Source organism: Nesterenkonia sp. HG001, assembly GCF_034438835.1.
GTDB classification, from domain to species: domain Bacteria; phylum Actinomycetota; class Actinomycetes; order Actinomycetales; family Micrococcaceae; genus Nesterenkonia; species Nesterenkonia xinjiangensis.
On record NZ_JAOSZD010000010.1, the window covers coordinates 1 to 112,316 of the forward strand.

Below are 112,316 nucleotides of genomic sequence, written 5' to 3' on the forward strand. Positions count from 1 at the left end.
GGACGTGGATGCCGGTCTCCCACATGTGCCCGTACGCGGTCGCGACGGTCTGCCCGTTGAGGGTGTGTTCGATGACGATGAGCCCGCCGTAGCCGCCGGAGAACTCGGCGACGGTGACGGTGCCGTCGGCAACAGCGAGGATCGGGGTGCCGTCCGGGGCGGCGAAGTCGGTGCCGGTATGAAACGAGTTCTCCCCGGAGATCGGATGCACCCTCGGCCCGTATTCGCTGGTCAGCACCCAGGTGTCCGCGGGCACCGGGAACACCACCCGCGAGGACTCCGCAGCAACAGTCTGCGCGGCCGGGACTGTGGTGCCGCCGGCCGACGCGCCCGCGCTGGCTGTCGTGGTGGTGCCGGTGAGGGTGGTCAGGATGGTCTCGGTGACGGGCTCGTAGTTGCGGTACCGCTCGGGGTAGGCGGACACCTCGACGGCTTGGGCGGCCTCGCCCTTGTCCATCTGCTCCCAGCCGGGAATGTCCAGCAGGCCCCGGGGTGAGGGGTGGTTGGGGCCGGTGGGTCCGCCGAAGAACGCCTGCGCCTGATACGTCGGGTCCATCAGCTCAGCGACGGTGCCCCACCCGGACTGCGGGCGCATCTGGAACAACCCGAGGGAGTCGTGGTCGGAGCCGTCGCCGTCGTTGGGATAGTCCGCCGACTCCGGATAGACGCTCGTGTTGGACAGCATCCGCAGGGTGGATTCGGTCAGCGCCGCCATCAGCGCAATCACCAGCCCGTCCCGGGTCACCCCGTCGATGCTCGTGCCGGTCTCGATGATCGTCGCCGCATGCGTGAGCTGCTGCCGGTTCAGGGTCAAGGTCTCGCCGTTGGCGGTGGTGACTTCCAGCTCGTCGGGGACGTCGGGGACCGTGACGCTTGTGCCGGCCACGGTGCAGGAGGCTGAGGCGGCAGGGTTCATCACCACCCCGACCCCGACCAACACCAGCGACGGCGCCAGGAACACCAGCGCGAGGGCGGCGAGGGCGAGTTTCTTCACCATGAGCGCACCTCCGGCCTATCGGAGGGGGTTGTCGAGCTGGGACAGCCGCAGCAGGTGGCAGGTGTCGTAGGTCGGGCCGCAGACGAGGAACACGGTGAACGCCACCGGATGCTCGGAGGTGACGTCTTCGTCGTTCCAGAGGCCGGTGCGGTGGCGGGTGCCCTCGATCGTGTAGGCGATGGTGCCCTCGGCGAGCTGCCCGGGTTGTGCCTGTTCGAGGGCCGCATCCCACGCGTCGGGGACGAACACCTCGTCGATGGTCAGGTGCTGGGCGGTGGCGTAGTGGCGCAGCTCGATCCAGGCGTCCCGGTTCGGCAGGTAGGTGGAGATGTCGGAGGCGAGCCCGGCCTGCTCGGCACCCGAGGGGTCGCCGACGGCGAGGACGACCGAGGTGTAGTCCAGGGGCATGAACCCGCTGGCCGTGTCCCAGGCGAACAGCGCCGTCGCGACGTTGCGGGCGAAGGTCTCCGGATCGGCCGAGGCCGGCACGCTCGGCAGACGCGGTGTCGCGGTCGGGGCCGGATCGCCGGGGGCGGTCACAGCCGGTCCAGGCCCGGAGCCGCGGTTGGCGTCCTCGTTGGCAGTGGGTGGTCCGGTGAGGAGGCCGTAGACGCCGACCCCGGCCAGCACCAGGACCGCTACGAGTGCGGCGAGTGCGGCGATCAGCCGCTGACGCGAACGCGGGGCAGACAGGTCGGGAGTCTTCATGCCCGGTAGGTGCACCACGAGCACCCGCAGTCGTCCGAGTGCTCAGAGGGCGCGCAGGTGTCCCCGTGCGGGCGGGTTCTCGTGGCCTGCCCGGCGGTCGACGGCGGTGCGCAGTTGCTCGGCGAATCTGCTGGTGCCCTCGACGGTGGTCAGGAAGGACTCGATCTGCTCGTCGGTGAGTTCGGCGGCGAGCAGGTCGATGTCGTAGTGCGTCCACCAGTCGGTCAGTTCGGTCCAGGTCAGCACGAACGCCCGCACCGGGTACCGCGCCGGCTCGCCATCGTCAGCGGCTGCTGGGACGGGCCGGGGTGTGCGCTTCTTTGCTTTCGCGTTCTTGGCGCGAGCGAGTGCGTCGGTGGCGAGCTGGTGCAGGTCGGCTTCGCGATGCTCTTGAGCGGTCTCGACGGCGGTGCGGACAGCATCGTAGATCGGATGCACCGGGTTGCCGCCGTCGATGCGCTCCAGCTCAGCGCTCACCTGTTCGCGTAAGTCGGCGGGCTGGGCGGGGTCGGCGGCGAGCTTCTGGAGGTAGCCGATCTTCTCCAGCGTGGTGTGGGACGCACCGCCGGGAATCATCGCCGCCGCCTGCTCACGGCTCTTCCCGGGTGCGCCGCTTGACGGTGGTGCAAAATGTGCACCACCGTCACTTCCCGGTTGGTTCTCCGTGCTGAACCGGGCCGAAGCCTGCCGGTGGGTAACGTCCTCGGCCATCAGCACCTTCAGCTCCCGGTACAGGGCGGCGGCCTCCGTCTGGGTCAGGGGCTTGTGCAGGACGTTGTCGTCCTGCTCAGCCAAGAGGTGCCCGAGCCGGTCGGAGATGCCCGAGCGGACCCACACGTTGACGGTCTTCCAGCCGAGCTGTCTGATCGCGGTCAGCCTCCTGGCCCCGCACACGAGCACGCCGGCGGGGGTGATGGTGATGGGTTGGAGGAGGCCGTCGCGGTCGATGGAGGCAGCCAGTTCGTCGATGTCGCCCAGCTCGGTGCGGTGTCTGCGCCCGACCTGGATCGAGGCAGCGGTGCGTTCCAGCTCGATGAACCCCGCCGGCGCGCTCATCGCGACCCGCCCCCACGGGGATGCCGGTTACGGTGAGCGGGTGCGGCCAGGGAGACGGTGAGCACGAGATCGTCGTCGCGCAGCAGCACCGGCAGGCTCTCGCCGATCAGCAGCCGCAACAGGACGCCCCGCCCGGCGGTCGTGGCAGCGTAGGCGGGGTGGGGGTTACCCAGCAGCGCCTTCAACAGCGCCGTCCAGGAATGGCCGGGGATGTCGAGCAGGGCGCGGGCGTGCTTGTCGCGGCGCAGCGCCTCGTAGGTGGCCTGGCGGGTGCCGGCCTTGGTCAGCACCCCGCATACGTGCTCGATCCCGGCGCGCGCCGTGGCTGGCGGCCAGTCCAGCAGCGTGAACAACGCGATCGCGTCCTCAACCGTGGAGCCCGCCGACGTGCGCGCCCGTGACGACGCTGGCGTGCCGTCGTTCTCCTCATCCGTGACCGGGGTGTGGTCGGTGATCTGGAATGCGGGGTGGTAGTCGGCCAGCGGGTTCTCCCGGTCGGAGAAGCGTTCGGGGTCGTGGAACGCTGAGATGTGTGGGCGGCGTGCCTGGTGGACCGAGCACAGGAGTCCTTGGGCGCGTTCTTCGAAGATGCAGGTGATCCGCACCGCGTGGGTGACCACTGCCCATGGATCATTCGCCTCCCGGGCCGCTGTGGTGCGCATCACGTCGAATGCCGCGCTGGCGGCCTCCCAGGGGTCCAGGCCGTGCTTATGAGCTAGGGGCGCGTACTTCTCCGCCGCGTGGGTCATCAGTGCCGCGGCGGTGGGGTCGTGCTCCCACGCACCCGGCCCGGCGTCGTGGAGGCGAGTTAGCAGCGCGCATAGACCTTCGCTGCTCCTGAAATCCTCGCCGTTCTCGGGTCTCTGGCGATTGGTGGTGTGGGTGTTCTCGGTCATGGTGGGGGCACCTCCTGACAGGCAGGTGCGCACGCCGTCCCCAACGACGACGTCCATGCTGCCTGCCCGGGTGGTGCTCATGACCTCTCACCTGCTCAGCTCATCCGACCGGTGACCGCGACGGAACGGACTTGGTTGTCCTGCTGCGACCGAAGGCCGAGAGCGGCGGCAACCGGCGCGCCCGATTCCCGACCCCTCGCACACCGGTGTTCGTGGCGGCGCGGGTGCGGCGAGCCAACTCGACCTCGAAGTCGATGCCCCGCCCCGCCAGCGCCGCACCGTGGCGGGCAAGCAGGTCCGTAGGCCGCACCCACTCCACCCCCCGCGCACGCAGGCCCGCATCCTGCGCGAGCCGCTCACGACTGGTGCCCCGGAGACCAGCGGTCCTCGCCGCTTGCACTGCCTCTGGTGTCTCCGTCTTCTCGACCGGCGGTGTCTCGACTTTCTCGGCCGGCGTCGACGGCGGGTGGCCGGTCTCCGGCACGGGCGGTCGCCGGCGAGGTTCCTGCTGCTGGTGGTCGTGATCGGGGTTCATACGTCCTTCGCCTCCTCGGCATCGACGTGTTCGGTGGTGTCGGGAAGGTGCGCGCTGGTGAACCACCGGCCTACCGTGGACGGGTGCACGCCCAGTTCCCGGGCAATCTTCTTGTTCGACCATCCCTGCCCGCGCAGCGTCGCCGCCCGCGCACGCCGATCGACGGAATCCGCCGCGGCTTCGACCTGCGGGTCAGCGCGCCGGTCCGCTGATGCCTGCCTCATGCCGGAAGCTGTGACGGGGTCGTTCTCCTGCCGGGTCGCCGCCGATACCGGGTCCCACGCTGCGTCCGGGCCGGACTCCTCGATCGCAGCGGCCTCGATCGCGGACTCGTCGGTGGATGCGGGGACTTCGGCGGTGCGTTGCGGTCGGGTGAGGATGACGGTCAGGTGGGTGATGGCCAGCAGCACCACTGGCGGCACCGCCGCCACCGCAGCCGCCAGCACCCCGGGCACGTCCGCATCGGCAGCCACCACGGCGTGGATCGCGTTGGCGGTCACCGACACGGCTGCGCCGCCGAGCAGCAGCGCCCACGGATACCACGCCGACCGCTGGCCGGCCAGGGCGACGACGGCGACGGTGGCCACGACGATGATGCCGTCGACGATCAGCGGCCACGCCCACGCCTGCGAGCCACCGACCCCAGAGCGGGCGGCCAGGTCCGCCAACGCCGTGAACGACAGCCAGAACGCGCCGCCAGCGATGAACACCGTCCCGGCCACCGCCGTGACCACCGCCCACCGTCGACTCGCCGGGCCTGTCGGGACGGTCATGACAGCCGTCGTCCCGGAGCGGATGGACGCACGGTCGCCTCGCGGGCAAACCACCCGTCCGCGGCTCGCGCCGAGCCCTGCACCGGCGATGAAGGGCGGGCTTGAGGTTGGGTGGTGCGATAGGCCGAGCGGACGGTCGTCGTGATCTCCCGCTCGCCCAACCCCGCTTCCGAGGCCGCGGCCGCGAGCACATCGAGTGCATCGGGGGCGGGGACACCGTTCTCGGCCAGTCGGCAGGCGGCCCAGAACAGGCCCCGGTTCCGTTCCCCTTCGACGCGGGCAGCGACCCAGGCCGCCAACCGCGACACATCCACCGACCGCTCCACATCGTCGCCCGTACTGGGCGGGGCCGTCGGGCGCGGGTCGAGGAAGTCCCGCAACCGGTCCGAATCCAGCCTCGCCGAGGAGCCGGTATTGACCTGCCGCACCTGGTAGCCGACAGCGGCACCGTTGGTGGACACCATCGAGGGTGGGAGGAGGATGTAGCCGCCGTCGCCACGGAAATCCACACCGGCGCGCGCGGCCTGCCAGGACCGCTGCGCCCGCTCCGGTGTCGCCGGGTAGTAGACGTGCATCCCACCCGACGGTGTGGACACGAGGAACGCCCACCTCGACACGAGGCCGGCACGGTGGGCGCGCCCGAAGGAGGCGAATCCGTTGACGGGGCCGTGGACATCGACGTCCACCACCACCATCCCGGAGGCGGCGCCGGTGGGGACAGCGAGGTTCGCATCCGGGTGCGCCCGCCACCAGGCCTCCACCTGGCCAGGGTCGGTGGTGGCGTCGTGGAAGCCGTGCTCGGTGAGCGGGCGCTTCCCGCCCGGCACGCACGGGAACACCGGCACGCCTGCGGTGGCGAGTTCTCGTGCTGCGGCGGAGACCGGCCATGGCCCGGTCCTCTGCGACAACACACCCGCGAGCGCGTCCGTAGCGGCCATCACAGATCCCGTCCCTGCATCACGGCCGCGCTGGCCGCAGGGCGGGGACCCATTTCGGGCACGGGCTCGACCTGCCTGCCCGACGCTGCACGTTCGGGTGCGGAGCGTTCATGGGATAGCTGGTTGCGGTGCGGCGTCTCACGGTCGAGACCCGGTGGAGTGCCGTCACCGACCTGGGCGGTGTCGAGCTGATCGAGGATCGTCAGCGCGATCTTGCGGACCCGCTCGCCAGTGGCCTTGACGATCTCCACCGGTTCCTTGCCGCCCACCCGCGCAGCCCAGGTCGACACGTAGGGAATCGTGTACCCCGTCGTGTCCATGTGATGGGCGGCGCCGATCATCAGCGCCACCGATTCGGCCTCCACCTCCCCGATGCCGCGATGCTGGCGGGCGTCCTCCTGGTCGGGGCCGTGCATCAGGACGTGCCCGAGTTCGTGGGCGAGCGTCTTGACCTGCGCGGCGGGGTCCATGTTCTCCCGGACCGCGACCGTCTTCGCGGTGTAATCAGTCATGCCGTTGGCGCCGTGGATCATGCCCTCGTGTGGCACTGCCAGCACGGTGAACCCGCGCTCCTCGACCAACTTGGCCAGACCATTCCACAACCCGACCGGTGCTTCGCCTTCCAGCAGCTTCGGTGCCGGCGGTTCCGGGATCGGGTCGCCGGCAGTCTGGGAGGCGTCCCACACGTAGGCAGGCTTGGCGGTAATCATTTTCGAGCGCACGACCTCACCGGGGCGGGACTTCTCGCCCTTGCCGAGCCGCCGCCACGACTCCGGATCGGACGGTGTCGCGGTGGCGAATCGGCCGGTGACCGGGGCGAGGATCATGTACCCCGCCTGGCCCTTCTGCACCTGCCGGCCCAGAGTCTGCCACTGCCGATACCCGGCCACATGCGACGGCACTGGCTCCGGCACCCGGCCCACCTCGTAAGCCGCGGCATGCTGTGCCCAGATCAGCAGGGTGTTGGAGAACGATCTCGCCCTGAACCGTGCGGCGAACGCGAGCGCCCTCTCCCAGTCGTCGCCGGAGACGAGCTGCTCGACCGCACCGGTCAGCCGCTCATGCAACTCATCGAGCCTCGCCTCCCGCGCGGCCTGGGCTTCCTCCCGTGTCGTGGCCATCGTCGCTGTCTCCTCCCGATACCCTGAGCACCGGGCCGATCAGGCTCGGTGACCATCAGGTGCGCCAGGAACACCAGTGACGAGAAACGGACAACGACCGTGTGACCGTCAGTGCGCGGGGTGAACCCGACGAGTCCTACCGGACTACCAGCCCTTCAGGTGACGAGGGCGCGGGATCGGGCAATGATGCGGATACGCGTATCGCACAAGCGAATATCGGTATCGAACCGTCAGGGCAGTGCCTTCTGCCGGACGAGCTGGCGGTATCGCGTCGGGCTCGCTCCGACACACTGGCGGAACAGCCGCGCGGCGTGACCCCGGCTGTGCCAGCCGACCTCACGCATCGCCACCTCGATCGGCAGATCGGTCTCACGCAGCAACCGGGCCAGGCGTTCGGCGCGCAGCGTCGCCAAGTACGTCATCGGCGTTTTCCCGTAAGCGTCGACGAAGACCCGGCCGAGCTGGGACGGCGAGAGATGCGCGGCCTCGGCGAGATCGGGAAGCGTCCACCGCTGAGCAGGCGCCTCGCGAAGAAGCTCCGCTGCCTCGCGTGCCTCGGCCCTCAACGGGGTGAAGTGGCGGTGGCGGGGCGTGCCAGGGTCGGTGGCCTTCCGCTGTGTCGGGGTCTGCCTCACCGGAGTGGTGGCGATGTAGGGGATGATCACGTCGAGCACCGCGAACAGGAGTGCTTGGAGGCGGTAGAAACGTTGCGGGGAGGGCCCGTCGATGCTGAGGGCGACCAACTCGTCCAGCCACGGCGTCAGCATCCCGGCGCGATCCTCACCCAGGCGAAGCACCTGTGCCGGTTCGGAGTACAGATCGTCGGCGAAGTCTCGCGCATCGAGGCGATCGGACAGCACGGCGGCGTACTGCCAGAACACCTGATCGATCACGAAGTCGCGGTCAAGATAGAGGGTGGTGACGGTGATTAGGTCCTCGGGTTCACTCCCACACAGCGTGTTCGCTCCCAGCGCGATGGCATCACCGACACGGACGTGCTTCTCGCCGAACTCGCTGAGCAGGATCGCCGACCCGTGGCGGACGAAGATGAGCTTCACGCAGTCGTAGGCGATCGGGGCGATGGGCTGTCGGACGGATCGCGTTCTCGCGATGATCGGGGTGAACCGCTCGTTGTCGCCGCGTGTATCGGAGAGCGCCATCTCGATCCACCGCGCAGCGACGAAGGGTTAGCTACGCCCTGCCGTGGGATACGGCGACGGCGAAGGCGTGTTCGCTGCTCAGACTCGTATCCGCTGCGGCAGGGCTCATGGTCGGCAGCAGGCTTTGGCGGAACGGATCGAGACCTCCACGACCCACCCGGTTCGCGTTCGTGTACAGATGGCTTCACAGCCGTTTCGAGACGCGGCGGCGACCGTGGCCGTCGGCGGCTCGTGCACCAGTGTGTTCATGGCGAGCGTGGCCAGTGCGGTCAGAACTGTATGTGTTCTCCCCATGAGACTGCCTCCTCAGGACTTCACGAGGCGAGTGATGGCCTCGGAGGCTTCCTTGATTTTCTCGTCGGCTTCGGGGCCGCCGGCCTTGGCGGCCCGGACGACGCAGTGCTTAAGGTGGTCGTCCAAGAGGGCGAGGGCGACGTTCTCCAAAGCGGAGGTGACGGCGCTGATCTGGGTGAGGATGTCGATGCAGTAGGTGTCCTCATCGATCATGCGGTGGATGCCACGGGCTTGTCCCTCGATGCGCTTGAGTCGGGCGAGGTAGCGGTCTTTGTCACTGATGTATCCATGGCCGGCTTCGGTTGGTGGCGTGGTGATGGTGTCCATCGTGCTTTCTCCTGGTTCAAGTGGTGTCCGCTGCGGCGGCAGATGGATGCTCATTCGGACGGGGCCTGGTCAAGGATCTTGGCCGTGCTGGCCGCGGGTGTGAGGTCGAGGCGGCGGAGTAGCTGGGCGTTGAGCGCGACGACGACGGTCGAGACCGACATCAGGATCGCGCCGATACTCATCGGCAACACGAACCCGATCGGTGCGAGCACGCCGGCGGCCAGGGGTACCGAGATCAGGTTGTAGCCGGCTGCCCACCACAGGTTCTGCTTCATCTTCCGGTAGCTAGCGCGGGAGAGATCGATGACGGAGAGCACTGAGCGTGGGTCGGAGGAAGCCAGGATGACCCCGGCGGAGCCGATGGCGACGTCGGTGCCGGCACCGATGGCGATGCCGACATCGGCCTGGGCGAGAGCAGGGGCATCGTTGACGCCGTCGCCGACCATGGCGACCTTCCTGCCTTCGTCCTGGAGTTCGGCGACCTTGGCAGCCTTGTCCGCGGGACGCACTCCGGCGAAGACCCGGTCAATGCCGAGTTCCTTCGCGACCGTGTCCGCGACTGCCTGGGCGTCACCGGTGATCATGACCACCTGGGCGCCCGCAGCGTGCAGGGCATCGACGGCGTCGCGGGATTCGGGGCGGATCTCATCGGCCAGCCGTAGGGCCCCGATGACCTCACCGTCGGCGAGGACGTGGAGGATGATCGCCCCTTCGTCCCGCCACTGGTCGGCGATGGACAGCTCGTTCAGCCCGTGCTGGTCGAGCAGGTAGGGGCCACCGACCTCGACCACCGAGCTATCGACGGTTGCCTTGACCCCGACCGCCGGGGAGGAGGAGAAGTCCCGAGCCTTCGGGACCTGCAGCTCACGCGTTCCGGCGGCGCCGACGATGGCCTTGGCCAGGGGGTGCTCGCTGTCGGATTCCGCCGCCGCGGCCAGTGCCAGCACGTCCTCGGCGCCGCGGTTCCCGGCAGGTTCGATGGCGGTGACGGTGGGCTCACCCTTGGTCAGCGTGCCGGTCTTGTCGAACAGCACGGCATCGACGGTGCGCATCGATTCCAGGGCAAGCCGGTCCTTGATCAGCACGCCGCCGCGGGCTGCACGCTCGGTGGCGATGGATACCACGAGCGGGATCGCCAGACCCAGCGCGTGCGGGCAGGCGATCACCAGGACGGTGATGGTGCGCACCACCGCGGAGTCCGGTAGGCCCAGCATCGACCAGATGATCGCGGTGATCAATGCGGCTCCGAGGGCGAACCAGAACAGCCAGGCGGCGGCGGTGTCGGCGATCCTCTGTGCGCGGGAGGACGAGGCCTGCGCGTCGGTGACGAGCTTCTGGATGCCTGCCAGGGCGGTGTCGTCACCGGTGGCAGTAACCTCGACCCGCAGCCCGGAGTCGGTGGCGACAGTGCCGGCGACAACCTGCTCACCGGTCTCGCGACGTACCGTCTTCGACTCTCCGGTGACCATCGACTCGTCCATGGAGGCCGACCCGTCGACGATCTTTCCATCGGCGGGCACCGAAGAGCCAGGACGGACGATGACGACGTCACCGACCAAGAGGTCGGCAGGGGCAACCTTCACGACCTGATCGCCGTCGACCTTCTCAGCCTCGTCGGGTAGCAGAGCGGCCAAGGAGTCCAAGGCGGAGGTGGTTTGGGCCAGGGAGCGCATTTCGATCCAGTGGCCGAGCAGCATGATGACCACCAACAGGGCCAGTTCCCACCAGAAGTTCAGCTCATGGTCCAGGAACCGCAGGCTCGCACCCCAGGAAGCGACGAAAGCCACGGTGATGGCCAGGCCGATGAGCAGCATCATGCCGGGCTTGCGGGAGCGGATCTCCGAGATCGCGCCGGTAAGGAACGGCCAGCCGCCCCAGGCGTACATCACGGTTCCCAGGATCGGAGAGACCCACCAGACCCATTCGGCCTCGGGCAGCTGGTAGCCGATGAGGTCGGCGAACATGTCGTTGAAGCCGACCACCGGGACGGCCAGGACGAGCATGACCCAGAACAGGCGTCGGAACTGCCCGACATGATCTCCGTGACCGGCATGGCCGCTGTGCCCGTGATCGTGGGTGCCTTGGTTCGCGTGCGCCTCGTGATCGTGGTGTCCCGATGCCTCGCCATGCTCCTCGTGGGAGTGGTGGTCGGCGTGGTCGGGTGCCGGGTGTGAAGATGTCGAGGGGTCGTGGCTCATGGTCGTCTCTTTCGTTCGTTGTCCCGGCCGGAGGAGGGTTCAAGGGCTAAGGTCCCGCGCTCCCGTCAGAACGTGTCTGATGGGAGCGCGGGGCCGGGTGCCTGCGGTTAGACGGCGCTGGCGTAGCGGTCGGGGTCGGCGTCGAACAGTGGACCGCACGAGGCGCAGCACAGCCAGTACCGCTGACCGTTGTAGTCGCGGTAGAGACCGGCGGCCTCGGCGTCGGTCTTGACGACCGGTGTGCCGGCCATCACCGGACATTCGGGCATGTCCTCGGCGGGGGTCTGTGCGACGGTGTCGGCGCTGGGCTTGTGGCCGCAGCAGCCACCACCAGGCGAGGTATCGGTCAGGTTCAGGTTCTCGTGTTCAGTCATCGGGTTTCCTCTCGTGTTGTGTCGATGACAATGGTTTAGGCGTTCACCGGCTCGCGGGCCGGTGCCGTGCCGGCAGGAGCCGGCGCGTTGTCGTCGTCCGCGCGGGCTTTGAAAGTCCGCAGCCGCAGACTGTTGCTCACGACGAACACGGATGACAGGGCCATCGCCGCTCCGGCGAGCATCGGGTTGAGTAGTCCGAAGGCCGCCAGCGGAATTGCCGCGGTGTTGTAGGCGAAGGCCCAGAACAGGTTGGTCTTGATCGTGCGCAGCGTCGACCGAGAAAGGCGGATCGCGTCCGCTGCGGCTCGCAGGTCGCCTCGGACCAGGGTGATGTCGGCGGCCTCGATCGCGACGTCGGTGCCCGTGCCCATCGCCAGGCCGAGGTCGGACTGGGCCAATGCCGGGGCGTCGTTGACGCCGTCGCCCACCATCGCCACGACCTTGCCTTCACCTTGGAGGCGGGCGACGACGTCGACCTTCTCCTTGGGTAGGACCTCGGCGATGACTTGGTCGATGCCGACCTCGGCGGCAACCTGCTCGGCCACGGCCTGGTTGTCACCGGTCAGCAGCACCGGTGACAGACCGAGTTCCTTGAACTGAGCGATGGCCTGAGCACTGGTGGGCTTGATCTGGTCGGAGACGACAAGCACCCCACGGGCTTGACCGTCCCAGCCAACCACGATGGCGGTCCTGCCCTCGGCCTCGGCGGCCTGCTTGGCCGAGCGCAGGTGCTCGTCCAAGTGGATCGACCAGTCGGCCAGGAGCGACTCACGGCCCGCTACCACGGCGTGGCCGTCGATGACGCCCTGCACGCCCTTGCCCTCGACGTTCTCGAAGGACTCCGGTGCAGGTAGGGCGCCGACCTCGCTGGTGGCGCTGGCTGCGATGGCTTGGGCGATGGGGTGCTCGGAGTAGTCCTCCAGCCCGCCGGCCAGCCGCAACAGCTCGGCCCGGTCGACGCCGTCGGCGGTGATGACATCGGCGAGAGTCATCTTCCCGGTGGTGACGGTGCCGGTCTTGTCCAGCACGATCGTGTCGACCTTGCGGGTCGATTCGAGGGTCTCGGGGCCCTTGATGAGCACGCCCATTTGAGCGCCCCGTCCGGTACCGACCAGCAGCGCGGTCGGAGTCGCCAGGCCCAGCGCGCAGGGGCAGGCGATAATAAGCACCGCCACGGCGGCGGTGAACCCCGCACTGAGCGGGAATCCGGCGCCGATCCAGGCCCCCAAGGCTGCGATGGCGATGGCGATGGCGATGGGCACGAAGACCCCAGAGACACGGTCCGCGAGGCGCTGAATCTCGGCCTTGCCGGACTGCGCGTCCTCCACCATCTTCGCCATCTGCGCCAACTGCGTGTCCGAGCCCACGCGAGTGGCCTTCACCACTAGGCGGCCCCCGGCGTTCACAGTCGCGCCGGTGACATTGTCACCCTTTGAAACCTCGACCGGCACGGATTCGCCAGTGAGCATCGAGGCGTCGATCGCGGAGTTGCCTGAGGTGATGACCCCGTCGGTGGCGATCTTCTCGCCAGGACGGACCACGAACTCATCACCGACCGCCAACTCATCGATAGAGACGCGCTCCTCCTTGCCGTCGCGCAGGAGGGAGACTTCCTTCACGCCGAGTTCGAGTAGGGCGCGCAGGGCGGCCCCGGCGCGGCGCTTGGAGCGCTTCTCGAAGTAGCGGCCCAGCAGGATGAAGGTGATCACCCCGGCGGCGACCTCGAGGTAGATGTGACCGAGCCCGTCGGAGCGGGAGATGGTCAGCTCGAATGGGTGGACGACGCCCGGCTGTCCGGCGGTGCCAAAGAACAGCGCGATGATCGACCAGATCATCGCCGCGGTCGTGCCCACCGAGATGAGGGTGTCCATCGTCGCTGCCCCGTGACGCAGATTCATCCACGCCGCCTTGTGGAAGGGCCACCCGGCCCAGACCACGACCGGCGCGGCGAGCACGAGCGACGCGAACCCCCAGTAGTCGAACTGCAAGGCCGGGATCATCGCCATCGCGATCACCGGTACCGCGAGGACGGCAGAGCCGATGAGCCTCTGGCGCAGCGAACGCAGCTCGGCGTCCTCGGCCGACTCGTCCGTGTTCTCACCGGTGCCCTTGGCCGTGGTCGGGAGCGCGGCGGTGTACCCGGTCTTCTCGACCTCCGCGATCAGCAGCGTCGGATCGAGGTCTTCAGGGCCGGTGACGCTGGCCTTCTCGGTCGCGTAGTTCACGCTGGCGGTGACGCCGTCGAGTTTGTTGAGCTTCTTCTCGATCCGATTCGCGCACGAGGCGCAGGTCATGCCGCCGATCTGCAGCTCGATGCCGGTACTGGTGTTCTCAGTGGTCATGGCCTTCTCCTTCCTCATCCTCGCCGGTCCTCGGCTCCTGGCCGGAGTGTCCCTCCTCGGAGCGATCGCCATGGCCATCGCCTATCCCGGTGGTATCGATCACCAGCGGCGCGGTGTGGACTTCGCCGTCGACCTGGAAGTCGAGATAGAGCAGGTACCTGCCGGGCGTGGGTGCGGTGGCCTCGAACACGATCCCCGGCCCGGACGTCTCCCCGGCCTGGGGCTCCTCTCCGTGCGGGTGGACGTGCAGGTAGGCAAGGTCCCCATCGCGCAACGCGACCAGGTGACCGAACGCTCCCAGGTAGGGCTCCAGCTCGGTGACCGGTTCCCCGTCACGGGTGACAGTCATGGTCAGCTCCGACGCCGAGCCTGCTGTCAAGTCTCCCTCGACGGTGACGTCGAACCCATCGACGGTGGTCGTAGCGGCCGATTCGGTCGGTACGGGTTCGAAGTCGCCGGCCACCTGGACCGAGGTCGACAAGGTCAGGCCTTCGCCGGTGTCTGCGGGGACGAAGTCCGCGAAGACCCGGTAGGTCCCGGCGGCTTCCCATTGCCAGGGGATCGTCCAGGTGCCGTTGTCGGTCATCTCGGGGTGGACGTGCTGAAAGTGCTGGCCGTCGGCGCGGACGGCGATCAGGTGCAGCTCCTTCTCGTGCTCCGGCTCGAAGTCCGTTACCGCGCTCCCGTCCGGCCTGGTCACCGTCAAAGACAGTTCGCCCTCTGTACCGGTCTCGGTGGGAGCGCTCACGGCGGTGAGCTGGTAGCCGTCCTGCGCGATGCCGAGGCCAAGTGAGACCGCGCCTGCTGTGTGGCCCTCGTGACCGGCGGTGTCCATGTCGTCTCCTTCCTCGTGGTGGATGTTGTCGTCGGTCTCTTGTGCCCAGCTCTGCACGGTCTCCTCGGGGATGACTGCGTTCGCCGTGAATCCCGCCACGGCGAACACGGCCACGAGGATCAGCCCGTACAGGCCCAGTCGCACAGGTGCCTTCATGTCAGCTCCTGGCGGCGGCGTAGCCGGCCTCATCGACCGCCGCGATCACCGCGGCGTCCTCGACCGGTTGTTCAGCGGTCACAGTCAGGCGACCGGTGGCCGCGCTGACCTCGATGCCATTAACGCCGGGGATATGGGAGACCTCGGTGCGGATCGCGGTTTCGCAGTGTCCGCAACTCATCCCGGTCACCTGGTACTCGGTCGTGGTGTTCATGATTGAAACTCCTTCACTCCTGTATGACTTCTGTCAGCATATACCCCTATGGGGTATAGGGCAATCGGCATGCCGGTCATGCCTTCTGGGAGCGCCCAGGGATCGCGATGCTGGCGATGACGGTGGCAGCGACCGCGGCGATCGCGGCGGCAAGGAATGCCTGCTTGAACCCGGTGTCACCGCCCCCGGTAAGGCTGACCACAGCGATGCTGGAGACGGTCGCGACGCCGACCGAAGCGCCGATCTCGTGGAAGGTGCTCAGCAGGCCCGAGGCAATACCCGCCTCCTCCGGCGCGACGTTTCCAAGCGCGGTGACCGAGGCGACGACGAACAGCATCCCGATGCCTAGTGAGCCGAAGCTGATCCCGATGGTCGTGGTCAAGGTTGTGGACCAGAGTGCGGGAACAAGCAGACCGATCGCTCCGACAGTCATGCCGACTGCGCCGAGCTTGCGGGCGCCGAGCCTGCCAACGAGCTTTCCTGCCACCTGCGCACCGGCCATCGTCGCCAGTGCGACGGGCAGGAACAGTAGACCGGTTACCAGCGGGCCAAAGCCGGCGTATTGCTGGAAGTAGAAGGTGCCGAGGAAGAACACCGCGACCATTAGCGCGGTGGCGATCCCGAGCACGAACACGCCAGAGAACACCGGCCGCCTGCCGAGCAGCGATAGGTTCATCAGCGGCGAGCGCGTGGTCTTCTGCCACCAGCCGAACAGCAAGTAGAGCGCGATCGCGATCCCCGCGAAGATGAGCGTGCGCGGCGCCGTCCAACCAATCTCGCCGGCGACAGTCAGCGCGTAGATCGCCAGGCCGGTGGCGCCGGTGACGAGGATGGCCCCCGGGACGTCCAGCCGTGCGCGGGCACCGGGCTGCGGCGGCAGCGGCGGCAACACCCGCAGCAGGCCGATAAGGACAATCGCGCCGATGGGAACGTTGATGAAGAACACCCACGGCCAACCGGGTCCGGCGGTGATAAGTCCACCCAGCAGCACGCCGATGGCGGCTCCACCACCGCCGAGCGCGGACCAGATGCCCAAAGCGCGGTTGCGCTCGTCACCCTCGAACAGGCGCACGACGACGGACAGCGCCGCCGGCGAAAGCATGGCCGCGCCGACACCCTGGGCTATGCGCCCAGCGAGCAGCACGGTTCCGCTGTCAGCGAATCCGGCGGCCAGGGAACCGGCAACGAAGACCAGCAGGCCAGTGTAAACGATGGGTTTGGCGCCGAACAGGTCCGCGCTGCGGCCACCGAGCAGCATCAGGCCGCCGAAGGCGACCGTGTATGCCGCGACGACCCACGTCAGCGCCTCGCGGGAGAGCGACAGGTCCGCCTCCATCTGTGGCAGAGCGATCGCCACGACGGTCACGTCGAGGATCAGCATGAACTGGGCCGTGCCCAGCAAGGCGAGCGCCAGCCAGCGTCTCGGGTAGGCCGACGTCGTGCTGTCGGGCTGTGTGCGTGTGGTCATCTCCGACTCCTAACTCAATCATGCGGGTACGAGTTGTAACGGCTACACTATCTCATACATTCCAGTACGAGTTGTGAGGTGGAGCATGCCGACGAAGAAGGCCACGGCGACAGGCGGTCGCGGACGCGGATCTGCCACGGGTAGCCGTGCGGTCAATCAGCGGGCAGACGCGCAGCGCAACCGGACCAAGATCCTGGCGGCTACCGTTACCGCGATCCGCAAGAATCCCGACGCTTCGGTCGCCGACATCGCCGCCGAGGCCGGCGTGGGGCGAATGACGCTCTACGGGCACTTCCAGACACGTGCCGAACTCATCGAGGCGGCCCTAGTGGACAGCCTCGAACGTGGCGAAGAGGTGTTGCGTGAGGTACCCCTAGATGGAGATGCCCGCGATGCGCTCGGGCGGCTCGTCGCCTCCAGCTGGGTCCTGGTCGATCAGTCGCGTGCCCTGCTGGCCGCCGCCCAGAAAGAGCTGCCTGCGGCCCGCATCCGCGAACTCCACGAGAAGGCTGAGACCCGTATGCGCGGCCTGCTGCTGCGAGGTCAGCGTGAGGGCGCGTTCCGCGCCGACCTACCGGTGACCTGGCTGCTGACCACCACGCACGTGGTGATGAACGGCGCGGCCGAGGAAGTCCGATCCGGCCGCCTCGACCCTGACGACGCGCCATGGTTCATCGACGCAATCCTGCTGCCGGCCTTCACCGCCACCGCGACCAAGAAGGAAACGCCATGAGCAACCCGACGATCGCAATCATCGGCGCGGGCGCGGCGGGAACCTCCGCCGCGAAGACCCTGCACACCTCCGATGCCGACATCAAGGTCGAACTCTTTGCCCGTAGCGGCGAGCGACCGCACAACCGGATGCTGGTCAACAAAGGCGTAGCCATCGGGCTGCTAGAACCCGACCAGACCGCCCTGCCGGCGACCGGCGTCCAGACGTGTGCCGATACCGTCCGCGGCATCGACCCGCGAACCCGGGAAGTCCGCCTCGACTCCGGCGACACCAGAGCCTATGACGCGCTCATCTTCGCCACGGGCAGTCGGCCGCGCATCCTCGATGAGACGATCGCCGGAAGGGACCAGGCCGTCAGCGCGGGCCGACTGACAACCCTGCACTCGATCGAGGATGCCGTCCGTGTGCGTGATCTGCTCGCGACGACGGGTCCAGCACGGGTGCTGATGCTCGGCGGCGGACTCGTCGCATCAGAGACCGCCTCCCTGCTCACCGATTCGGGTCACGACGTCGCCTTGATCACCCGCTCGCTCGTGCCGGGCGCCAACGCCATCGGCGAGGGCGCCGCGCGGCGCCTGCTCGACCTCCACCAGCCACAGCACGCCGCCTACCTGGGACGCACGCCGCGCGCGATCCGCACCCACGCCAATCGCATCACCGTCGTCCTCGACGACGGCACCCGGGTAGAAGGCGACCTGGCGATCCTCGCCCACGGCACTCTGCCCGCCGCTCCCGCCCCCTGGACCGGGCCAGAGGGCATTCCCGTCGACGGCCACTTGCGCGCCTTACACGCCCCGCGGCAGCGCATCTACGCCGCTGGCGGTGTCGCCGTGCACCACTATCCCGGTCACAGCTCTTATCGGATCGACCACTGGGACGACTCCACCGCCCAAGGTGCCCACGCCGCGAGGGCGCTGCTGCACGACCTCGGCCTCGACGATGACCCCGGTCGCTACCTGCCGGCCTCGCCGTTCTCCGTACGCATCCACGGACATACCCTCACCGGGGCCGGTCACCCTGCGCTCGGCACCAGCACCCGGACCGTCTCGGCCGACCCACTGCTAACCGCCCATCACCTCGGCGATACCCCTGTTGCGCTCACCGGGATCGACGCCGCCCGCCTCGTCCACGACTGGATACCGAACCTGCATCAGCAGACATCAGTCCGCCATTGATCAATGGGTTGGATCGCGGGAACACCGCTTCCGTGCACGTCTAGACGGAGCGACGCCACAGCCTGTCGCGTCGCGCGTGGGTGTCCGCGCCGGGCCGAATTGCGGGCTCTGATCCAGTTCTGCACCGCCATCCAGTGATGCTCGTGCGCGTTATATTGGGCGTCTGGGCGTCTCGTGATCGCTCACAGGAGCGGTCGGTAGACTGCGCCTATGGTATCCGTGCCGGTGACGCGATCAGGGAGAGGCTTTCAGGGCATCTTCCGGCGCGTCCTGTTGGGCGGTCTTATCGCGTTCGGGATCATCGTCGGCCTGGTGACGATGCATACGCTGAACCTGCATGGTACTCCGGCCGCCCAGGCGCCCGCAGCCATCTCGGTTTCCGCCCCTGATACCGGGGAGGCCGATCACGGTGCAGGGGGCCAGCATGTGTCCGGTGACACAGTCAAAGAACACGAGGGTACGTGCGCGGACTGCGGCGCGGGTGACCATCTGGGGATGGCGATGGCATGTGTGCTTGCGCTGTTGCTCGTGCTGCTCGTCCTGACGCCGCCTCGCCTCCTGCTCGGATGGATGCACATCCAGCCCCGAGCATATCCCCAGGTTCGCCTCACGGACCGGGTGCTACTCAGGGCACCGTCCTTGCACGTTCTCTGCATCAGTCGCACGTGATGGGCCGGTGATCCCGGGACTTTCCAGCGCGCCCGGGGTCCCCACCATCACTCGCGCGATGCCATCAAGGTACGCGTGCCATTGAAGCGACTCTTGATATCGGAGAACACTCATGAATATTCGTACTGCGGCGACCGCCGCGCTCGCCCTGTCCGCTGCCCTGGTACTCGCCGGTTGTTCCACCGGGACCGAGGACGACTCGATGCCGGGTATGGACCACGGCTCATCCGAGCAAGCAGCAGACGTCAACGACGCGGACGTGACGTTCGCATCGATGATGATCGTCCACCACGAGCAGGCCATCGAGATGAGCGACATCGTCCTAGCCAAGGACGGCCTCGATCCGGAGGTGATGGAGCTGGCCGAGGCGATCAAGACGGCCCAGGCTCCCGAGATGGAACAGCTCCAAGGCTGGCTGGATGACTGGGGTGTCGACCCCGACGAACACGAGATGGACGGGATGGATCACGGCGACGGAATGATGAGTGAGGAGGATCTGGCCGCCCTCGAAGCGGCCGGCGGCGCGGAGGCGTCGCGGCTCTTCTTGGAGCAGATGATCGTCCATCACGAAGGCGCGGTCGCGATGGCACAGACCCAGGTCGATGAGGGAAGCAACCCGGATGCGGTTGAATTCGCACGAACGATCATCGATGCCCAGACCGCAGAAATCCAGGAGATGGAAGACCTTCTGGCATCCCTCTAACCCGCTATCAGAGTCGGTGCCGGAACGCTCGCGTTCCGGCACCGACCTGAACCGACGTCTCGAAGGATCACATCATGACCCACCCCACCAAGCCGCGACGACGGACCCTGATCACCGTCACCGCCGCGGTGCTCCTCTCCGGGCTAATGCTAACCAGTTGTGCAGATTCCGCCCCCGAGTCAGCATCGTCATCGTCCAGCAACCAGGTTTCAGACAGCGAGTTCCTAGCCGTGCACGACCTGGGTGGACTCGACGCCGCGCAGGTCATCGAGCGGCTAGACACGATGCCCGTTGCCGATCGCCCAACTGATCTGCTCGCGTCCGTCCAGCCTGACGCTCTCGTGCTCACCGATGACCAGGAACGCGAGACACAACTGCCGATGCCCGAGGACAAGGTGTACGTCTCGGTCGCGCCTTACCGAGAGCAGACGCACGACTGCTACTTCCACAGCCTGACCACCTGTATCGGTGAACTTGGAAATGCGGACGTTCAGGTCATGCTCACCGACGCCGACGGCAAGGTGCTCGTCAACGAGACGCGTGAAACCTTCGATAACGGCTTCGTCGGGTTGTGGGTGCCGCGAGGGGTCGAGGCAACCTTGACGATCGAACACGAGGGGCAAACAGGGACGGCGACAGTCACGACGCTGAACGAGGATGATCCGACTTGTATCACCACCCTGCGGCTTACCTGACCGTCAGATAGCACTTCCGTCAGGAACGTCTCGGTGCTCCGCAGCCAGATCGAGTAAGGGACCTAGCTCCCGTCCTCTTTGAAGTTGCCGAGCTGCCAAGCTGCCCCGAGCTGCCAAGCTGCCACGCCTCTTGCAGGTCGAGGTTGACGCTGTCAGCCAAGGTTGACGTCGGTTGTCGAGAGCAAGTGACTCCGAGCCTGCTCGGCTTGGTCGCCGGGCGCTCACCTGACTGTCACGAAGGAGGCAGTGGTGACGGTCTCGATGCGGGTCATGTCGGCTGGCGACGGCTACAAGTACCTGCTGCGCACGGTCGCTGCGGCCGATGGTGATCGGTCGCTTTCGACCCCTCTCACGCGTTACTACGCCGAGGCGGGCACACCACCAGGCCAGTGGCTTGGGTCGGGGGTGGCCTCCCTCGGCACGGGCCGACTTGCCGTGGGTGATCGGGTGTCGGAGGCCCAGCTCCAGCTCTTGATGGGTATGGGCCGCGACCCGCTCACCGGCGACCCGCTCGGTCTGGCGTTCCCGGCCTACAAGTCCGCGGCAGAGCGGATCGAAGCCCGCGTGGCTGGCCTCGACCCGGCGTTGAGTCCTGGCGCGAAAGGTGAGGCGGTCGCGCAGATCGAGGCCGAGGAGAGTGAGTGTGGGACGCGGCGGGCGGTTGCGGGGTTCGACTTCACTTTCTCGATTCCGAAGTCCGCTTCGGCACTGTGGGCGGTCTCTGATGCCGGGACGCAGGCGTTGATCGGTGAGGCGCATCATCGGGCGGTTGCGGAGGTGGTTGCGTTCATGGAGCGAGAGGTTGCAGCCACCCGCACCGGCGCAACCGCCGGCGACGGAGCTGTTGCACAGGTCGATGTCACCGGGCTGGTAGCCACGGCGTTCGATCACTTCGATTCCCGCGCCAGCGACCCCCACCTGCATACCCACGTCGTTATCTCCAACAAGGTACAGACTGCCTTGGATGGGAAGTGGCGGAGCGTGGATGGGCGGCCGATGCACGCCGCCGTCGTCGCGCTCTCGGAGCTGCACCAGGCGGTGTTCGCCGATCACATGACCCGCACCTTCGGCGTCGAATGGGAAGCCCGTGACATGGGCCGGGACCGGAACCCGGCGTGGGCGATCACCGGTGTGCCGGAAGAGCTGGTCCAAGAGTTCTCCACCCGCGCCCGGCACATCGACACCGAGACCGACCGCCTCATCGCCGAGTACGTCGACAAGCGCGGGCGGCGGCCGTCACCGGCGACGATCATGAAGCTGCGCGCCCAAGCCACCCTGTCCACGCGCCCCGACAAGGAGGTCCGGTCGCTGGCGAACCTCACCGAGCAGTGGCGCACCCGTGCCACCGGTGTAATCGGTCAGGACGCCACTACATGGGCACGCGCCGTCACCGACAACGAGACGCCCTTACTGCTGCGAGCCGACGACGTCCCACTCGGCGTGGTTGCCGAGCTCGGGATCGCGGTGGTCGAGGTCGTCGGTGAGAAGCGCTCGACTTGGCGCCGTTGGAACCTTATGGCCGAGGCGTCCCGCCAGACGATGGGCTGGCGGTTCGCCTCCATGCAGGACCGGGAGGCGATCGTCGGCATGGTCGCTGACGCCGCCGAGAACGCGTCGCTGCGACTCACTCCACCCGACCTCACTACCAGCCCAGCAGCGCTCCGGCGCGTGGACGGCACCAGTGTGTTCCGGCCCAAGCACTCCACCGTGTTCTCCTCCGAGCTGTTGCTCGCAGCCGAGGACCGGCTGCTCGACCGATCCCGCACTATCACCGCACCCACGGTCCCAGTCGGCACTGTGGAAACGATCACCTCCCAGGCCGATGCCGAGAGACGAATGCTCGGCGAGGACCAGGCCGACGCTTTGATGAAGATCGCCGTCTCCGGGCGGGTGCTCGACGTGCTCGTCGGCCCGGCAGGTGCGGGCAAGACCACGGCTATGTCGGCGTTGCGGAGGATGTGGGAGAAGGAACACGGTTCCGGGTCCGTGGTCGGGCTGGCCCCCTCCGCAGTGGCAGCGCAGGTCCTCGCTGATGACCTTGGCATCGCGACGGAGAACACCGCGAAATGGTGGACCAACCACCTCGTGCACGGGACGAGGTTCGAGGCGGGGCAGCTCGTCATGATCGACGAAGCATCCCTGGCAGGCACCCTGTCCCTGGACCGGATCACGCACCTCGCGGAGCAGGCGGGCGCGAAGGTGCTGCTGGTGGGTGACTTCGCCCAGCTCCAGTCCGTGGACGCCGGTGGCGCATTCAACCTCCTTGTGAGCGACCGGGACGATGCTCCCCAGTTGGTCGACGTCCACCGCTTCACGAACGCCTGGGAGAAGACCGCATCCCTTGGGCTACGGCATGGACGTACCGAGGTGATCGACGCCTACCTCGATCATGGCCGCATCCACGAGGGCGACGCCGAGGCGATGACCGATGCCGCTTACGCCGCCTGGCGCGCCGACCGCGACGCCGGGTCGGTGGCAGTGCTGATCGCCGAGACCCGCGACGACGTGAACACCCTCAACACCCGTGCCCGCGCGGACCTGATCCTCGACGGCACCCTCGCACCCGGCCGCGAGGTCGAGCTGACCGACGGCACCACCGCCGGGGTCGGGGACACGGTCATCACCCGCCGCAACAACCGGCGCCTTCGCAACGGCAAGGACTGGGTCCGCAACGGCGACACCTGGACTATCAAAGACGTGCGCGACGATGGCTCGGTCACGATCCGTCCCAGCAGACGCAGATTCGGCGGGTCGATCGTGCTGCCGACGTCGTATGTGGCCGAGCATGTCGATCTTGGGTACGCGGTCACCGCACATCGCGCTCAGGGTGTCACGGTCGATACCGCGCATGTGTTGGTGGGGCCGACGACCACGCGGGAGAACTTCTATGTCGCCATGACCCGTGGCAGGCACTCCAACCGGGCGTATGTGGTCCTGGACCGCGCGGACGATGCCCACGCCGAGCCGCATCCAGGCGACAATCCCGACGCCACCGCCCGGAGCGTGCTCTACGGCGTCCTCCAGCACGTCGGCGCGGAGCTGTCCGCCTATGAGACCATCACCGCGGAACACGAGCAGTGGGGCTCGATCGCCCAACTCGCGGCCGAGTACGAAACCATCGCTGCCGCAGCCCAACGTGACCGCTGGGCGACTTTGATCCGTGCCTGCGGTCTCACCGAAAGCCAGGCCGACGCCGCGGCGGACTCGGAGGCCTTCGGAGCACTCACCGCCGAGCTGCGGCGCGCCGAGGCCAACCACCACGATATGGACCGTTTGCTCCCGCGCCTGATCGCGGCCCGCGGGTTCGATGACGCAGACGACATCGCCTCCGTCCTGCACCACCGCGTCACTCGCGCCACAGCACGTCCCGCCGGCTCGGGCCGGACCCGGACGGCACCGCGGCTGATCGCCGGGCTCGTCCCCGCAGCGCGAGGCCCGATGACCGCTGACATGCGCCATGCCCTCGATGAATGTCACCAACTCATCGAGCAACGAGCCACCGCCGTCCTGGACACCGCCATCACCGACCAAGAGCCCTGGACTACCCGGCTCGGCGCCGTGCCCGAGGGAGAGAAGGAAGCGCAGGCGTGGCGGCGCGAAGCGAGAGTCGTGGCCGCCTACCGCGACCATTACCAGATCACCGGCAGCCACCCCCTCGGCCCCGAACCGGACACCACGGCGCAGAAGATCGGCCACGCCCGTGCCGACACCGCCCTCCAACGCGCCCAAGCCATCACCCGGCCCCGGCAGGATGGGCCGGGGCCGCAACCGGCCGGACGCGACCAGATCGGTCCCCGGCTGTGAGCACTTTCAGATGTCAGAGATCGGGCGTATCGTGGAGGCGAGGCAGGATTCTTCTCACCACTCGGCCGTACGCGGTCAGTCCGGCTTTGGACCCTTCTCAACGCACTGCCTCCTCAGGTGAAACGTGCGATTGAGAGGAGCCGATCATGTTCCGCCTCCTGCTAGCGGGAAGCCTCAGAATCCGATACTTCCTGCGCCGCTACATGCCCACCAACATCCTCGCTGACGCGATCCACACCAGACGCGGCGTGAAGTGGGGACCGGTAGCGATGCTGCTGGCCGTCCCGTACTTCGCCGCTGCCGTCTGGCTCGTCGGCGTTATCGAACAGGGCGCGCCGGGCTGGCTCCACCTGTTCGTACTGCTGACAGTGTGGTCCGGATTCAAGATGCTCTGGCTCGGACCCGCCAGCATCGCCTGGCTCCTCCGAGCCCGCCTCGGTGAAGCCGGCGCACGTCGACGACAGCGACGAACCGCCCCACAAGAGGCCAACGACACATCCGAAAGAGGCATGTCCGAGTTGGCGAGGATGGTCTGATATGCGCAGTGACCAACATGTGCCGCACGCTCCAAACGCGGTGGCAAGAACCGCAGACTGCCCCGGACCTTCACGCCCCAACGCACGAACCTGGTAGTGGAATCGTTGGCGGGACGACGGGCGTGTCCGGCATGACGCCCCGTCGCCGGGCACCTTCTCGGGCGGATCTTGCGAACACCCGAACACGCGCGACCGATGACCTGCACCGTTCCCGTCATGGGTTCCCCAACTGGCACAGCCAGGAGGGTGTTCGGCTCGGTTCGCACACGTAACTTGATTCCGGGCTGCGCCTGGGACACTTCAGTCCCTGCTGTATAGTTCAGTGCATGCTGACCATTGCTTCTCGCCTGAACGTCATGAACCGGCTGGGCCGCGCGCTGGCCGACCCGACCAGGTCCCGCATCATCCTGACGCTGCTCGACCGACCGGCCTACCCGGCAGAGCTGGCCCGCGATCTGGATCTGACACGCTCTAACGTGTCCAACCATCTGGCGTGCCTGCGCGACTGCGGGATCGTGATCGCCGAGCCCGAGGGCCGCAAGACGCGCTATGAGATCGCCGATCCGCACCTGACGCGGGCGCTGACTGCCCTGGTCGACGTCACCCTCGCGTTGGACGAGAACGCCCCGTGCATTGAACCGGCCTGCTCGGTGCCCAGATGCGACGCAGCAGAGGTGGTCGCGTGATCCTGGCTTCCGTCCTGCAGGCAATCGGCCTGTTCATCGTGACCAACATCGACGACATCATCGTGCTCTCCCTGTTTTTCGCCCGCGGCGCGTGCCAACGCGGGACGACCACGCGCATCCTGGTCGGCCAGTACCTGGGGTTCGCCGGCATCCTCGGTGCCGCTGTGCTGGTGACTATCGGAGCCGGAGCATTCCTGCCCTCAGCAGCTATCCCGTACTTCGGGCTCATCCCCCTGACCCTCGGCCTCTGGGCGGCATGGCAAGCCTTACGCGGAGACGATGACGACGATGACGCCAAGATCGCAGGCAAGAAGGTCAGCGCGTGGACCGTCGCAGGAGTCACCTTCGCCAACGGCGGAGACAACATCGGCGTCTACGTCCCCGTCTTCCTCAACGTGGAACCCATCGCAGTGGTCGCCTACTGCCTCGTCTTCCTCGCACTCGTCGCGGTCCTAGTCATACTCGCCAAGTTCGTCGCCACCCGCCCGCCGATCGCCGAAGTCCTCGAACGCTGGGAACACATCCTGTTCCCCATCGTCCTGATCGGCCTGGGCATCCTCATCCTCGTCAGCGGCGGAGCGTTTGGTCTCTGACGAAGCCAAAGCGAACAAGAGAGGTCCCCAGGCTCGACGTTCCGGTAGAGGATCCCCTGGCGGGACGTCACCACCGCACTTCTTCCAACCCAGGTACGCTTCGGCCCGGCGGGTTCCCCTTATGGAGATGCCGCAGCCCACTGTCTGAAGGAGTGCTTACAGGTCCAAGGCATCTAGGGCGGTGGGTCGTGCTTGTGTTGTGCCCGGCGCGGCACAGGAGCGCGTGCACCACCAGGCGACGTCGCGCTCTGGCCCAGCCTCGGGTTGGGGCCGCGGGTCAAGCGCAGCAGGACGTTGGCATCTGGTTGCGGAAGAGGCCGGCCGCGATGCGCAGGCTTTCGGCCATGGTCAGATATGGCGCCCAGGTATCGGCCAGATCATCGACGGTCATGCCGGCTTTGATGGCGTAGGTGGCCGCCAGCATGATCTCTCCGGCGCCGTCAGCCAGGGCGTGTACGCCCAGGATCTCGCCGCTCTCGGCGTCGGCGACGAGCTTCACCGCGCCGCGGGTGTCGTGCTGGACCAGCGCCCGGGGGACGTCGGAAAGGTCCAGGACGCGGCAGTCGCAAGCGTGCCCGCGGATGAGGGCCTCGTCCTCGGTCAGCCCCGCTGAGGCCAGCTGGGGCCGGGTGAAGACGACCGCTGGCAAGCCGGCGTAGTCGACCCGAGCTACCTGCGGGACTCCGTCATCGGTCAGGGCGTTGAGCGCGGCGGCCCGACCGCCAGCGGCGGCGACGTAGACGTACTGGGGAGCCCCAGAGACGTCACCCGCGGCGTAGATGCGGGGATTGGAGGTGCGCTGGGCCTCGTCGACCACGATAAAGCCCCGCTCGTCCACGTCCACACCGGCCGCAGCCAGGTCCAGGCCGTCGATACGGGGCAGGCGTCCGGTGGCCACCAGGACCCGCGCGCCGCGCACCTGCTCGCCCGAGTCCGTGGTCACCACCACCTCTCCTGCGGGGCCCGCCTCGCGAGCCACCGTCGTCGCGTGCTCTTCCACCACGGTGATGCCGTCGTCGGCAAAAATCTCTCGAAGACCCTGGGCCAGCTCCGGCTCGGCGTGGGGCGCCAGACGCCCCACCACCGACACCCGGGCGCCGAGGTGAGCGAACAGCTGGGCCTGCTCCATCCCGACGTACCCGCCACCGATGACGGCCAGGGACTCGGGCAGCTCAGTGAGCTGCATCGCGGTGGTGGACGTCAGCCAGTCCACGGAGCCAAGGCCGGTCACGTCCGGGACGGCGGGGGTGGAGCCGGTGGCGACCAGATAGGCCCGTGCCCGCAGCGACTGGCCGTCGACGGCCAGGGTGTCCCTGTCCAGGAAGGTAGCCTGGCCCGGGCGGACCTCGAAGCCGTAGGCGGCGGCCACGTCGGCGTACTTCGCATCGCGCAGGCGCTCGATCAGGGCGTCCTTCTGGGCCACCAGATCGCCGAGGTTCACGCGCCCGGCTGCCGTTGGGGCGCCGGTGAAGGGGTTGGTGATCGCGGCGTGCCGGGCTCCAGCGGCCGCCAGGAGCGTCTTGGACGGCACGCAGCCGATGTTCACGCATGTGCCGCCCAGGACACCCCGCTCGATCAGCACGACGCTCTTACCGGCCTGGCTGGCCGCGATGGCGGCCGACATGGCCGCGCCTCCTGAGCCGATCACGGCCAGATCGATGTCGTAGTCCTCAGTCATCTCGCACCCTCATTTGCGTTACGCGTTTTCAGTGACCACACTGGACGTTCCAGTGCAGGGGAAGGTCAAGGTGAACATGGAAGAGAGCCGAGCAAGGGGTCACTGTGCGCATCGGTGAGCTGGCCGAGGCCAGCGGCACCACGACCAAGACGCTCCGCTTCTACGAAGAGGCCGGACTCCTGCCCCCGCCTGAGCGCACCGCCAACGGATACCGCGACTACGCCCCTGATACCCTGGTGCGCCTGGATTTCGTTCGCCGCGGCCGCACCGCTGGGCTCACCCTGGCCCAGATCCGCGAGGTCCTCGACATCCGCGACGCCGGAGTCGCGCCCTGCCAGCACGTGCACGACCTGCTCGAGGACCGCCTGGGCGACCTGGACCAGCAGATCGCCGACCTGCAGGCACTGCGACACACCGTCGCGCACCTTCGCGACGGTGCCGCCACCAGCGACCCCACCAACTGCGACGCCACGACCGTCTGCCGCTACCTGTGACCGCACGGAACCGGCGCCGTCTGGCACCGGACCCACGCTCAATGCCGAACAGCGTCCGGTGAGCGATCGGCTAACGGAACGTCAGTCAGCGTAGCCCCGCCAGCATTACCCGGAAGCGAAAGTTGCCACGGAGCGTCGACAGAACCCCAAAAGCCACACCCACCGGCGCAGCACTCCAGCCAACCCCGCGCAGGCCAGCGATCATCGCGATATACCGGAGGATGGGGCACGGACACCGTACGAAACCACCGAATCCGGGCCGGTACAGCCGGAAATCTCACGAACGCCCGATGGCGGCCGATCCAGCAACGCGAAGGCCATCGTCGGCCTCTACCGCCCCTGCCGACAGCGAGGTGAGCTACACAGCGGGTCAGACCCTGGCGGGACGGCGACCGCGCGGGCGGATCGTTCCCCCACCGGCCACGACCGCAGAGCGCACCGTCTCATGGCCGACCCCCAGTTCAGCTGCGACCTCTTCGAGCGTCATGCCCTGCTCGTACAATCGCGCGGCCTCCCGGCGCCCGGGCTCATCCAGACCGCGGCGGCGCATCGCGACGCCCACCTGAGAAGCGAGCCGGTGCACCGTCGTGCGATGTATCCCGAACCGCCGCACCAGCTCATCAACTGGCACACCCTTGGCGTACTCCTCGGCCAGCGCAGCCCGATTCGAGACACTCAAACGGGTTTGAGACCGGGGTGAATTTTTCGCCACTGAGCCGCGCACATCCTCGATAGGCTGACGCTCAGGACGCGACACCGAGCGCCGTGATCCCCGTAGAACCCGGCGAATCAGCGTCATGAGCGGCTTCCGCGGGCTTGAGAACCACCCAGCCAGGTGCACCAGATCCTCGTGGTTCAAACCAGCGACGACCGTTTGAACACGGCCAGTACACCAGTGCCCGGCTCGCCGACGCTGCGAGCGAGCTGGGCGTGCTGAGATCGATGGGCCGCACCGGCGTGTGCTGGGACAACGGCGCCGCGGAATCGTTCTGGCCCGTGCTCAAGAACGAGTACTACCACCGCCATATCTTCGCCACCACCAACGCCGCCCACTCGCACTGGCAGCCTGACCAACCAACCACCCGTCCGGGCTTCAGGGCAACCAGACTCCGCAGCGGCTGGGCGTGTAAGTGCAGGAGAGGATCAGCTGGGAGCCGGGTCGAAGGGCCGTCCGCGTTCGCGCGAGTACCGGCTGAAATCGTGTAGCACCGCTGGTGCCGTCACGGTCAGTGTCTGATCGGCTGGGCGCTGCGGCCTGGTCGGCGTCACGCCCTGGGGCGGCCGATCTGTTGCGCGATGCCGTCGAGGATCAAGCTGACACCACGCCGGTAGGCACCTTCGGGGTCGTTGGCCTTGCCGGTTTGTTCTCCGAGGGTGCGTGAGACGCGCGAGGCGGTCGGGAACCTTGTCCGGTCGCCGATTTCGGCGGTCAGGGTCGGCTCGATGTTCGACCACCAGTCAATGTCCTGGTCTTCGCCTGGCTGCCGGGAGCGCTGGGCCGCGAGTGTCGCTCGAGCAGTTCCCTGCACCAGCGAGAGCACAGCAGTAAGGGTGTAGTCCATATCGATATCGGCCAGCCCGATCCCGTCCAGGGCGCGCAACTCTGTCTCGTACTTGCTCGAGGCTCCAGGGCCAGGGACCGGACGTCCGGTGGCCAGGTCCGTGATCCAGGGATGGGCTTGGCAACTTGCCCAGTTCGCCTCGGCGATCGCGGTGACGCGTTCCCGCCAGTCCGCGCCCTCGGAGATCGTGACGGCCTCGTAGGTCACGCCCGCGACGTGATCGAGCATGAGCTCGACGAGTTCGGCGCGGCCGCCGATATGAGGGTAGAGCGCCATCGCGGTGACCCCTGCTTCCTCGGCCAGACGACGGATCGTCACTGCGTCTAGACCCTCTCTGTCGGCGAGGTCGACTGCCAGTGCGGTGACGCTTTGGCGGCTGATCCCGCTGCGTGGGCTCGCCGGCGAGTCACGCCAGAGCAACCCGATCAGCTTGAACTCGTCCACGCTTCTGCGGTTGGACATCTGCACCCTCCTTGAACTATACGTTGTATAGTACACTATATAGCACCAAGAGAGGAACAGACATGGATGTCAAGACGAACCCGGCCGGTTCGATCCGGGTCGAGGCGGTGCGCAAGACCTTCCCCAAGCGAGACAAGCCTGCGCTGAACGGTGTCGATCTGCGCGTCGACTCCGGCCGGGTATGTGCGCTGCTGGGAGCCAACGGTGCCGGCAAGACGACCCTGGTGCGGATCATGACGACGCTGACGGGCAAGGACTCCGGCACTGTGAGCGTCAATGGCTGGGAAGTGGACCAAGATCCCGCGCGGGTTCGATCATCGATCGGCGTCGCGGGGCAGTACGCCGCCCTGGACGAGGTGCTCTCAGCCCGAGAGAACCTGGAGCTGTTCGCTCGGCTGATCGGGCTCTCACGTACCGCCGCCCGGTCGCAGGCAGCCGAGCTCCTGGAGCGGGCGGGCCTGAGCGAGCACGGCGGGCAGAAGGTATCCGGGCTCTCCGGTGGCATGCGACGTCGCCTGGACCTCGTGACCTCAATGATCACCCGCCCCGCTGTGCTCCTCATCGACGAGCCGACGACCGGCCTCGACCCAATCGCCCGTCGCACGATCTGGAACACGGTGCGCTCGTTAGTGGATGAGGGCACGACGGTCCTATTGACAACGCAGTACCTGGAGGAGGCTGACGAGCTGGCCGATGACGTCGTCATCCTACGCGAGGGTTCCGTGGTCGCCACCGGCACCCCGTCGGACTTGAAGGCACTCGTGGGCGAGCCGCGGATGGAATTGCGCGAGCCCACCCTCGAAGACGTCTACTTGCATCTGCATCAAGGGAGCGATGCAGCATGAGCACCACGACGATCGAGCACCACGGCCTGACCACGGGCAACATCGTGCGCGAGGCCGTCATCCTGACCGGCCGCGCGATGCGGCATTGGCGGGCGCGACCGATCACGTTCAGCATCCAACTGCTGTTCCCCGTCCTGGTCATGCTGCTCATGGGCGGTCTGCTCGGTGGGGCGATTGCCGGCACCACCGGGGACTACATCGTGTTCGTCGTGCCGGGAATCCTCGCCTTCACCGTGCTCTCGGGAATCGAGACGACGATCACCGCTGTCACCGGAGACGCCGCCAAGACCGTCACCGACCGGTTTCGCACCCTGCCCATCTCCCGCGGATCGGTGCTGCTGGGACGGGTTCTCGCCGACATGCTCACCGCCGCCGTAGAACTCGCAGTCGTCACGGCCGCAGGACTGCTGCTCGGCTGGCGCCCGGAAGGCGGCCTTGCCGACATCGCGCTCGCCTACGTCCTGCTGCTGTGGCTGCGCTTCGGGCTGCTATGGGCTGGGGTCTGGATCGGCTTGAAGGCCGGCACGCCAGAGGCGGCCACGACTGCGCAGCTCGCGATCTGGCCGGTGGCGTTCGTCTCGACCGTATTCGTCGATCCGCGCACGATGCCTTCCTGGCTCGGAGCGGCCGCCGAATGGAATCCCTTGTCCGCGACCGCATCGGCGGTGCGTGAACTGCTGTCGGGCACCGAACTCATCGGCGTGACCTTCATCGCCGACCACGCCGTGCTCTTCGCCGTCGGCTGGCCGCTCGCGCTGGCCGCGGCGTTCATCCCCCTCGCTATTCGTGCCTACCGGAGACTGTCATGACGACCACGACCCACGGCGTAATCCGCGTACGCGGCGCCCGCCAGAACTCACTCCAAGACATCGACGTCGACGTCCCCAAGCATCAGCTCGTGGTCGTCACCGGAGTATCTGGTTCTGGTAAGTCCTCGCTCGTGTTCGACACGATCGCAGCCGAATCAGCGCGTCAGCTCAATGAGACGTTTTCGGCGTTCGCTCAAGGCAGGCTGCCCAGCTACGCCCATCCCGACGTCGACCTGCTGGAGAACCTCTCGGCCGTCATCGTGGTCGATCAGCAGCGTCTCTCCGGCGGACCACGCTCCACGGTCGGAACCATCAGCGACATCGGCGCACGCCTGCGCCTGCTGTTCTCCCGCATCGGAGAACCGGTGGCCGGCTACTCCAACGCCTACAGCTTCAACGACCCCGCCGGCATGTGCCCCAACTGCCAAGGCCTCGGCGTCGCGGCCTCGGTCGTGGAATCCGAACTTGTCGACGACGACCGATCCCTCAACGAAGGAGCGATCACCTTCCCCAAGTTCAACCCGGGCACCTGGCTGTGGAAGGCCTACGCCAAGTCCGGGTTCTTCGACCCCGATATGAAGATCCGCGACTACACCCCCGAACGACGCCAACTGTTTCTCCATGCGCCGGCCGGAGAGCAGACCCCTCCGGCCGGGGTGGATGCAGTCGGTACCGCCTATGAGGGCCTTATCACCCGGTTCAATCGCATCTACCTGCAACGCGAGCCAGACTCCTTCAAAGGCGCCCAGCGCAAGGCATTCGAGCGGATCGTCTCCCGTGGACCCTGCCCCGAATGCCACGGCTCTCGACTCGCCACACCCGCCCGAGCCAGTCTGATCAATGGCAAGTCCATCGCCGACCTCAACGCCATGCAGATCAGCGACCTCGCCCAACACGTCGCGAAGATCGACGGCGCTGCCGTGGCACCGCTGGTCGCGAACCTTGGCGTCCACCTGAAACGGATGATGTCCCTCGGTCTCGGCTACCTCAGCCTCGACCGCACCACCTCTACCCTCTCCGGGGGCGAAGCCCAACGGATCAAGATGGTCCGTCATCTCGGCAGTGCCCTGGCCGACATGCTCTACGTGTTCGACGAACCCACCGTGGGCCTGCATCCCCGCGATGTCGCCGCTCTCGGCCAGATGCTCCTTGCCTTACGTGACCGCGGCAACACCGTGCTCGTCGTCGAGCACGACCCCGACATCATGGCGATCGCCGACCACATCATCGACCTAGGACCCGGTGCCGGAAACGCCGGCGGCCATATCACCTACCAAGGCGACTACGAGGGCCTCACCCACGCCGACACTCCTACCGGGCACGGACTACGCGAACATCGCCGCACCGTGCGGACACGGCGTGCCCCCGACGGCTGGATCGACATCGACGACGCCACCACCAACAACCTCCAGCACGTCGCCACCCGCATCCCACGCGGAGTGATGACCGCCGTGACCGGAGTCGCTGGATCGGGCAAATCCAGCCTGATTCTCGGCAACCTGCCCACCGTCGAGGCCGACGCGATCGTCATCGACCAACGCCCCATCCGAGGTTCGCGTCGCTCCAACCCCGCCACCTTCTCCGGCCTGCTGAACCTGATCCGTGACGTGTTCACCAAGAGCACCGGAGCACCTGCCGGGCTGTTCACCCCCAACTCCACCGGAGGGTGCGCGGCCTGTGAGGGCAATGGCGTCATCTACACCGACCTCGCCTTCATGGACGGCGTCATCACCCGCTGCGAAGTCTGCGAAGGACGACGCTTCACCCCTGAGGCCCAAGAACATCGCGTCGCCGGCAAGAACATCGCCGACGTATTCGAGATGAGCGTCACCGACGCAATCGACTACTTCACCCAGCCCGCCATCGGGCGTATTTTGTCCCGGCTCCACGACGTCGGACTCCACTACCTCACCCTCGGACAGACCCTCACCAGCCTCTCCGGCGGCGAACGCCAACGCCTCAAACTCGCTACCGAACTCGGCACCCCCGGCCGTACGATCATCCTTGACGAGCCGACCACCGGACTGCCCATCGCCGATATCTCCCGGCTCATCGGACTGCTCGACAGGCTCATCGACGCCGGATCGACGCTCGTCGTCATCGAGCACAACCTCGACATCATCGCCGCCGCCGACTGGATCATCGATATCGGCCCCGAGGCCGGACACGACGGAGGCCAGATCGTCTTCGATGGCACCCCCGACCAGATGACCGCCGACAGCAACACCCATACCGCGGAGCATCTACGCCGCCACCTCGCTGGCTGATCCTGCACTCCCGCCCCGCCGTCAACAGTTCACGTCGTCCCACGGACGTACGGCGCCCGCCAGTCCCCCAACGCCACAGCCGCAAGGAGTGGAGGGACGCCGACGCCGAGAGCGGTGAGCTGCTGGTCCATGCCGGGGAGTTCCTCCACGTGCCTGAGGACTCACCTGGTCAGGTGGAGGCGATGGTCGACACCGACCTGGTCTGCGTGTCGGTGCCGGCCCACTGAGGCGATCCGGTCGAGACCGCCGCCGTTCAGGTGAGCGCCCACTGTCGGGCGGTGGGGTGACACCAGTCGATGAAGGGAGTGGACGTGTCAGATGCCATCTTGTTCATCAACACGATGAAGGTCCCAGCTGCCGAGATGCAGGGCTTCACGAAGGCATTGCAGAGCGCCGTGGAGTTCGTGGAGGCCAACGGGCCGCACCTGATGGTCGAGGCCTACGTGGATGAATCACGAGAGCGTGCCTACAGCTTTCAGCTCTACCCGGACTCAGCATCCATCAGAGCTCACTGGGAGATGTCGGACCCCTACATCCGTGACGTGATGAAGCATGCCAGCGTCGAGCGGCTGGACATCTACGGGCACCCCGACGACTCGGTGATGCAGTACATCCGGGAGCTCTCCGCGGCAGGTGTCGAGGTGTCGGTGACGCCCAACCTCACAGGTTTTCACCGGCTGGCTCCGCCTGTGCCCGACTAAGCCCGCCTGCGGGGCTCCCGCGCCGCAGCGCTGCTGCTGTCCGTCGAGGCTGTCGGGCGTGGGGACCTGAGGAGCCGCTGTGCTCCTGGCCCTCTCGCTGGGTGCCATCCTCATCGCAGCACCGGGCCGCCTGCCCGCCCGTGGGTGACCCGTCCGGCATTCCGTGTGCCACAGGCCAACCGGCGGTAGTGTCACAGGATGTCCCTGGATCTGACGACCCTGAAGACCCTGCGTGCCGTGATGGAGCAGGGCTCCTTCGCCGCCGCCGGCCGCGACCTGGGCTACACCTCATCCGCGGTGTCGCAACAGATGGCCGGGCTTGAGAGGAGTCTCGGCCTGGAGCTCTTCCATCGGGAACCGCGGCGGATCGTTCCCACCGGGGCGGCAGAGTATCTCTACGAGCATGCAGCTGAGGTCTTCCGCCTGATCGATCAGCTCCAGGTCGATGTCGAACGCTGGTCAGCAGGTCAGGAGGGGAGACTGCGGGTCGGCACCTACGCCTCCGCCGGCGGGCCGATCGTGGCGCAGGCGATCACACGGTTCCTCGTCCGCCGTCGGAAGGTGCAGATCTCACTGGACGAAGGCGAGCCCTACGAACTGTTCCCCCGCGTGGAGAGCGGAGAACTCGACGTCGCCCTGGGCTTCCAGTACGACCTGGTGCCGAAGCAGTGGTCCTCCGCCGTGGAGCTGACGGAGATCGGCGTCGAGGAGCTTCACCTGATCGCACCTCGTCATCACCGACTGGCCAGCCGTGACGCTGTGGAACTCGCGGAGCTGCGGCTCGAACGCTGGGTGACTCACACGAAGGAGACCGCGGCCAGCGACTGCCTCACGTCCTTCTGCGGAAAAGCAGGTTTCACCCCAGACGTCACCTTCCGCAGCAACAACATGGATACGATCCGAGGCATCGTGGCCGAAGGGCTCGGAGTGGCGCTCATTCCGGCGCTCGCCCATGTCGACCGCGAGAGGACCATCGCCCTTCCCCTCACCGAACAGCTGCCCCGTCGGCAGATCATGGCCGCCACCAGACTGGGACAGCGCACGCCGCTCGCCACCTCATTCCTCGATGCCGTGGCACACGCCGTAGACACCTCGATGCCGCGATCACCACGAAGCTCGCCTCAGGGCCCCTGAACCGCCCCGACTCGGGACGAGCGTAAGGATCAGTGTCGCTGAGAGTGTCCAGGTCTTATCACAACCCCCTCCCCCTGCCGATGGGCCGCTCCTAGGCTGTGGACTCATCACCGCACGAGGGCCAGACAGTCTGGTCCTCACCGAGGCGCAGGGAGTCACAGATGTCTGGGAACACTGAAGCACCCACAGTGCTGGCCTTCACCCTCTATTTCGTGGTCGTCCTGATCATCGGCGTATGGGCGTACCGCAAGAACTCCGAGATGAGTGACTTCGCCATCGGGGGACGCAGACTGGGCACCTTCGTCACGGCCGTCAGCGCCAAGGCGAGCGACTCCAGCCAATGGGTCTTCCTCGGGCTGCCCGGAGCGTTCTATGTCAGCGGGATGAGCAACATCTGGATGATCCTGGGGCTCACGCTGGGCTTCTACCTGAGCTGGCGGCTGCTGGCCGCCCGCCTGCGTGACTACTCCGCTCGCTGCTATGACTGGCGCCGGGGCCAAGGGACCGAGTCGGTCACAGTACCCGGATTCTTCGCCAACCGATTCCACAGTGAGCTCCTACGATCCGTCTCTGCGCTGATCGTGATCATCTTCTACGTGATCTACCTCGGCTCCGCCTTCCTGGCGACCGGGATGATCTTCAACCAGGTCTTCGGCGTCTCCACCACGGTCGGTGTCATCGTCGGTGCGCTCGTCGTCATGGTCTACTCCTCGCTCGGCGGATTCCTGGCCAGCAGCTACACCGACGTGCTCCAGGGCTGCCTGATGTTCGGCAGCTTGGCCATCATCTCTGTGGCCGCTGTCGTCCATGCCGGCGGTCCCGGCGCGATCGTCGAAGCTGTCCAGGCAGAGAACCCGAGCATCGGCTCGGCCTTCGCCGAGGTCAGCCTCGTCGACGGTGCGTGGCTGACGGAATCGTCATTCACGGTGGTCGCGGCGGTGTCCGGCCTGGCGTGGGCCTTCGGCTACTTCGGCCTCCCCCACATCCTGGCTCGCTTCATGGGCATGCGGTCGAGCAAATCCGCCAAGAACGGCGCCCGGCTCGGGGTCTTCCTGTCCCTGACCCTGCTGGGCTTCGCCGCCATCATCGGGTTCTCAGCCATCGCCATCTTCGGGGGCGACCTCGACAGTCCGGAGAACGCCTACATGGAGCTGGTCTCCGGACTGCTGCCCACGTGGATCGCCGGAGTCTTCCTGGCAGGCGTGGTCGCCGCAGTGATGAGCACGGCCGACTCACAGCTGGTGGTCGCCTCCACCACGCTCACCGAAGACTTCTACCGGGCGTTCATCAACAAAGAGGCGTCCGACAGGTCCCTGGTGTGGCTGAGTCGGGCTGCCGTGGGGCTCAGCACGGTGATCGGCGTGGCCATCGCTCTCCAGGGCGGGACGATCCTGGATCTTGTCGGCTACGCCTGGGCCGGGTTCGGTGCGGCCTTCGGGCCCGTCCTGCTCGCCGCGCTGTACTCACGCCGGACCACCTGGTTCGGAGCCCTGTGCGGCATGGTCGGCGGTGGCCTGACCGTGGTCGTCTACCGCCAGATCGACACCATCGGCCTCTATGAGCTGGTGCCTGGTTTCCTCGTCGGCGTCCTGGCCCTGTGGCTGGGCAACACGCTGGGGCCCAGGCCCGGCGACGCCATGCAGCGCAGCTTCGACCAGCTCAGCCAGGACACCCCGGTCACGATCGGCTCCTCCCCCAGCGCGACGACGACGTCGAGCTGACCATTGCCGGCGCCACCTGTTCTGCGGCGCACCAGCTCCACCGGCAGAAGAATCCACCACCAGAAGAATCCACCACCACGAGACGGAGTGATGAACCCCATGGGCCAGGTAGACCTTGAGATCACCGACGGATGCGCCGTCGTGACTCTGAACAACCCGACGGCGCTCAACGCCTGGAGCCGCAGCATGCAGCAACGGGTCGAGGAGCTGATGGCCGAACTGGATGCAGACGACGACGTCAAGGGAATCGTCCTCACCGGCGCCGGTGACCGTGCCTTCTGCTCCGGCCAGGACCTGAACGAGCTGGAGACCTTCACCACCGACCACGTCGAAGGGTGGCTCGACACGTTCTACCGCGTCTACAACGCCGTACTGGGCACCTCGAAGCCGGTGGTCGCCGCGCTCAACGGCGTCACCGCGGGCTCCGGCTACCAGTTGGCTCTGCTCTGCGACCTGCGCATCGCCCACTCCGGGGCCCGCATCGGCCAGCCGGAGGTGAAGTCAGGCATCCCCAGCATCACCGGGATGTACCTGACCTGGCAGTCGCTGGGCCACAGCAAGACCACCGAGCTGATGCTGACCGGCAGGTTGATGTCAGCGGAGGAAGCACACCAGCTGGGACTGATCGCAGAGATCCTGCCCCAGGACGAGGTCCTCACCCGCAGCAAGCAACTGGTCGACGAGCTCGCGCGCCTTCCGAAGCAGGCCTTCCGGCTCACGAAGCAGCGGGTCCACGCCACATTGCTTCCGGGACTGAAGGATGCCTTCGACGCCGCGTTGGCCTCGGACAGGAAGGCCTACGACGACGGAGAACCTCAGGCGACTGCCGGCGCGTTCCTCTCCCGCGGGCAGGAGACGCGCGAGGGCAGGGGGTCCGACAGCTGATGGACGCACCGATTCACCAGACGGTGGACGCCCACCGATTCGTCCACGGCCCGGCGATCCCCGAGCAGCTGCGCCGTCGCGCCGCCACCGACCCCGACCAGGTCTACGCCGTAGAGGGCGAGAAGATCATCACCTTGGCCGAGCTGGACCTCCTCGTGGACAACATCACCGAGCTGCTGGAGACACTCGAGGTGGATCCAGGATCCCGGGTGGGGGTGGGACTGTCGACGACGGTCCAGCACGCGGCGACCATCCTGGCGCTGTTCCGACGCGGTGCCCTGTGGGTGCCGGTCAATCCGCAGCTGAAGGGCCTGCCCCTCGCCCACCAGATGGACGATGCCCAGGTCACCCACATGGTGCTGGAGGCAGACAGCGACTTCGCCCGCCGTGTGGCCGAGACGGCGTCGATCGCCAGGGATCTCGACTTGGGCGGTGGTGCCGTCCTGTGGCAACTGCCTCGTGAGGATCCTCCTGAGCCGCTGCCCGACGCGGAGCTGCTGATGTACACCTCGGGCACCACGGGCCCGCCCAAGGGGGTCAAGGTCAGCGCGACCATGCTGCGGGCGTGCGTCCTGGGAACCATGCACGTCACGGAGGTCCGCCGCGGTGATGTGCTGTACCTCTGGGAGCCCCTGTTCCATATCGGCGGGGCGCAGACCATGCTGCTTCCGCTCTACGCCGAGGTCCACCTGGTGTTCGCGCCGCGGTTCAGCGCCTCACGGTTCTGGTCAGACGTGACGCACCATGGCGTGACCCATGTGCACTACCTGGGCGGAGTGCTCCAGATTCTGCTGCAGCTCCCCGTCTCTGCGGAGGAGCAGCACCACGGCGTGCGTGTCGCCTGGGGGGCAGGTGCCACACCGGCGCTGTGGCAGGCGGCGCAGGAACGCTTCGGGTTCGCCCTGCACGAGTGCTACGGCAGCACCGAGACATCCAGCATCGTCACCGTCAACAAGAACGTGTCGGCAGGAGGGGTGGGGTCTCCCCTGCCATGGTTTGAGGTGGACCTGCTCTCCTCCTCCGTGAACGGCGGCGGGCAGGGCGAGGTCACGGTCCGGAGCCACATCCCCGGCCTCATCACCAGCGGGTACCTGAACCGCCCCGAGGCGACGTCGAGATCCTCCACCGCCGACGGTTGGTTCGTCACCGGGGACCTGGGACATCTCGATGACCGAGGGCAGCTGCATTTCGACGGACGAACCAGCGACGCCGTGCGCATCCGTGGGGAGAACGTCTCCACCTGGCAGGTGGAGAACGTCTTCTCCCAGCACCCTGCGGTGGACCGATGTGCCGTCATCGGTGTGGAGGCCGAGATCGGAGAGCAGGAAATGCTGCTGTTCCTCGAACCCGCCGACGCCGAAGCCTTCGACCCTCGTGAGGTGCTCCACTGGGGCGCCCAACATCTGGCCAGATTCCAGCTGCCCCGCTACGTGCGGGTGATCGACCAGATGCCGCTCACGCCGAGCCAGAGAGTCTCCAAGCATCAGCTGCCTCGAGGGCTCGAAGACGCCCTGGAGCCCTGAGGTGACTCGCCCGGCGGCGAGACCGGTTCCTCCGCTTCCGGTTCGCGCCAGTTCACCGGCCCCCGCCACAGGAACCCGGCGACCGTAGTCGCCGCGCAGAACGCCACGACCGCCGTGGCGATCGTGAAGATCGCTTCGTCATCGACGTGGACGGTCGCATAGCGCGAGGAAAGGAACAGCTGCATCGTCACCTGGAAAGCCAGATGGAATCCGATCGGGCCCCACACCGAACCGGACATCACCCGCAGCAGCCCCACCACGACAGCCATCGAGAAGAACAGCACAGACCGTTCGAGGAACACTCCCCACCCGACGGAGATCACCCACAGGGCGGTGCCGAAGAACGAGAACAGGAGAGCCTGGCCGATGGCAGCCACCCAGGGCGCCACCGCGTCCGCAAGATTCCTATAGATATAGCCTCGGAAGATGAGCTCCTCAGGGAGAGCCTCATAGACGAACACCAGCAGGACCAGCAGCAGCACCGCGCCGACCAGCTCCCCCGGCGTCGCTTCGACCCGGATCTCCACCCAGCCGAGGAGGACCACCGCTGCCAGTCCGACCCCGGCCGGCAGCACCCAGGTGAGGGCGCCACGCAGCATGTCCTTCAGGGCTCCGCCACCCCCGGACAGGCCGAGGGAGGAGAGCGGGCGTCTATCCACCTGCCGGCAGAGGATCAGGACCATCGGCACGGCCAGCAGCGTCACTCCCACCGCGTTGGACACATGCCGACCCAGCGACTCCTGTCCCCACCAGAGACCCGTCAGCTGAGTCACGGCGACCCAGATGACCAGACAGCCGAGGATGGCCAGCGCCAGCCTCGCCGCAAGGGGCAGACGAGGAGATTCCCGTTTCGAGACCTGCGCCGAGTCGCTCATGACGCCCACGTTAGGCGGACGGCGCGACGCACGCAGGTGCCGAAAGTCACGGCCGCGTTCAGGGCCGTGTTCGGGGCCGTGTTCGGGGCCGTGTTCGGGGCCGTGTTCGGGGCCGTGTTCGGGGCCGCATCGGCGCCGTCCGGTCAGCTCCGACCCTCGGGTAGTCTCTGGAACGTGACGAGGCATTCTGGGATCGTGGCACCTCCCATTGCGGAGCTCGGGGGACCTGGGTGAGCACCGAGGCCCTGGCGCTCGTCCTGACCGCGGCAGTCTTCCATGCGACGTGGAACCTGGCGGCCAAGACATCCCGCGGCGACACCACCGTCTTCGTCTGGCTCTATTTCTCCCTGGGCGGGCTGCTCTGCCTCCCGGTGGGCCTGGTGCAGATGCTCCGCACGAGTGCGTCCTACGGCTGGGAGCTTCCGGGCGCCGCGCTGTTCACGGCTCTCCTGCACGTCGGCTATGCGATGCTGCTTCAGACCGGGTATCGGCGGGCCGACCTGGGCGTGGTCTACCCGGTGGCCCGAGGGGTCGGACCGGTGCTGACCATGGTCATCGCCGTCGGGCTGCTGGGTGAACGCCCGGAGACCTCCGCCCTGCTCGGCGGCCTCGTGGTCATCGGAGGAATCCTGATCGTCGCGGGCCGGCGGCTGTTCGGAGGCGGGAAGAGGGTCTCCGCGGGGCTCTTCTACGGAACAACGACCGGAATCGCCATCGCCGCCTACACCGTGTGGGACAGCTTCTCCATGACCCGCCTCGATCTCGAGCCCATCCTGTACTTCGCGCTCAGCAGCGTCTTCCAATCACTGGTGATGCTGCCCTGGGTGCTGCGCAGAAGGGCCCTGATCCCCGCCACCTGGCGGATCGATCACAGACTCGTGGGCATCATCGGTGTCCTCTCACCCCTGGCCTACATCCTGGTGCTCTACGCGATGACGACGACGCCGGTCGCCCTGGTCGCGCCGGTCCGGGAGTCTTCCATCGTGATCGGTGCACTCCTGGCCTGGTGGCTGTTCAAGGAGCCCGACCCGGTGCGTCGCGTACTGGGCGCCGTCGTCGTCTGCGCCGGGGTGGCGCTGATCGCCGGATGACGCGTCTTCTGCCGGCCACAGCATGTAGGGCGGCTCCGATGGGAGAAGATGGGTGCCGTGCGTTCTTCCCCTCGTCTGTGGCTGATCCTGCTGGTGGCGACCTCCATGCTGGGTCAGTTCTCGGTCAATATGATCCGCCCGGCCACCACCTACAAGGTGGACGCCCTCGGAGGCGACGCCGGCATGGTGGGCGTGGTGGCGGCCTCCTACGCGATGATCCCTCTGGTGATCGCGATGCCGGTGGGCCGGCTCATCCAGCGCATGGGCACCCTGGCGGGTCTGATCGGCGGAGGTCTGTGCGTGATGGCCGCCGGAGCGGCGGCGATCGCACTCTCCCCGGCCGTATGGGGCGTCGTCGCCGGCAGCGTCACCCTGGGCCTGGGACAGCTGGTCTTCGCCATCGGCGGGCAGAGCGCGGTGAGCCGGGCCGCGGATCCGGCGAAGCGGGATGCGGCCTTCGGATGGTTCACTGCCGGAGTGTCCGCCGGCCAGATGCTGGGACCGCCCGTGGCCGGTTGGATCATCAGCGCACCCGAGGACGTGGAGACCGGCATCGACGCCTCCATCCTCGCCGGCGGCGCGGTGGCCCTGCCCGGCGCGCTGCTGCTGTTCCTCGCCATGGGGCGGATGCGCGGAACTTCCCGCAGGAGGCCCGGGACGCAGCCGAGGACGACGGCCCGCCGGGATGTGCAGAGGGTCTCCACTCGGGCGATCCTGCGCACCCCGAAGGTGGGCTCACACATCGCCTCCTCCGCCGGGTTGCTCGCCCTGACCGATGTGCTGGTGGCGTTCCTGCCGCTGCTGGGCCAGCGGGCGGGGCTGAGCCCTTCCGAGGTGGGCCTGTTGCTGGCCCTGCGCGGGTTGGGATCCCTGGCCTCCCGGGTGCTGCTCGGACTGCTGGTGCGCCGGGTGTCCCGGGAGGTGCTGCTCGTGCTCTCCCTGCTGCTCTCCGCCGTCTGCTTCGCGGCCATGCCGTTGACCACCACGACCGTGGTCCTGGCCGGGACACTGATGGCGGTGGGCGGATTCTTCTTGGGCCTGGGGCAGCCGTTGACGATGACCATGGTCACCGCCGCGGTCCCCGAGGGGTGGAGCGCCCCGACTCTGGCGCTGCGCCTGATCGGCAACCGGCTCGGCCAGGTGGTCATGCCGGCCGCGGCCGGCGCCCTGGCCGGGCCCGTGGGCCCGGCCGCCGCCATCTGGCTCGGCGCCGCCGCGCTGCTCCTTTGCGGAGCCGACCAGCTGCGCCACCTGCCACGGGGCAGGCCCGACGCGTCCGAGTAGACGACCTCCCGCTCAGAATCCATGGTGTGCCCGTTGGCACACGCCGGACGGCGCCCTCAGGGCCGCTCCCAGGGCTCGATCTCACCGGGCACCCCGCGGAACAGCCGGTGGATCGGCACGGCCTGCGTCGGTGAGCCAGGAGAGCCCGATGAGTCCGCCCACCCCGGGGACACCAACTCCGGCGAGCGCCGAGCCAGTTTGGCCTGCAGATGGGCCCATTCGAAGTCCAGCTGACCGAGGGTGACGTCGATCCGCGCGACCGCGCCCGGCCCCTCGCTCGCTTCGTCCCCGGCGGGCGGCACCGCGATCCGACCGGCGTCGAATCGGTACCCACGCCTGAGGGCCTCCTCGTGCATCGCGGCGAGGTAATCTCCGATCGCCGCCGTCGGGTGCGGATGCGCGCGGAATCGTTCGAGCTGGGGATGGCGCGTATACCCCCGGGTGCGCCCCAGGAGCACGGCCTGAGCCAGCAGGGCCTCACGCCAGCAGGCGATCAGACCCTGGCGGTCCAGCGTGGAGGGGTGAAGGGACCAGAGACGCATCCTCAGGGCACCACCCCGGCGGCCACAGGGCTGAATCCGCGCCGCACGTTCTCGCAGCACCCGGGCCGGCAGACGTCGTACCAGGGGCCCAGCTCGGTCAGATGCGGGCGCTCGGAGACCGGCACCGCCTCCATGCGCTCCTGGACCAGGTCCACCAGACTGGACACGAACGCCTGGTGCACGCCTGGGGTGGGGGTCCGCACGGCGCGCAGACCAGCCTCCTCGGCGGCCTCCATGGCCTCCTCGTCCAGATCCCAGAGCACCTCCATGTGGTCGCTGAGGAACCCGAGCGGGACGACGGCGACCGCCTTCACCCCCTCCCCGGGAAGTTCAGCGATGCGGTCACACACATCCGGCTCGAGCCATGGCTGTGAGGGCGGACCTGATCGGGACTGGTAGACCAGCTCCCAGCCGGTGCCGTCGCCGGCGACGTCCTCAGCTCGCAGCAGTCCCATGATCTGCTCGCCCACGGCCAGGTGCTGGGCGGCGTAGGCCCCGCCCTCCCCCAGCCCGAGTTCCTGCGGACCTGAACGTTCGGCGTCGGCGGTAGGGATGGAATGGGTGGCGAACAGCACCCGGATCTCCTCAGCAGCGAAGCCCTGCCCCGCGAATCCGCGCAGCGCCTCGGCGACGCCTTCGGCGAAGGGCTGGACGAAGCCGGGAACGTCGAAGAACTGCCGGACCTTGTCGATCCTCACGACACCGGCCAGTCCGGTGTCCAGCACTGCCCGGGCGAAGTCCTCCCGGTACTGCCGGCAGCTGGAGTAGGAGCTGTAGGCGCTGGTCGCCACCGCCAGCAGGCGGGTGTGACCGGCCGCGGCGGCCTCCTGGACCACGTCCTCGAGGTAGGGAGCCCAGTTCCGGTTGCCCCAGTAGATCGGCAGTTCCATTCCGCGGCTGCGCATCTCCGCCTCGATGGCCTCGCGCAGCTGCCGGTTGTGCTCGTTGATGGGACTGACCCCGCCGAAGTGTCGGTAGTGGGTGGCCACCTCCTCCAGCCGTTCATCAGGGATCCCTCGTCCACGGGTGACGTTGCGCAGGAAGGGCAGGACGTCCTCCTGGCCTTCCGGTCCGCCGAAGCCGGCCAGCAGGACGGCGTCGTACTCCTGCGCGGTGAGGACATAGGGGGCCCCTGAGGCGGAGGCCTCGGTGGCGTGCGGAACCTCGGCGGAGGAGGTGGTGTGCGCATGGGGCGTCAGCACGGGGTCTTCGGTCGGGTCAGGCATGGCGGCTGTCCTCTCTGCGGGCGGTCATGTGCAGGTGGTCATGTGCAGGTGCGTGTGTCCGGGCGGTCGTCTGCGGGCGGTCACGCCGCGAGGATGAGCAGGATCGTCAGCGCAGCGCCCGCCGCGTAGTTGATCCAGAGGAAGTGCCGCCAGCCCCGGTGCGCCTGGGACGCCTCCTCGTCGTTGAGGCGACGGTACGGCAGCGCGGCGGCCAGGTAGGGCAGCACGAGCAGCCCCGCCAGCGCACCGGGCCATCCGGTGCCGAGCACGAGCACCCCGGCTGCGGCCCACATCGTCAGGGCGAACCTGACCGTCCTGCGCGCACCGAGCGCGGTGGCGATGGAGCTGATCCCCGCCGCCCGGTCCGGGCCGATGTCCTGCACGGCGCCGAAGGCGTGGCTGGCCATGCCCCAGAGCAGGAACGCGCCCAGGGCACACACGACGACCAGGTCGAGCTCAGCGCCCACCAGAGCCAGGCCGTAGGCGGCCGGGGTGACGAAATGCAGGCTCGAGGTGAAGGAGTCCAGCACCGGGATCTCCTTGGTGCGCAGCGGCGGCGCGGAATAGGCCACCAGGGCGAGGAGACTGATCCCCAGCACCATCCAGGAGACCGGAGGCCCCCACATGACCAGCACGAGGACGAACGGCAGCACGACCAGCGCGCTGGCCAGCAGCATGGGCCGGTGCAGGCGCGGGGTCAGCAGTGCCCCCTCGGCTCCGCCCTTGCGCGGATTGGCGAGGTCGGAGGCGTGGTCGAAGACATCGTTGATGCCGTAGAGCGCCAGGTTGTAGGGGACCAGGAAGAAGACGACGCCGACGAGAAGGACGACGCCGACCTCTCCCCCGCCGAGCAGCCAGGCCGCGGCGAAGGGGTAGGCGGTGTTGATCCAGCTCAGCGGGCGGGAGGAGCGCAACATCTCAGCGATCATGGGTCCTCCTGCGAGGGCTGAGCGGCTCGAGCAGCAGCCACAGTGCGGGCAGCAGGATCACCGCGGCCAGCGGGTAGGCGAAGTCCTCGATCGGTGCCAGTCCCACCCGGATCCCGGAGATCCCGTCCTCGGCGTAGGTGAAGAGCCCGACTGCGATCATCACATTGTCGAAGACGGCGGTCAGGACGAGCAGCACGACCGCGGCGAACACGCATGCCCGCACCATGCCCGGCGCGTCACCACCTCGCCGAGCCCGCACGGCGCCGACGATTCCGGCGACCAGCGCGGCGATCGCCAGAAACACGGCGCACAGCAGCAGGTACCTCGTCGAGGTCACCGGCGGACACCTCCGCTCATCAGGCGCTGGGCACCCAGGATCAGCACCATGGACAGGTGGCACAGGAACAGCAGGAAGAACAGCTCCTCCAGGGGAAGTTCGGGGGCGAGCATGATCCCGGTCATGTAGGGGCCGGGGCCGTGGAGGAAGATGCCCAGGGAGATCCCGGCGAGGTCCCACGCCAGGAAGAACACCAGCCCGAGCACCAGGACGGCGCCGGCCCGCAGCGGCTCACGGAACAGGAAGACCTCGAAGCGCCAGTCCACCAGCAGCAGGGAGCCCCCGGAGATCAGCAGGGCTGCGAGGTAGAGCAGGCTCAACAGCTCCTCAGGCATGGGCCACCGCCCCGGAGGTGCCGTCGGAGCCGTCGGTGCTCCGCACTCCGCCGACGTCGGCACGCATCGCAGTGCGCACCAGCTCGGCACTGATCAGGCACATCGGCACCCCGATTCCGGGCATCGTGGTGGCTCCCGCGTAGTAGAGCCCCCCGAGCTTCGGCGAGCGGACGGGGCCCCGCAGGAAGGCACTCTGACGCAGCGTGTGCGCCGGCCCGAGAGCTCCCCCGCGCCAGGCTCCGAAGTCTCGGGCAAAGTCCGCCGGGCCGATGCTGCGACGGACCACGATCCGCGAGGCGAGATCCTCGACGCCGGTCCATGCGGCGATCTGCTCGATGGACTCGTCGACGATGCGCTCCACACCGGAGTCCCCGGAGCCGTCGACTCCCCCGGCCCCCAGGGAGACGTCCGCAGGAGTGGGGATCAGCACGAAGAGGTTCTCATGGCCCGCCGGTGCCACGTCATCGGTGGCGCTGGGCCGGCACACGTACAGGGACCGCGGTGGCCCGCCGGCAGGTCGCCGTCCGGCGATCTCGTCGAATCCACGCTGCCAGTCCTCGGTGAACAGCAGCGAATGGTGCGCCAGCTCAGGCAGCTCGCCCTCCACTCCGAGCAGTGCGAGCACCGCACCGGGGCCGGGGTCCCGGCGGCGCCACGCCCGTGCCGACCGGCTCCGGTGTTCCGGCTGGAGCAGCTGGGTCTCCGTGACGTGCATGTCCGCGCTGGAGACCACGACGTCGGCGGGCAGGAACTCCCGGCCGCCGTCGGCGCTGGTGACGTGCACACCGGTGGCGCGGCCCGCGGACGCGGTGATGTGTCGCACGCGGCAGCCGGTGCGCAGCCGCACCCCCTGGCCCTGGGCGACGCGCGCCACGGCGTCGACCACCGCGCTGAACCCACCCTTCGGGTACAGGACCGACTGGGTGATGTCGAGATGGCTCATCAGGTGATAGAGGCTCGGCGCCGCCGACGGGGAGGTGCCCAGGAAGACCGCCGGGTAGCCGAGAATCTTGCGCACCTTCTCGTCCTGGGCGTGCCGGGCGATGAACCCCTCCAGCGGTTCGCCGAGCAGCCGCAGCAGACGGGGCAGCCGGCGCAGGAGCGTCGGGTCCAGGAAGTCCCTCGGTGAGGAGAATGTGGAGTAGAGCAGACGCTCTGTGGCCAGCCGATAGGTCTCGGCGGCGGAGTCGAGGTAGGCCTCGAGCGGGCCCGGGGAGGATTCTCGGGCCTGCAGCGCCTGGAGCGCATCGTCGGCGGGAAGGTCGAAGGCGGTGTCGTCTCCCTCGAAGAAGACCCGATAGGCGGGGTCGAGTCGGAGCAGGTCCAGCTCAGCGGCTGCGGAGGTCCCGAAGCGCGCGAAGAAGCGGTCGAAGACCTCCGGCATCAGGTACCAGGAGGGACCGGTCTCGAAGCGGAACCCGCGGTGCCGCCACTCCCCGGCGCGGCCGCCGAGGGCGTCCCGGGCCTCGAGCACCGTGACCTCGAGCCCGTCCTGGGCCAGCAGCGCGGCAGTGGCCAGCCCGGAGAATCCGCCGCCGATCACCACGGCGGTGCGCGGGTGGCGCCGTCCTGGACGTGCCCGTCGGCTCATCCGGCGGACCCCGGTGAGGCCGCTGCCATCGCGGAGAGGAGGATGCGGGCCTTGACGTGACGGGGCACTGAGACCCGGCGGCCGTGCAGCTCGGCGGCGGACATGCGGCGCAGCCGGGAGGCGAGCTCCTCGAAGAGCCCTGCGGCGAGCGCGGTCGCCCGCCGAGGCCCCCGTGGCAGCATCGCGATCGCGCGCCGTGCCGCCGTCAGGTCGGCGTCGATGTCGGCGAGGATCTCGGCCTTGCGCGCCTCTCCCAGCTCCCCAGGGACCGTGCCGGGAAAGTAGGACCGGCCGAGCAGCTGGGCATCCTCACCCAGATCACGCAGGAAATTGATCTTCTGGAACGCGGCGCCCAGGCGCTCTGCACCGGACTCCAGCTGCGTGCGCCGCTCCTCCGAGACCGCGTGATCCTGCAGGAAGACCCGCAGGCACATCAGCCCGACCACCTCGGCGGAGCCATGCACATAGCTGCGGTACTGCTCCTCGCTGAGCGAGTGCACCGGCTCCAGATCCCGGCGCATGGAACGGAAGAACGCCTCCACGAGCGCATCCTCGATGCCGGCGGCACGTCCGGTCATGGCGAAGGCATGGACGATGAGGTTGGTGCTGAACCCGGTGTGCAGGGCGGCGAGGGCCTCGGTCTCCAGCGCATCCAGCGCGTCTCGCCGAGCCTGGGACCCCAGCCCGGCCTCTTCGGCCGTGCCATCGACGATCTCATCGGCGACGCGCACCAGGGCATAGATGCTGCGGATGCCGGTGCGGGTGCGCCCGGGCAGAAGCGCGGCGGCGATCCCGAATGACGTGGAGTACTCACGGATGACCCGCGAGGAGGCACACTGTGCCGTGTGCGTGTACAGGCTCAGCGGAGAGCGGTGCGCGCCGTGGGTCATGGGGCCGGCTCTTCGACGTCGCTGGCCGCAGGTGCCAGCCGGTAGAGAGCCATCTGCGGGACCTGGAGCACCAGCCAGGGCGAGAATGCCCAGGGAGTGGCCTCGACGGCAGTCCGGAGCTGCTCCGGACGCACCCAGACCAGCTCGGCGACCTCATCCGGATGCGGCCGAGGGTCGGGCTCGGCCGTCACCTTGGCGATGAAGACCGGGCAGATCTCATTCTCCACCACGCCCGAGGCATCCGTGGCGCGGTAGCGGAACTCCGGGAGGGCGCTCTCGACGGTGTCGAGCTCCATCCCCAGTTCGTGGCGGGCATGACGGCGCACCGCCTCCTCCATGGTCTCCTCCGGCTGCGGGTGGCCGCAGAAAGAGTTCGTCCAGACGCCGGGCCAGGTACGTTTGGTGAGTGCACGTCGTGTGACGAGCACCTGGCCGTGAGCAGAGATGAGGTGACAGGAGAATCCCAGATGCAGCGGAGTGTCCGCGGTGTGCACCTGGCTCTTCTGCGCACTGCCGCAAGGCTCCCCGATCTCGTCGAGCAGCACGACGTGTCCTGCGGTGACATCCATCATCCGACCTCACATAGCTAACATGGCTAGTAATCAACTTGGCTAATGATAACCGAGAGACCCTCATGACCACGAAGCGTCCGTCCCCCGAACCGGGCGAGCCATTCTCCCTGCTCGATCCCCGCGTCATGGACCCCGAGGGGGAGATCGTCTCGCACGAATCCCTCGACGAGGCCGATCTGGACCAGGTCGTCCGTGTGATGGAAGCACTTCGACGCTGGCGTGCCACCGAACGCAGGATGAGTGAGGCCTCGCGCAGGTACATGAAGCTGGGCGAGACCGACATGCGGGCGCTGCGCTACATCATCGCCGCCCAGCGCAACGCCCAGCTGGCCACGCCCAGCGACCTGGCCAGACATCTCGGGGTCTCCACCGCCTCGGTGACCAAGCTCCTGGACCGTCTGGCCGCACAGGACCACATCCGCAGACTCCCCCATCCCGCGGATCGCCGCAGCACGGCCATAGAGGTCACCGAGGAGACTCATCGCACCGCCCGGGAATCCATCGGGCGCTCTCACGCAGGCCGGTTCCATGCCGCCGCCGATCTCACCGCTGAGGAGCGCGAAGTGGTCATCAGGTTCCTGGACGCTCTCTCGGCGACCGAGCCTCCGCCTCAGCCGTGAGACGGGCCGCCATCTTCCGGAAGATCACCGCGTGGAACGGCGTCAGCGCCAACCAGTAGAGGCGCCCGCCCAGCCCTGAAGGAAAGAAGATGGCCCGCTGGGTGTAGCGCGAGCCGCCGTCGTCGTCAGGCTCGACCGTGAACTCCAGCCAGGCCTGCCCGGGCACCTTCATCTCGGCGCGCAGCCGCAGCAGGCGTCCGGGCTCCAAGGTCTCCACCCGCCACCAGTCCACGGCCTCACCGAGCTGCAGCGACTCCTGGCTCCTCCGCCCGCGCCCCAGTCCGACCCCGCCCACGATCTTGTCCAGCAGGCCGCGCAGCCGCCAGGCCTTCGACAGGGAGAAGTAGCCCTTCTCCCCGCCGATGCCCTGGATCACCGCGAAGACAGCCTCCGAACTGGCCGGCGTCCGCGCATGACGCTCATCGCGCAACACCGTGCGGCCCGACCAGTCCGGGTCCGACGGCAGCGGCTCCGAGGGGAGGTCCAGCGCATGGGAGGCCGCCCAGGTGGTCTCGACCCGGTCTGCGGACATCTTCTCCAGGGCAAGGGCCACAGCCTCCGGGTAGGCGGTGAGCCCTTCCTTCGGCGGGGCGATGAGCTCGTCGATGCGGCGATCCTTGACCACGCAGTCATGCTGCAGGGACTCGACCAGCGGGATCGCCAAGGACCGCGGGATCGGGGTCACGAGGTTGACCCACTGGGCGGCCAGCCAGGGTGTCAGCACCGGCAGCGGCAGCACCCGGGGCTCACGCAGCTCGGCGGTGCGCGCGTAGATCTTCATCAGCTGGGCGTAGGAGTGGACGTCTGGTCCGCCGATGTCACAGCGGATGCTGCCCGGCAGGTCCTCCTCGGCGGCGCCGACCAGGTAGTGCAGCGCGTCCCGCACCGCGATGGGCTGGATCTGATTGAGCACCCAGCGTGGCGAGGGCATCACCGGCAGGACATCGGTGAGATGGCGGATCATCTCGAAGCTCGCCGAGCCGGAGCCGATGACCAGCCCGGCCTGCAGGGTCAGCGTGGGGACCCCGCTGGCCTCCAGGATCTCGCCGACCTCCACCCGGGAACGCAGATGCGGGCTCAGCTCGCCCTGCGGGTGCAGTCCGGAGAGGTAGACGATGCTGCGCACCCCATGATCAGCCGCCGCCTGCCCCACGGCCTCCGCACAGCGCTTATCCGTGGCGGCGAAGTCACCGCCTCCGGTCATCGAGTGGACCAGGAAATAGACGACCTCGGCGTCCTTGCAGAGCTCACGGGCGGCCGCGATGTCGGTCAGGTCGCCTTCGAGGACCTCCACGTCCTTCCGCCAGGGGACATCGCGCAGGGAATCCGCGCGGCGGGTCAGCACGCGCACCTCATGGCCGCGGGACAGGAGCTGCGGGACGAGCCGGCCACCGATGTATCCGGTGGCGCCGGTGACGGCGATCAGTGCCATGGGCGTGCCTCCTCGAAGCGATGGAGCTGATGAGCGCTCACGCTAGCACCCGTCACCGGCCGCGAGCAGGGGCTGTCGGCCCTGGTCAGCGTTGCCTCTCTCGGAGCGAGCCTCTAGGGTCGCGCTATGGACACCACCGTCGGACCTCTGGGCCTGACCTTCCGCGAGGCCCGCCGTGAGGACCTCCCGCGGATCGTCGAGCTGATCCGCGACGACGCCGTCGCCGCGGCCCGCACCGGAGAGCTCGCCGAGGCCCATTCCCGGGGATTCGAAGCCATCGAAGCCAGCCCGAACGATGAGCTGGTGGTCGCCGAGCGGGACGGCGTCGTGGTTGCAGTGATGCAGCTGACCTACATTCCCGGCATCTCGCGCAACGGGGCGACGCGGCTGCACATCGAGGCCGTTCGGGTGGCCGCCGAGCTGCGCGGCGGCGGGATCGGACGCCGCCTGATGGAGCATGCGGAGGAACGTGGCCAGGCACGGGGCTGCGGGCTCGCACAGCTCACCTCTGACGCCGCCCGGGCCGATGCCCATCGGTTCTATGAGGGGCTGGGCTATGCGGCCTCTCATGTGGGGTTCAAGAAGCCTCTTGCGCACGGCCCCGGGTGAGGGCTCCGCGGTGCCCCGGAGTCAGGGAGCAGCTCCGTGGCGTCTGGCGACGGCGCCGAAGGCGGCCTTGGGCTGCCAGGTGCCCTCCGGCAGCGGGGCCACGATCCCGTAGCTCGCGCGGTCCAGATCCTGCCGAGGCTCGTCGGAGCGGGTCAGACGCGGCTCGCTGAACCCCCACACGAAGGTGCCGTCGACCCCGACCTGATCGAAGATGTCGAACATCTCGTCGAGATAGTCGGCCTGACCCTGCTCATCACGCACGAGGGTCTCGGGCACCTCCAGTCCGCCGTCGACCTCCCGGAGGACATCGGACGCCTGCGAGGAGTTGTCCGCGGCACCGGCGTAGGCGCAGGTGCCGAACTCGACGATATGGACCGGACGATCCTCGCGGTGATGCCTGTCAACGGCGCGGCGCAGCTCCTCCGCCCGTGTGGCGACCTCCGCGAGGTGCCATGCGATCTCACCGCACCTGGCGTCGAAGAGCCGCGGCTGGATCCAGACGGCCAGGCCTTCCTCGCAGGCGATCCGCGCGGTCTCCAGCAGCCGGTCGATGTCAGTCGCCATCACGAGCACGGCGTCGCAACCGAGGCGTCTCCGGATGGCACGCAGGTCAGCACGCACGGCGTCGGCCTCCCAGACGGGCCGTGAGTCGAAGTCGCCGTCGTAGATCACCCCAGCGTCATAGCCGATCCCCCGCAGAGTCCGGGCCGGGGCATTCGTGCTGAACGTCATGGGGGGGGGCTCCTGGGCCTCGATGGGGATCGGCGGCGGGATCGGCGTGCGCAGCCGACGATAGCCAGGAGGCGGCCAGCGTGACCAGTGCCGGAAGTCACTGTCATCCGGGGGGCCGTTCGAGGGAAACACCGCCCCTCTATACTTGCCCCACGCATCTACACAGGAGGGGCCCCTATGCAGACCACCCGAATCGCCGCCATGATCCCGATGCTGGGCGTGGCAGCCCTGGCACTGACCGCCTGCAGCTCGGAGGTCGAACCTGATGAGCTCACCGCGGAGGTGGAGCGCACTCTCACCAGCGAGTTCGGGGTGGAGCTCGACGCGGTCGACTGCCCCGATCCCCTCCCGGCCGAGGAGGGCTCTGAGGTGCGCTGCACCCTGACCTATGAGGGTGAGGACTATGGTGCCACCGTGACCTCCCAAGGCGAGGAGGACGACCAGATCAACTTCCTCATCGAGGTTGACGAAGAGCCGACGGACTGACCCCTCCTGGCTTCAGCCCCTGACCACCGGAGGTCCGCTGGTGAAAGCGTCCACGATGCCGCTGCGCGAGGTCCCCGTGGACCACCACCTGGCCCGCCGAGGTCAAGCACATGTGGGTCCACCCCGACTGGCGCGGGGCAGGCATGGGGGCACGCAGATGATTCTGGATACGAACGGGGCACTCAAAGAAGCCATCTCCCTCTATGGCCGAGCCGGATATCAGCGCATCCAGCGGTACAACGACAACTCCGATGCCGAGCTGTTCTTCGCCAAGGACCTCAGCTGAGTCCGAATAGTCGTTGAATCCCGATCGCCTGGCTCCTGGCTGCCGGACGGACCGCACGTAGCCTTCGATCGTCGGCTCCGGCAGATCCGGGCGCCAGAGCCGACAGGGTGAGGGATCAGCCCTGCCAGGCAGGGTAGTCCGTGTAGCCGCGCGCCCCGCCGGCGTAGAAGGCCTCGGGCCGGGTCTGGTTCTCCTGGAGGCCCTCCTCCCAGCGGCGGAGCAGGTCCGGGTTGGCGAGGGCGGCCCGGCCGACGGCGACGGCATCGACCGTCTCCTCGGCGAGCAGCACCGAGGCTTCTTCCCGGGTGGTGACCACGCCGAAGCCGGAGTTTCCCACCAACGGGGCCCCTGACACTCGGCGGATGGTCTGGACCAGCTCGCCGGACAGGTCCGCACTGAGCACATCGATGAAGGCCAGGTCCAGCGGGGCGAGCCCTTCGGCGAGCGCGGTGTAGGTGGCCAGAGCGTCGGCGTCGTCAGGCTCCAGCGCACCTTGGATCCCGTGCTGCGGGGAGAGCCGGATGCTGGTGCGTTCAGCACCGATGGCCTCCGCCACCGCACGAGTGACCTCCACGGAGAGCCGCGCGCGGTTCTCCGGTGCCCCTCCGTAGGAGTCCTGACGCTGGTTGGAGACCGGGGAGGTGAACTGGTGCAACAGGTAGCCGTTGGCACCATGGACCTGCACGCCGTCGAAGCCTGCGGTGATCGCGTTCTTCGCAGCCTGTGCGAAGTCCTCCACGATCTGCGGGATCTCCTCCGCCGCCAGTGAGTGCGGCACCGGGTGCTCCTGCTTGCCCTCAGGGGTGCGGATCTCTCCTGGTGCAGCGATCGCGCTGGGAGCGACGACCCTCCCGGTGCCGGTGAGGAGCCCGTGGGAAATGCGGCCGCCGTGCATGATCTGCAGCACGATGGTGCCCCCGGCGGCGTGGACGGCGTCGGTGACCTGCCGCCAGCCGTCGATGTGCGACTGGGTCTCGATGCCGGGCTGACCGGTCCAGGTGCGGCCCTCCCGCACGGGCCAGGTCCCCTCCGCGATGATCATCCCCAGCGAGGCGCGCTGGGCGTAGTATTCCACCTGCAGCGCGGTGGGGACGCCGTCGTCGTCGGCGCGAAGCCGGGTGAGCGGTGCCATGACGACTCGGTTGCGCAGCTCCAGCGCGCCGAGAGAGAGGGCGGAGAAGAGCTTCTCCTGGACGGCGAGGTGCATCAGCACGGTCCTTTCACCGAGACGGTTCGTTCCAGAAACCGACAACGACGACGGCGGCGCGTTGATTCCTGCGCGTGCCAGACCTCACAGCCTGCCCAGGACTGGGCCCTGCCGTGCTGCCCTCTCAGCCTCTTCACCACCCGTTGAGATGGTGTGTTTCGGCCTCAATGGAGCCTCAGAGGGCCCAGTTCCGGCCGAAACACACCATCTCACCTCGGGAAAGGGCTCAGGCCAGGCTGATCGCCGTCCAGGACACAGGCTTCAAGCGGATGGTCAGCGCACCGTCGGACAGCTCGGCCTGGGCGTCACGCAGCCCGACGCGGTCAGGCTGCTCGAGGGTGTTCTTCGCGGAGAGATCCTCGTCCCAGAGGGTGACGGCCTCAGCGATGGAGCTGCGCTCCAGGTCGGCGATGTCCACGGTGACCTCCACGGCCTCGTGGCTGCGGTTGAGCAGGAAGATCGCCGAGCTGTCGTCGCCGTCGGTGGCCACGCAGTCCACGGCGGAGCTCTGTCCGTAGACAGCGGACTCCACCGTCTCGGCGATGACCTCGGGGCGCAGCACGCGCCCCTGGGCCAGCCGGGACGTCACAGAGAACGGGAAGAAGGTGGTCTGCCTCCAGGCCGGGCCACCCGGCTCGGTCATGATCGGGGCGATCACGTTGACCAGCTGCGCCAGGGAGGCGGAGCGGACACGGTCATGCCGCTCCAGAAGGGTCATCAGCAGGGAGCCGAAGACGACGGCGTCGGCCACCGAGTAGACGTCCTCCAGCTGTCGCGGGGCGATCCGCCATTCATCGTTGACCTCGTCGGATGCCTGGTGCTCGTCCAGGTACCAGATGTTCCACTCGTCGAAGGAGATCATGATGGTCTTGTCAGACTTGCGGCGGTGCTTGACGTGGTCCGCGGTGGCGACCACCGTGTCGATGAAGTACCGCATGTCCTGCGCGGAGGCCAGGTAGGAGTCGAGGTCCCCGTTGCGCTCCTGGTAGTAGGCGTGGGCGGAGATGAAGTCCACGTGGTCGTAGGACTCCTCCAGCACGATGCGCTCCCACTCGCCGAAGGTCGGCATGGATGATCCCGAGGAGCCGCACACGACCAGCTGCAGGTCTCGCTGGGCGGACTTCATGGCCTGACCGGTGCGCGCGGCGATCTTGCCGTAGTCCTCGGCGGTCATGTAGCCCGTCTGCCAGGGGCCGTCCATCTCGTTGCCCAGGCACCACATGGTCACATCCCAGGGCTCCGGGTAGCCGTGCTCGGTGCGCAGGTCGCTCAACGCGGTGCCGGAGGGGTGGTTGGTGTACTCGAGAAGGTCCAGGGCCTCCTGGATGCCGCGGGTGCCGAGGTTGACCGCGAGCATCAGCTCGCTGTCGAGCTGTTTGAGCCAGGTGGCGAACTCGTTCAGGCCCACCTGGTTGGTCTCCAGGGCGTGCCAGGCGAGGTCCCGGCGGACTGGGCGCTGATCGCGCGGGCCGACGCCGTCCTCCCAGCGGTAGCCGGAGACGAAGTTGCCGCCGGGATAGCGGATGGTGCTCACACCCAGCTCCTTGACCAGGGCGGTGACGTCCTTACGGAAACCGAGCTCGTCGGCCTCCGCGTGGCCGGGCTCGAAGATGCCGTCGTAGACATGGCGGCCGAGGTGCTCCACGAATCCACCGAAGATGCGGCGGTCCAGGGGTGCGACGACGGCGTCGGGGTCGATGCGGATGCTGGCGGAGGTCATGAGGTCCTTCCTGAGGGTCTGGTCAGCGCGTTACATCGTTGGAATTGATTTCAACGTTGAAATGCGGCTGAAGATATGGTGACCTGATTCACCCCTGGACGTCAAGGGGACGACCACAGAGGACCCGCGGTCACGACCGCCGCTCGGCGCCTCCACCTTCAAGCGCTGGACTCCCTGGACACCACGCGATAGCTGGTGGTGTGCTGCCGACCCGGTGCACGCTCGGTGCCGGAGAGTCGCTCCTCGATGCGTTCGAGGAGCACCTGGACCGCCGTCTGAGCGATCTCCATGCGCCCCGGGTCCACCGAGGACAGTGTGGGAGCCGTGTACCTGGTCTCCTCGAGGTCGTCGAAGCCGATGACCCTGACATCGCCGGGGATGCCCAGGCCGGCATCTTGCAAGGCGCGCATGGCTCCCAAGGCGAGGGTGTCATTCATACCGAAGACGCCGTCCACGTCCACCCCGGAGGCGAGCAGCTCGCGCATCGCCTCCGCACCGTCGTGACGGTGCCACAGGCCCACGTAGGCGACCAGCTCCTCGTCCAGCGGCAGTCCCGCGGCCTGCAGAGCCTGCTGATATCCGCGCAGCCGCAGGGCGGCCGAGCCCTGATCCTCGTCCCGGTGGCCGCCGATGACGGCGATCCGGCGGCAGCCGGTGTCGATGAGGTGCGCAGTGGCGGCGCGCGCGGCGGCGACGTTGTCCATCACCACATGATCACAGGGGCCGTCGAAGATCCGCTCGCCCAGCAGGACCAGAGGGTAGTCGACGTCGAGGAGGCCGACATCGGCCTGGGAGAGCGCCAGCGGGCTGAAGATCAGACCATCGGACAGCTGCAGGCGCGGGCTGCGCAGCAGCTCACGCTCCGAGGAGACCTCCGCGCCGGTCTGCTCGATCAGCACGGTATGCCCCCGCTCCTTGGCCTCGGTGATCACCGAATCGGCGAGCTCCGCGAAGTAGGGCAGCCGCACCTCCGGAAGCGCGAGACCGATGACCCCGGAGCGGCCGCTTCGCAGGCTGCGGGCGGAGAGGTTGGGCCGGTACCCCAGCTCATCGATGGCCGCCTGCACCACCTCCCGTGTGGAGTCCTTCACGTACTGCCGCTCATGCACCACGTTGGAGACCGTCTTGATCGATACTCCGGCGCGTTGGGCAACGTCGCGCAGTGTGACGGCCATGTGCTCCCTCCTGGGCCCGCCTCAGCACTCCTGAGACCGGCGTGAGACCACCGTACAACGCCGCGGGTCCGACGCTCGGATCACCGGGTGCTAGGCTGCCCGCCGTCCGGGGCGCGGAGGTGCGTCACTCGACCTGGAACTCGATCCGATGGTGCCCCGTGGCGGCGTTGGGGATGGGATCTCTGCGCTCGCCGATCTGCAGGTCCCCGGAGACGGAGGTCGCCCGCACGGTCACGGCGTGCCTGCCGGGCTCCACGCCATCGAGGGGCAGACGCCATTGCCGCCACGTGTCCACCGTGACCTCGGCGGCCAGTTCGACCTCCTGCCAGTCGCCGTCGTCGACCTTGACCTCCACTGCGGCGATCCCATCGTGCTGCGCCCAGGCGGTGCCGGCGACGACGACCTCGTCGCGGGGCACCGTCGCCAAGGGACGCGGCACGTCGATGCGTGAGGCGACGAGGACCGGACCTCTCTCGTCCCAGCCGCGATCGGTCCAGTAGGCGGTGTCCTGGTCGAAACGGGTGAGGTGGAGCTCCACGACCCATTTCGTCGCCGAGACATATCCGTAGAGGCCCGGTACGACCAGCCGCGCCGGGAAGCCGTGCTGCCGGGGCAGGGGCTCGCCGTTCATCCCCACCGCCAGAAGCGAGGCACGCTCATCGGTGAGCGCCTCCAGCGGCGTCGACGCGGTGAAGCCGTCGACGGATCGGGAGAGCACCATGTCCGCCTCAGGCAGGGGGCGCGCCCGGGCCAGCAGATCCCGCACGGGGAACCCCAGCCAGGTGGCGGTGCCCAGCAGATCACCGCCGACAGGGTTGGAGACGCAGGTCAGCGTGACGTGATGCTCCTCCAGCGGCAGGTCGAGCAGCTCGCTCATGTCGAGGCTGACCTCCTCCTCCACCATGCCGGTGATCCGGAGGCTCCACTCCCCGGGCTCCAGCTCCGGGACCACCAACGCGGTGTCGATGCGGTAGAAGTCATCGTTGGGGGTGATGAACGGCGGAACCCCGGCGACGCTGACCGAGGCGGCCGCGGGGATCGGGGATGCCGCACGGGCAGGCTGCGGCAGGACCAGCTCGACCAGCCGCTCCCCCGCCCCTCGGCCGAAGGCTCCGATCGATCGTCCGACGGCGAAGCAGGTGATGGCCAGGGCGGTGGCCCCCGAGGCGGCCGCCAGAAAAGCCCGCCTCGAACCGGGGCGGGAACCCGGCCACGACTCGGTGTGCGGCCCACTATGCGGCTCAAGATGAGGCTCCCTATGGGGCTCAGCACGCTGCTCGGCATGACGCTCAGGAGCCGGGTGCTCGGCTTCGGCGCCGCTCCCGGCGAGCCTCCAGAGGCCCAGCAGAGCGGCCAGCCCGACGGCGGCTCCCAGGAGTCCGGGGATCAGGTCACCAGCACCGGTCTCCGGCCGGCGGGCCACCGCCACCAGCAGCATCGCGGCGACAGCGAGGAACATCCCGGAGGCGATCAGCGGGCGACGCCGGCCGATCGCACCGATTCCTGCCGCGGCCGCGGCTCCGACCAGCCCCATGCCCAGGAACAGCACAGGCTTGTTCAACGGGCCCAGCACCGAGATCGCCATCTCCTGGACCGCCGGCGGGGCGAACTCGATGACGGTGGACCCCAGGGCGACCAGCGGAGAGGCCGCCGGCAGGAAGAACCGGGCGACCACGTCCCCGACCCCGAGGAGCAGGGCTGCGGCGAGCACTCCGGCGACTGCGTGCCGCCGGAGCCCCCATGTCCTTCTCAGCAGGGCTGTGTCCATGCTCTGTGTTCGGAGCCCTCCCGGGTTTGGATGGCCCCGCGGAGCTGCCAGGACCTCACAGCTCGGCCACGACCAACGGATCCGAGGTCGGCTCCTCCGAGCCGCCCTCGGGCTCCACGGTGATGCCGAACGCGGCATCAGCGGAGAACGGACGGCCGGAGATCACGGCCGGGCCCTCAGCAGTCATCAGGCCGGCGTCATGGGCGCCGTCCTGGTCGATGATCCACATCTGCAGGTCCTCGCCCTCAGCCGGATCATCCATGTCATGGGGTGTGACCAGGATCAGCTGCTCGGCGACCGAGAAGGAGACGGTCACGCTGGAACCGTCCCCCGCCTCGACGTGCCGCGCCTCCAGGTCCGGGGCGCCCAGGAGCCGCTCTGCATGCTCCTGTTCGGAGTCGAGGCCGGCGACGGTCTCCCGCAGCTGCTCGTTCTCCGCATGGATGCGCAGCGCCGTCCCTCCCAGGACCGCACAGAGGAGCAGGAGCAGCGAAGCCGCCAGGGCGAAGTAGAGCGCCGGACCGTTCCTCCGGGCTCGGGGACGACCGTCGGCATGGGGGCGCGGCTCCGTGGCGGGCGCGGCGTCCTGGGCGGCAGCATCTGCGGATGGGCGCGGACCGGGGATGGCCAGGATGGCTCGGGCCGTCTCCTCGGAGGGGGCCACCTGGTCGTCGTCGGCGGCCACGAGCGCCATGGTCTCCTCGAAGTCCGCGACCTCACGGGCGAACCCGGCATCGTCCTTCAGGAGCTGCTCGGCCTGGGCGATCTCCTCGACGTCCAGGCCACCGAGCACATACCCTGCGGCGAGATACTCTCGATCAGCGTGCATCGGTCACCCCCAGTGAACTCCGTAGACGTCGCATGCCGTCCCTGATCCTCGTCTTGACGGTGCCCAGGGGGACGCCGAGGTGGTCTGCGATCTCGACGTGCGTCATGCCGCGATAGTAGGCGAGCGCGATGGCCCGCGCCTGGTCCTCCGGCAGTCCCTTGACGGCTCGGGCCGCCCGGGCTGATTCGATGTTCTCCAGCGCCTCGTGCTGCACGTCCGGAGCCGCTTCATGGAGCTGCCGCTCCCCATGGGCGGTGTCTCGTTCCCGCTGCGCGCTGACTGAGCGCACCCGGTCGATCGCCCGCCGACGGGAGATGGTCACGAGCCAGGCGCGGCCGCTGCCACGGGACGATTCGAAGCGGGTGCAGTCCTCCCACACCTCGGCGAAGACGTCCTGCAGGACCTCTTCGGCCAGCGCGCGGCTGCGCACGATCCGCAGGATGACGGCCAGGAGCACGGATCCCTGGTTCCGGAAGAGCTCTTCGAACGCCCGCGTGTCTCCGGCCGCCGTGCGCGCGAGCAGCTCGCCGCAGGGGTCGGGGCCGGCCGCGGGAGGGTTCGGGTCCCTCCGCGTCGGCCTGTCTTCGGGTTCGAGCATGCCATAAGCATGCCAGGTCGGCGCGCAGACAGGAACTGCCACTCCGATGCACCCCGCCTCTTCCCCGCTGCGACCCCGCCGTGGAGGAGGCCTGGGACGACGACGGCGCCCGGGCGGAGGCCCCGCAGGACCACCTGCCCGGGCGCCGAAGCGGCCTCGGAGCTGAGGAACCTCAGGGTTCCTCTCGAAGGCGCCTCATCACTGCTCGGCCATCTCCGGCATGAGCACCCCGTCGATCATGTAGACCGTGGCGTTGGAGGTCTGCACCCCGCCGCACACCAGACCGGCGTCGTCGAACATGAGGTCCTCGCCCTCGCCAGTGATCTCCACGATGTCGCCGTTGACGGTCTCGTGCTCACCGGCGATCTCATCGGGGCTCAGCTGACCGGGAATCACGTGGTACGTGAGCACCGAGGTCAGCGCGTCGGCATCCTCGGCCAGGGCGTTCAGGTCATCCTCGGGAACATCGGCGAAGGCGTCGTCGACAGGTGCCAGGACGGTGAACTCGTCACCATTGAGGGTGTCGACCAGGTCCACGTCGGAGTTCAGCTCGCCGGACACCGCTGCGGTCAGCGTGGTGAGCATCGGGTTGTTGGAGGCTGCGGTGGCCACCGGGTCCTGGGCCATGCCCTCCACCGACCCGTCGCCGTCGGGCACCTGCTCGGCATAGTCGCCGCAGGAGGCCCCGACCAGCTCAGCGGCCGGGTCCGCGTCCTCGTCCATGTCCTCGTCCATGTCGTCGTCGGCCTCTTCCTCGGCCGTGGCGTCGTCATCCATGTCCTCGTCGGCCTCGGTGACGCCCTCGTCCTGGGTGGTCTCCTCCTGCTCCTCTTCCGGGGCTGCGTCCTCAGTGGTGTCACCGGCACAGGCGGTGAGCCCGAGAAGAGCGATCGCTCCGATCCCCAGGACGGCGGAGGCGGTGGACTTCATCTGAGTCTTCATGGCTGGTCTCCTCGTAGTCGTGCGTCTCGCCGAGGATCGTCCTCGACCTGCCGACCGGGCCGTCCTCGGCCCGACCGTCACAGAAGATTCGGAGCGGACGCCGAGACGGATTGGACACATCTGGCCAGAGCCCATCAGATCTCAGATCCGAGAGTCCCCCTCCAGGTGCAGGAGCAGGGCGTCGCGGACGAACACGGCGCTCTCGTGCCCGCCATAGGTGGCGGCGAACCGCGCGTCATCCACGTACATGTGCGCCAGGCATTCCACATAGCGACGCCGGTCCGCGGGGTCCTGGGACTCCATCGGGGTGCCGGGCATCTGGCGCAGCCAGGCGACCTGCTCGGCGGCCAGCGCCTGACCGCACTCGCCACGCGCGTCACCGTCCTCGGCCGCGGCCTGCGTCCAGCGCGTGATGAGGTCCTCAGCCTCCCGCGTGAGCTCCACCTGCTCCTGATAGGTCTTGGACTTCCACCACTCGTCGCTGCGACGGTGCGACGCCTCACCCCAGCGCTCGATCACTTCATCTTTGTACTGCGCGTTGAAACCGTCCATCATCGCCTCCATCCTCGGGGAGCGCCCGTCGCTGCGGGCCTCCAGGGTGTGCCGCACGGCGCGGATCTGCGCGCCGAGCCTCTCCTGCTCCGCCTCGAGCCTCTCGACGAGGCGCTCCAGACGGTGGACCTCCGTGCCGGGCTGCGCCACGGTGTCCCGGATCTCCGGCAGGGCCATCCCCAGGTCTCGCAGGACGAGGATCTGCTGAAGCCGGGCGACGGCCTCGGCGTCGTAGTGACGCCTGCCGTCCGACCCCGTACGAGTCGGCACCAGGAGCCCGATCGCGTCGTAGTGACGCAGCGTGCGGCTGCTCACCCCTGCCCGTCGGGAGAGCTCCTGGATGCTCCATTCACGGTCTGTCATGTCCATAGGCTCCACGCTAGAGGTTGACGTCACGTCAACGTCAAGGGAAGCGCCTGCGAGCAAACCTTACATCTGTAATGTTTCGTGCTACGCTGGTGATCGTCGAGCCGCCCGGGCGCTGCTCACGGCTCGACAGGACGGCTTTGTGCCCTGCGCCGCCGATCTGCCCCAGGCGGCACGAACCAGAACTGACACCGCTGCGCCCGCCGTCCCGCGCAGCGATCGAAAGGTGAGGGACGATGTCCTCGCAGCTGACCGCGAGCGTCCAGACCCAGAACTCCGCACCACGAGCCGGCGCACGCGGCTGGCTCGGACTGGCCACTCTCGTGCTGCCCGTGGTGCTTATCTCCGTCGACATGACGGTGCTCGGCTTCGCCGTCCCGCATCTGAGCGAGGACCTGGCGCCCACCAGCGGCCAGCTGCTGTGGATCGTCGACATCTACGCCTTCATGCTGGCCGGCCTGCTCATCACGATGGGCTCCCTCGGTGACAGGATCGGCCGACGCCGGCTGCTGATGATCGGCACCGCCGGCTTCGGCTTGGCCTCGGCCGTCGCCGCCTTCAGCATCAGCGCCGAGATGCTGATCGCCGCCCGGGCCCTGCTGGGCCTGGCCGGCGCGACGCTGATGCCCTCCACGCTCTCCCTGATCCGGAACCTGTTCCCGGACTCACGGCAGCGCACGCTGGCGATCGCCATCTGGGCCTCCGCATTCTCCGCGGGTGCGGCCCTGGGGCCGATCATCGGCGGAATCCTGCTGGAGCACTTCTTCTGGGGTTCGGTCTTCCTGATCAACCTGCCGGTGGTCGCCCTGATCCTGGTCGCCATGCCGTTCCTGGTCACCGAGTCGCGCGATCCGAACCCGGGGCGCCTGGACCTGATGAGCGTGCTGCTCTCCCTGACCGGCATGATCAGTGCGGTCTTCGGCGTCAAGAAGCTCGCCGAGGGACGCGTCGAGGTCCTGCCGATTGCCGCTCTGGCGGCGGGCGTCGCACTGCTGGTGATCTTCGTCCGGCGCCAGCGCACCCTGGATCATCCGCTGCTGGACCTCGAGCTGTTCTCCCGGCGCCGGTTCCGCGCCGGCGTGAGCGCCAATTTCATGCTGGTCTTCGCCATGGTCGGGTCGATGTTCTTCCTGCCCCAGCTGCTGCAGCTGGGCTACGGCATGTCCCCGCTGCAGGCCTCGGTGGCCCTGGTCCCTGGCCTGGTGATCTCCGTGATCGCGAGCTTCATCGTGATCCCGATCGCCCGCGCCACCTCGTTGCGCGCCGTGATCGTCGGAGGCATCCTCATCGCCGCCTCGGGCTACGCGGTGCTGATGCTCGCTCCGGTCGAGACCGGCTGGGGCTTCGTGATGGTCTCGTTCTTCCTCATCGGTCTGGGCGTGGGCCTGGCGGAGACCATGACCAACGACGCCGTGCTCAGCTCGGCTCCTCCGCATCGCGCCGGGGCGGCATCGGCGGTCTCGGAGACCTCCTATGAGCTCGGGGGCGCGCTCGGCGTGGCCGTGCTGGGCAGCGTGCTGGCCTCCGGCTACCGCGGCGGCATCGAGCACGTCGACGGGGTGCCCGCCGGCACCATGGACGCCGCCTCCCAGACCCTGGGGGCCGCTCACGCGGCCTCCGAGCAGCTCGGAGGCGTCGCAGGGGAGGCGCTCATGGACGCCGCACGTGAGGCCTTCGTCAGCGGCGTGCACCTGACGAGCGGGATCGCGGTGGCGATCGTCGTCGCCGCAGCCGCCATGGTGTTCCTCATGCTCCGCGGCGACAGCGAGCCAGGCGCCGACAAGGCCTGACACCCAGGCGTCCGGCCACGATGGCGGTGAACCTCAAGTCACCGAGAACGACACCGGCCCCCCGGATTCGCGCGAGGCGATTCCGGGGGGCCGATGCTTCTGATGGTTCAGCTCACCGCCGTCGCGCAGAGCGCGTCACGGTCAGAGATGAGAGCTGGGGATCAGACGGGGCGGATGTTCTCAGCCTGCAGACCCTTGGGGCCGCGAGCCGTCTCGAACTCCACCTTCTGGTTCTCCTCGAGGGTGCGGAACCCGGAGGACTGAATCGCGCTGAAGTGCGCGAACACGTCGTCCGAGCCGTCGTCGGGTGCGATGAACCCGTAACCCTTCTCAGCGTTGAACCATTTCACGGTGCCAGTGGCCATTGTGTTTCCCTTACTTTCCTACGATGCACCGAATCTCACGATGCGTTTCCCGAGCCCGACCAGGCCGGACGGGCACGGAGTTCAATGAAGGCCACGGACTATCGAGAGTCTTGCTGTCCTTACATTCAGCGGGCGCATCGATACTCGATGTAGGAGCCGTCGAAGCACCCGCACATGCTTCAGCCTACGCCATCACCACCGAAGAGTCGACAGCAACGCCATCTTCACGTGAATCTGGTCCATCCTCGTGCGGTTCGAACCGGACCATCATCGCCTTGAATCCGGGCGTATTGGATTCTCTGGCCACCAGATCCCGATGCACCAGCGCGTTGGCCTCCGGGTAATACGCGGCCACGCAGCCGCGCACGGTCGGGTAGGCGACCAGACGGAACCGCGGGGCCCGGCGCTCCTCCCCCCGGAACATGGAGACGACGTCGACCAGGTCCCGATCCGCGAAACCGCTCTCGGCGAGGTCCTCCGGGTGGATGAGGATCACCCGACGCCCCCCGGAGATGCCGCGGTAACGGTCGTCCAGCCCGTAGAAGGTGGTGTTGTACTGGTCGTGGGAGCGCATGGTCTGCAGCACAAGATAGCCCTCAGGAGGCTCCAGATACTCCAGATCCCGCACCGAGAACGCGGCACGCCCGTCGGCCGTGGCGAAGCTCCGGTGGTCCCGCGGCGGATTGGGAAGCACGAAGCCGTACTTCTGCCGCACCCGTCGATTGAAGTCCTCCGTGCCGGGGACCACCCGGGAGGCATGGTCGCGGATGACGTCGTAGTCCTCGGCCATGGCCCTCCAGTCCACCTGGTGGTCCCGGCCCAGGATCGCCTCAGCCATGCGGGCGATGATCACCGGCTCGGCCAGCAGATGGTCCGAGACCGGCTCCAGGCGCCCCTGGGTGGAGCTCACCACCGACATCGAGTTCTCCACGGAGAGGATCTGTGCCCCACCGGGGTGTTTGTCGTCCCGGTCGGAGCGGCCCAGGGTGGGCAGGATGATCGAGGTCCGCCCATGCACCACATGGGACCGGTTGGGCTTGGTGGAGATGTGCACGGTCAGCCCCGTGCGGCGCAGCGCCTGCGCCATCAGTGCAGTGTCCGAGTTCGCCATCGCCAGGTTCCCGCCCAAGGAGACGAAGACGTCCGCCCGCCCGGCGGCCATGGCCGTCATCGCGTCGGTGGAGTCGCAGCCGTGCTCCCGCGGGGAGGTGATGCCGAACTCGGCGTCCAGTGCCGCGAGGAACTCCTCCCGGGGCTTCTCCCAGATGCCGAAGGTGCGGTCCCCCTGGACGTTGGAGTGGCCGCGCACCGGGCAGGCGCCGGCGCCGGGCTTGCCGAAGTTGCCCTGGAGCAGCAGCAGGTTGACGATCTCGCGGATGGTGTCCACCGAATGCGGCTGCTGCGTGATGCCCAGCGCCCAGCAGAAGATGGTGGCCTTCGAACGGGCCATCAGACCGGCGATGTGCTCGACCTCCTCCCGACTGAGCCCGGTGGCCCGCTCGGTGACCTCCCAGTCGAGCTCGGCGCGGGCCTCGCGGTACTCCTCGAACCCGGAGGTGGAGGATTCGATGAAGCTCGGGTCCAGCACCGTGCCGGGCTGCTCCTCCTCCGCCTGGATGAGCAGATGCCCCAGCGCCTGGAAGAGCGCCTGATCCCCGCCGACCTTGATCTGCAGGTACTCGTCGGAGATGCGGTCCCCGCCGCCGACCAGTCCCTGCGGCGTCTGCGGATCCTTGAACGTGAGCAGCCCCGCCTCGGGCAGCGGATTCACGGCGACGACCTTGCCGCCGTTCTTGCGGCAGTCCGCCAGGGAGCCGAGCATGCGCGGGTGGTTCGTGCCCGGGTTCTGCCCCACCACGAAGATCAGCTCGGCCTGCTCCAGGTCCTCCAGGGTGACGGTGCCCTTGCCGATCCCGATGGTCGGGCTCATCGCCGTCCCGGAGGACTCGTGGCACATGTTGGAGCAGTCCGGCAGGTTGTTCGTGCCCAGCGAGCGGGCGAGCAGCTGGTACATGAATGCGGTCTCGTTGGCGGTGCGCCCGGAGGTGTAGAAGACGCAGCGCTCCGGCGTCGTGGCCTGCACGTGCTCGGCGATGGTGCGGAAAGCCTCGCCCCAGCCGATCGGCCGATAGTGGGTCTCTCCCTCGCGGATGATCATCGGGTGCGTGATGCGCCCGGACTGACCCAGCCAGTATTCGGTCTTCTGCTCCAGCTCGGCGATGGAATGCTCGGCCCACCACTCAGGAGTGACGACCCGCTGGGTGTTCTCCTCGGCGAGCGCCTTCGCGCCGTTCTCACAGAACTCCAGCTTCTTGCGGTGCCCGGTGGTGGACTCCGGCCAGGCGCAGCCGGGGCAGTCCACGCCGTCGGGCTGGTTGACCCGGAGGAACGACCGCGCGGTGCGGCTCATCCCTCCCTGATGCAGACCACGCTCGAAGGAGACGGCGACGGCCTTCAGGCCGGCCGCGGCGCGTTTCGGGCCGCTGACGGTGAGGTCATCCTCGTCGATGTCCTCGAACTCCACCCGGTGGCCGTGGATCTGGTCCTCGCCACCCTTCTCCGTGCGGCGGGAGGTGCCGCTGTGACGCCCGTTGATGAGTCCCATGTCTCCATTCTGGCAGAAGCGCACCCGGCTGTGACACTCCTCACGGGAATCGTGGGCAGGAGGTTCATCACCCCTGGTCAGACCGTGGCTGGGGCCAGGTCGCTGAGCCGCTCCGGGTGGGTGTAGATGTTGATGCTGTCGCGCCGGGAGAAGCCCGCCAGCGTGATGCCGGCCCGTTCCGCGAGGTCCACGGCCATCGACGACGGCGCCCCCACCGCTGCGAGCAGCTCGACGCCGGCGAGCGCGGCCTTCTGGACAAGCTCGAAGGAGGCCCGTCCGGAGACCTGCAGGGCGGTGCCGACCAGCGGGAGCCGGCCCTCCATCAATGCCCACCCGACCACTTTGTCCACGGCGTTGTGCCGACCGACGTCCTCACGCAGGCACAGCAATGTGCCGGCCGCGTCGAAGAGCCCGGCGGCATGGACCCCGCCGGTCCGGTCGAAGATGCGCTGACTCTCGCGCAGCGTGTCCGGCAGGGCGAGCAGGTCCTCCACGGTGAGGCTCAGCTGCGGCCCGGCCGCCGGAGCCGGAGGCAGCGCCTTCTCCACGGCGTCGATGCTGGTGGTGCCGCAGATCCCGCAGGCCGAGGTGGTGAGCACCTGACGGTGCTGGCCGATGGACAGCCGCGCGACGCGTGGATCCAGGGAGGCGTCGATGACGTTGTAGGTCTGCTGTCCGTCCGGGCCGGTGCCCGCGCAGTAGCGCAGGCCACGCAGCTCCTCGGCGACGACCACCAGCCCCTCGGAGACGAGGAACCCGGCCGCCAGCTCGAAGTCATGGCCCGGGGTGCGCATGGTCACGGTGAAGGGCTCCCCGCCGAGCCGCAGCTCCAGCGGCTCCTCCACGGCGACGACGTCCCCGCGGCTGCGGACCGCCCCGTCGCGGCCCACCCGCATGATCCGGTGCCTCTGGGTCAGCCGTCCCATCATGTGCTCCTTCTGCCGAGCGGTGTGCTTCCAGCCTGCCACGCCAGCGGCAGGACCTCCACCGTCGCGCCCGCCTCCAGCCCGCCGGGCGGGACGAGGGCGAAGGCGTCGGCAGAGGCCAGCCCGCGCATCATATGGGGCTTGTCATGTCCAACCGGGGCCACGCCGTCGTCGTGGAGCTCCACCGGCAGCAGCCGCAGGCCGCGCCGTGCACCCTCCAAGGGCTGCGAGGAGGTGCTGCGAGGCAGGCCGACGGCGGCCTCGGCGGGCACCCCGCGCAGCGCGTCGAGAGCCACCTGGCCGAGGGCGGCGAGGGCGGCGAAGCCGGCCAGCGGGTTGCCGGGCAGACCCAGCACGAGCGTGCCGCCGACCCGGGCGAGGACTGCGGGATGGCCGGGGCGCATGTCCACTGAGTCCACCAGCGGCTCCGCTCCGAGGTCCTGCAGCGCCGCCCGCAGCGCGTCAGCCTCGGAGCGGGCGGTGCCACCGGTGGTGAGCACCAGCCCCACACCGTCGGCGATCGCCTCCTGCAGCCGCCGGGTGAGCGCCGAGGCGTCGTCGCCCACCCGATGCACTCCCGCCATGCGCCCGCCCATGGCGGCGACGGCGGCGGGAACGGAGATCTCGAAGGCGTCTCGGACCTGGCCGGGGCCCGGCAGCCCAGAGGTGATGACCTCCTCCCCGGTGCAGATCAGTCGCACGCTCGGGAGAGGGTGGATGACGACGGTGTCGTGACCGGCGACGGCGGCCATCGCGGCACGGGCAGGGGTCAGCCGCTCACCGGGGCTCAGCAGGACCTCTCCGCCGGCGGCCTCCGAGCCGGACGGGCGCAGATGGCGGCCAGGTTCGACGTCCTCGCTGCCAGGGTCGGCGTGCAGCAGCCTGTGCCCGTCGCCGCCCTGGTCCAGTCGGGCGTGCTCGCTGCGCAGCACCGAGGTGGTGCCCGCGGGGATCGGTGAACCGGTGACGACCGCGACCGCCTGCCCGTCCTCGAGGGCGGGACGCGGGTCGACAGGGCTCAGCGCGGTCCGTCCGCTCGGCCCGGGGTCCGAGGGCGCTTCGTCGTGGGGGCGCCAGGGGCCCTCGCCACGGATCGCCCAGCCGTCCATGGCGGAGGTCGCCGCATGCGGGATCGGCTGCAGGGCGCGCACCGGCGCTGCCAGCAGGGCGCCGTGTGCCGCGTCCAGCGGCGTGCCGACGCCTGGCCCGCACAGTGCGGCGGCGGCCTCGGCCGTGCGGCGGCGAGCGTCGGGGAGCGGCGTGAGACTCATCAGCCCTCGGCGCGGGCGCGACGCTCCAGCAGCTTCTCGGCCACACGGGTGGCCGCGCGGGATGCGCGGGTGAAGTCAGCCTGTCCTGAGCCCTCGGCCAGGCCGGTGACGTAGCCGATGAGGAAGGTCGTCACCGGGGCCGCAGGGCGGACCACGGTGTGCGCGGCCGTGCCCGCCAGGCTCAGCACGGCGTCGACGTCGATCTGCACTCCCTCGATCTCGAGGTGGTGGGCGAGCTCCTCGACCCACAGCTCGATGGACTCTCGGGTGATCTCCTGCTCGGATCGTTCAGCCATGGCCTCAGCATCTCACAGGCGCAGCTCCGGATCGGTGCCCGCCGGCGGAAGAGACACCCCATGGCGGCGGGCGTCCGCCGCGGTGTCCACGTCGACGCCGAGCCCCTCCGGCAGGAGCGGCCTCACCACGGTTCCGGCGCCGGGGCCCTCCATCCCTTCGAGCAGCCAGCGGACGGGTCGCCCGACCTCCTCCCCCGGGACCAGGGAGAGCACCCGGCGACGCAGCGGCTCTGCCTCCACAGCGGCGGTGAGCATCTGCTGCCGACCTTCCTTGTCCTGCGGGATCAGCGTTCCATCCGCAGGAAGGTGGTCGAGCAGCCAGTCCAGGACGGGGCCGGGGTCGAGGGTGTCCACGGACAGCAGCAGCACATGCTGCGGGCGGTGTGCATCGGGAGCCGATGCCCGGGCCTCTAGGGCGCGCACCCCGGCGCAGAGCGCCGCGGCGGGTCCGGAGTAGGGCGGGTCCTCGCGGACGAGGTCGACACCTTCGGGAAGACTCGGACGCAGCCGGTCAGGTCCGACGACCACGGTCTCTACGCCACGGAGCTCCAGTGCATCGGCCCAGGCCGTGATCAGGGGGATGCCGAGGTGGGTGAGCAGACCCTTCTGGACGCCGCCGAGACGACTGCCGCGTCCGCCGGCCAGCAGGACCGCCGCCGTCGTCGTCGCAGCATCCTCAGGCGGCATGTTCCAGGAACGGGACCCACAGTTCGTGGGGCGCGTCGAGCTCGTGGGGAAGCCAGGCGTGATGAGCCGGGGGCTGCGGGGTCGTGCCCAGAGTCCAGCCGAGCTCATCGAGGGTCCTGTCGCCCTTGGTGATGTTGCAGGTGCCGCAGCAGGCCACCAGGTTTTCCCAGCTGGAGTCTCCCCCGCGCGAGCGGGGGATCACATGGTCCACGGTCCCGGCCGGCCGGGAGCAGTAGGCGCAGCGTCGCTGATCGCGGCGCAGGATGCTGCGGCGCGAGGGCGCGCTGGGACCGCGCCGGACCACGCGCACGTAACGGTGGAGGAGGATGACCGCCGGGCGGGGCACCAGCGCAGTGGGCGAGGCGATCGGCGTGCCGTCCTCAGCAAGGATGCTGGCCTTGCCATGCATGACCAGCACTGCGGCGCGGCGGGAGGACACGACACCCAGGGGCTCGTAGCCGGCGTTGAGCACCAATGAGCGCATCGCGATCCCTCCGTACGTCCTGTGGCAGTACGGATCAGCGCCGCGGGGCGCCGTTCCGCGCCTGTACAGCCCTCAATATAGACGCTGAAGCGCCCTGAGCACACCCTATGACGCGAATCACACCCAGTCAGCGGCATGGAGACCGCCCCACAGCATCGCAGACGACACGAGCCGTGGCTGCGCTCCGAATGTCTCGGAGCGCAGCCACGGCTCGTGTGCAGCGCGTGCTAAGTGGCGATCAGCGCAGCGTCAGGTAGTAGTTCGTGGTGTTGCCCGTACGCTCGGCGCCGTAGAGGATGGTGCCGGTGCTGGGGTTCTGCGCACCGATCATCTGGCCGTTGCCGACGTAGACGGAAATGTGGCCGCCGCCGTTCTGGACGACCAGGTCGCCCGGCTGCGGGTTGCTGGTCTGCGTGAACTGGCCGGAGCCGCGGATGGCCGCAGTGCTGGACGGAATGCTGTGGCCCGCCTGGGCGTAGGCCCAGGAGACGAAGCCGGAGCAGTCCCAGCCGCCCGGCCCCTTGCCGCCCCACACGTAGGGGGTGCCGACGCCGGAGTAGGCCGCGGAGACGACCCCGCCCAGGGAACCGGAGGACTCGACGGGAGCCTCCTCCTGAGCGGATGCCAGCTCCACCTCGGTGGTGCTCTCCTGCGAGGGCTCCTGAGTCTCAGCCTCCTGCTCCTGCTGGGGGGCCGGAGCCTCCTCCTGCTGAGGAGCCTCCTCCTGCTGCTGCTCCGGCTCGGGAGCAGCCTCCGGCTGAGGCTCTGGCTCCGGCTGTGCCTGCTGCGGGCTGAGCTCGGCCACGCGGGCGGCCAGCGCAGCGTGGTCCAGGATGCCGTTGTCGTCGACGAAGGTGCCGTCGGCGAAGAGCTGCTCAAAGAGAGCCTCGGCAGAGACGCCCTCCAGCTCGGCGAGCTGCTCGACCAGGCCGCGCGTGCCGGGCAGGTAGTCGCTGAGCCCGTGGCTCAGGGCGACGGACTGCGTCTCGGTCTCGGTCTCAGGCGTCGACTCCGGAGCGGACTCCGAGCCCACTGCCGGACGGTCGAAGCTCAGCTCGACGCTGGGCGCCGCCGTGACGGTGACGGCGGAGTTGTTGCTGGCGCGCTCGACGGCCAGGTCGGACTGGGCCACCTGCTGAGTGGTGACCTCACGACCCTGCGAGTCCGCGGCGCTTCCCACGCTGGCGTTGGCTGCGGCACCGGTGGAGACCACCAGGCCGGTCGCGGCGACGGCAACTGCTGCTCCACGGCCGAAGGTGCCGGCGTTGTGGACCACAGCTCGCGCCAGGGACGCCTGACGACGCCGGTCACGGCGCGAGACACTCGTCATGTTGTCTGTCACTTGTTGAAAACCTCTCCCTGTGTCGGCGGGGCCTGCCTGCGTAGAGTCCGAAGCCGGGGAAGCTTCATATCCAGGTCCATACATGACCGCGTGCCCCGCCCTCTGCCGTGCGGTAGTTGTCGAACGGCTCCGGTCAGCGGCAGAGATGGTTCATCTGACCAGAGGCGCACCGGGCATTCGGACAGTCGCCCGGGCACGTCACCGACCGTATAACAGATCGGTATAAATGTCACGCTCAGGTCACGATGATCGCTCGTCCGGTCACGGCAGGACCACGTCGCGGCCCCTGCCGACCCAGGTCCTCTTGAGGGAAACTGCAGGTCAAAGCGCAATCGAAGGAGCGTCCCGGACGATTCGGCGCAAGATCACGATCCGTGACATCTCTTCGTGATGATCCGTGACACACCCGTGATGCAGAGGGCCTCCGCGGCCTCGACGCCACACGCCCGCCGTCGGCCGAGGCGTCAGCGCAGGGTGACGAAGATGTGCTGGGCGACCTCCAGCGGGATCTCCACCTCAAGGCCCTCGATGTCGTCGTGGGACACGGTGAGCGTCGTGTACGCCTGGTCCACCTCGCCCAGCTCGACGTCGGCTCCCGGGCGCAGACCGGCCTCGAGCAGCTGCTCGAGCACCTCGGGCTCCACCTGGATGGACTCCGCGAGACGCTGCACCCTCCAGGAGGAGGGGGCGTCGCCGTCGGCGGTGCGGTCCTCCGCCGCCCGGCGCAGCGTCACCAGCTGCTGGGCGGTGGGCGCGGACCTGTGGGGGACCCCGAGCTGCTCCAGCCCGGGGATCGGGTTGCCATAGGGGGACTCGACGGGGTCATCCAGGATCTCGACCAGGCGCCGCTCCACACGCTCGCTCATCACGTGCTCCCAGCGGCAGGCCTCCTCATGGATGTAGGGCCACTCCAGCCCGATCACGTCGGAGAGCAGCCGCTCGGCCAGCCGGTGCTTGCGCATGACCCGCACGGCGAGCTCGCGGCCGCCGTCGGTCAGCTGCAGATGGCGGTCCTCGGTGAGCATCACGAGCCCGTCACGCTCCAGCCGGGCGACCGTCTGCGAGACGGTGGGGCCGGAGTGCTCGAGCCGCTCGGCGATACGCGCACGCAGCGGGACGATGCCCTCCTCCTCCAGATCCAGGATGGTGCGCAGGTACATCTCGGTGGTGTCGATGAGATCGGTCAACGATGACTCTCTTTCCTCTGCCCGGCCGGAGGGGGAGCCCCCGCACTTGATACCGTGATGCTCGGCATCCCCACAACACCCCCAGCATAGTGGCTGCCCCTGTCACAGGTGCTGACGATGTGAGCCTGTCCACACCTGTCCTGGCCGCCGCGCGTCCCAGAAGTCGAGGAGATCCCCCATGTCCGCTGAGCGCGTGACCATCCCCGCCGAGCTGCTCCCCGCTGACGGCCGCTTCGGCGCCGGTCCGTCCAAGGTGCGTCCCGAGCAGATCGCCGCACTGTCCGCGGCCGGCCGAGACCTGCTCGGCACCTCCCACCGGCAGGCCCCGGTGAAGAACCTGGTGGGCCGGGTCCGCCAGGGGCTCGCCGAGCTGTTCCAGGCACCCGAGGGGCACGAGGTGATCCTCGGGGTCGGCGGCTCCACCGCCTTCTGGGACGTGGCCGGCTTCGGCCTGGTGGACTCCCGGGCCCAGCATCTCTCCTTCGGGGAGTTCGGCTCCAAGTTCGCCAAGGCCACCGACAGGGCCCCTCACTTGAAGCCCTCCTCGATCCTCACCGCCGAGCCCGGCACCCGACCGACGCCGCAGGCGGAGGCCGGCGTCGACGTCTACGCCTGGCCGCACAACGAGACCTCCACCGGGGTGGCCGCCCCGGTGCGCCGCGTGGACGGAGCCGACGACGGCGCCCTCGTCCTGGTCGACGGCACCTCGGCGGCCGGCGGTCTCGCCGTCGACGTCGCCGAGACCGACGCCTACTACTTCGGACCGCAGAAGAACTTCGCCTCCGACGGCGGCCTGTGGCTGGCGATCATGTCCCCGGCCGCGCTCGAGCGGGCCGAGCGGATCGCCGCGCAGCGCTGGATCCCGGACTTCCTGAGCCTGACCACCGCGATCGACAACTCCCGCAAGGAGCAGACCTACAACACCCCGGCGCTGGCCACCCTGGTGACGCTGGCCGAGCAGGTCGACTGGCTCAACGGCGCCGGCGGGCTGGACTTCGCCGCCGCCCGCACCGCGGACTCAGCCTCTCGGGTGTACTCCTGGGCGGAGGCGCATGAGCTGGCGACCCCGTTCGTCCAGCGCACCGAGGACCGCTCGAACGTCATCGTCACCGTGGACTTCGAGGACTCGGTGGACGCCGCCGAGGTCGCGAAGACGCTGCGCGCGAACGGCGTGGTCGACGTCGAGCCCTACCGCAAGCTGGGCCGCAACCAGCTGCGCATCGCCACGTTCGTGGCGATCGAGCCCGACGACGTGACCCGGCTGCTGCGTTCGATCGACTTCGTGCTGGAGCAGCAAGGGCGCTGAGGCTCGATCGCTGAGCTGCGGACGGAGGCGGCTCAGCCGCCGGCGGATTCGGCCGCCGCCTCCTCCGCCGCCATCTGCTTCTTCTCCTGCTCGTCCATGCGCTCGGCCCAGGGGACCCAGGCCGGAGCGAGCAGCGAGTCGCTGCCGGGCAGCAGGCCGATCTCGCAGACCGTCACCTTCTTCACGCGTGGGGCTCGGGCGACCGCCACGAACCACTCCCAGCCGTGATATCCGGGCTTGACGGCGGCGAAGCGGTGGGTGTGCAGCCGGTCCTCCTCCGCCGTCACGGAGAGGTGCTCACCGACCTGCTCGTCCGGGGCGATCTCGCGCAGCGCCTCACGGGCGAGGTCGACGGCCTCGCTGAGCACGGCATCCTTCTTCGGCATGGTGACCTCCGGAACTGTCTGAAGCGGGTGGGCTGGGTGCGGGTCAGGCGTCGAAGTCGTCGGCCACGCGGCGCAGCAGCGCAGCGATCTTCTTCGACTGGGCGGACTGCGGGTACCGGCCCTTGCGCAGGTTGCCGGTGGTGGACTCCAGCAGGTTCACCAGGTCCTGGACCACCGAGGCCATCTCCTCGGCGGGCTTGCGGGTGGCACGCACCACGGAGGGAGCCTCGTCCAGGATGCGCACCGAGAGTGCCTGCTTGCCGCGGCGCCCGTCAGCGATGCCGTACTCCATCCGAGTCCCGGCCTTCACATTGGAGACGCCGGCGGGCAGCGCCGTGGAGTGCAGGAAGACCTCCTGGCCGTCGTCGGAGGTCAGAAATCCGAAGCCCTTCTCGGCGTCGAACCACTTCACTTTCCCGGTTGGCACGTTCCTCTACCTCGTCCTTGAATAGATCTGGATCTCTGGGGTCGAGCGGGATCACGACGGCGCCTGCGGCGTCTCACCCGGGGAGGCCAGGCCTCCGCAGGGTCGTCCGGCGTCCGGCGACACCCTGCGGCATCGCCTCGCGCGTCATCTCGACTGTCCTCCAGAGTACCTGGGGCACGCGGTGGAGATAGAATCGCTTCCATGTCCACCACCCCCGCACATGCGGCCGCCCGGGCCGTCCTGTTCTTGGGCGTGGCGATCACCGCCGCCGCCTTCGTGGCTCTCGCACTGATCCTCGGCCTCTACTTCGCCCAGGCCGATCCGCACCCGGCCCTGTACTTCACGGCACTGTGGGGCTTCCCGCTGGGCTTCGCGCTGATGATCGCCCACGTGCTGCAGGCGATGGGCCGCCGCCGTCGCCGCCGCGCCATCACGGCCGACTGAGGATGCCTGACGCGCAGCTCGGCCTCGCCGCCCTGGCCCGACGTCTCGCCGCCCGCGACGACGCCGACCTGACATCCCTGTTGCAGGCCCGTCCGGACCTGGTCCACCCGGCTCCGGGGGACTTCACCGGGCTGGCGGTGCGCGCCCAGTCGGACATGAGCCTGCGGCGCTGCCTGCAGCGTCTGGATGCGGGCACGCTCTCGGTGCTCGGCATGCTCGCCGCCCGACGCCCGCTGACGCTCCCCGCCGAGGCGCTGGACCCCGTCCTGGAGCGTCTTCAGCGGCTGGGGCTGATCTTCCCCGACGACGACGGCGCCTCCCCCGCCCCGCCGAGCTCCCGCAGCTTCTCCGTGCCCGGCAGCCTCCCGGGCGTGATGGCAGGGCTGCACCTCGAGCTCACCTCCCCGGTGCTGGAGCCTCCCCGGGCCTCCTCCGCGGCGATCCCTGCGTCACTGGTCCGCAACGCGGCCCTGTCCGCGGTGGCCGAGCTGCTCGCCGAGGTGGGTGACCTGCTCTCCGCCCTGGAGGCAGAGCCGGCGGCGACTCTGCGCACCGGCGGCGTGGGGATGCGCGAGCTGCGCCGGCTCACCACCGTCCGCAGCGGCGCCCAGCGGCCCGCTGATGCGGACATCGGCGAGACCGGCTGGCTGCTGGAGCTCGCCGCGGCCGCCGGCCTGGTCGAGCTCGACGTCGACGCCGACCGTTGGCGACTGACGCCGACCGCACGTCGCTGGCGACGCGCCCCGCGTCACCGGCAGCATCAGCTGCTGGTCTCCGGCTGGCTGCTGGCACCGCGATCCCCTCTGCTGCTGCGCGGCCCGCATCCCACCGCCCGGCTCGCGCCGGCGCTCACCCCGGAGCGGCAGCGCGGCGACGCTCCCGCGCTGCGTGCTCGGGTGCTGGGCACCGCCGCCGAGCTCGCCGCACAGGCACCCGCCGCTCCGGCGCTGTACACCCTGGCCCTGCCCGACGACGACGAGCCCGGTCCGCAGGCCCTCACCGGTGCGCTGATCGACCGCATGACCTGGGACCGTCCGGTGCTGATCGCCCGCGTCCGTGGCGTGCTGCCGCCGCTGGTCCGTGAGGCCGAACGCCTGGGGCTGTTCGCCGCCGGCACGCTCTCGGAGGCCGGAGGCCTGCTGGCCCCGCAGGATGGGACCGGCCTCGCGGCGGCGGGTGAGGAGTCGGCGGCGCTCCGGTTGGCGCGCGCCGCCGAGCATCTGGCCGAGGCTCTGCCCCCACAGGTGGACCGCATCCACGTCCAGTCCGACCTGACGGCGGTGGCGGTGGGCGCCCTGGCCCCGGAGGTCGCCGCAGGCCTGGAGGCGATCGCCGAGAAGGAGACCCGCGGCGGGGTGCCGACTTTCCGCTTCACCGCGGATTCGCTGCGCCGCGGCATCTCCGCCGGCTGGACGGCCGAACGGATCCAGCGGTTCCTGACCTCGCACAGCCTCTCCGAGGTGCCGTCTTCGCTCTCCACGCTGGTCGACGATGCCGCCCGCACCTGGCACGGGGTGACCATCGGCTCGGCCGGCAGCTGGCTGCTCGAGCGTGACCCGCAGCGTCGGGCCGAGCTGCTCGGGCACCCCGCGCTGCGCGCACTGGGGCTGCGTGAGCTCACGGCGGAGGTGCTGGTCTGCGATGTCGACGCCGAGCGGCTCGCCCGGGCACTGGGCGGCCTCGGTCTGGAGACCCGCAGCGCCGACGAGCCCGGGGCTCCCGGACCCTCGGAGCAGGCTCGCGCCTCGGCCCGGCTGGAGGACGACCTGGCCGAGGCGGCCGAGGCCTGGACCCTGCCGCAGTCCCCCTGGCAGCAGTCCCCTGTGCGCACTGCCTCCGCCCAGGAGGCGGACCCGCAGCTGGTCTCGCGCACGGTGACGGGTCTCCGCTCCGGGGCCGGCTCCCGTGCCGGGGCCGCGCTGGCCGGGGGCCCGGAGGACCGCGTCGCGGGCGACGAGCTGGAAGCAGGTGCGGTGGCCGGCTCCGACGTGATGAGCCTGCTGCGTGCCGCGGTGCGGTCCCGCCACCCGGTGTGGCTGCGCCGGGTGGACGCCGAGGGCCGGGAGCATGTGCTTTCGGGGCTGCCCACGGCGTTGAACGCCGGACGGGTGCGGCTGCGCCAGCTCGAGGGCGGGGGCGAGTCCGTGCTGCTGGTCCATCGGATCACCGCTGTGCGACTTCTGGAGAACACGAGCGACGGAGAGGAGCACCGATGAGCGGACCGCTGATCGTCCAGTCTGACAAGACGATCCTGCTGGAGGTGGGTCATGACCAGGCCGACGCGGCCCGCCGCGCGGTGGCCGCCTTCGCGGATCTGGAGCGCGCTCCCGAGCATGTCCACACCTACCGGGTCACCCCGCTGGGCCTGTGGAACGCCCGCGCCGCCGGCATCGATGCCGAGACCGTGGTGGACACGCTGCTGGAGTTCTCGCGGTTCCCGGTGCCGCACTCTCTGCTGGTGGACATCGCCGAGACGATGAGCCGCTACGGGCGGATCCGCCTGGAGAAGGACCCCCAGCATGGGCTGGTGCTCCGTGGCCAGGACCCTGCGGTCCTCGAGGAGGTCGCGGGCGCCAAGACCGTGGCTCCGCTGCTGGGCCCGCAGATCGACGAGAGCACCGTGGGGGTGCACGGTCAGGCACGTGGCGAGCTGAAGCAGGAGCTGGTCCGTCTCGGGTGGCCGGCTGAGGATCTGGCGGGGTTCGTGGACGGCACCGCCCATCCGATCGCCCTGGTGCAGGAGGACTGGGCGCTGCGTCCGTATCAGCAGGAGGCGGTGGAGAGCTTCTGGGCCTCGGGCTCGGGCGTGGTCGTGCTGCCCTGTGGAGCGGGCAAGACGCTGGTGGGAGCCGCGGTGATGGCCACCTCGGCGACGATCACGCTGATCCTGGTGAACTCCACGGTGGCCGCCCGGCAGTGGAAGGACGAGCTGCTGCGCCGCACCACTCTGCAGGAGCACGAGATCGGCGAGTACTCCGGGGACCGCAAGGAGGTCCGGCCGGTGACCATCGCGACCTACCAGGTGCTGGCGGTCAGGCGCGGTGAGCTCTACCCCCATCTGGAGCTGCTCGACGGCCACGACTGGGGCCTGATCATCTATGACGAGGTCCACCTGCTGCCCGCCCCGATCTTTCGCCGCACGGCGGACCTGCAGGCCCGCCGTCGGCTGGGGCTGACCGCCACCCTGGTGCGCGAGGACGGCCGGGAGCGAGAGGTCTTCTCGCTGATCGGGCCCAAGCGCTTCGACACCCCCTGGAAGCAGATGGAGGCCCAGGGGTGGATAGCCCCGGCCCAGTGCGTGGAGATCCGGGTGGATCTCCCCCGGGGCGAACGGATGACCTATGCCTCGGCCACTGACCGTGAGCGGCACCGGCTGGCGGCCGGCACCGGCGCCAAGGACGACGTCGTCGAGCGTCTGGTGGCCCGACACCGGCACCGCGGGGAGCAGATCCTGGTCATCGGGCAGTTCGTGGAGCAGCTGACGGGCCTCGGGGAACGTCTGGACGCTCCGGTGCTGACGGGGACGACGTCGACCGCGCAGCGCCAGCGCCGCTTCGACGAGTTCCGCCGCGGGGAGCTGGACGTGCTGGTGGTCTCGAAGATCGCGAACTTCTCGATCGACCTGCCGCAGGCCTCGGTGGCGATCCAGGTCTCCGGGACCTTCGGCTCCCGGCAGGAGGAGGCGCAGCGTCTGGGCAGGCTGCTGCGTCCGGGCGCGCAGGACATGGAGAAGCGGGCGCACTTCTACTCGATCGTCGCCCGGGACACCGTGGACATGGACTATGCGGCCAGGCGTCAGCGCTTCCTGTCCGAGCAGGGCTACGGGTACACGATCCTCGACGGCACCGATATCGTCTGAGGCGCCCTGGACCGTGACAGGAAGGGCACCGGGAACCCATACTGGGCACACAGCACATGTCCAGCTGACTCCCAGACAACGGAGGGACACTAGCGCCGTGACTGACAAGACTCCCGAAGCCAAGCTGCTCGTCGTCGACGACGAGCCCAACATCCGCGAGCTGCTCGCCACCTCTCTGCGCTTCGCCGGATTCGAGGTCGCTGCGGCCTCGAACGGAAGGGAAGCACTGGACACCGCCGAGGAGTTCCACCCGGATCTCGCCGTGCTGGACGTGATGCTGCCGGACATGGACGGCTTCACAGTGACCCGCCGCCTGCGCGCGGCGGGGAAGCACTTCCCTGTGCTGTTCCTCACCGCACGGGACGACACCGATGACAAGATCACCGGTCTCACCGTCGGCGGCGACGACTACGTCACCAAGCCGTTCTCCCTGGACGAGGTGGTCGCCCGCATCCGCGCGGTGCTGCGCCGCACCGCCCCGTACCAGGACGAGGACGCGGTCATGGTCATCGACAACCTGGAGCTCGACGACGACGCCCACGAGGTCCGGCGCGACGGCGAGATGGTGGACCTCTCCCCCACCGAGTTCAAACTGCTGCGCTACCTGATGATGAACCCGAACCGGGTGCTCTCCAAGCAGCAGATCCTGGACCATGTCTGGGAGTACAACTTCAACGGGGACGCGTCGATCGTGGAGTCCTACATCTCCTACCTGCGCCGGAAGATCGATTCGGGCGCCGACGGGGCCCCCATGATCCAGACCAAACGCGGCGTGGGCTACGTGCTGCAGACCTGGGAGCGGAGGCAGCGCTCCCAGGGCCTGTCCCACTGAGCCTGAGGCATGGCGTTCACCCCGGTCCGTTCGGTCGCCCGCAAGTGGCGCAGCGCGTCTCTGCGCACCCAGCTGGTCTTCATCATCTCCGGCCTGCTGCTCCTCACCCTGGCGGTGACGACGTTCGTCTCGGCCTCGCTCTTCCGCCAGGAGCTGCTGCGCAACCTGGACGAGGATCTGTACACCAACCGGAACAACATCTCGATGTACCTCACCGAGATGGGCTCCGAGCCGGAGGACCGGGCCAACGCGCTGGCGATCCTGCGCTTCTACGGAGTGCTGCTGACCAACGACGGCGAGCCGCTGGAGTACAGCGCCACGCACCGTCGGGTGGAGGGCCAGGACCTGCCGGACATCCCGCAGCTGACCGCCGAGGACGTGCTGGCCCAGGCCGGCCAGTCCTTCGAGGTGGCGGGCACCGTGGAGGGCTCGCGGGGCTGGCGGGTGCAGGTCTACCGGCTGGAGTCCGGGGAGGCCTCCCTGGCGATCGCCCTGCCGCTGGAGGACGTGGACACCTCTGTCGAGCGTGCGACGTTCCTGGTGGCCACCATCGGCCTGCTGGCCACCCTGGGCGCCTCCACGATCGCCTATGCGGTGGTGACCCGCGCATTCCGGCCGCTGTTCCGTGTGGAGAAGACGGCTGCGGCGATCGCCGGCGGGGACTTCTCCCAGCGTGTGGAGACCACTGCTCCCCCGGAGACGGAGATCGGTAGGCTCTCCGGCTCGCTGAACGTGATGCTGGAGCATATCGAGGAGGCCTTCCGCGCGAAGACGGCCTCCGAGCAGAAGATGCGGCAGTTCATCCAGGATGCCTCCCATGAGCTGCGCACTCCGCTGGTGACGATCCGCGGGTTCTCCGAGCTGTACCGACAGGGCGGCGTCAGCGACAACCCCGAGGCCGTGGGGGCGGCGATGAGCCGCATCGAGTCTGAGGCCAAGCGCATGGGACAGTTGGTGGAGGACATGCTCACGCTGGCCCGGCTGGACGAGCAGCGTCCGCTGCAGCTGGCGCCGGTGGATCTGAACCTCATCGCCCATGACACCGCCATGGACATGGGCGTCAATGCCCCGGACCGCATGGTGCAGGTGGTCGGCCTCGACGGCGGGGGCCCGACGTCGGCCCCCGTGCTCGGCGACGAGGGGCGGATCCGGCAGATCGTGACCAACCTGGTCACCAACGCGCTGCGCTACACCCCGGAGGGCTCCCCGATCGAACTGGTGGTGGGCACGGAGAGCCTGGTCGCCGGTCGCACCGACTCGGTGCTGCAGGTCCGCGACCACGGTGACGGCATCTCCGAGGAGGAGGCCGCGCGGATCTTCGAGCGGTTCTATCGGGCGGACAACTCCCGTGGCCGGGAGACCGGCGGCACCGGACTGGGCCTGGCCATCGTGGCGGCGATCGCCGCCCAGCATGACGGCACGGTCCGTCATCAGCAGACCCCCGGCGGTGGGGCCACGATGACCCTGCGCCTGCCGATGGTGGAGCCCAGCGACCAGTCCGACCATGAGTCCGACGTCGAGGAGCATGAGCTCGCGGAGCTGGAGGGCGGGCCTATTCCTCCACAGCACCGCCCACACGATGGCGACACTCCCGGTCTCTCCACAGATCGCTGATCGGCCGCGGCGCCAGGGCCGAGCCCCTTCTAGCGTGGACAGCGTCCAGCACATCGACGGAAGGAGCCAGATCATGGCAGTGCTGCAGATCGACACCATGGACCTGATGGCCAAGAGCCAGACCGTGGAGTCCACCCTGACCCGCATCCAGACCGACGTGAACTCGATGGAGTCCCAGCTGCGTCAGCTGCAGGAGTCCTGGAAGGGCTCGGCCTCCACCGCGTTCCAGGAGGTCCTGACCCAGTGGCGCAGCACCCAGCTGCAGGTGGAGCAGTCGCTGGCCAGCGTCCGCCAGGCGATGGCCTCGGCGTCCTCGCAGTATGAGGAGACGGAGTCGGCCAACACCCGCATGTTCGGCCGCTGAGCATGGCACGGCAGGCTCCCTGACCCTCCCCGCTGCGCCTCCCCCGGCATGACGAAGGCCCCGCAGGCAGATGCCTGCGGGGCCTTCGTCATGCTCAGCGGGAGGAGCGGGACATGATCACATCATGCCGCCCATGCCGCCCATCGGGTCCATGCCCTCGGCGCCGGCGCCGGCCGGGTTCTTCTCCGGCTTGTCGGCGACGACGGCCTCGGTGGTGAGGAAGAGGCTGGCGATGGAGGCCGCGTTCTGCAGGGCAGAACGGGTCACCTTCACCGGGTCGTTGACGCCGGCGGCCAGCAGGTCCTCGTACTCGCCGGTGGCGGCGTTGAGGCCGACACCGTCCGCGAGGCCCTTGACCTTCTCCGCGACCACGCCGGGCTCGAGACCGGCGTTGAGTGCGATCTGCTTCAGCGGAGACTCGACGGCCACCTTGACGATGTTCGCACCGGTGGCCTCGTCACCCTCCAGGGAGAGAGTGGCGAAGGCGCGGGCACCGGCCTGGATCAGGGCGGCGCCACCGCCGGCGACGATACCCTCGTCCACAGCGGCCTTGGCGTTGCGCACAGCGTCCTCGATGCGGTGCTTGCGCTCCTTGAGCTCAACCTCGGTGGCGGCACCGGCCTTGATGACGGCCACGCCGCCGGCCAGCTTCGCCAGGCGCTCCTGGAGCTTCTCGCGGTCGTAGTCCGAGTCGCTGTTCTCGATCTCGGCCTTGATCTGGGAGACGCGGCCGGCGATCTCGTCGGCGTCGCCGGCACCCTCGACGATGGTGGTCTCGTCCTTGGTGATGACCACCTTGCGGGCGGTGCCCAGCAGGTCGAGAGTGGTGTTCTCCAGCTTGAGGCCGACCTCCTCGGCGATGACCTGGCCACCGGTGAGGATCGCGATGTCGGCCAGCATGGCCTTGCGACGGTCACCGAAGCCGGGGGCCTTGACGGCCACCGACTTGAAGGTGCCCTTGAGCTTGTTGACCACCAGGGCCGCCAGGGCTTCGCCCTCGACGTCCTCGGAGATGACCAGCAGCGGCTTGCCGGACTGCATGACCTGCTCCAGGATGCCGATGACGTCCTTGACGGAGGAGATCTTGGAGTTGACGATCAGGATGTACGGGTCCTCGAGGACGGCTTCCTGACGCTCCGCGTCGGTGACGAAGTAGCCGGAGAGGTAGCCCTTGTCGAAGCGCATACCCTCGGTGAGCTCGAGCTCGAGGCCGAAGGTGTTGGACTCCTCGACGGTGATGACACCTTCCTTGCCCACCTTGTCCAAGGCTTCGGCGATGAGCTCGCCGATCTGGGTGTCAGCGGCGGAGATCGACGCGGTGGCGGCGATCTGCTCCTTGGTCTCGATCTCCTTGGCGGAGGTGAAGAGCTCTGCGGTGACCGCCTCGACGGCCTTGTCGATGCCGCGTTTCAGACCCATCGGGTCGGCACCGGCGGCGACATTGCGCAGGCCCTCCTTGACCAGGGCCTGAGCCAGCACGGTCGCGGTGGTGGTTCCGTCACCGGCGACGTCGTCGGTCTTCTTGGCGACCTCCTTGACCAGCTCGGCGCCGATCTTCTCGTAGGGGTCCTCCAGCTCGATCTCCTTGGCGATCGAGACGCCGTCGTTGGTGATGGTGGGGGCGCCCCACTGCTTCTCCAGCACGACGTTGCGGCCGCGGGGGCCCAAGGTGACCTTGACGGCGTCGGCGAGGATGTTCAGGCCCCGCTCGAGGCCGCGGCGGGCCTCTTCGTCGAATGCAATGGTCTTAGCCATATCGGCACGTGTCCTTCCTGGACTGCGGGTGATGATGATTCAGACGTGTTCGCGTCAATCGGGTCGAACCTTGAGAGGTGCCCGCGACGGACGGCCACGCCCCCGCGTCACCGGGGTCGTACAAAATTGGCCTCACCTGTTCAGGTTCATCCCACTCGCCGCCGCAGGAGGCTGCTCCCGAGATCGGGCTGGCAGTCTCTGGGGGAGAGTGCTAGCTCAATATTTAGCACTCAGAGCAGGCGAGTGCAAACCCTTTCGAGTGCCCCCGGGGAGCCTCTGCGCCCCGCATCCGCGGGCCTTCTGCACCGTGACCGGCCTCCGCTGATCTCACTCGGCGAAATCGGGCCCGACCACCACGGCCACGGAGGACCATGCTCCGCTCTCCTCGACCTGTTCGATGCCGAGGTTCTCCGCCAGGTCCTGGGCGTGGGCCTCGGCGTTCGGCGGATAGTAGATGACGGGAGTGTCGACGTCGTCGTAGGTCCACTCCGCCACATAGGTGACGTTGTAGTCCAGCTCCGTGAGCTGCTCGGCGATGTCGTCCTCCAGGCCGGCTGGACCCCCGTAATTGAGGATCTGCACCGGGGACTCAGTGTCGGCGGCAGCCGCGGTGGGCTGGCTGCCGCCCTGCTCTGTGTCCTCCTCGCCGTCCTCGGCCCCGTCCTCCCCGTTCTCCTCGCCGTCGTCGGAGGCCTCGCCCTGCTCCTGATCACCGGTGCCGGCCTCAGGGGAGTCCTCGCGCAGGGTGGGCAGCACGAAGTAGCTGACAACGCCCACCAGCAACGCCAGCACGGCGAACAGACCGATCCACTTCAGGCCGCCTCCGCCGCGGGAGGAGCCGGCCGCGGCCGTCGGGGCGCGGTGCTTGCCCGCCTCGCCCTGCTGGTACGGGGGGACGTCGTCGAACTCATCGTGCGGGAACTTGCTCATGGTGTGGAGATCCTCAGGCTCTGCGCATGCTGCGGACGGACGGTGGGGCGGGCCGCGATGCCCTGCCGGGGGCTCATCGGCGCGAGGCCCGAGCCCGCTGCCGCGCCTCGCGCTGACGGCGCAGACGCTTGACGAGCATGGGGTCGTGCACGAGGGCGGCTTCGGAATCGATGAGCTGGTTGAGCAGCTGGTAGTAAGCGACCGCAGAGATCTGCAGCTCGTCGCTGATCGCCTGGTCCTTGGCGCCGGCGTACTTCCACCATTGGCGCTCCATGGCCAGGATCTGCTTCTGCTGTTCGCTCAGCTGGCCGGCCGTGCCGGCCGCGGCGTCGACTGCGTCAGAAGTGACGGTGTCGGCCGAGCTGGCAGAGCTCATCGATGCCTCCTGATGTCGACTCGGACCGGTGCGTCCGGACCGCTGTTCCTGCGCCCATCCTAAGGCCCGGAGACGGCACGACGGCGCATATGGCTCCTTGTGTGTTCGCCGCCACGGCAGCCGGAGCGGCCCGGCAGGGAGCGGAATGCCGGCGAGGATGTCTAGGGTGGTGGGTCATGGACCTCTCCGTGGACCTCATCGCACCTCTGGAACCTGGCTGGCGACGGGCGCTGGCCCCGCAGCAGGAGCAGTTCGCCCGCCTGCAGGAGGAGCTCACCCGCCGCCGGGACGCCGGTGAGCACATCCTGCCGGCCCCCGCATCCGTGCTGCGCGCCTTCCGGCAGCCCTTCGACCAGGTCAAGGTGCTGGTGCTGGGCCAGGACCCCTACCCCACTCCCGGGCACCCGATCGGGATGTCCTTCGCCGTGGCCCCCGACGTGCGACCGCTGCCGCGCAGCCTGCAGAACATCTTCCGTGAGCTCCACGAGGATCTCGGGATCGGGCCGGCGCCCCACGGGGACCTCTCCGCCTGGTCTGCGCAGGGGGTGCTGATGCTCAACAGGGTGCTCACCGTGACAGCGGGCAGCCCCGGCTCGCACCGCGGCATCGGCTGGGAAGAGATCACCGAGGCCGCGATCCGTGCCCTGGCGGCGCGCGGGACACCGCTGGTCTCGATCCTCTGGGGCGCCGACGCCCGGCGCATGCAGCCGCTGTGCGAGGCCGGGGACCACACCGCCGTGATCACCAGCCCGCACCCCTCGCCGCTGTCCGCGCACCGGGGCTTCTTCGGCTCTCAGCCGTTCTCCCGGACGAACGAGGCCCTGCAGCGTCTGGGCGCAGCGCCGGTGGACTGGCGGCTGGCCCCGGCCTGATCCTCAGCGGCGGCGGCCGCGGGAGCGCTCGTTGGACTGCAGCCCGGCGGTGATCGGCCGCATCAGCACGTCGCCGAGCACGATTCCCGAGGCGATGCCCAGAATGATGATCAGCGCGCTGAACAGCTCGGTCAGCCCGCCCATCATGGAGGCCACCAGATTGGTGTCCGGGTTCTCGAGGGCGATCTGGTACATGCCGCGGAACACCATGAGCCCCGGCAGCATGAACATCATGCCCGGCACAGCGATGACCAGCTGCGGAGCGCCCATCCGCAGCGCCACCACTCGTCCCAGCGCGCCCACCACGGTGGCCCCGAGGATCGGGGTCATCCGCTCCCCCAGTCCGATCGACTCACCGGCGTAGAAGAGCAGGAACCCCAGCGCGGAGACCAACCCCGTGGGCAGCAGCATCTTCCACCGGGCCTGCTCGACGACGGCGGCGGCCATCGCGGCCACGAAGACGATCGCCACCAGGACGGCGGGATGATAGAGGCGGGTCAGCCCCACGGCGATCTCCATCTGCGGGGCGCCCAGCAGGTCTGCCAGCACCACGCCGGCCATGATGCCCGCCGTCATGCCGGCGAAGGCGATCATCGCCGAGACCAGTCGCCCCGCTGAGGTGAGCGGGAAGCCGTTGATCGCATCCTGGATGGCGGAGACCACCCGGGCCGAGGGCAGCAGGATCATCAGCCCTCCGGCGACGACCATCGACGGGGTGATCGGGACCCCCAGCATGAACGCCCCCATGGCGATGAAGGTGGCCACGAAGCCCCCGGTGGCCAGGGTGAAGAACTCCGGAACCCTCCACACCGCGAGCTGACGGTTGATGCCCAACACCACCAGGGTGGCGGCGAATCCGATCGAGGCGTCAAGCATCGGTGCCCCCAGGAAACTGGCGAACAGGCTCGCGAAGACGGCACCGGCCAGGGTCACCATCCACCGCGGATACGGCTTGGGCTCCCGCGTGATCTCCTGGAGTCGCTCCGCCGACTCGGTGCGGGTCAGCCGCCCGGAGATGATGTCGGTCACGAGCTCGTGCACGGCGGCGAGCGCCTTGTAGTTCCGGGACCAGGACCGCACCACACGCACTCGCGAGTACGGGATCTTGTCATCGGGTGCCCAATTGAGGCTGATCGACTGGTTGGTGATGTCGACGTCGGTGTTCTTCATCCCGAAGGCGGCGGTGACCGCGATGATCGAGGTCTCCACCTCCAGCGCACCGGCCCCGTAGCGGAAGAGCGCCTCGCCGAGGTCCAGCACGAAGGCGATGGTGGCGAGCTCGTCGGAGTCCACCGGCTGCTCGGCCTGCCGGGGGTTCGCGTACGGGGTGCCGGCCAGGTGGTCCACCAGCGGGACGGACTGGGTGTGGGTGGTCTCGAGGCGCATGATGCGGCGCAGCACATCCTGCGGGCGCACCTTCTGGTCGAAGACGGAGCGGTCGAACAGCGGGGCGCGCCGAAGCGGCCCGGGGAGCTTCGCACCGGTGGGGCGCAGCACCGAACGACGCCGGATCGGCTCACTGAGCGGCGAGACGGCCACCTCGTACGGGTCCGCCACAGGGGTCCGGTCGGTCGGGATCTGCGGGCCCAGCGCTTCGGTCTGCGCCCAGTCGCCGGAGGGCGTCCATTCGCCTGCGGCCAGCTCATCGGGCTGACGGTCGGCGGGAGGCTCGCGGAGCGCGGCGAAGCTGTGCGTGTGCGGGCGCGGGATCGGGGAGGTCGGCGAGGTGGCGGAGCCGACGTCGTGCTGGCCTGGATACTGACCAGGATGCTGGCCGGCGTCGGGAAGATCCGCCGCCGGGGTGTCGTAGAAGGCGTCAGGGACGTACTCGTGACGCACTGCCTCGGCCTCGGCCTGGGCGGCCTCCTCCTGAGCACGTTCGACGGCCTCGGTGTCGAACTCCTCCCACTCCAGAGTGGCCTCCGCCTCACGGGCGGCCTGCCAGGACGAGGCGATGCTGCCGGTCAGGGCACGCATGAATCCGGTGGAGGTGTCCTCGACGTCACCTTCGGCGGTGGGTCGGACCACCGGGATGAGGGTCACCTCGGCGTCCGGCTCGGAGATGACGGGGTCGATGGCCTCGACGGCGGCGTCGGCGGCCGTCTGGTCACCGGTGTGATCCTGGCGTCGAGTCTCCTCGTCTGTCACTGTCACTCCCTCCGGGTGCGTCGTGTCGACTCTCAATCTACGAGGCGCGGCCGCACCTCGATGGTGGCATGGGGACTTGGATCAGCTGCCGGCGTCGAGCCCGCGGCGGGGGATGGGACAGCTCCGCCCCGCCGGAGGCTGACCATGCAGGCCGCATCCCGACAGGGCGGTGACGTGTGGAGTGGTGGATCCGAATGGACTCGAACCATCGACCTCTCGCGTGTGAAGCGAGCGCTCTAACCATCTGAGCTACGGATCCGGGGCGACCACGCAGGCATGGAATCTGCCTGCGAGCGCCAGAAAAGATTAGCACCTCGGGTGCTGATTCGGAAAACCGATGGCCGAACTCAGGTCAGGGCCTCCTCGAGGGGAGTCTCGCCGTCGTAGAAGTTGACGGTCCGGCGCACCGCCGCGCCGGCGGTCAGCACGTGGGTGATCGCCTCGGCCACGTTCTCCCGTGACGTGCCGACCTCCTCCCGCGCAGGCTGACGCCCATCGATCAGTCCGGCGCCGTCGACCACCTGCAGTGCGCGCGTGGCCGGCTCCAGGGTGAGCGAGCCCGGCCCGAGGATCGTCCAGTCCAGGCCGGTGCCGCGCAGGTGGGCGTCGGCGTGATGCTTGGCCTCGGCATAGGGATAGAAGGAGCTGGACCGATCCAGAGTGTCCACATCGGTCTCGGCGCGCACATAGGAGACCATCACATAGCGGCTCACTCCGGCCTTCTCGGCGGCGTCCATGGTTCGCGCGGCCGCGTCTCGGTCCACGGCCCTGGTGCGATCCGGATTGCCGCCGCCGGCACCCGCGGCGAAGACCACCGCTGCGGCCCCAGAGAACGTCTCGGCCAGCTGATCGACGTCAGCCTGCTCGATGTCCAGCACCACCGGATTCGCGCCTGCCGCGTCGATGTCGTCGCGCTGGCCGGGATCCCGGATCAGCGAGTCGACGCTCCAGCCGGCCGCCGCCAGCTTCGGTGCGGCGAGCAGCGCCACCTTGCCGTGGCCGCCCACGATGACGACGCGCTTGTTCTCTGCCATGACAGTCTCCTTCGGTTCGCCTCGATGCTCCCCGGCGCCGGGCTCCACGCCCTGCACCCTCGTGAGGGCACAACGCCTGAAGCAGCCTGCTATTCCTGGGCAGCGCGACGGACTTCGTTCGATGAATCGAACGACTGGTACTGTGTGGCGAACGAATGGAGGTGCCCGTGACCACGAAGGACCACCACACGCTGCTGGCACAGATCGCCGCCGCAGTCCGGGAGGAGCGCCTGCGCGCAGGCCTGTCGCTCAGTGAACTGGCTCGCAGAGTGGGCATCTCGAAGTCCACGGTGTCCCAGCTGGAGACCGCCCAGGGGAATCCGAGCGTGGAGACGCTGTGGTCGATCGCCTCCACGCTGGGCATCCCCTTCGCGCGCCTGGTCGCCGCCCCCAGCCCTCGGCCGCAGATCATCCGCGCCGAGGAGCGCGCCGCAGTGCCCTCCGCCACGGCGGACTTCCACGCCGCCCTCCTCCACAGCGGAAGCTCTCCGGCGCAGCGCGATCTCTACGTGGTGAGCTTGGAGCCCGGTGACGTCCGAGAGGCAGAACCGCACCCGCCGGGCTCGACCGAGCATGTGCTCATCGGCTCCGGACGCGTCCGCCTGGGGCCCGCCGACGCCCCCTTCCTCCTCCATCCCGGCGACTACGCCGTCTTCCCCGGGGACGCCCCGCACTCCTACGAGGCGCTCACCCCCGGCGCCTGGTTCACCCTGCTCATGGAGCACCCCTCAGCAGAGCCCCGCTGGGGCGGCCACCGATGACCGCCTCCTCCGATGGCCAGGCACCTGGGCGCTCCCGCCTGACCCCCGCCACCCGCACCGGGCTCTCAATCGCCGCCGCCGTCTCCCTCTACGGCATCTCCTTCGGCGCCCTGTCCGTGGCCTCCGGCCTGACTCTGTGGCAGACCGTGGCACTGTCGGCGCTGCTGTTCTCCGGCGGCTCGCAGTTCGCGTTCATCGGGGTCCTGGCGGCCGGAGGGACCGGAGCCGCCGCGCTGGGCGCCTCGACCCTGCTGAGCGCGCGCAACACGATCTATGCGGTGCAGATGAAGGCGATGTTCGACCCGACCGGCTGGCGGCGGCTGGTCAGCGCCCAGCTGACCATCGATGAGTCCGCCGCCAATGCGATGAGCCAGACCGATCCGGCAGAGCGCCGCCGCGGATTCTGGGTCACCGGGATCGGCGCCTACCTCGGCTGGAACCTGGCGACGGTGGTCGGCGCCCTGCTGGGCGACTTCGTGGCCGAACCGGAGGCACTCGGGCTCGACGGCGCGGTCGTCGCCGCCTTCCTGGGGCTGCTGTGGCCGCGGCTGCGCGCGCGTGAGCCGTGGGCACTGGCGGTGCTGGCCGCCCTGGTGACGGTGCTGACCATGCCGCTGCTGCCGGCCGGAGTCCCGGTGCTGCTGGCAGCCGTCGTCGCAGCGGCCTGGGGACTGCTCAGGCGACCTCGACCCTCCGCGACGAAGGCCGAAGTCCCCACCGCGGAAGCCGAGGAGGCCCGCCGATGACGCTCTGGACATGGGTGCTGATCGCCTGCGCCGCGGTATACCTGACGAAGATCGCCGGCTATCTGGTGCCGGGCTCCTGGTTGGAGCACCCTCTGGTGGGGCGCATCTCCGGGCTGATGACCGTGGCGCTGCTGGCCTCCCTGGTGGCAATGAACACCGCCTCCGGCGACGACGGCGTCGTTCTCGACGCCCGCCTCGGCGCCCTGGCGGCCGCCGCCGTCGCCCTGCTGCTGCGAGCCCCGTTCCTCGTGGTGGTGCTCGCCGGAGCGGGCGCGGCCGCCGGCCTGCGCGCCTTCGGTCTGGGTTGAGCCGGACAGGATCCCAGACAGGATCGATGACACGTTACGTCAAACGTGTATTGCGTAATCCAGGACCTGTCTGTAAGGTTGTCCTCACTTGGGTGCGACAGGGGCCCGCTCGGTGCGGGCGGGCCCCGCTTCCCACCCAGGGAGACCAGACACGACGCAGCACACGGCCGCACCAGACGGCGGCCGGACCTCACGCAGACACAGAGACGCCGGGCTCGGCAGGGATGATCAGTGCATCCCTGCCGAGCCCGGCGTCTCGTGCTGTGCGGCGCCGGTCAGCGCCACCCCGTCAGCGCGTGGTGGACGTGGCGGCCTCCTCCTGGCCGGAACGACCTTCGTCGGCGCCCTCGGCATCAGGCTCCGCGACGGGCTCGGACTCACCGGCCGGGGTGGCACGCAGCGTCAGCCCCAGCAGAAGAGTGCCCACGCTCATCGCGGCGGCGGTGCGGAAGGCGGTGCGGAAGCCCTCTACGGCAGCGGCTTCCGGGTCCAGGCCGTTCGACGCCGCGGCGGCGGCACCCAGCCCCATCACGGTGACCAGCAGTGCGGTTCCGACGGCGGCGGCCAGCTGCTGCAGGGTGTTGAGCACTGCCGAGCCGTGCGAATACAGCGGCTGCGGCAGCGGGTTCATCGCCGTGGTGAAGGCCGGAGTGAACAGGCAGGCCAGGCCGAAGCTGAGCACCAGGTGCAGCGTCAGCACGGACCACACGCTGCTGTCCGGGCCGAGCAGGCTCATCAGGAACAGGGCCACGATCAGCAGCGCGGCGCCCGGGACCACCAGGGGCTTCGGGCCGATGCGGTCGTAGAGCCGCCCGACGATCGGGGCCAGCAGCGCCATGAGCACACCTCCCGGAAGCATCAGCAGACCGGTCGTCAAGGTGTCCAGGCCGCGGACCTGCTGGAGGAACAGCGGCAGCATGATGATCGCGCCGAAGAGGGCGATCATCATCAGCAGCATCATCAGCAGGGAGCGGGTGAACATCGTGTACCGGAACGGCTGGAGGTTCAGCAGCGGATTGCCGCCCTTCTGCAGGCGGAGCTGCAGCCATGTGAAGGCCGCCAGGAACAGCACGCCGATCACGAGCACCACGAGGGCGACGACGTCGACGCCGGCCTCCGCGGCCTCATCCACGCCCGCTCCCTCGCCGTGGCCGCCGCCCAGCTGGCTGATGCCGTAGACGACGCCGGAGAATCCGGGCACGGAGAGCAGCAGGGACGGCACGGAGAGCCCTCCACCCTTGACCCCCGGGGAGTCGTCCAGGCGAGGCCGGCCCAGCACCAGGGCGGCCAGGGCGATGGGCAGGATGAGGAGGAACAGGAAGCGCCAGTCGGCGATGTGCAGGATGAGTCCGGACAGCGCGGGTCCGGTGGCAGGTGCCACGGAGATGACGATGGAGATGTTCCCCATGACCACGCCGCGGCGCTGCAGCGGCACCAGGGTCAGCGTGGTGGTCATCAGCAGCGGCAGCATCATCGCCGTGCCGGCGGCCTGGATGATGCGGCCCACCAGCAGCATCGGGAAGCCGAAGGCGGCCGCGGCGATCGCGGTGCCGGCACAGAAGAGCACCAGGGAGATGGTGAACACCGCACGCAGGCTGAACCGCTGCATCAGGTAGCCGGTGGTGGGGATGATCGTGGCCAGGGTGAGCATGAAGGCGGTGGTCAGCCATTGGATGGTGGTCTCGTCGACCTGGAACTCGACCATGAGCGGCTGCAGCGCCACGTTCATGATGGTCTCGTTGAGGATCATGATGAACGCGGCCAGGAGCAGCGCACCGATGGTGAGCTTGTCCCCCCTGGGCATCTTGGGCGCCTCGACCCCGACAGAGGAGGCGGACGGTGGTGTGGGATGAGCGCTCATGGATACTCCGGAGACGATGACGGCCCTGCCTCTCCCGATGCGAGGAGCACGGGCGTGACAGGGCTGGGCGGGCTGATTGATCAGGCGGCGACATCGCCCGCGCTGTGCTGAGGACGTGTCGGCCGCACGACATTCCCGCAGCGACGACGCCGACCGGGCGGGAATGCGCACTAGTTCGCTTCAGCCAACCGGCGGCCAAGCGGAAGTATTCCCCCGCAACGAAAAAACGTGGCGCCCCGCTGTGGCGCGCCCGGCACCGCACTGAGGGCGATGCCGGCCAGACGTGGAGCCCCCTGCCGGGTTCGAACCGACGACCTGCTGTTTACAAGACAGCTGCTCTACCAGCTGAGCTAAGGAGGCGTGGCGCCGAAGCGCCGGAGGCCCATCCTACCGGCGGACCTCCCTGAGTGACCAGTTGAGGGTCGGGCGGCCCCGCGGGCGGACGGACGACGTCCGCCCGCGGGCCACGGGATCAGGACTCGTCGTCAGCGTCCTCGTCGCCTGCACCCTGATCGTCGCCGTCCTCCCCGATGGCGGCTTCGACGAACTCGCGGAAGCCCATCTCGGACGCGCCCCAGTCTTGGTCGTCCAGGTAGACGGTCGGGGTGCCCTGAACACCGTGGCCGGTGGCCTGGCGTGAGGTGTAGGTGACGAACGGACGGTAGGTGCCGTCCTGGACGCAGGACTCGATGTCGACGTCGTAGGCCTCGGCCCGCGCCAGCAGCTCATCATTGGACAGCTCCCCCTGCGGCTGGTGGCCGACGACCTCGGCCAGATAGTCGAGGTAGTTCTCCGGAGACTCCTCGGCCATGCAGACCATGGCGTTGGCCGCCCGCGAGGAGTAGTTGGTGTTGGAGTTGCCATCCAGGAAGCCGACCATACGGTACTCGACGGTGATCTCACCGGCGTCGGCCCATTCCTTGATCTGCTCCCCATGCTGATTCTCGAAGCTGGCGCAGTGCACGCAGTTCGCGTCGGCATAGACGATCAGATGCGGGGGCTCCCCGTCCTCCCCCGGCTCCACACCGAGGGGCAGCTCGGAATCAGATTCGGGCACATCCGAGGCGTCGATGGTGCCGAGGTCGTCACCGGCGACGATCTCCGTGGCAGAGGTCAGCGCGATGCCTCCCTGCTCGTTCGCGGACGCCGGGGCCGGGCCCTCCGTCGCGGCGACGCGATCCTCGCCGGAGCGCTGGTTGACGATGAAGAGGGTGAGCGCCAGCACGACGACGAGCGCCACGACCACCACTCCCACGCGCAGCAGCACGGAGGTCCGACGCTGCTTCGCCTCCTCCTCCTGCTGGATCCGGCGTGCCTTGTCGCGGGCGGTGCCGCCCGAGGTCTGGGGGTTCTGAGCCATCAAGTCTCCGAAAGTGTCGTCAGGGGGATCCTCTGGCGGATCCGACGGGCAGAGTCTCATCCAGGGTAATCCCTCCCGGCTGGGGGTTTCCTGAAGGTCCGGCACACGACCGCGGCGCGTCAGGTCCGCACGCGGAGCCGGGAGTTCGACCTTCCTCACATTCCGGCCCGCCGGTGCGATGCTCCGGGTAGAGTTGCGAGACAACTGATGCGACGGGCGTCACAGGCCGATGCCGCCACGGACGCCGTCCTCGAGAGGAAAGGGGTTGGCGCTGATGCCTCAGCAGAGCGGATACGACTTCGTCGTGGTGGCCAACAGACTGGCCGTCGACAGGGTCACCACCGAGGACGGCGGAACAGGGTGGCGCCGATCTCCCGGCGGCCTGGTCACGGCACTGGCCCCGATCATGGCCCAGTCCGACGGCGCCTGGGTCGGTTGGCACGGCGCCGCAGACGAGCCCCTGGAGGCCTTCGACCACCAGGGCATGCACCTGGTCCCGGTGCCGCTGAGCGAGCAGGAGGTGGAGGACTACTACGAGGGATTCTCCAACGCCACCCTGTGGCCGCTGTACCACGACGTGATCGCCCGCCCCGCGTTCCATCGACACTGGTTCGAGGCCTACCGCCGGGTGAACCGTCGATTCGCGGAGGCCGCCGCCGACGTCGCCGCCCAGGGCGCGACCGTGTGGGTCCAGGACTATCAGCTGCAGCTGGTCCCGGCGATGCTCCGTGAGCTCCGCCCTGATGTGAAGATCGGCTTCTTCAACCACATCCCCTTCCCCCCGCCAGGCCTCTTCTCCCAGCTGCCGTGGCGCCACTCGGTGCTGCGCGGACTGCTCGGGGCGGACCTGATCGGCTTCCAGCGAGAGTCCGACGCGCGGAACTTCCAGCGGGTGGTTCGCCACCGGCTCGGCTACTACATCAAATCGGACCAGGTCTTCGTGCCCCTGGATGCGCCGGGCCCCGGTGAGGACGCCTCGGTCAACGGCCTCCACGCAGACCCTGCCCGCGGCACCGCGCCGCGGCAGCTCACCGCGCCGACCGAGGGCGGATTCCGGGTCGCCGAGGCCAAGGCCTTCCCCATCTCGATCGACACCGACAAGATCGTCGAGCTCTCCGAACGTCCGGACATCATCGCCCGCTCCCAACAGATCCGCCGCGAACTGGGCGAGCCGGACACCATCTTCCTGGGCGTGGACCGCCTGGACTACACCAAGGGCATCCGCCACCGCCTCAAGGCCTATGAGGAGCTGCTGCGCGACGGCAAGCTCACGGTCGGAGAGGCCTGCCTGGTGCAGGTGGCCAGCCCCTCCCGGGAGGGAGTGGCCTCCTACCAGCGGCTGCGTGAGGACATCGAGGGGGCGGTGGGGCGAATCAACGGGGAGTACGACACCCTGGCCCACACGGCCATCCGATATCTGCACCACTCCTACCCGGTGGAGGAGATGGTGGCCCTCTACCTGGCGGCCGACGTCATGCTGGTCACCGCGCTGCGTGACGGCATGAACCTGGTCGCCAAGGAGTATGTGGCCGCACGGAAGTCCGGGCAGGGAGTGCTGGTGCTCTCCGAGTTCACCGGTGCGGCCGACCAGCTGCGCCAGGCGCTGCTGATCAACCCCCACGACGTCGATGAGCTCAAGGCCGCCATCGTCAAGGCCGCCACGATCGACCCCGAGGACGCGCGCCGACGGATGCGCAGCCTGAGGCGTCAGGTGGTCTCCAACAACGTGCAGCGCTGGGCCGAGGAATTCCTCGATCGCCTGGCGGCGCAGCCCTGATCAGGAGATACTCGTCCCATGACCACTGACCACGTCCCCCAGGACGCCTCCGTGGCAACCCTGCTCGATGACGATCTGCTCGCCGCCCTGCGAGGCTTCGCCGCGCTGCCACGACTGCTGGTGTGCCTGGACTTCGACGGCTGCGTCTCCGAGCTCGTGGCTGATGCCTCCGAGGCCCGCCCTGTGCCGGCCAATGCGGAGGCCATCCGGCGGCTGGCGGGGCTCGACGGCGTCCGCGTCGCCTATGTCTCAGGCCGCCCGCTGGAGTCTCTCCGGGAGCTGGCGGCCCCGCCGTCGGGAGCTCTGCTGATCGGCTCCCACGGCGCCGAGCGCGATGTCGCCGACCTGGCCCCGCAGGGCGCCGGACTGACGCTGACGCCGGGCCAGCAGGCCGCACGGCGCGAGCTGCTGGAGGTCTTCGAGTCCATCGCCGCCGGCACCGAGGGTGCCTGGGTGGAGCACAAGCCCGCCGGAGCGGCCATTCATGTGCGCAAGATCCCCGACGCCGGCGAGGCCAAGCAGGTGCTCGTGGAGTCCCGTGCCGCCGTCGCGACCCTGGACGAGGTGCATCCCAAGGAGGGGAAGATGGTCCTGGAGGCCGTCGTCGTGCAGGCGGACAAGGGCGAGGGCATCAGTGAGCTGCGCCGGCTGGTCTCCCCCGATGCGGTGCTCTTCGCCGGCGACGACGTCACCGACGAGTTCGGCTTCGCGGTGCTCGCCGGGGAGGACCTCGGAGTCAAGGTCGGCGAGGGCGAGACCCGCGCCGCACACCGGATCGAAGCTCCGGCGCAGCTGGCCGCGGTGCTGAACACGATCGCTGAGGCCCGTGAGGCCCGAGAGGAGGAGCAGCAGTGAGCCCAGCACCAGGCCTGAGCCTGACCGCCTCCGGCACGATCCCCCAGGAGCTGCTGGACCTGCCCTGGCATCTGCCGCTGGTCGAGTGGCCCGAGCATGTCATCGCCGCGCTGCCGCGAGGCATCTCCCGACACATCGTGCGGTTCGCCTATCTGGGCGGCTCGGTGATCGCGATCAAGGAGACCTCCGAACGGGCCGCCCGGCACGAGTACAGGATGCTGCGGCAGCTGGGACGCCTCGGCGCACCATGCGTGAAGCCGGTGGCGGAGGTGACCGGGCGCTCCCGAGAGGACGGCACGGAGCTGTCCCCCGCGCTGATCACCCGACATCTGCGCTTCTCACTGCCCTACCGTGCGGTGTTCAACCAGATGATGCGCAAGGAGACGCTGCACCGGCTCATCGACGCGCAGGCTCTGCTGATGGTGGAGCTGCACCTGATCGGCTTCTACTGGGGCGACGTTTCCTTGTCGAACACGCTGTTCCGACGCGACGCCGGCAAGTTCGCCGCCTACCTGGTGGACGCCGAGACCGGGGAGATCCATCCGACGCTCTCCGTCGGGCAGCGCGAATATGACCTGGAGCTGGCGCAGGTGAACATCGCCGGCGAGCTGATGGACCTCATGGAGGGCGGCATGGTGGACGAGGAGGTCGACCCGATCGCCACCAGCCATCAGTTCATCGACTCCTACCGCGGCCTGTGGCAGGAGCTCACCGGGGACACGGCCTTCAAACCGGATCAGCAGTGGCTGATCGAGGAGCGGATCCGGCGGCTCAACGAGCTGGGCTTCGACGTCGAGGAGTATGACATCCGCTCGGCAAGCGCGGAGGAGAAGCTGCTGCTGCGCCCCAAAGTGGTGGACCCGGGACACCACCAGCGCCGCCTGATGAACCTCACCGGCCTCGACGTCCAGGAGAACCAGGCCCGCCGACTTCTCGGCGCGATCGACGCCTATCGGGCGCAGACGGACCCGCACGGAGACGAGTCCATCGCCGCGCACATGTGGACCCAGGAGGTCTTCCAGCCGATGATCCGGCAGATCCCGCGGGAGCTGCGCGACAAGCTGGAGCCCGCAGAGATCATGCACCAGATGATCGACCACCGGTGGAAGCTCTCGGAGCGGGAGGGCCGCGACGTCGAGCTGACGGACGCGCTGCCCAGCTTCATCGAGGAGGAGCTGCGCGGCAAACGCGACGAGGCGATCCTGATGATCAACCCGCCCACCGATGTGATCGAGCAGCTGGAGCGCAGCGAGCGGGATGATGACGACGACGGCCCGGTCAGCGAGGACGACTCTGTTTGGGCGGCGGACCCGGAGCCGTGACCATCCATATAGCGGATGTCATCTTCCGCATCACGATAGACTGATGCGGTCCCTGATCCCTTCACGAGGAGACCTCATCACCATGCTGCAGGTCGGCCAGCAGGCCCCCACCTTCACTCTGTCCGACGCCCACGGCCACCAGGTCAGCTCGGCCGACTACGCCGGCCGTCACCTGGTCGTCTACTTCTACCCCAGGGCCTCCACCCCCGGCTGCACCACCCAGGCCTGCGACTTCCGCGACAACCTGGCCTCGCTGGAGGCGGCCGGCTACGCCGTCGTCGGGATCTCTCCCGATGAGCCGGAGGCGCTGCGTGAGTTCAGCGACACCGAGCAGCTGACCTTTCCGCTGCTCTCCGACGTCGGCCAGGCGGTGGCCCGCGCCTACGGCACCTACGGGACCAAGACGCTGGGCGAGCGCACCATGAAGGGCACGCTGCGCTCCACCTTCGTCATCGACCCCGAGGGTCGGCTCTCCCACGCCGCCTACGACGTCAAGGCCCAGGGCCACGTCGCCGAGCTGCGCAGCACCCTGGGCATCTGACCCGGGACCACAGACAGCGGGGCCCCGACCAGATCTGGTCGGGGCCCCGCTGTCTGTGCCGGTGCTCAGCACCGGGGAGTTCAGAGCTGAGGAGCTCAGGCTCCTGCCGGCTTCGCGTCCACCCGGCTGATCAGCCGCCCGCGCGGGGTCTCGAAGTCGATCTGCTCACCGCGCAGCAGCGTGGACTCCACGACGCCGACCAGGTCACGGCCGTCATAGGCGCTGACCTTGTTGCGGTGCCAGAGGCTGTCGACCTCCACACTCCAGGACTGCTCCGGGGAGAAGATCACCATGTCCGCACTCTTCCCCTCGGCCAGCCGGCCCTTGTCCGACAGCCCGGCCAGGTCCGCCGGAGCGGAGGACATCCAACCCACCACCTGCTCCAGCTCCAGGCCTCGGGCCCTTGCCTCGCTCCACACCAGCGGCAGCCCCAGCTGCAGGGAGGAGATCCCTCCCCAGGCGGCACCGAAGTCCCCGACGTCGAGCAGCTTCAGCTCCGCAGTCGAGGGCGAGTGGTCCGAGACCACGCAGTCGATGAGCCCCTCGCGCAGGCCCTCCCAGAGCGCATGCTGGTTGGAGGCCTCGCGGATCGGCGGGCAGCACTTATGGGTGGTGGCGCCGTCGCCGATCTCCTCGGCAGCGAGGACCAGGTAGTGCGGGCAGGTCTCCACGGTCAGCTTCACCCCCTCGGCTCGGGCCTGCCGGATCTCCGGCAGGGCGTCGGCCGAGGAAAGATGCAGGATGTGCGCCCGGGCTCCGGTGCGCCGGGCGGCGTCGATGACCGCCCGGATGGCGACGTTCTCCGCCTCCCGGGGCCGGGAGCGCAGGAAGTCCTCGTACCTGCGACCCTGAGCCCCGGGCGCCTGGGCCAGGGTGTCGTGATCTTCGGCGTGGACGATCATCATCGATCCCAGCTCCGCCAGGATCGCCATGTCCTCCTCCATCTCCGCCGGCTCCAGGGGCGGGAACTCCTCGACCCCGGAGTCCTCCAGGAAGCATTTGAAGCCGAAGACTCCGCGCTCATGCAGCGGGCGCAGCTGCTCGCCGTTGCCGGGCACCGCCCCGCCCCAGAAGCCCACATCCACGTGGGCGGAGGCAGCGGCGGCAGCCTGCTTGATCTGAAGCGCCTCCGGGTCCACCGTCGGCGGGATCGAGTTCAGCGGCATGTCCACGATCGTGGTGACCCCGCCGGCCGCGGCAGCACGGGTGGCCGAGGCGAATCCCTCCCACTCGGTGCGGCCCGGCTCGTTGACGTGGACGTGGGTGTCCACCAGACCGGGGAGCAGCACCTGCCCCTCTCTCAGCTCACGTGTCTGCCGCCCCTGCAGCCCGGCGCCGTACGGGGCCAGGGCGGTGATCGTCCCGTCGTCGACGCCGATCTCCACGGCCTGCCACCCCTCGGGCAGCAGGGCCCTCCGGGCTGTCACCACGAGTTCATGGACCATGTCTGTGTCTTTCCTCTCTGGCCTCAGCGTGCCGGCCGGTCCGCCCGGCGGCGACGTCGTGCGGGGTCGATCGCGAGACTACTTCCCACAGTGTGCAGCAGGTCACGCGCCTGCGTCATGGATTCTCTCTCATCGGCGGCCAGATCGCGCAACGCCCAGACCTGCTCCAGCCCGGCCGCCGCCCACTGATCCCTGTCCAGGCCGTTGCGGCCGCAGACCGCGATCACCGGCACCCCGTGGCGGGAGGCGCAGGCGGCCACCCCGACGGGCACCTTGCCCGCCAGGGACTGGGTGTCGAGGCTGCCCTCACCGGTGATCACCAGATCGGCGGAGGCGATCTTCGCCTCGAGCCCGACCAGGTCCATCACCACCTCCACCCCGGGGCGACGTGCACCCCCGAGCAGACCCAGCGTGGCGAAGCCGACACCGCCGGCCGCTCCGGCACCTGGCTGGTCCGCGGCCGCGACGACCCGCTCCGAGGCGGCGGCGCCCCCGCGCCGATAGGCGGCCTCGGCGAGGATCGGCACAGCGGACCGCAGCGCGGCAGCGGCCTGCCGCACCTGTCGCTCATCCAGGCCTTTCTGGGGCCCGAAGACCTCTGCAGCGCCTCGCGGACCGATGAGCGGCGAGTCGACGTCGGCGGCGATGACCAGGCGCACCCGGCCCAGCCGTGGATCGAGGCCGCTCAGGTCTGCTGCGGCGAGCCCGGCCAGCCCGGCCGCACCGTCGGGGATCCTCCGGCCCGCCCGGTCCAGCAGTCGGGCCCCGAGCGCCGAGAGCAGGCCTGCCCCGGCATCGGTGCAGGCGCTGCCTCCCAGCGCCAGCACCACCTCCCGGGCCCCGCGGTCCAGCGCCGCGCATAGCAGCTCCCCTGTGCCTCGGCTGGTCGCCCGGAGGGGGTCGGCGCACGGGTCCATGTCCCCCAGCCCGGAGGCCTCGGCCAGCTCCACCAGGGCCACCGGTCCGGCGTCGCCGGGGCGGGTGCCCAGTCTGGCGCCCACCGGCCGGCCGTCCGGTCCGGTGACCTCCAGCACCTCGATCGTCCAGTCCCCGGCCGCACCACCCTCCGCGACCGCGTCGAGCGTCCCCTCTCCGCCATCCGCCATCGGCACCTGCTCGATGACGGCCCCCGAACCCTGATTACGGAAGCCTGCGGCCAGCGCGGCGGCCACCTCCCGGGCGGACAGCGACCCCTTGAACGTGTCCGGCGCGATCACGATCCTCTCGCCGGCGCCCCCGGATGACATCTGAGCCATCGAGTCACTCGGAGACTACGAGCGGGGTCAACGACGTGGGAGCATCCTCGGAGCTCTCCGCCAGGGGCTCGAACTCGTTGACCGCGTCCAGGGCGGCGCCCATGGAGATGTTGGTGACCCGCTCGAGGATGATCTCGACGACCACCGGCACCCGATGCTCCTCGGCCTGCCGCACCGCATTCTCCAGGGCGCCGCGGATCTCCTCCGGGTCCTCCACCCGGACCGCCTGGCAGCCAAGCCCCTTCGCCACCGCCACGTGATCCACTCCGTAGCCGGCGCTCTCCCCGGTGGCGTTGATGTTGTCGAAGGCCAGCGAGACCTCATAGTCCATCTCGAAGGGCCGCTGGGCCTGACGGATCAGCCCCAGGTAGGAGTTGTTGACCACCACGTGGACATAGGGCAGCCGGTGCTGAGCACCCACCGCCAGCTCCTCGACCATGAACTGGAAGTCATAGTCGCCCGAGAGTGCGACGACGGTCGTGTCCGGCCGCGCCCGCACCACCCCCAGCGCGGCCGGCCCGGTCCAGCCCAGGGGTCCCGCCTGGCCGGCGTTGATCCAGGAGCGCGGGTGGTAGGCGTGAAGCATCTGCGCACCGGCGATCTGGCTGAGCCCGATCGTGGTCACATAGGTGACGTCCCGGCCGAAGACAGCGTTCATCTCCTGGTAGACCCGCTGCGGCTTGATCGGCCGCTCGGTGAAGTTCGTCTTGCGGTGCATCGTGCCCTTGCGGGCGGCGCAGGCACGGGCCCAGGTGGAGAAGTCCGGGAGTCGGTCCTTCCGCGCCCGGGCCGCCTCCAGGAGCGCAGCGATCGCCGCGCCGGCGTCGGAGACCACGCTGTAGTCCGGGGCGAAGACCCGGCCGATCTGTGTGGGCTCGATGTCGATGTGGATGAACCTCCGGCCGCGCCGGTAGGTCTCCAGGTCTCCGGTATGCCGGTTGGCCCACCGGTTGCCGATGCCCAGGACCAGGTCAGACTCCAGGAAGCTGGCGTTGCCGTAGCGGGTGTGGGTCTGGATCCCGACCATCCCCGCCATCAGCGGGTGATCGTCAGGGATCGCGCCCCAGGCCATCAACGTGGGAGTGACCGGGATGTCGAGCAGCTCAGCGAGCTCGACCAGCTGGTCGGTGGCGTCGGCGTTGACGATGCCGCCACCGGCGACGATGATCGGGCGCTCCGCCTCGGCGATCATGTCCAGCACCCGGTCGGCCTGGGCGCGGGTGGCCGCCGGACCCACGACCGGCAGCGGCTCGTAGGTGTCGATGTCGAACTCGATCTCGGTCTGCTGGACGTCCACCGGCAGATCGATGAGCACCGGGCCGGGGCGCGCGGAGCGCATCAGTTGGAAGGCCTTCTGGAAGGTTCCGGGGACCTGGGCGGCCTCCAGGACCGTCTTGGCCATCTTCGTCAGGGGAGCGGCGATGGAGGCGATGTCCACCGCCTGGAAGTCCTCCTTGTCCAGGACGGCCACCGGGGCCTGACCGGTGATGCACAGGATCGGCTGGGAGTCCGCCTGGGCGGCGTAGAGTCCGGTGATCATGTCCGTGCCGGCCGGGCCGGAGGTCCCCAGGCAGACGCCGATGTTGCCGGCGGCGGCTCGGGTGTATCCGTCGGCCATGTGGGACGCCCCCTCCACGTGCCGGGCCAGCGTGTGCCGGATCCCTCCGTGGGCCCGCAGGGCCGAATAGAGCGGATTGATCGCCGCTCCGGGGAGCCCGAAGGCTTCGGTGGCCCCTTCCTTCTCCAGGATCAGGGCGACCGCATCAACAGCGCGCATCCTCGTCATGGCGCTTCTCCTTCATCTCGTCGTGTCTGGTGAGGCGGTCCGAGCTCCGGGCCGCCGAGTCTGGGCGGCGGCGTCACCGGGCTGAGGGGTCCGACGATCCGCCGGAGAGTTCCTCCAGGACGGTGAGCAGCCCGGAGTGGTCCAGCCCGCCGTCGCCCCGCTGCACGGTGGAGGCAATCAGCTGCGCCACGGTGGAGGCCAGCGGCGTCACGACGCCGGCCTCGCGGGCGGCCGCGGTGACGATCCCCATGTCCTTGTGATGCAGGTTCAGCCGGAAGCCGGGCTCGAAGGCGCGGTCCAGCATCTTCTGGCCCTTCTGGTCCAGGACCTTGGAGCCGGCCAGCCCGCCGCCGAGCACTGTCAGCGCGGAGTCGGTGTCCACGCCGTAGGCCTCGAGGAACAGGACGGCCTCGGCGAGCAGCCCGATGTTGCCGGCGACGATGAGCTGATTGGCCGCCTTGACGGTCTGCCCGGAGCCGGAGGGGCCCACCAGCACGATGGTCTTCCCGACCCCCTCGAGGACGTCACGGACGGCGTCGAACTCCTCCTGCTCCCCGCCGACCATGATGGAGAGCACACCATCGATCGCGCCCTGCTCCCCGCCGGAGACCGGGGCGTCCAGCGGCTTGAGCCCTGCCTCGCGGGCCTTCTGCGCGACCTCGGCGGCCACGTCGGGGCGGATGGTGGAGTGGTCGATCCAGGTCGCCCCGGGCTGGGCGTGGGCGAGGACGCCGTCCTCCCCCAGCATCACCGACTCCACGTCCGGGGAGTCCGGCACCATGGTGATGATGACCTCGGCGTCACGGACCGCCTCGGCCACAGACGACGCCGCGGTCCCGCCGGCCTGCGCGAGCTCCTGGCTCTTCTCGGGCGAACGGTTGAAGCCGGCCACGGTGTGTCCGGCGGCGACGAGGTTCTTGGCCATGGGCAGTCCCATGATCCCCAGGCCGATGAATGCGATCTTCGTGCTCATGTCCTCTGCTCCTCTCGTGTGGGGCGGTCGTCTCGGACCGTTCCCGGTGTCTGTGTGCTGCGTGGGCAGCTGGTCAGCGACTCGCGTCCGCAGCAGGAGCGGTGGCCGCGAGCCAGTCGAAGGCGGTCGCGGTGTCCTGCTTGTACTCCAGGGCCACCGAGCCGGGGTAGCCGAGCTCACGGCTGCGGTCGATCCACTCCTGCAGGGGGAGCGCACCGGTGCCGGGGGCTCCGCGGCCGGGTGCGTCGGCGATCTGGATGTGGCCGAAGGAGGCGGCGTGGGCCTCGATGACGGCGGCGACGTCGTCGCCGTTGACCGCCAGGTGGTAGAAGTCGGCCAGCAGAGCGACGTTCTGTGCACCGGCGGCGCGGGCCGCCTCGACCACGGCGAGCGCCTCGGCGGCCGTCTTCAGCGGGTACCCCTCGGCGCCGGAGACCGGCTCCACGAGCACCACGCCCTCGATGACGGCGACGGCCTCGGCGGCGTGGACCAGGTTCTCCACAGCGAGCGCGTCCTGGGCCTGCTCGTCCTGCCCGTCCTGCCGCAGTCCGTAGAGGGCGTTGAAGGCTCGACAGCCGGTGCGGCGGCCGATCTCGACGACGATCTCGACATTGCGCTCGAACTCGTCCTGGCGGCCGAGGACGGAGACCATCCCGCGATCGCCCTGAGCCATGTCGCCGGCCCAGAAGTTCAGCCCGGCCAAGGAGACCCCTGCCTCGTCCAGGGAGGCCACGAACGCATCGACCTCGGTCCCGGAAGGCGTGGGGTCACCGTCGAAGGGCCACCAGAACTCCACCGCGGTGAAGCCTCGGTCAGCTGCGGCGCGGGCCCTCTCCGGCACGGGCAGCTCGGTGAGCAGCGTGGAGCAGTTCAGCACGTAGGACTGCGGGGAACGGTGATCGGATGTGCCAGTCATCTGGTCCTCCTGTCGGTGAGCGGATGTGTGGCGGAGGTCCCGCGACCCCGCCACGCGCTTCCGCTCAGCGGAAACATAAATCCATCTTGTGGAATATCAGCGTACGACGCCGCGGAAGGTTTCGTCAACGCCCAGGCCCACCGAGATCCTGCATGCACCCCAGAATCCCGGGTGCCCGAAGCCGGCAAGACGACGTATGGACTGCCGGAGGGCGGGCTTGACGGGATGTCTGTGATCAGGGTTACACTCATTCACGATGCGGAATATCGATGCCATATCCCGAAATACTTCCGCATTGCGAAAAGCCACGCAGGACGCCGGGCGCAGCGGAGGACTGCCCCGCCATGACCCGGGTGCGGCCGCCACGGGCCGCACCCCGCCCCAGAGAGGCAGAATGAGGTGAGCTCCACCATGAAGAAGGCCACTGGTGACAGCGTGAAGAAGCGCCGATCCATCCCCGCCGGCTCAGACCGGCCAGAAGACGAATGGCTCCCGATCAGCAAGCTGCTGACCTTCGGCCTGCAGCATGTGCTGACGATGTACGGCGGCATCATCGCCGTCCCCCTGATCATCGGCAGCGCGGCCGGGCTCCCTGCTGAGCAGACGGCGCTGCTGGTCACCGCCAGCCTCTTCATCGGCGGTCTGGCGACCATCCTGCAGAGCGTCGGGCTCCCGATGCTCGGCTCGAAGCTGCCGATCGTGCAGGGAGTGTCCTTCGCCGCCGTCGGCACCATGCTGGCGATCCTCACCGGCCCCGGAGGCGATCTGAACACCGTCTTCGGCGCGATCATCGCCGCCAGCGTGATCGGCTTCATCATCGCGCCGTTCTTCGCCCGCATCATCCGGTTCTTCCCACCGGTGGTCACCGGCGTGGTCATCACCGCCATCGGGCTCACCCTCATCCCCGTGGCCGCCAACTGGTCGATGGGAGGCGACGCCGAGACCGACGACTACGGCTCACTCGCCAACATCGGCCTGGCCTTCCTCACTCTGGCCATCATCCTGCTCTTCTCCAAGGTCGGCTCCGCCACGCTGTCCCGCCTCTCGATCCTGCTGGGACTTGTCGTGGGCACCGCAGTGGCGGCCGCGCTGGGAATGGCCGACTTCTCCGACGTCGGCGGCGGCAGCGCCTGGGTGGCCGCACCCTCGTTCCTGGGCTTCGGAGTCCCGACCTTCGACCTGGCCGCGATCATCTCCATGACGATCGTCATCCTGGTGATCAAGACCGAGACGGCCGCTGACATCATCGCCATCGGCGAGATCATCGATACACCGGTGGACCGTCGCCGCATCGCCAACGGCCTGCGTGCCGACATGCTCTCCTCCGCCGTCGCCCCGCTGTTCGGCTCCTTCACCCAGTCCGCCTTCGCACAGAACGTCGGTCTGGTGGCGCTGACCGGCGTGAAGAGCCGGTTCGTGGTGGCCGGCGGCGGCATCATCATGGTCGCCCTGGGACTGCTGCCGATCCTCGGGCAGGTGATCGCCGCCATCCCCATGCCGGTCCTCGGCGGAGCCGGCATCGTCCTCTTCGGCACGGTGGCGGGCTCCGGGATCCGCAACCTGAAGAGCGTGTCGTACGAAGGGAACATGAACCTGATCATCGTCTCGGCCTCCCTGGCCTTCGCGATGATCCCTGTGGTGCGCGAGGACTTCTACCACGCCTTCCCCTCCTGGTTCCAGACCATCTTCCACTCGGGCATCTCCTCCGCCGCGATCATGGCCGTGCTCCTGAACCTGCTGTTCAACGAGCTGAAGCTGGGCAACTCGGAGAACCCCTCAGTCTTCGCGGCGAAGCCGATCCGCATCCTGTCCCCCACCGACCTGCGGGACCTCCGAGAGGGCGACGTGTACATCGACGGCCGATTCGTGGACTGCGACGGGGAGGAGATCCCCCTCGTGCCCGAGGACAAGGTCGAGGAGGTCCGAGACGCCATCGACCGGGGCGAGGTCACCGACACCAGCCAGGTGCAGATGATCATCGCCGGCCAGGATCCTCGCCAGGCGGCCGACCCCCGGGAACGGGAGCCCGACGCCGTTGCGGAGCCCGGCAGCCCTGCTGAGTCCCAGGCACCGGCCGGAGCCCACAACGGGCAGCCACCGCGCTGACCGACGCACCGTCGGCACAGTGACAGAGAGGGCCCCTGGACGCTTCTGCAGAAGCGCCCGGGGGCCCTCTCTCATGCTGGAGCGCGGCCGCCGTCCTGGACGCACCCCGCGACCCATCCCCACGCGCGGCCGAAACTCCCCGTGGGAATGCGTTCCCCCACCCCTGGGGAGCGAAAAAATCGGCCGAACGTCGAACCCGGCACGCTGCGACGGGCACGTGGGGCCGGGGCAGCGAGGTCGCACCTGACACGTCGCGCACACGACGACGCCGCCACAGTCCGGGACTGTGGCGGCGTCGTCGTGTGCGGTCGGCCCCGCCGATGAACAGGATCGTCACCGGGGCCTCATCCGGGTCGGCTCAGAGCACGACCTGACGGTTGACGTCCTTGTAGAGCAGGTAGCGGAACGGGCCGGGCCCGCCCGCGTAGCAGGCCTGCGGGCAGAAGGCCCGCAGCGAGAGATAGTCGCCCTCCTGGACCTCGACCCAGTCGGTGTTCAGGCGATACACGGCCTTGCCTTCGAGCACGTAGAGCCCGTGCTCCATCTCGTGGGTCTCGGCGAAGGGGATCGAGGCGCCCGGCTCGAAGGTCACAATGTTGACATGCATGTCATAGGCCAGGTCCTGCGGGTCGAGGATGCGAGTGGTGCGCCACCGCCCATCGGTGTCCGGCATCGGGCTCGGCTCGATCTCCTGCTCCTGGCCCACCACGGGCCGGGGGGTGTGCCCGGCGAGCGCCTGGTGGCGTTTGCGGATCCAGTGCAGCCGGGCGGCCTCCTCCCCGACGGAGCGGAGCGACCACTGCTCCCCCGCCGGGACGAAGCCGTATCCTCCCGGAGTCAGTCGGTGAGCCTCTCCGGCGATCACCAGCTCCACCTCTCCCTCCATGAGGAAGAGGAATCCTTCGACCTCGGGCTGCGGCTCGGGGGCATCTGATCCGCCGCCGGGGGCGACCTCCAGGATGGTCTGGGAGAAGGTCACCGCCCCGCCGGCCACCGGACGGTGCAGCACCCACGAGCGGGTGTCCCGCCACTCAGGGAGCACGGTGGTGACGATGTCGCGCAGGACTCCCCGCGGGATCACCGTGTAGGCCTCGGTGACCATCGCGCGGTCGGTGAGGAGATCGGTCTGCGGCGGGTGGCCGCCGTGCGGCGCGTAGTAGGGGGTCCTGCTGGTCGTCATCGTTCAGCTCCTCTGTGGTCTTCTCGACGGGTCTTCATCATGCACCGGCCGCGGGCCGCTCGGCTCTTCTGGTGGGCCGGCCGGCTCGCCTCACGCAGGTCGCCCGGTGCGGGCAAGGCTCGCCAGGCCCACGGCGTCGAGGCCGGTGGCCGCGGCGACGTCGTCCGGCGTGACGGCCCCGCAGGTCAGTCCGCGCTGCAGATACCCTGCCAGCGCCTTGGCCGTGGCCGGCTCATCGAGCACGGCACCGGACTCCCCGGCCACATAGTCGCGGATGCGTCGGGCCGCGGCCTCGAATCCCTCCCGATAGAACAGGAAGGTCGCCAGAAAGCGCGTGGGCAGCTGGTGGGGGTGAAGGTCCCAGCCCTGATATATCCCGCGCTGCAGGTGCCGCCGTACGAGCCGACTGTGCAGGTCCCAGGCCGCGAACACGCTCTCGGCCTCGCCCACGGGGAGGATGTTGGTGGACCCGTCCGAGACATGGACTCCGGTCTCGGCGGCGGCCAGCAGCATCTGCTGCTTGGCGAAGTCCGCGACCGGATGATCCATGGACTGGTGCGCCGCAGCGATGCCCAACGAGGCGGAGTAGTCATAGGTGCCGTAATGCAGGGAGGTCACCCGCCCCTCGCCGGCGTGCACGGCAGCGGCCAGCGGGACGGTGCCGTCTGCGCCGAGGATCAGCTGCGGAGTCTCCACCTGGACCTCGAAGCCGATCCGGCCCGGCGGCAGGCCCAGGCTCTCCTCGAGGGCACCGGCCGCCAGCACCATGGCCCGCACCTGATCCGCCGAAGTCACCTTCGGCAGGGTCAGCACCAGGCCCTCGGGGAGTCCGCCGGCGGCGTGCAGCTCGGTCAGGAACAGGTCCAGGGTGCGCAGCCCTCGACGGCGGGAGTCTGCCTCCAGGCATCGGAACCGGATGCCGATCCAGGCCGGTGCGACCCCGTCGGTCAACGCCCGGGCCACCTGCTGCGCGGACTGCACGGCCCAGGCGTCCTCCTCGGCGTCGTCGCGGAGGCCGAAGCCGTCCTCGAAGTCGAGCCGGAGGTCCTCGATCGGCTCGTGCCGCAGCTTCGCGGTGACCGCCCCGGCGAGGCCGGCGACGTCGCCGGCCAGCCCGACCCCGACACTCCCGCCCGCCTGCTGGATGACCCGCTGGGCCAGCTGCTCCATCCCGCCGTGGGCCTCGACGGCGTCCAGGGCCTGGGAGCCCCAGTCTGCTGAGAGCGCGGGGGTCCACGCGTCGGCGGGGACGTAGACGGTGTGCACCGGCTGTCGCACACCGCGGTCACCGGGATAGAGGCGCTCGAGAGCCTGGTCCGCGTCGTGCAGCAGCTCGTCGACGGCGCGGTGGAGCTCGGCGCCGAGCACGGGGTGTCGGCTCATCGGTGCGCCTCCGCTCCGACGAGCGCCTCAGCAGCCCCGTTCCGACTCGCGGTCTGCGCAGCGGCGGTCGCGGCGACCGCCTCGGCGACGTTGCTGGCCACCCGGGGGTCGAAGACCGAGGGGATGATGTAGCCCGGATTGAGCTCGTCGTCGCCGAGGGTCCCGGCGATCGCCTCCGCGGCGGCACGCAGCATCTCGTCGGTGATGTCGTGGCACTGTGCGTCCAGCAGGCCGCGGAAGAACCCGGGGAAGGCCAGCACGTTGTTGATCTGGTTGGGGTAGTCGCTGCGTCCTGTCGCGATGACCGCGGCGGTCCGGCCGGCGGCCACCGGGTCGACCTCGGGGTCAGGGTTGGACATGGCGAACACGATCGACTCGTCGGCCATGGCCGCGACGTCGTTCCCGTCGAGCAGGTTCGGCGCGGAGACGCCGATGAAGACGTCGGCGTCGACCACCGCCTCCTTCAGCGTCCCGCTGACCCCGCGCGGGTTGGTGTGCTCGGCGAGCCAGGCACGGTGCGGGTCTGCGTGGGTGCCGGCGGGGCTGAGCACCCCGTCGCGGCCGCAGACGACGACGTCGTGCGCTCCGGCGGCGAGCAGCAGCTTCACGATGGCGTGGCCGGCGGCACCGGCGCCGGAGATCACGATCCGCACGTCTCCCATGGTCTTGTCCACGACCTTCAGGGCGTTGGTCAGCGCCGCCAGGGTGACGATGGCGGTGCCGTGCTGGTCATCGTGGAAGACGGGGATGTCGAGCTCCTCACGCAGCCGGGCTTCGATCTCGAAGCAGCGCGGAGCGGAGATGTCCTCAAGGTTGATCCCGCCGTAGGCCGGCGCGATGGCCTTGCAGACGGCGATGATCTCCTCGGTGTCCTGGGTGTCGAGCGCGACGGGCCAGGCGTCGACGCCGGCGAACTGCTTGAACAGCACGGCCTTGCCCTCCATGACGGGCATCGCGGCCTCAGGACCGATGTTGCCGAGGCCCAGGACGGCGGAGCCGTCGGTGACGACCGCGACGGTGTTGCGCTTGATGGTGAGCCGCCGGGCGTCCTCGGGATTCTCGGCGATGGCCTGGCAGACGCGAGCCACCCCGGGGGTGTAGGCACGGGAGAGGTCGTCGCGGTTCTTCAGCGTCACTTTGGAGACGGATTCGAGCTTGCCTCCCAGGTGCAGCAGGAAGGTGCGGTCGGAGCTCTTCTGCACCTCCACTCCCTCGAGCGCGGCCAGCGCGCCCCCGATCTCTTCAGCGTGGTCGACCCCCCGGGTGTCGCAGGAGACGTCGACGACGAGCCCTCCGCGGGTCGATTCGATGACGTCGAGAGCCGTCAGGGCAGCGCCCCGCTCAGCGACGACGGCGGCGAGATCGGTGGACGCGGTGAA

Annotated in this window: 104 protein-coding genes and 2 tRNA genes (1 of these 106 running past the window's edge); 41 read left to right on the top strand and 65 right to left on the bottom strand. The window is 68.9% G+C overall.

Annotated elements, in window-relative coordinates:
• The 15 genes from ODE13_RS14885 to ODE13_RS14955 form a co-directional block, all read right to left on the bottom strand.
• On the bottom strand, positions 1-997 hold a 997-nt coding region (locus ODE13_RS14885), incomplete at its 3' end, for a M23 family metallopeptidase (protein ID WP_322479970.1).
• A 15-nt stretch (positions 998-1,012) separates the two neighbouring features.
• Positions 1,013-1,705: a hypothetical protein gene (locus ODE13_RS14890; RefSeq protein ID WP_322479971.1), complete on the bottom strand. Its 693-nt coding sequence runs from the start codon at positions 1,703-1,705 to the stop codon at positions 1,013-1,015.
• 42 nt (positions 1,706-1,747) lie between these two features.
• Positions 1,748-2,761: a ParB N-terminal domain-containing protein gene (locus tag ODE13_RS14895; protein WP_322479972.1), complete on the bottom strand. Its 1,014-nt coding sequence runs from the start codon at positions 2,759-2,761 to the stop codon at positions 1,748-1,750.
• Entirely contained in the window at positions 2,758-3,657 is a 900-nt protein-coding gene (locus ODE13_RS14900; protein WP_322480054.1) for a hypothetical protein, read from the bottom strand. The genes ODE13_RS14895 and ODE13_RS14900 overlap by 4 nt, the downstream gene beginning before the upstream one ends.
• 531 nt (positions 3,658-4,188) lie before the next feature.
• Complete coding sequence (locus ODE13_RS14905; RefSeq protein WP_416210725.1) at positions 4,189-4,965, bottom strand: DUF2637 domain-containing protein; 777 nt, start codon at positions 4,963-4,965, stop codon at positions 4,189-4,191.
• Complete coding sequence (locus ODE13_RS14910) at positions 4,962-5,906, bottom strand: bifunctional DNA primase/polymerase (RefSeq protein ID WP_322479974.1); 945 nt, start codon at positions 5,904-5,906, stop codon at positions 4,962-4,964. The genes ODE13_RS14905 and ODE13_RS14910 overlap by 4 nt, the downstream gene beginning before the upstream one ends.
• Positions 5,903-7,024: an ArdC-like ssDNA-binding domain-containing protein gene (locus ODE13_RS14915; RefSeq protein ID WP_322479975.1), complete on the bottom strand. Its 1,122-nt coding sequence runs from the start codon at positions 7,022-7,024 to the stop codon at positions 5,903-5,905. Before ODE13_RS14915 ends, ODE13_RS14910 begins: the two co-directional genes overlap by 4 nt.
• A 230-nt stretch (positions 7,025-7,254) precedes the next feature.
• On the bottom strand, positions 7,255-8,184 hold the full coding sequence (locus ODE13_RS14920) for a helix-turn-helix transcriptional regulator (RefSeq protein ID WP_322479976.1): 930 nt from the start codon (positions 8,182-8,184) through the stop codon (positions 7,255-7,257).
• Positions 8,185-8,490: 306 nt separating this feature from the next.
• Positions 8,491-8,805, bottom strand: coding sequence for a metal-sensitive transcriptional regulator (locus ODE13_RS14925; RefSeq protein ID WP_322479977.1), 315 nt, complete (start codon positions 8,803-8,805; stop codon positions 8,491-8,493).
• 50 nt (positions 8,806-8,855) lie between these two features.
• Complete coding sequence (locus ODE13_RS14930; RefSeq protein ID WP_322479978.1) at positions 8,856-11,003, bottom strand: heavy metal translocating P-type ATPase; 2,148 nt, start codon at positions 11,001-11,003, stop codon at positions 8,856-8,858.
• 107 nt (positions 11,004-11,110) lie between these two features.
• Positions 11,111-11,377, bottom strand: a complete 267-nt coding sequence (locus ODE13_RS14935; protein WP_322479979.1) for a hypothetical protein — start codon at positions 11,375-11,377, stop codon at positions 11,111-11,113.
• Positions 11,378-11,412: 35 nt separating this feature from the next.
• Positions 11,413-13,719 (bottom strand): heavy metal translocating P-type ATPase, encoded by a 2,307-nt coding sequence (locus ODE13_RS14940; RefSeq protein ID WP_322479980.1) that lies wholly within the window; start codon positions 13,717-13,719, stop codon positions 11,413-11,415.
• Positions 13,709-14,710: a heavy-metal-associated domain-containing protein gene (locus ODE13_RS14945; protein WP_322479981.1), complete on the bottom strand. Its 1,002-nt coding sequence runs from the start codon at positions 14,708-14,710 to the stop codon at positions 13,709-13,711. The genes ODE13_RS14940 and ODE13_RS14945 overlap by 11 nt, the downstream gene beginning before the upstream one ends.
• Before the next feature lies 1 nt (position 14,711).
• Positions 14,712-14,924 carry a heavy metal-associated domain-containing protein gene (locus ODE13_RS14950; RefSeq protein WP_322479982.1) on the bottom strand — a complete coding sequence of 71 codons (213 nt, stop codon included), beginning with the start codon at positions 14,922-14,924 and terminating at the stop codon, positions 14,712-14,714.
• Positions 14,925-15,000: 76 nt separating this feature from the next.
• Positions 15,001-16,392 (bottom strand): MFS transporter, encoded by a 1,392-nt coding sequence (locus ODE13_RS14955; protein ID WP_322479983.1) that lies wholly within the window; start codon positions 16,390-16,392, stop codon positions 15,001-15,003.
• 85 nt (positions 16,393-16,477) lie between these two features.
• On the opposite strand from ODE13_RS14955, the gene ODE13_RS14960 reads away from it, so the two are divergent.
• The 9 genes from ODE13_RS14960 to ODE13_RS15000 all read left to right on the top strand — a co-directional run bounded on the left by ODE13_RS14960 (position 16,478) and on the right by ODE13_RS15000 (position 25,986).
• A complete protein-coding gene (locus ODE13_RS14960) occupies positions 16,478-17,125 on the top strand; it encodes a TetR/AcrR family transcriptional regulator (protein ID WP_322479984.1) in 648 nt (215 codons plus the stop codon).
• Entirely contained in the window at positions 17,122-18,300 is a 1,179-nt protein-coding gene (locus tag ODE13_RS14965; RefSeq protein ID WP_322479985.1) for an FAD-dependent oxidoreductase, read from the top strand. Before ODE13_RS14960 ends, ODE13_RS14965 begins: the two co-directional genes overlap by 4 nt.
• 210 nt (positions 18,301-18,510) lie before the next feature.
• A complete protein-coding gene (locus ODE13_RS14970) occupies positions 18,511-18,969 on the top strand; it encodes a DUF6153 family protein (protein ID WP_322479986.1) in 459 nt (152 codons plus the stop codon).
• 112 nt (positions 18,970-19,081) lie between these two features.
• A complete protein-coding gene (locus ODE13_RS14975; RefSeq protein ID WP_322479987.1) occupies positions 19,082-19,672 on the top strand; it encodes a DUF305 domain-containing protein in 591 nt (196 codons plus the stop codon).
• 74 nt (positions 19,673-19,746) lie between these two features.
• Complete coding sequence (locus ODE13_RS14980) at positions 19,747-20,367, top strand: CueP family metal-binding protein (protein WP_322479988.1); 621 nt, start codon at positions 19,747-19,749, stop codon at positions 20,365-20,367.
• A gap of 261 nt (positions 20,368-20,628) precedes the next feature.
• Positions 20,629-24,171 (top strand): MobF family relaxase, encoded by a 3,543-nt coding sequence (mobF, locus tag ODE13_RS14985; RefSeq protein WP_322480055.1) that lies wholly within the window; start codon positions 20,629-20,631, stop codon positions 24,169-24,171.
• A 146-nt stretch (positions 24,172-24,317) separates the two neighbouring features.
• A complete protein-coding gene (locus ODE13_RS14990; RefSeq protein WP_022916707.1) occupies positions 24,318-24,707 on the top strand; it encodes a hypothetical protein in 390 nt (129 codons plus the stop codon).
• Positions 24,708-25,033: 326 nt separating this feature from the next.
• Positions 25,034-25,393, top strand: coding sequence for a Cd(II)/Pb(II)-sensing metalloregulatory transcriptional regulator CmtR (cmtR, locus tag ODE13_RS14995; protein ID WP_022916706.1), 360 nt, complete (start codon positions 25,034-25,036; stop codon positions 25,391-25,393).
• Positions 25,390-25,986, top strand: coding sequence for a cadmium resistance transporter (locus ODE13_RS15000; protein WP_265125673.1), 597 nt, complete (start codon positions 25,390-25,392; stop codon positions 25,984-25,986). The genes cmtR and ODE13_RS15000 overlap by 4 nt, the downstream gene beginning before the upstream one ends.
• A 277-nt stretch (positions 25,987-26,263) precedes the next feature.
• Here the strand turns inward: ODE13_RS15000 and merA are convergent, their stop codons facing one another.
• Positions 26,264-27,664: a mercury(II) reductase gene (gene merA, locus ODE13_RS15005; RefSeq protein ID WP_022916704.1), complete on the bottom strand. Its 1,401-nt coding sequence runs from the start codon at positions 27,662-27,664 to the stop codon at positions 26,264-26,266.
• A gap of 104 nt (positions 27,665-27,768) precedes the next feature.
• On the opposite strand from merA, the gene ODE13_RS15010 reads away from it, so the two are divergent.
• Positions 27,769-28,158 carry a heavy metal-responsive transcriptional regulator gene (locus tag ODE13_RS15010; RefSeq protein WP_322479989.1) on the top strand — a complete coding sequence of 130 codons (390 nt, stop codon included), beginning with the start codon at positions 27,769-27,771 and terminating at the stop codon, positions 28,156-28,158.
• A gap of 370 nt (positions 28,159-28,528) precedes the next feature.
• Here the strand turns inward: ODE13_RS15010 and ODE13_RS15015 are convergent, their stop codons facing one another.
• Positions 28,529-28,837, bottom strand: coding sequence for a sigma factor-like helix-turn-helix DNA-binding protein (locus ODE13_RS15015; protein ID WP_022916702.1), 309 nt, complete (start codon positions 28,835-28,837; stop codon positions 28,529-28,531).
• 586 nt (positions 28,838-29,423) lie between these two features.
• Positions 29,424-30,182, bottom strand: a complete 759-nt coding sequence (locus ODE13_RS15020; RefSeq protein WP_322479990.1) for a TetR/AcrR family transcriptional regulator — start codon at positions 30,180-30,182, stop codon at positions 29,424-29,426.
• Positions 30,183-30,244: 62 nt separating this feature from the next.
• Here ODE13_RS15020 and ODE13_RS15025 point away from each other — a divergent pair, with 62 nt between their 5' ends.
• From ODE13_RS15025 to ODE13_RS15060, 8 genes are all read left to right on the top strand, one after another.
• Positions 30,245-31,027, top strand: coding sequence for an ABC transporter ATP-binding protein (locus tag ODE13_RS15025; RefSeq protein WP_322479991.1), 783 nt, complete (start codon positions 30,245-30,247; stop codon positions 31,025-31,027).
• Entirely contained in the window at positions 31,024-31,836 is an 813-nt protein-coding gene (locus ODE13_RS15030) for an ABC transporter permease (protein ID WP_322479992.1), read from the top strand. Before ODE13_RS15025 ends, ODE13_RS15030 begins: the two co-directional genes overlap by 4 nt.
• Positions 31,833-34,103: an excinuclease ABC subunit UvrA gene (locus ODE13_RS15035; protein ID WP_322479993.1), complete on the top strand. Its 2,271-nt coding sequence runs from the start codon at positions 31,833-31,835 to the stop codon at positions 34,101-34,103. The genes ODE13_RS15030 and ODE13_RS15035 overlap by 4 nt, the downstream gene beginning before the upstream one ends.
• A gap of 311 nt (positions 34,104-34,414) precedes the next feature.
• A complete protein-coding gene (locus tag ODE13_RS15040) occupies positions 34,415-34,804 on the top strand; it encodes a hypothetical protein (RefSeq protein ID WP_322479994.1) in 390 nt (129 codons plus the stop codon).
• 198 nt (positions 34,805-35,002) lie between these two features.
• Positions 35,003-35,938: a LysR family transcriptional regulator gene (locus tag ODE13_RS15045; protein WP_322479995.1), complete on the top strand. Its 936-nt coding sequence runs from the start codon at positions 35,003-35,005 to the stop codon at positions 35,936-35,938.
• Between the two features lie 161 nt (positions 35,939-36,099).
• Entirely contained in the window at positions 36,100-37,659 is a 1,560-nt protein-coding gene (locus tag ODE13_RS15050; RefSeq protein ID WP_322479996.1) for a sodium/proline symporter, read from the top strand.
• A gap of 90 nt (positions 37,660-37,749) precedes the next feature.
• Positions 37,750-38,544, top strand: coding sequence for an enoyl-CoA hydratase/isomerase family protein (locus tag ODE13_RS15055; protein WP_322479997.1), 795 nt, complete (start codon positions 37,750-37,752; stop codon positions 38,542-38,544).
• Positions 38,544-40,067: a class I adenylate-forming enzyme family protein gene (locus tag ODE13_RS15060; protein ID WP_322479998.1), complete on the top strand. Its 1,524-nt coding sequence runs from the start codon at positions 38,544-38,546 to the stop codon at positions 40,065-40,067. Before ODE13_RS15055 ends, ODE13_RS15060 begins: the two co-directional genes overlap by 1 nt.
• Here ODE13_RS15060 and ODE13_RS15065 read toward each other — a convergent pair.
• A complete protein-coding gene (locus ODE13_RS15065) occupies positions 40,028-40,942 on the bottom strand; it encodes a CPBP family intramembrane glutamic endopeptidase (RefSeq protein WP_322479999.1) in 915 nt (304 codons plus the stop codon). The genes ODE13_RS15060 and ODE13_RS15065 overlap by 40 nt on opposite strands.
• A gap of 230 nt (positions 40,943-41,172) precedes the next feature.
• Between ODE13_RS15065 and ODE13_RS15070 the strand changes: the two genes are divergently transcribed.
• Together ODE13_RS15070 and ODE13_RS15075 are read left to right on the top strand one after the other, a co-directional pair.
• Positions 41,173-42,033 carry a DMT family transporter gene (locus ODE13_RS15070; RefSeq protein ID WP_322480000.1) on the top strand — a complete coding sequence of 287 codons (861 nt, stop codon included), beginning with the start codon at positions 41,173-41,175 and terminating at the stop codon, positions 42,031-42,033.
• Positions 42,034-42,090: 57 nt separating this feature from the next.
• Positions 42,091-43,317, top strand: a complete 1,227-nt coding sequence (locus tag ODE13_RS15075) for an MFS transporter (protein WP_322480001.1) — start codon at positions 42,091-42,093, stop codon at positions 43,315-43,317.
• Between the two features lie 56 nt (positions 43,318-43,373).
• Here ODE13_RS15075 and ODE13_RS15080 read toward each other — a convergent pair whose 3' ends face one another.
• The 8 genes from ODE13_RS15080 to idi form a co-directional block, all read right to left on the bottom strand.
• On the bottom strand, positions 43,374-43,859 hold the full coding sequence (locus ODE13_RS15080) for a pyrimidine dimer DNA glycosylase/endonuclease V (RefSeq protein ID WP_322480002.1): 486 nt from the start codon (positions 43,857-43,859) through the stop codon (positions 43,374-43,376).
• A 2-nt stretch (positions 43,860-43,861) separates the two neighbouring features.
• Positions 43,862-45,085, bottom strand: a complete 1,224-nt coding sequence (locus ODE13_RS15085; protein ID WP_322480003.1) for a ferrochelatase — start codon at positions 45,083-45,085, stop codon at positions 43,862-43,864.
• Positions 45,086-45,165: 80 nt separating this feature from the next.
• Positions 45,166-46,014 carry a prenyltransferase gene (locus tag ODE13_RS15090; protein WP_322480004.1) on the bottom strand — a complete coding sequence of 283 codons (849 nt, stop codon included), beginning with the start codon at positions 46,012-46,014 and terminating at the stop codon, positions 45,166-45,168.
• A complete protein-coding gene (locus ODE13_RS15095) occupies positions 46,004-46,351 on the bottom strand; it encodes a lycopene cyclase domain-containing protein (protein ID WP_322480005.1) in 348 nt (115 codons plus the stop codon). The genes ODE13_RS15090 and ODE13_RS15095 overlap by 11 nt, the downstream gene beginning before the upstream one ends.
• Positions 46,348-46,686 carry a lycopene cyclase domain-containing protein gene (locus tag ODE13_RS15100; protein WP_179541046.1) on the bottom strand — a complete coding sequence of 113 codons (339 nt, stop codon included), beginning with the start codon at positions 46,684-46,686 and terminating at the stop codon, positions 46,348-46,350. Before ODE13_RS15100 ends, ODE13_RS15095 begins: the two co-directional genes overlap by 4 nt.
• Complete coding sequence (gene crtI, locus ODE13_RS15105) at positions 46,679-48,277, bottom strand: phytoene desaturase family protein (RefSeq protein ID WP_322480006.1); 1,599 nt, start codon at positions 48,275-48,277, stop codon at positions 46,679-46,681. The genes ODE13_RS15100 and crtI overlap by 8 nt, the downstream gene beginning before the upstream one ends.
• A complete protein-coding gene (locus ODE13_RS15110; protein WP_179541048.1) occupies positions 48,274-49,167 on the bottom strand; it encodes a phytoene/squalene synthase family protein in 894 nt (297 codons plus the stop codon). Before ODE13_RS15110 ends, crtI begins: the two co-directional genes overlap by 4 nt.
• Positions 49,164-49,739: an isopentenyl-diphosphate Delta-isomerase gene (idi, locus tag ODE13_RS15115; protein WP_416210729.1), complete on the bottom strand. Its 576-nt coding sequence runs from the start codon at positions 49,737-49,739 to the stop codon at positions 49,164-49,166. The genes ODE13_RS15110 and idi overlap by 4 nt, the downstream gene beginning before the upstream one ends.
• 62 nt (positions 49,740-49,801) lie before the next feature.
• Between idi and ODE13_RS15120 the strand changes: the two genes are divergently transcribed.
• Positions 49,802-50,359, top strand: a complete 558-nt coding sequence (locus ODE13_RS15120; RefSeq protein WP_322480008.1) for a MarR family winged helix-turn-helix transcriptional regulator — start codon at positions 49,802-49,804, stop codon at positions 50,357-50,359.
• Here the strand turns inward: ODE13_RS15120 and ODE13_RS15125 are convergent.
• Positions 50,310-51,791 carry an SDR family oxidoreductase gene (locus ODE13_RS15125; RefSeq protein ID WP_322480009.1) on the bottom strand — a complete coding sequence of 494 codons (1,482 nt, stop codon included), beginning with the start codon at positions 51,789-51,791 and terminating at the stop codon, positions 50,310-50,312. The two genes, ODE13_RS15120 and ODE13_RS15125, sit on opposite strands and share 50 nt — an antisense overlap.
• Positions 51,792-51,917: 126 nt before the next feature.
• On the opposite strand from ODE13_RS15125, the gene ODE13_RS15130 reads away from it, so the two are divergent.
• The gene (locus ODE13_RS15130; protein WP_322480010.1) at positions 51,918-52,400 is read left to right on the top strand and encodes a GNAT family N-acetyltransferase; all 483 of its coding nucleotides are present in this window, start codon (positions 51,918-51,920) and stop codon (positions 52,398-52,400) included.
• Between the two features lie 21 nt (positions 52,401-52,421).
• Here the strand turns inward: ODE13_RS15130 and ODE13_RS15135 are convergent, their stop codons facing one another.
• On the bottom strand, positions 52,422-53,132 hold the full coding sequence (locus ODE13_RS15135; protein WP_322480011.1) for a hypothetical protein: 711 nt from the start codon (positions 53,130-53,132) through the stop codon (positions 52,422-52,424).
• Between the two features lie 177 nt (positions 53,133-53,309).
• Here ODE13_RS15135 and ODE13_RS15140 point away from each other — a divergent pair, with 177 nt between their 5' ends.
• Together ODE13_RS15140 and ODE13_RS15145 are read left to right on the top strand one after the other, a co-directional pair.
• Positions 53,310-53,618, top strand: a complete 309-nt coding sequence (locus ODE13_RS15140; RefSeq protein ID WP_179541053.1) for a DUF4333 domain-containing protein — start codon at positions 53,310-53,312, stop codon at positions 53,616-53,618.
• A 157-nt stretch (positions 53,619-53,775) separates the two neighbouring features.
• Positions 53,776-53,904: a hypothetical protein gene (locus tag ODE13_RS15145; protein ID WP_322480012.1), complete on the top strand. Its 129-nt coding sequence runs from the start codon at positions 53,776-53,778 to the stop codon at positions 53,902-53,904.
• A 115-nt stretch (positions 53,905-54,019) separates the two neighbouring features.
• Here the strand turns inward: ODE13_RS15145 and ODE13_RS15150 are convergent, their stop codons facing one another.
• The 8 genes from ODE13_RS15150 to ODE13_RS15185 all read right to left on the bottom strand — a co-directional run bounded on the left by ODE13_RS15150 (position 54,020) and on the right by ODE13_RS15185 (position 63,058).
• Positions 54,020-55,111, bottom strand: a complete 1,092-nt coding sequence (locus tag ODE13_RS15150) for an alkene reductase (protein ID WP_322480013.1) — start codon at positions 55,109-55,111, stop codon at positions 54,020-54,022.
• A 226-nt stretch (positions 55,112-55,337) separates the two neighbouring features.
• A complete protein-coding gene (locus ODE13_RS15155; RefSeq protein ID WP_322480014.1) occupies positions 55,338-56,831 on the bottom strand; it encodes an alpha-N-arabinofuranosidase in 1,494 nt (497 codons plus the stop codon).
• A 158-nt stretch (positions 56,832-56,989) separates the two neighbouring features.
• Positions 56,990-58,006, bottom strand: a complete 1,017-nt coding sequence (locus tag ODE13_RS15160; protein WP_322480015.1) for a LacI family DNA-binding transcriptional regulator — start codon at positions 58,004-58,006, stop codon at positions 56,990-56,992.
• A gap of 124 nt (positions 58,007-58,130) precedes the next feature.
• Positions 58,131-59,774, bottom strand: coding sequence for a molybdopterin-dependent oxidoreductase (locus tag ODE13_RS15165; RefSeq protein WP_322480016.1), 1,644 nt, complete (start codon positions 59,772-59,774; stop codon positions 58,131-58,133).
• Between the two features lie 55 nt (positions 59,775-59,829).
• On the bottom strand, positions 59,830-60,603 hold the full coding sequence (locus ODE13_RS15170; protein WP_322480017.1) for an anti-sigma factor domain-containing protein: 774 nt from the start codon (positions 60,601-60,603) through the stop codon (positions 59,830-59,832).
• Complete coding sequence (locus ODE13_RS15175) at positions 60,593-61,201, bottom strand: sigma-70 family RNA polymerase sigma factor (protein WP_322480018.1); 609 nt, start codon at positions 61,199-61,201, stop codon at positions 60,593-60,595. The genes ODE13_RS15170 and ODE13_RS15175 overlap by 11 nt, the downstream gene beginning before the upstream one ends.
• Positions 61,202-61,399: 198 nt before the next feature.
• Positions 61,400-62,143, bottom strand: coding sequence for a fasciclin domain-containing protein (locus ODE13_RS15180; RefSeq protein ID WP_322480019.1), 744 nt, complete (start codon positions 62,141-62,143; stop codon positions 61,400-61,402).
• A gap of 141 nt (positions 62,144-62,284) precedes the next feature.
• The gene (locus ODE13_RS15185; RefSeq protein WP_322480020.1) at positions 62,285-63,058 is read right to left on the bottom strand and encodes a MerR family transcriptional regulator; all 774 of its coding nucleotides are present in this window, start codon (positions 63,056-63,058) and stop codon (positions 62,285-62,287) included.
• Between the two features lie 239 nt (positions 63,059-63,297).
• Here ODE13_RS15185 and ODE13_RS15190 point away from each other — a divergent pair, with 239 nt between their 5' ends.
• Complete coding sequence (locus ODE13_RS15190; RefSeq protein WP_322480021.1) at positions 63,298-64,851, top strand: MFS transporter; 1,554 nt, start codon at positions 63,298-63,300, stop codon at positions 64,849-64,851.
• Between the two features lie 161 nt (positions 64,852-65,012).
• Here ODE13_RS15190 and ODE13_RS15195 read toward each other — a convergent pair whose 3' ends face one another.
• The 9 genes from ODE13_RS15195 to ODE13_RS15235 form a co-directional block, all read right to left on the bottom strand.
• Complete coding sequence (locus tag ODE13_RS15195; protein ID WP_179541064.1) at positions 65,013-65,216, bottom strand: cold-shock protein; 204 nt, start codon at positions 65,214-65,216, stop codon at positions 65,013-65,015.
• 184 nt (positions 65,217-65,400) lie between these two features.
• Positions 65,401-67,821, bottom strand: coding sequence for an FdhF/YdeP family oxidoreductase (locus ODE13_RS15200; protein WP_322480022.1), 2,421 nt, complete (start codon positions 67,819-67,821; stop codon positions 65,401-65,403).
• Between the two features lie 77 nt (positions 67,822-67,898).
• Positions 67,899-68,747, bottom strand: coding sequence for a formate dehydrogenase accessory sulfurtransferase FdhD (fdhD, locus tag ODE13_RS15205; RefSeq protein WP_322480056.1), 849 nt, complete (start codon positions 68,745-68,747; stop codon positions 67,899-67,901).
• Positions 68,747-70,018, bottom strand: coding sequence for a molybdopterin molybdotransferase MoeA (locus tag ODE13_RS15210; RefSeq protein WP_322480023.1), 1,272 nt, complete (start codon positions 70,016-70,018; stop codon positions 68,747-68,749). The genes fdhD and ODE13_RS15210 overlap by 1 nt, the downstream gene beginning before the upstream one ends.
• Positions 70,018-70,314 (bottom strand): DUF6457 domain-containing protein, encoded by a 297-nt coding sequence (locus ODE13_RS15215; RefSeq protein WP_322480024.1) that lies wholly within the window; start codon positions 70,312-70,314, stop codon positions 70,018-70,020. Before ODE13_RS15215 ends, ODE13_RS15210 begins: the two co-directional genes overlap by 1 nt.
• 12 nt (positions 70,315-70,326) lie before the next feature.
• On the bottom strand, positions 70,327-71,001 hold the full coding sequence (locus tag ODE13_RS15220) for an NTP transferase domain-containing protein (protein WP_322480025.1): 675 nt from the start codon (positions 70,999-71,001) through the stop codon (positions 70,327-70,329).
• On the bottom strand, positions 70,991-71,485 hold the full coding sequence (locus tag ODE13_RS15225; RefSeq protein WP_179541069.1) for an HNH endonuclease: 495 nt from the start codon (positions 71,483-71,485) through the stop codon (positions 70,991-70,993). Before ODE13_RS15225 ends, ODE13_RS15220 begins: the two co-directional genes overlap by 11 nt.
• A 238-nt stretch (positions 71,486-71,723) precedes the next feature.
• Entirely contained in the window at positions 71,724-72,815 is a 1,092-nt protein-coding gene (locus tag ODE13_RS15230) for a C40 family peptidase (RefSeq protein WP_322480026.1), read from the bottom strand.
• Positions 72,816-73,291: 476 nt separating this feature from the next.
• Positions 73,292-74,014 carry a metal-dependent transcriptional regulator gene (locus ODE13_RS15235; RefSeq protein WP_322480027.1) on the bottom strand — a complete coding sequence of 241 codons (723 nt, stop codon included), beginning with the start codon at positions 74,012-74,014 and terminating at the stop codon, positions 73,292-73,294.
• A 178-nt stretch (positions 74,015-74,192) separates the two neighbouring features.
• On the opposite strand from ODE13_RS15235, the gene serC reads away from it, so the two are divergent.
• Entirely contained in the window at positions 74,193-75,320 is a 1,128-nt protein-coding gene (gene serC, locus ODE13_RS15240) for a phosphoserine transaminase (protein ID WP_322480028.1), read from the top strand.
• A 32-nt stretch (positions 75,321-75,352) separates the two neighbouring features.
• Here serC and ODE13_RS15245 read toward each other — a convergent pair whose 3' ends face one another.
• Positions 75,353-75,706, bottom strand: coding sequence for a DUF3027 domain-containing protein (locus ODE13_RS15245; RefSeq protein WP_322480029.1), 354 nt, complete (start codon positions 75,704-75,706; stop codon positions 75,353-75,355).
• A 43-nt stretch (positions 75,707-75,749) separates the two neighbouring features.
• On the bottom strand, positions 75,750-76,133 hold the full coding sequence (locus tag ODE13_RS15250) for a cold shock domain-containing protein (RefSeq protein WP_179541074.1): 384 nt from the start codon (positions 76,131-76,133) through the stop codon (positions 75,750-75,752).
• 201 nt (positions 76,134-76,334) lie between these two features.
• On the opposite strand from ODE13_RS15250, the gene ODE13_RS15255 reads away from it, so the two are divergent.
• The 6 genes from ODE13_RS15255 (at position 76,335) to ODE13_RS15280 (ending at position 83,246) form a co-directional block, all read left to right on the top strand.
• A complete protein-coding gene (locus ODE13_RS15255; RefSeq protein WP_179541075.1) occupies positions 76,335-76,577 on the top strand; it encodes a hypothetical protein in 243 nt (80 codons plus the stop codon).
• 2 nt (positions 76,578-76,579) lie between these two features.
• On the top strand, positions 76,580-78,793 hold the full coding sequence (locus ODE13_RS15260) for a helicase-associated domain-containing protein (protein WP_322480030.1): 2,214 nt from the start codon (positions 76,580-76,582) through the stop codon (positions 78,791-78,793).
• The gene (locus ODE13_RS15265) at positions 78,790-80,436 is read left to right on the top strand and encodes a DNA repair helicase XPB (RefSeq protein WP_322480031.1); all 1,647 of its coding nucleotides are present in this window, start codon (positions 78,790-78,792) and stop codon (positions 80,434-80,436) included. The genes ODE13_RS15260 and ODE13_RS15265 overlap by 4 nt, the downstream gene beginning before the upstream one ends.
• A 97-nt stretch (positions 80,437-80,533) precedes the next feature.
• Positions 80,534-81,268: a response regulator gene (locus ODE13_RS15270; protein WP_179541078.1), complete on the top strand. Its 735-nt coding sequence runs from the start codon at positions 80,534-80,536 to the stop codon at positions 81,266-81,268.
• Positions 81,269-81,277: 9 nt separating this feature from the next.
• Positions 81,278-82,882, top strand: coding sequence for a HAMP domain-containing sensor histidine kinase (locus ODE13_RS15275; protein ID WP_322480032.1), 1,605 nt, complete (start codon positions 81,278-81,280; stop codon positions 82,880-82,882).
• Positions 82,883-82,955: 73 nt separating this feature from the next.
• Positions 82,956-83,246, top strand: coding sequence for a WXG100 family type VII secretion target (locus tag ODE13_RS15280; RefSeq protein ID WP_179541080.1), 291 nt, complete (start codon positions 82,956-82,958; stop codon positions 83,244-83,246).
• A 117-nt stretch (positions 83,247-83,363) separates the two neighbouring features.
• Here ODE13_RS15280 and groL read toward each other — a convergent pair whose 3' ends face one another.
• From groL to ODE13_RS15295, 3 genes are all read right to left on the bottom strand, one after another.
• Positions 83,364-85,001, bottom strand: a complete 1,638-nt coding sequence (groL, locus tag ODE13_RS15285; protein WP_322480033.1) for a chaperonin GroEL — start codon at positions 84,999-85,001, stop codon at positions 83,364-83,366.
• Positions 85,002-85,328: 327 nt separating this feature from the next.
• Positions 85,329-85,931: a LytR C-terminal domain-containing protein gene (locus ODE13_RS15290; RefSeq protein ID WP_322480034.1), complete on the bottom strand. Its 603-nt coding sequence runs from the start codon at positions 85,929-85,931 to the stop codon at positions 85,329-85,331.
• 73 nt (positions 85,932-86,004) lie between these two features.
• Entirely contained in the window at positions 86,005-86,307 is a 303-nt protein-coding gene (locus tag ODE13_RS15295; RefSeq protein ID WP_322480035.1) for a DUF3263 domain-containing protein, read from the bottom strand.
• Positions 86,308-86,483: 176 nt separating this feature from the next.
• Between ODE13_RS15295 and ODE13_RS15300 the strand changes: the two genes are divergently transcribed.
• Positions 86,484-87,179 carry a uracil-DNA glycosylase gene (locus tag ODE13_RS15300; protein ID WP_322480036.1) on the top strand — a complete coding sequence of 232 codons (696 nt, stop codon included), beginning with the start codon at positions 86,484-86,486 and terminating at the stop codon, positions 87,177-87,179.
• Between the two features lie 3 nt (positions 87,180-87,182).
• Here the strand turns inward: ODE13_RS15300 and ODE13_RS15305 are convergent, their stop codons facing one another.
• The 3 genes from ODE13_RS15305 to ODE13_RS15315 all read right to left on the bottom strand — a co-directional run bounded on the left by ODE13_RS15305 (position 87,183) and on the right by ODE13_RS15315 (position 90,361).
• Positions 87,183-89,327: a threonine/serine ThrE exporter family protein gene (locus ODE13_RS15305; protein ID WP_322480037.1), complete on the bottom strand. Its 2,145-nt coding sequence runs from the start codon at positions 89,325-89,327 to the stop codon at positions 87,183-87,185.
• 182 nt (positions 89,328-89,509) lie between these two features.
• Positions 89,510-89,586 (bottom strand) — tRNA-Val (locus ODE13_RS15310).
• 88 nt (positions 89,587-89,674) lie between these two features.
• Positions 89,675-90,361 carry an NAD(P)H-binding protein gene (locus tag ODE13_RS15315; protein WP_322480038.1) on the bottom strand — a complete coding sequence of 229 codons (687 nt, stop codon included), beginning with the start codon at positions 90,359-90,361 and terminating at the stop codon, positions 89,675-89,677.
• 167 nt (positions 90,362-90,528) lie between these two features.
• Between ODE13_RS15315 and ODE13_RS15320 the strand changes: the two genes are divergently transcribed.
• From ODE13_RS15320 to ODE13_RS15330, 3 genes are read left to right on the top strand one after another with little or no spacing between them, the layout of a single operon-like run.
• Positions 90,529-91,122, top strand: a complete 594-nt coding sequence (locus ODE13_RS15320; protein ID WP_322480039.1) for an XRE family transcriptional regulator — start codon at positions 90,529-90,531, stop codon at positions 91,120-91,122.
• On the top strand, positions 91,119-91,868 hold the full coding sequence (locus ODE13_RS15325; RefSeq protein WP_322480040.1) for an AzlC family ABC transporter permease: 750 nt from the start codon (positions 91,119-91,121) through the stop codon (positions 91,866-91,868). The genes ODE13_RS15320 and ODE13_RS15325 overlap by 4 nt, the downstream gene beginning before the upstream one ends.
• Entirely contained in the window at positions 91,865-92,176 is a 312-nt protein-coding gene (locus tag ODE13_RS15330) for an AzlD domain-containing protein (RefSeq protein WP_179541089.1), read from the top strand. The genes ODE13_RS15325 and ODE13_RS15330 overlap by 4 nt, the downstream gene beginning before the upstream one ends.
• A gap of 289 nt (positions 92,177-92,465) precedes the next feature.
• On the opposite strand, the gene ODE13_RS15335 is transcribed toward ODE13_RS15330, so the two are convergent.
• The 3 genes from ODE13_RS15335 to ODE13_RS15345 all read right to left on the bottom strand — a co-directional run bounded on the left by ODE13_RS15335 (position 92,466) and on the right by ODE13_RS15345 (position 95,397).
• Positions 92,466-94,037 carry a DHA2 family efflux MFS transporter permease subunit gene (locus tag ODE13_RS15335; protein ID WP_322480041.1) on the bottom strand — a complete coding sequence of 524 codons (1,572 nt, stop codon included), beginning with the start codon at positions 94,035-94,037 and terminating at the stop codon, positions 92,466-92,468.
• 284 nt (positions 94,038-94,321) lie between these two features.
• Positions 94,322-94,397 (bottom strand) — tRNA-Thr (locus ODE13_RS15340).
• A 112-nt stretch (positions 94,398-94,509) separates the two neighbouring features.
• Positions 94,510-95,397, bottom strand: a complete 888-nt coding sequence (locus tag ODE13_RS15345; RefSeq protein ID WP_322480042.1) for a DsbA family protein — start codon at positions 95,395-95,397, stop codon at positions 94,510-94,512.
• A gap of 274 nt (positions 95,398-95,671) precedes the next feature.
• On the opposite strand from ODE13_RS15345, the gene ODE13_RS15350 reads away from it, so the two are divergent.
• Genes ODE13_RS15350 through bcp form a run of 4 tightly spaced genes read left to right on the top strand, consistent with a single transcriptional unit; the run spans position 95,672 to position 99,892 of the window.
• Entirely contained in the window at positions 95,672-97,174 is a 1,503-nt protein-coding gene (locus ODE13_RS15350; RefSeq protein ID WP_179541092.1) for an alpha,alpha-trehalose-phosphate synthase (UDP-forming), read from the top strand.
• 18 nt (positions 97,175-97,192) lie between these two features.
• On the top strand, positions 97,193-98,029 hold the full coding sequence (gene otsB, locus ODE13_RS15355; protein WP_322480043.1) for a trehalose-phosphatase: 837 nt from the start codon (positions 97,193-97,195) through the stop codon (positions 98,027-98,029).
• Positions 98,026-99,351 carry a DUF4032 domain-containing protein gene (locus ODE13_RS15360; protein WP_179541094.1) on the top strand — a complete coding sequence of 442 codons (1,326 nt, stop codon included), beginning with the start codon at positions 98,026-98,028 and terminating at the stop codon, positions 99,349-99,351. The genes otsB and ODE13_RS15360 overlap by 4 nt, the downstream gene beginning before the upstream one ends.
• A gap of 43 nt (positions 99,352-99,394) precedes the next feature.
• A complete protein-coding gene (gene bcp, locus ODE13_RS15365; RefSeq protein WP_322480044.1) occupies positions 99,395-99,892 on the top strand; it encodes a thioredoxin-dependent thiol peroxidase in 498 nt (165 codons plus the stop codon).
• Between the two features lie 95 nt (positions 99,893-99,987).
• Here the strand turns inward: bcp and allB are convergent, their stop codons facing one another.
• The 5 genes from allB to ODE13_RS15390 all read right to left on the bottom strand — a co-directional run bounded on the left by allB (position 99,988) and on the right by ODE13_RS15390 (position 106,268).
• Entirely contained in the window at positions 99,988-101,337 is a 1,350-nt protein-coding gene (allB, locus tag ODE13_RS15370; protein ID WP_322480045.1) for an allantoinase AllB, read from the bottom strand.
• 23 nt (positions 101,338-101,360) lie between these two features.
• Positions 101,361-102,593, bottom strand: coding sequence for a glycerate kinase (locus ODE13_RS15375; RefSeq protein ID WP_322480046.1), 1,233 nt, complete (start codon positions 102,591-102,593; stop codon positions 101,361-101,363).
• 4 nt (positions 102,594-102,597) lie between these two features.
• Positions 102,598-104,379 (bottom strand): glyoxylate carboligase, encoded by a 1,782-nt coding sequence (gene gcl, locus ODE13_RS15380; protein ID WP_322480047.1) that lies wholly within the window; start codon positions 104,377-104,379, stop codon positions 102,598-102,600.
• 73 nt (positions 104,380-104,452) lie between these two features.
• Positions 104,453-105,532 (bottom strand): 2-hydroxy-3-oxopropionate reductase, encoded by a 1,080-nt coding sequence (locus ODE13_RS15385; RefSeq protein WP_322480048.1) that lies wholly within the window; start codon positions 105,530-105,532, stop codon positions 104,453-104,455.
• Positions 105,426-106,268 (bottom strand): hydroxypyruvate isomerase family protein, encoded by an 843-nt coding sequence (locus ODE13_RS15390; protein ID WP_322480049.1) that lies wholly within the window; start codon positions 106,266-106,268, stop codon positions 105,426-105,428. Before ODE13_RS15390 ends, ODE13_RS15385 begins: the two co-directional genes overlap by 107 nt.
• A gap of 411 nt (positions 106,269-106,679) precedes the next feature.
• Between ODE13_RS15390 and ODE13_RS15395 the strand changes: the two genes are divergently transcribed.
• Positions 106,680-108,374, top strand: a complete 1,695-nt coding sequence (locus ODE13_RS15395; RefSeq protein WP_322480050.1) for a nucleobase:cation symporter-2 family protein — start codon at positions 106,680-106,682, stop codon at positions 108,372-108,374.
• A gap of 358 nt (positions 108,375-108,732) precedes the next feature.
• Here ODE13_RS15395 and ODE13_RS15400 read toward each other — a convergent pair whose 3' ends face one another.
• The 3 genes from ODE13_RS15400 to ODE13_RS15410 all read right to left on the bottom strand — a co-directional run.
• Entirely contained in the window at positions 108,733-109,554 is an 822-nt protein-coding gene (locus tag ODE13_RS15400; RefSeq protein WP_179541101.1) for a bifunctional allantoicase/(S)-ureidoglycine aminohydrolase, read from the bottom strand.
• 90 nt (positions 109,555-109,644) lie between these two features.
• Positions 109,645-110,937: a DUF6986 family protein gene (locus ODE13_RS15405; protein WP_322480051.1), complete on the bottom strand. Its 1,293-nt coding sequence runs from the start codon at positions 110,935-110,937 to the stop codon at positions 109,645-109,647.
• Positions 110,934-112,316 carry the 3' portion of an NAD-dependent malic enzyme gene (locus ODE13_RS15410; protein ID WP_322480052.1) on the bottom strand. The gene runs 57 nt beyond the window's last position, so only the last 1,383 of its 1,440 coding nucleotides appear in the window; the start codon falls outside the window, past its right edge; the stop codon is at positions 110,934-110,936. Before ODE13_RS15410 ends, ODE13_RS15405 begins: the two co-directional genes overlap by 4 nt.

What these genes read in the sequence shown, in the direction of transcription:
- ODE13_RS14890 (WP_322479971.1), bottom strand. Translation starts at nt 1,705, where the DNA reads ATGAAGACTCCCGACCTGTCTGCCCCGCGTTCGCGTCAGCGGCTGATC.
- ODE13_RS14895 (WP_322479972.1), bottom strand. Translation starts at nt 2,761, where the DNA reads ATGAGCGCGCCGGCGGGGTTCATCGAGCTGGAACGCACCGCTGCCTCG.
- ODE13_RS14900 (WP_322480054.1), bottom strand. Translation starts at nt 3,657, where the DNA reads ATGACCGAGAACACCCACACCACCAATCGCCAGAGACCCGAGAACGGC.
- ODE13_RS14905 (WP_416210725.1), bottom strand. Translation starts at nt 4,965, where the DNA reads ATGACCGTCCCGACAGGCCCGGCGAGTCGACGGTGGGCGGTGGTCACG.
- ODE13_RS14915 (WP_322479975.1), bottom strand. Translation starts at nt 7,024, where the DNA reads ATGGCCACGACACGGGAGGAAGCCCAGGCCGCGCGGGAGGCGAGGCTC.
- ODE13_RS14920 (WP_322479976.1), bottom strand. Translation starts at nt 8,184, where the DNA reads ATGGCGCTCTCCGATACACGCGGCGACAACGAGCGGTTCACCCCGATC.
- ODE13_RS14925 (WP_322479977.1), bottom strand. Translation starts at nt 8,805, where the DNA reads ATGGACACCATCACCACGCCACCAACCGAAGCCGGCCATGGATACATC.
- ODE13_RS14930 (WP_322479978.1), bottom strand. Translation starts at nt 11,003, where the DNA reads ATGAGCCACGACCCCTCGACATCTTCACACCCGGCACCCGACCACGCC.
- ODE13_RS14935 (WP_322479979.1), bottom strand. Translation starts at nt 11,377, where the DNA reads ATGACTGAACACGAGAACCTGAACCTGACCGATACCTCGCCTGGTGGT.
- ODE13_RS14940 (WP_322479980.1), bottom strand. Translation starts at nt 13,719, where the DNA reads ATGACCACTGAGAACACCAGTACCGGCATCGAGCTGCAGATCGGCGGC.
- ODE13_RS14945 (WP_322479981.1), bottom strand. Translation starts at nt 14,710, where the DNA reads ATGAAGGCACCTGTGCGACTGGGCCTGTACGGGCTGATCCTCGTGGCC.
- ODE13_RS14950 (WP_322479982.1), bottom strand. Translation starts at nt 14,924, where the DNA reads ATGAACACCACGACCGAGTACCAGGTGACCGGGATGAGTTGCGGACAC.
- ODE13_RS14955 (WP_322479983.1), bottom strand. Translation starts at nt 16,392, where the DNA reads ATGACCACACGCACACAGCCCGACAGCACGACGTCGGCCTACCCGAGA.
- ODE13_RS14960 (WP_322479984.1), top strand. Translation starts at nt 16,478, where the DNA reads ATGCCGACGAAGAAGGCCACGGCGACAGGCGGTCGCGGACGCGGATCT.
- ODE13_RS14965 (WP_322479985.1), top strand. Translation starts at nt 17,122, where the DNA reads ATGAGCAACCCGACGATCGCAATCATCGGCGCGGGCGCGGCGGGAACC.
- ODE13_RS14970 (WP_322479986.1), top strand. Translation starts at nt 18,511, where the DNA reads ATGGTATCCGTGCCGGTGACGCGATCAGGGAGAGGCTTTCAGGGCATC.
- ODE13_RS14975 (WP_322479987.1), top strand. Translation starts at nt 19,082, where the DNA reads ATGAATATTCGTACTGCGGCGACCGCCGCGCTCGCCCTGTCCGCTGCC.
- ODE13_RS14980 (WP_322479988.1), top strand. Translation starts at nt 19,747, where the DNA reads ATGACCCACCCCACCAAGCCGCGACGACGGACCCTGATCACCGTCACC.
- mobF (WP_322480055.1), top strand. Translation starts at nt 20,629, where the DNA reads ATGCGGGTCATGTCGGCTGGCGACGGCTACAAGTACCTGCTGCGCACG.
- ODE13_RS14990 (WP_022916707.1), top strand. Translation starts at nt 24,318, where the DNA reads ATGTTCCGCCTCCTGCTAGCGGGAAGCCTCAGAATCCGATACTTCCTG.
- cmtR (WP_022916706.1), top strand. Translation starts at nt 25,034, where the DNA reads ATGCTGACCATTGCTTCTCGCCTGAACGTCATGAACCGGCTGGGCCGC.
- merA (WP_022916704.1), bottom strand. Translation starts at nt 27,664, where the DNA reads ATGACTGAGGACTACGACATCGATCTGGCCGTGATCGGCTCAGGAGGC.
- ODE13_RS15020 (WP_322479990.1), bottom strand. Translation starts at nt 30,182, where the DNA reads ATGTCCAACCGCAGAAGCGTGGACGAGTTCAAGCTGATCGGGTTGCTC.
- ODE13_RS15025 (WP_322479991.1), top strand. Translation starts at nt 30,245, where the DNA reads ATGGATGTCAAGACGAACCCGGCCGGTTCGATCCGGGTCGAGGCGGTG.
- ODE13_RS15030 (WP_322479992.1), top strand. Translation starts at nt 31,024, where the DNA reads ATGAGCACCACGACGATCGAGCACCACGGCCTGACCACGGGCAACATC.
- ODE13_RS15035 (WP_322479993.1), top strand. Translation starts at nt 31,833, where the DNA reads ATGACGACCACGACCCACGGCGTAATCCGCGTACGCGGCGCCCGCCAG.
- ODE13_RS15045 (WP_322479995.1), top strand. Translation starts at nt 35,003, where the DNA reads ATGTCCCTGGATCTGACGACCCTGAAGACCCTGCGTGCCGTGATGGAG.
- ODE13_RS15050 (WP_322479996.1), top strand. Translation starts at nt 36,100, where the DNA reads ATGTCTGGGAACACTGAAGCACCCACAGTGCTGGCCTTCACCCTCTAT.
- ODE13_RS15055 (WP_322479997.1), top strand. Translation starts at nt 37,750, where the DNA reads ATGAACCCCATGGGCCAGGTAGACCTTGAGATCACCGACGGATGCGCC.
- ODE13_RS15060 (WP_322479998.1), top strand. Translation starts at nt 38,544, where the DNA reads ATGGACGCACCGATTCACCAGACGGTGGACGCCCACCGATTCGTCCAC.
- ODE13_RS15065 (WP_322479999.1), bottom strand. Translation starts at nt 40,942, where the DNA reads ATGAGCGACTCGGCGCAGGTCTCGAAACGGGAATCTCCTCGTCTGCCC.
- ODE13_RS15080 (WP_322480002.1), bottom strand. Translation starts at nt 43,859, where the DNA reads ATGCGTCTCTGGTCCCTTCACCCCTCCACGCTGGACCGCCAGGGTCTG.
- ODE13_RS15085 (WP_322480003.1), bottom strand. Translation starts at nt 45,085, where the DNA reads ATGCCTGACCCGACCGAAGACCCCGTGCTGACGCCCCATGCGCACACC.
- ODE13_RS15090 (WP_322480004.1), bottom strand. Translation starts at nt 46,014, where the DNA reads ATGATCGCTGAGATGTTGCGCTCCTCCCGCCCGCTGAGCTGGATCAAC.
- ODE13_RS15100 (WP_179541046.1), bottom strand. Translation starts at nt 46,686, where the DNA reads ATGCCTGAGGAGCTGTTGAGCCTGCTCTACCTCGCAGCCCTGCTGATC.
- crtI (WP_322480006.1), bottom strand. Translation starts at nt 48,277, where the DNA reads ATGAGCCGACGGGCACGTCCAGGACGGCGCCACCCGCGCACCGCCGTG.
- ODE13_RS15110 (WP_179541048.1), bottom strand. Translation starts at nt 49,167, where the DNA reads ATGACCCACGGCGCGCACCGCTCTCCGCTGAGCCTGTACACGCACACG.
- idi (WP_416210729.1), bottom strand. Translation starts at nt 49,739, where the DNA reads ATGATGGATGTCACCGCAGGACACGTCGTGCTGCTCGACGAGATCGGG.
- ODE13_RS15120 (WP_322480008.1), top strand. Translation starts at nt 49,802, where the DNA reads ATGACCACGAAGCGTCCGTCCCCCGAACCGGGCGAGCCATTCTCCCTG.
- ODE13_RS15125 (WP_322480009.1), bottom strand. Translation starts at nt 51,791, where the DNA reads ATGGCACTGATCGCCGTCACCGGCGCCACCGGATACATCGGTGGCCGG.
- ODE13_RS15130 (WP_322480010.1), top strand. Translation starts at nt 51,918, where the DNA reads ATGGACACCACCGTCGGACCTCTGGGCCTGACCTTCCGCGAGGCCCGC.
- ODE13_RS15135 (WP_322480011.1), bottom strand. Translation starts at nt 53,132, where the DNA reads ATGACGTTCAGCACGAATGCCCCGGCCCGGACTCTGCGGGGGATCGGC.
- ODE13_RS15140 (WP_179541053.1), top strand. Translation starts at nt 53,310, where the DNA reads ATGCAGACCACCCGAATCGCCGCCATGATCCCGATGCTGGGCGTGGCA.
- ODE13_RS15145 (WP_322480012.1), top strand. Translation starts at nt 53,776, where the DNA reads ATGATTCTGGATACGAACGGGGCACTCAAAGAAGCCATCTCCCTCTAT.
- ODE13_RS15150 (WP_322480013.1), bottom strand. Translation starts at nt 55,111, where the DNA reads ATGCACCTCGCCGTCCAGGAGAAGCTCTTCTCCGCCCTCTCTCTCGGC.
- ODE13_RS15155 (WP_322480014.1), bottom strand. Translation starts at nt 56,831, where the DNA reads ATGACCTCCGCCAGCATCCGCATCGACCCCGACGCCGTCGTCGCACCC.
- ODE13_RS15160 (WP_322480015.1), bottom strand. Translation starts at nt 58,006, where the DNA reads ATGGCCGTCACACTGCGCGACGTTGCCCAACGCGCCGGAGTATCGATC.
- ODE13_RS15165 (WP_322480016.1), bottom strand. Translation starts at nt 59,774, where the DNA reads ATGGACACAGCCCTGCTGAGAAGGACATGGGGGCTCCGGCGGCACGCA.
- ODE13_RS15170 (WP_322480017.1), bottom strand. Translation starts at nt 60,603, where the DNA reads ATGCACGCTGATCGAGAGTATCTCGCCGCAGGGTATGTGCTCGGTGGC.
- ODE13_RS15175 (WP_322480018.1), bottom strand. Translation starts at nt 61,201, where the DNA reads ATGCTCGAACCCGAAGACAGGCCGACGCGGAGGGACCCGAACCCTCCC.
- ODE13_RS15180 (WP_322480019.1), bottom strand. Translation starts at nt 62,143, where the DNA reads ATGAAGACTCAGATGAAGTCCACCGCCTCCGCCGTCCTGGGGATCGGA.
- ODE13_RS15185 (WP_322480020.1), bottom strand. Translation starts at nt 63,058, where the DNA reads ATGACAGACCGTGAATGGAGCATCCAGGAGCTCTCCCGACGGGCAGGG.
- ODE13_RS15190 (WP_322480021.1), top strand. Translation starts at nt 63,298, where the DNA reads ATGTCCTCGCAGCTGACCGCGAGCGTCCAGACCCAGAACTCCGCACCA.
- ODE13_RS15195 (WP_179541064.1), bottom strand. Translation starts at nt 65,216, where the DNA reads ATGGCCACTGGCACCGTGAAATGGTTCAACGCTGAGAAGGGTTACGGG.
- ODE13_RS15200 (WP_322480022.1), bottom strand. Translation starts at nt 67,821, where the DNA reads ATGGGACTCATCAACGGGCGTCACAGCGGCACCTCCCGCCGCACGGAG.
- fdhD (WP_322480056.1), bottom strand. Translation starts at nt 68,747, where the DNA reads ATGGGACGGCTGACCCAGAGGCACCGGATCATGCGGGTGGGCCGCGAC.
- ODE13_RS15210 (WP_322480023.1), bottom strand. Translation starts at nt 70,018, where the DNA reads ATGAGTCTCACGCCGCTCCCCGACGCTCGCCGCCGCACGGCCGAGGCC.
- ODE13_RS15215 (WP_322480024.1), bottom strand. Translation starts at nt 70,314, where the DNA reads ATGGCTGAACGATCCGAGCAGGAGATCACCCGAGAGTCCATCGAGCTG.
- ODE13_RS15220 (WP_322480025.1), bottom strand. Translation starts at nt 71,001, where the DNA reads ATGCCGCCTGAGGATGCTGCGACGACGACGGCGGCGGTCCTGCTGGCC.
- ODE13_RS15225 (WP_179541069.1), bottom strand. Translation starts at nt 71,485, where the DNA reads ATGCGCTCATTGGTGCTCAACGCCGGCTACGAGCCCCTGGGTGTCGTG.
- ODE13_RS15230 (WP_322480026.1), bottom strand. Translation starts at nt 72,815, where the DNA reads ATGACGAGTGTCTCGCGCCGTGACCGGCGTCGTCAGGCGTCCCTGGCG.
- serC (WP_322480028.1), top strand. Translation starts at nt 74,193, where the DNA reads ATGTCCGCTGAGCGCGTGACCATCCCCGCCGAGCTGCTCCCCGCTGAC.
- ODE13_RS15245 (WP_322480029.1), bottom strand. Translation starts at nt 75,706, where the DNA reads ATGCCGAAGAAGGATGCCGTGCTCAGCGAGGCCGTCGACCTCGCCCGT.
- ODE13_RS15255 (WP_179541075.1), top strand. Translation starts at nt 76,335, where the DNA reads ATGTCCACCACCCCCGCACATGCGGCCGCCCGGGCCGTCCTGTTCTTG.
- ODE13_RS15260 (WP_322480030.1), top strand. Translation starts at nt 76,580, where the DNA reads ATGCCTGACGCGCAGCTCGGCCTCGCCGCCCTGGCCCGACGTCTCGCC.
- ODE13_RS15265 (WP_322480031.1), top strand. Translation starts at nt 78,790, where the DNA reads ATGAGCGGACCGCTGATCGTCCAGTCTGACAAGACGATCCTGCTGGAG.
- ODE13_RS15275 (WP_322480032.1), top strand. Translation starts at nt 81,278, where the DNA reads ATGGCGTTCACCCCGGTCCGTTCGGTCGCCCGCAAGTGGCGCAGCGCG.
- ODE13_RS15280 (WP_179541080.1), top strand. Translation starts at nt 82,956, where the DNA reads ATGGCAGTGCTGCAGATCGACACCATGGACCTGATGGCCAAGAGCCAG.
- groL (WP_322480033.1), bottom strand. Translation starts at nt 85,001, where the DNA reads ATGGCTAAGACCATTGCATTCGACGAAGAGGCCCGCCGCGGCCTCGAG.
- ODE13_RS15290 (WP_322480034.1), bottom strand. Translation starts at nt 85,931, where the DNA reads ATGAGCAAGTTCCCGCACGATGAGTTCGACGACGTCCCCCCGTACCAG.
- ODE13_RS15295 (WP_322480035.1), bottom strand. Translation starts at nt 86,307, where the DNA reads ATGAGCTCTGCCAGCTCGGCCGACACCGTCACTTCTGACGCAGTCGAC.
- ODE13_RS15300 (WP_322480036.1), top strand. Translation starts at nt 86,484, where the DNA reads ATGGACCTCTCCGTGGACCTCATCGCACCTCTGGAACCTGGCTGGCGA.
- ODE13_RS15315 (WP_322480038.1), bottom strand. Translation starts at nt 90,361, where the DNA reads ATGGCAGAGAACAAGCGCGTCGTCATCGTGGGCGGCCACGGCAAGGTG.
- ODE13_RS15325 (WP_322480040.1), top strand. Translation starts at nt 91,119, where the DNA reads ATGACCGCCTCCTCCGATGGCCAGGCACCTGGGCGCTCCCGCCTGACC.
- ODE13_RS15330 (WP_179541089.1), top strand. Translation starts at nt 91,865, where the DNA reads ATGACGCTCTGGACATGGGTGCTGATCGCCTGCGCCGCGGTATACCTG.
- ODE13_RS15335 (WP_322480041.1), bottom strand. Translation starts at nt 94,037, where the DNA reads ATGAGCGCTCATCCCACACCACCGTCCGCCTCCTCTGTCGGGGTCGAG.
- ODE13_RS15345 (WP_322480042.1), bottom strand. Translation starts at nt 95,397, where the DNA reads ATGGCTCAGAACCCCCAGACCTCGGGCGGCACCGCCCGCGACAAGGCA.
- ODE13_RS15350 (WP_179541092.1), top strand. Translation starts at nt 95,672, where the DNA reads ATGCCTCAGCAGAGCGGATACGACTTCGTCGTGGTGGCCAACAGACTG.
- otsB (WP_322480043.1), top strand. Translation starts at nt 97,193, where the DNA reads ATGACCACTGACCACGTCCCCCAGGACGCCTCCGTGGCAACCCTGCTC.
- bcp (WP_322480044.1), top strand. Translation starts at nt 99,395, where the DNA reads ATGCGGTCCCTGATCCCTTCACGAGGAGACCTCATCACCATGCTGCAG.
- allB (WP_322480045.1), bottom strand. Translation starts at nt 101,337, where the DNA reads ATGGTCCATGAACTCGTGGTGACAGCCCGGAGGGCCCTGCTGCCCGAG.
- ODE13_RS15375 (WP_322480046.1), bottom strand. Translation starts at nt 102,593, where the DNA reads ATGGCTCAGATGTCATCCGGGGGCGCCGGCGAGAGGATCGTGATCGCG.
- gcl (WP_322480047.1), bottom strand. Translation starts at nt 104,379, where the DNA reads ATGACGAGGATGCGCGCTGTTGATGCGGTCGCCCTGATCCTGGAGAAG.
- ODE13_RS15390 (WP_322480049.1), bottom strand. Translation starts at nt 106,268, where the DNA reads ATGACTGGCACATCCGATCACCGTTCCCCGCAGTCCTACGTGCTGAAC.
- ODE13_RS15395 (WP_322480050.1), top strand. Translation starts at nt 106,680, where the DNA reads ATGAAGAAGGCCACTGGTGACAGCGTGAAGAAGCGCCGATCCATCCCC.
- ODE13_RS15400 (WP_179541101.1), bottom strand. Translation starts at nt 109,554, where the DNA reads ATGACGACCAGCAGGACCCCCTACTACGCGCCGCACGGCGGCCACCCG.
- ODE13_RS15405 (WP_322480051.1), bottom strand. Translation starts at nt 110,937, where the DNA reads ATGAGCCGACACCCCGTGCTCGGCGCCGAGCTCCACCGCGCCGTCGAC.